Annotated in this window: 101 protein-coding genes, 1 tRNA gene and 1 pseudogene (2 of these 103 only partly in view); 55 read left to right on the forward strand and 48 right to left on the reverse strand. The window is 70.4% G+C overall.

Annotated features, from left to right (window positions below):
* Window positions 1-1,111 carry the 3' portion of an ArsA family ATPase gene (locus AB0L65_RS34220; RefSeq protein ID WP_363976962.1) on the forward strand. It extends 17 nt beyond the left edge of the window, so the window shows 1,111 of its 1,128 coding nt (coding positions 18-1,128); its start codon lies off the left edge, out of view; its stop codon occupies window positions 1,109-1,111.
* 51 nt (window positions 1,112-1,162) lie between these two features.
* On the opposite strand, the gene AB0L65_RS34225 is transcribed toward AB0L65_RS34220, so the two are convergent.
* Entirely contained in the window at window positions 1,163-1,459 is a 297-nt protein-coding gene (locus tag AB0L65_RS34225; protein ID WP_090771382.1) for a WhiB family transcriptional regulator, read from the reverse strand.
* A gap of 242 nt (window positions 1,460-1,701) precedes the next feature.
* Here AB0L65_RS34225 and AB0L65_RS34230 point away from each other — a divergent pair, with 242 nt between their 5' ends.
* Window positions 1,702-3,948 carry a transglycosylase domain-containing protein gene (locus AB0L65_RS34230; RefSeq protein WP_364253807.1) on the forward strand — a complete coding sequence of 749 codons (2,247 nt, stop codon included), beginning with the start codon at window positions 1,702-1,704 and terminating at the stop codon, window positions 3,946-3,948.
* A gap of 263 nt (window positions 3,949-4,211) precedes the next feature.
* Here AB0L65_RS34230 and AB0L65_RS34235 read toward each other — a convergent pair whose 3' ends face one another.
* Complete coding sequence (locus AB0L65_RS34235; RefSeq protein ID WP_364253810.1) at window positions 4,212-4,667, reverse strand: GatB/YqeY domain-containing protein; 456 nt, start codon at window positions 4,665-4,667, stop codon at window positions 4,212-4,214.
* Between the two features lie 98 nt (window positions 4,668-4,765).
* Here AB0L65_RS34235 and AB0L65_RS34240 point away from each other — a divergent pair, with 98 nt between their 5' ends.
* The 5 genes from AB0L65_RS34240 to AB0L65_RS34260 all read left to right on the forward strand — a co-directional run bounded on the left by AB0L65_RS34240 (window position 4,766) and on the right by AB0L65_RS34260 (window position 8,392).
* Window positions 4,766-5,629 carry a metallophosphoesterase gene (locus AB0L65_RS34240; protein ID WP_364254101.1) on the forward strand — a complete coding sequence of 288 codons (864 nt, stop codon included), beginning with the start codon at window positions 4,766-4,768 and terminating at the stop codon, window positions 5,627-5,629.
* 64 nt (window positions 5,630-5,693) lie between these two features.
* Window positions 5,694-5,767, forward strand: a tRNA-Pro gene (locus AB0L65_RS34245).
* A gap of 118 nt (window positions 5,768-5,885) precedes the next feature.
* Window positions 5,886-6,716 carry a phosphotransferase gene (locus tag AB0L65_RS34250; RefSeq protein ID WP_364253813.1) on the forward strand — a complete coding sequence of 277 codons (831 nt, stop codon included), beginning with the start codon at window positions 5,886-5,888 and terminating at the stop codon, window positions 6,714-6,716.
* A 75-nt stretch (window positions 6,717-6,791) separates the two neighbouring features.
* A complete protein-coding gene (locus AB0L65_RS34255) occupies window positions 6,792-7,553 on the forward strand; it encodes a GntR family transcriptional regulator (protein WP_364253815.1) in 762 nt (253 codons plus the stop codon).
* A 38-nt stretch (window positions 7,554-7,591) separates the two neighbouring features.
* On the forward strand, window positions 7,592-8,392 hold the full coding sequence (locus tag AB0L65_RS34260) for a hypothetical protein (RefSeq protein ID WP_364253818.1): 801 nt from the start codon (window positions 7,592-7,594) through the stop codon (window positions 8,390-8,392).
* On the opposite strand, the gene AB0L65_RS34265 is transcribed toward AB0L65_RS34260, so the two are convergent.
* Window positions 8,365-9,339: a WD40 repeat domain-containing protein gene (locus tag AB0L65_RS34265; protein ID WP_364253821.1), complete on the reverse strand. Its 975-nt coding sequence runs from the start codon at window positions 9,337-9,339 to the stop codon at window positions 8,365-8,367. The two genes, AB0L65_RS34260 and AB0L65_RS34265, sit on opposite strands and share 28 nt — an antisense overlap.
* A gap of 252 nt (window positions 9,340-9,591) precedes the next feature.
* On the opposite strand from AB0L65_RS34265, the gene AB0L65_RS34270 reads away from it, so the two are divergent.
* On the forward strand, window positions 9,592-10,257 hold the full coding sequence (locus tag AB0L65_RS34270; RefSeq protein WP_364253824.1) for an SDR family oxidoreductase: 666 nt from the start codon (window positions 9,592-9,594) through the stop codon (window positions 10,255-10,257).
* Between the two features lie 88 nt (window positions 10,258-10,345).
* Here AB0L65_RS34270 and AB0L65_RS34275 read toward each other — a convergent pair whose 3' ends face one another.
* A complete protein-coding gene (locus tag AB0L65_RS34275) occupies window positions 10,346-10,864 on the reverse strand; it encodes a hypothetical protein (RefSeq protein WP_364253827.1) in 519 nt (172 codons plus the stop codon).
* A gap of 106 nt (window positions 10,865-10,970) precedes the next feature.
* Window positions 10,971-13,220 (reverse strand): hypothetical protein, encoded by a 2,250-nt coding sequence (locus AB0L65_RS34280; protein WP_364253830.1) that lies wholly within the window; start codon window positions 13,218-13,220, stop codon window positions 10,971-10,973.
* A 151-nt stretch (window positions 13,221-13,371) separates the two neighbouring features.
* Between AB0L65_RS34280 and AB0L65_RS34285 the strand changes: the two genes are divergently transcribed.
* The 4 genes from AB0L65_RS34285 (at window position 13,372) to AB0L65_RS34300 (ending at window position 16,218) form a co-directional block, all read left to right on the forward strand.
* Window positions 13,372-14,202: a hypothetical protein gene (locus AB0L65_RS34285; protein ID WP_364253833.1), complete on the forward strand. Its 831-nt coding sequence runs from the start codon at window positions 13,372-13,374 to the stop codon at window positions 14,200-14,202.
* Window positions 14,203-14,231: 29 nt separating this feature from the next.
* Complete coding sequence (locus AB0L65_RS34290; RefSeq protein ID WP_364253836.1) at window positions 14,232-14,723, forward strand: cupin domain-containing protein; 492 nt, start codon at window positions 14,232-14,234, stop codon at window positions 14,721-14,723.
* Window positions 14,723-15,352 (forward strand): metalloregulator ArsR/SmtB family transcription factor, encoded by a 630-nt coding sequence (locus AB0L65_RS34295; RefSeq protein ID WP_364253839.1) that lies wholly within the window; start codon window positions 14,723-14,725, stop codon window positions 15,350-15,352. Before AB0L65_RS34290 ends, AB0L65_RS34295 begins: the two co-directional genes overlap by 1 nt.
* Before the next feature lie 101 nt (window positions 15,353-15,453).
* Window positions 15,454-16,218, forward strand: a complete 765-nt coding sequence (locus AB0L65_RS34300; protein WP_364253842.1) for an SDR family oxidoreductase — start codon at window positions 15,454-15,456, stop codon at window positions 16,216-16,218.
* Between the two features lie 295 nt (window positions 16,219-16,513).
* On the opposite strand, the gene AB0L65_RS34305 is transcribed toward AB0L65_RS34300, so the two are convergent.
* From AB0L65_RS34305 to AB0L65_RS34315, 3 genes are all read right to left on the reverse strand, one after another.
* The gene (locus AB0L65_RS34305) at window positions 16,514-16,933 is read right to left on the reverse strand and encodes a hypothetical protein (protein WP_364253845.1); all 420 of its coding nucleotides are present in this window, start codon (window positions 16,931-16,933) and stop codon (window positions 16,514-16,516) included.
* 102 nt (window positions 16,934-17,035) lie between these two features.
* A complete protein-coding gene (locus AB0L65_RS34310; RefSeq protein ID WP_364253847.1) occupies window positions 17,036-17,293 on the reverse strand; it encodes a hypothetical protein in 258 nt (85 codons plus the stop codon).
* A gap of 273 nt (window positions 17,294-17,566) precedes the next feature.
* Complete coding sequence (locus AB0L65_RS34315; protein WP_364253849.1) at window positions 17,567-19,480, reverse strand: amino acid transporter; 1,914 nt, start codon at window positions 19,478-19,480, stop codon at window positions 17,567-17,569.
* 252 nt (window positions 19,481-19,732) lie between these two features.
* Between AB0L65_RS34315 and AB0L65_RS34320 the strand changes: the two genes are divergently transcribed.
* Entirely contained in the window at window positions 19,733-20,749 is a 1,017-nt protein-coding gene (locus AB0L65_RS34320) for a hypothetical protein (protein WP_364253852.1), read from the forward strand.
* Between the two features lie 48 nt (window positions 20,750-20,797).
* Window positions 20,798-22,747 (forward strand): histidine kinase, encoded by a 1,950-nt coding sequence (locus tag AB0L65_RS34325; protein ID WP_364253855.1) that lies wholly within the window; start codon window positions 20,798-20,800, stop codon window positions 22,745-22,747.
* Here the strand turns inward: AB0L65_RS34325 and AB0L65_RS34330 are convergent.
* Complete coding sequence (locus AB0L65_RS34330; protein ID WP_364253858.1) at window positions 22,744-23,352, reverse strand: response regulator transcription factor; 609 nt, start codon at window positions 23,350-23,352, stop codon at window positions 22,744-22,746. The genes AB0L65_RS34325 and AB0L65_RS34330 overlap by 4 nt on opposite strands.
* 90 nt (window positions 23,353-23,442) lie before the next feature.
* Here AB0L65_RS34330 and AB0L65_RS34335 point away from each other — a divergent pair, with 90 nt between their 5' ends.
* Window positions 23,443-24,174: an ABC transporter ATP-binding protein gene (locus AB0L65_RS34335; protein ID WP_364253861.1), complete on the forward strand. Its 732-nt coding sequence runs from the start codon at window positions 23,443-23,445 to the stop codon at window positions 24,172-24,174.
* Window positions 24,174-26,507, forward strand: coding sequence for an FtsX-like permease family protein (locus AB0L65_RS34340; protein ID WP_364254104.1), 2,334 nt, complete (start codon window positions 24,174-24,176; stop codon window positions 26,505-26,507). The genes AB0L65_RS34335 and AB0L65_RS34340 overlap by 1 nt, the downstream gene beginning before the upstream one ends.
* A 51-nt stretch (window positions 26,508-26,558) precedes the next feature.
* Here AB0L65_RS34340 and AB0L65_RS34345 read toward each other — a convergent pair whose 3' ends face one another.
* Complete coding sequence (locus AB0L65_RS34345; RefSeq protein ID WP_364253864.1) at window positions 26,559-27,527, reverse strand: DUF2332 domain-containing protein; 969 nt, start codon at window positions 27,525-27,527, stop codon at window positions 26,559-26,561.
* Between the two features lie 58 nt (window positions 27,528-27,585).
* Window positions 27,586-28,260, reverse strand: a complete 675-nt coding sequence (locus AB0L65_RS34350) for a polysaccharide lyase family 7 protein (protein WP_364253867.1) — start codon at window positions 28,258-28,260, stop codon at window positions 27,586-27,588.
* Between the two features lie 150 nt (window positions 28,261-28,410).
* On the opposite strand from AB0L65_RS34350, the gene AB0L65_RS34355 reads away from it, so the two are divergent.
* The 3 genes from AB0L65_RS34355 to AB0L65_RS34365 all read left to right on the forward strand — a co-directional run bounded on the left by AB0L65_RS34355 (window position 28,411) and on the right by AB0L65_RS34365 (window position 30,596).
* Window positions 28,411-29,430, forward strand: coding sequence for a LacI family DNA-binding transcriptional regulator (locus AB0L65_RS34355; protein WP_364253870.1), 1,020 nt, complete (start codon window positions 28,411-28,413; stop codon window positions 29,428-29,430).
* Window positions 29,431-29,541: 111 nt separating this feature from the next.
* Window positions 29,542-29,994, forward strand: coding sequence for a VOC family protein (locus tag AB0L65_RS34360; protein WP_364253873.1), 453 nt, complete (start codon window positions 29,542-29,544; stop codon window positions 29,992-29,994).
* An 86-nt stretch (window positions 29,995-30,080) separates the two neighbouring features.
* Entirely contained in the window at window positions 30,081-30,596 is a 516-nt protein-coding gene (locus tag AB0L65_RS34365; RefSeq protein ID WP_364253876.1) for a DinB family protein, read from the forward strand.
* Here AB0L65_RS34365 and AB0L65_RS34370 read toward each other — a convergent pair.
* Window positions 30,590-31,027: a GNAT family N-acetyltransferase gene (locus tag AB0L65_RS34370; RefSeq protein WP_364253879.1), complete on the reverse strand. Its 438-nt coding sequence runs from the start codon at window positions 31,025-31,027 to the stop codon at window positions 30,590-30,592. The two genes, AB0L65_RS34365 and AB0L65_RS34370, sit on opposite strands and share 7 nt — an antisense overlap.
* A gap of 23 nt (window positions 31,028-31,050) precedes the next feature.
* A complete protein-coding gene (locus AB0L65_RS34375; protein ID WP_364253882.1) occupies window positions 31,051-32,163 on the reverse strand; it encodes an ROK family transcriptional regulator in 1,113 nt (370 codons plus the stop codon).
* 89 nt (window positions 32,164-32,252) lie between these two features.
* On the opposite strand from AB0L65_RS34375, the gene xylA reads away from it, so the two are divergent.
* The 7 genes from xylA to AB0L65_RS34410 all read left to right on the forward strand — a co-directional run bounded on the left by xylA (window position 32,253) and on the right by AB0L65_RS34410 (window position 39,251).
* Window positions 32,253-33,404 carry a xylose isomerase gene (xylA, locus tag AB0L65_RS34380; protein ID WP_364253885.1) on the forward strand — a complete coding sequence of 384 codons (1,152 nt, stop codon included), beginning with the start codon at window positions 32,253-32,255 and terminating at the stop codon, window positions 33,402-33,404.
* Entirely contained in the window at window positions 33,401-34,144 is a 744-nt protein-coding gene (locus AB0L65_RS34385) for a sugar phosphate isomerase/epimerase (protein WP_364253888.1), read from the forward strand. The genes xylA and AB0L65_RS34385 overlap by 4 nt, the downstream gene beginning before the upstream one ends.
* A complete protein-coding gene (locus tag AB0L65_RS34390; RefSeq protein WP_364253891.1) occupies window positions 34,141-35,241 on the forward strand; it encodes a Gfo/Idh/MocA family oxidoreductase in 1,101 nt (366 codons plus the stop codon). Before AB0L65_RS34385 ends, AB0L65_RS34390 begins: the two co-directional genes overlap by 4 nt.
* A 127-nt stretch (window positions 35,242-35,368) precedes the next feature.
* Window positions 35,369-36,970, forward strand: coding sequence for a lysine--tRNA ligase (gene lysS / locus AB0L65_RS34395; protein WP_364253894.1), 1,602 nt, complete (start codon window positions 35,369-35,371; stop codon window positions 36,968-36,970).
* On the forward strand, window positions 36,967-37,485 hold the full coding sequence (locus AB0L65_RS34400; protein WP_364253897.1) for an AAA family ATPase: 519 nt from the start codon (window positions 36,967-36,969) through the stop codon (window positions 37,483-37,485). Before lysS ends, AB0L65_RS34400 begins: the two co-directional genes overlap by 4 nt.
* 62 nt (window positions 37,486-37,547) lie before the next feature.
* Window positions 37,548-38,276, forward strand: a complete 729-nt coding sequence (locus tag AB0L65_RS34405; protein WP_364253900.1) for a glycosyltransferase family 2 protein — start codon at window positions 37,548-37,550, stop codon at window positions 38,274-38,276.
* Window positions 38,277-38,288: 12 nt separating this feature from the next.
* Window positions 38,289-39,251 carry a 2-dehydropantoate 2-reductase N-terminal domain-containing protein gene (locus tag AB0L65_RS34410; protein WP_364253903.1) on the forward strand — a complete coding sequence of 321 codons (963 nt, stop codon included), beginning with the start codon at window positions 38,289-38,291 and terminating at the stop codon, window positions 39,249-39,251.
* Here AB0L65_RS34410 and AB0L65_RS34415 read toward each other — a convergent pair.
* Entirely contained in the window at window positions 39,226-39,753 is a 528-nt protein-coding gene (locus tag AB0L65_RS34415; protein WP_355202816.1) for a DUF6886 family protein, read from the reverse strand. The two genes, AB0L65_RS34410 and AB0L65_RS34415, sit on opposite strands and share 26 nt — an antisense overlap.
* Before the next feature lie 74 nt (window positions 39,754-39,827).
* Between AB0L65_RS34415 and AB0L65_RS34420 the strand changes: the two genes are divergently transcribed.
* Window positions 39,828-40,184 carry a hypothetical protein gene (locus tag AB0L65_RS34420; protein ID WP_364253907.1) on the forward strand — a complete coding sequence of 119 codons (357 nt, stop codon included), beginning with the start codon at window positions 39,828-39,830 and terminating at the stop codon, window positions 40,182-40,184.
* 1 nt (window position 40,185) lies between these two features.
* On the opposite strand, the gene AB0L65_RS34425 is transcribed toward AB0L65_RS34420, so the two are convergent.
* Window positions 40,186-40,599, reverse strand: coding sequence for a hypothetical protein (locus tag AB0L65_RS34425; protein WP_313044104.1), 414 nt, complete (start codon window positions 40,597-40,599; stop codon window positions 40,186-40,188).
* Window positions 40,600-40,661: 62 nt separating this feature from the next.
* On the opposite strand from AB0L65_RS34425, the gene AB0L65_RS34430 reads away from it, so the two are divergent.
* Window positions 40,662-42,563: a nitrate- and nitrite sensing domain-containing protein gene (locus AB0L65_RS34430; RefSeq protein ID WP_364253910.1), complete on the forward strand. Its 1,902-nt coding sequence runs from the start codon at window positions 40,662-40,664 to the stop codon at window positions 42,561-42,563.
* Window positions 42,564-42,566: 3 nt separating this feature from the next.
* Here the strand turns inward: AB0L65_RS34430 and AB0L65_RS34435 are convergent, their stop codons facing one another.
* The 3 genes from AB0L65_RS34435 to AB0L65_RS34445 all read right to left on the reverse strand — a co-directional run bounded on the left by AB0L65_RS34435 (window position 42,567) and on the right by AB0L65_RS34445 (window position 44,415).
* The gene (locus tag AB0L65_RS34435; protein ID WP_364253913.1) at window positions 42,567-43,490 is read right to left on the reverse strand and encodes a hypothetical protein; all 924 of its coding nucleotides are present in this window, start codon (window positions 43,488-43,490) and stop codon (window positions 42,567-42,569) included.
* 25 nt (window positions 43,491-43,515) lie between these two features.
* Window positions 43,516-44,190 carry an MBL fold metallo-hydrolase gene (locus AB0L65_RS34440; RefSeq protein ID WP_364253916.1) on the reverse strand — a complete coding sequence of 225 codons (675 nt, stop codon included), beginning with the start codon at window positions 44,188-44,190 and terminating at the stop codon, window positions 43,516-43,518.
* 75 nt (window positions 44,191-44,265) lie between these two features.
* Window positions 44,266-44,415, reverse strand: a complete 150-nt coding sequence (locus AB0L65_RS34445; RefSeq protein WP_364253918.1) for a hypothetical protein — start codon at window positions 44,413-44,415, stop codon at window positions 44,266-44,268.
* Window positions 44,416-44,825: 410 nt separating this feature from the next.
* Here AB0L65_RS34445 and rho point away from each other — a divergent pair, with 410 nt between their 5' ends.
* The 3 genes from rho to AB0L65_RS34460 all read left to right on the forward strand — a co-directional run bounded on the left by rho (window position 44,826) and on the right by AB0L65_RS34460 (window position 49,093).
* Window positions 44,826-45,932 carry a transcription termination factor Rho gene (rho, locus tag AB0L65_RS34450; protein ID WP_350732633.1) on the forward strand — a complete coding sequence of 369 codons (1,107 nt, stop codon included), beginning with the start codon at window positions 44,826-44,828 and terminating at the stop codon, window positions 45,930-45,932.
* 194 nt (window positions 45,933-46,126) lie between these two features.
* Entirely contained in the window at window positions 46,127-47,176 is a 1,050-nt protein-coding gene (locus AB0L65_RS34455; RefSeq protein WP_364253922.1) for a putative RNA methyltransferase, read from the forward strand.
* A 144-nt stretch (window positions 47,177-47,320) separates the two neighbouring features.
* A complete protein-coding gene (locus AB0L65_RS34460) occupies window positions 47,321-49,093 on the forward strand; it encodes a prolyl oligopeptidase family serine peptidase (protein ID WP_364253925.1) in 1,773 nt (590 codons plus the stop codon).
* A gap of 98 nt (window positions 49,094-49,191) precedes the next feature.
* Here AB0L65_RS34460 and AB0L65_RS34465 read toward each other — a convergent pair whose 3' ends face one another.
* A complete protein-coding gene (locus tag AB0L65_RS34465; RefSeq protein ID WP_364253928.1) occupies window positions 49,192-50,286 on the reverse strand; it encodes a GAF domain-containing SpoIIE family protein phosphatase in 1,095 nt (364 codons plus the stop codon).
* A 570-nt stretch (window positions 50,287-50,856) separates the two neighbouring features.
* Here AB0L65_RS34465 and AB0L65_RS34470 point away from each other — a divergent pair.
* The gene (locus tag AB0L65_RS34470) at window positions 50,857-55,041 is read left to right on the forward strand and encodes a HAMP domain-containing protein (protein ID WP_364253931.1); all 4,185 of its coding nucleotides are present in this window, start codon (window positions 50,857-50,859) and stop codon (window positions 55,039-55,041) included.
* 3 nt (window positions 55,042-55,044) lie between these two features.
* Window positions 55,045-55,674, forward strand: a complete 630-nt coding sequence (locus AB0L65_RS34475) for a response regulator (RefSeq protein ID WP_357750859.1) — start codon at window positions 55,045-55,047, stop codon at window positions 55,672-55,674.
* A 390-nt stretch (window positions 55,675-56,064) separates the two neighbouring features.
* Here the strand turns inward: AB0L65_RS34475 and AB0L65_RS34480 are convergent, their stop codons facing one another.
* Entirely contained in the window at window positions 56,065-57,261 is a 1,197-nt protein-coding gene (locus AB0L65_RS34480; protein ID WP_364253934.1) for an NYN domain-containing protein, read from the reverse strand.
* Window positions 57,262-57,448: 187 nt separating this feature from the next.
* Entirely contained in the window at window positions 57,449-59,824 is a 2,376-nt protein-coding gene (locus AB0L65_RS34485) for a sigma-70 family RNA polymerase sigma factor (protein ID WP_364253937.1), read from the reverse strand.
* 143 nt (window positions 59,825-59,967) lie between these two features.
* On the opposite strand from AB0L65_RS34485, the gene pyrE reads away from it, so the two are divergent.
* Window positions 59,968-60,501 (forward strand): orotate phosphoribosyltransferase, encoded by a 534-nt coding sequence (pyrE, locus tag AB0L65_RS34490; protein ID WP_350732624.1) that lies wholly within the window; start codon window positions 59,968-59,970, stop codon window positions 60,499-60,501.
* Window positions 60,502-60,521: 20 nt separating this feature from the next.
* Here the strand turns inward: pyrE and AB0L65_RS34495 are convergent, their stop codons facing one another.
* Window positions 60,522-60,932, reverse strand: coding sequence for a hypothetical protein (locus AB0L65_RS34495; RefSeq protein ID WP_364253940.1), 411 nt, complete (start codon window positions 60,930-60,932; stop codon window positions 60,522-60,524).
* Window positions 60,933-60,993: 61 nt separating this feature from the next.
* Window positions 60,994-61,701 carry a DedA family protein gene (locus AB0L65_RS34500; protein ID WP_350732620.1) on the reverse strand — a complete coding sequence of 236 codons (708 nt, stop codon included), beginning with the start codon at window positions 61,699-61,701 and terminating at the stop codon, window positions 60,994-60,996.
* Window positions 61,702-61,809: 108 nt separating this feature from the next.
* Between AB0L65_RS34500 and fbaA the strand changes: the two genes are divergently transcribed.
* The 4 genes from fbaA to hisC all read left to right on the forward strand — a co-directional run bounded on the left by fbaA (window position 61,810) and on the right by hisC (window position 65,817).
* Window positions 61,810-62,832: a class II fructose-bisphosphate aldolase gene (gene fbaA, locus AB0L65_RS34505; RefSeq protein ID WP_364253943.1), complete on the forward strand. Its 1,023-nt coding sequence runs from the start codon at window positions 61,810-61,812 to the stop codon at window positions 62,830-62,832.
* Between the two features lie 34 nt (window positions 62,833-62,866).
* Window positions 62,867-63,277, forward strand: a complete 411-nt coding sequence (locus AB0L65_RS34510) for a DUF3151 domain-containing protein (protein ID WP_364253946.1) — start codon at window positions 62,867-62,869, stop codon at window positions 63,275-63,277.
* Between the two features lie 107 nt (window positions 63,278-63,384).
* Window positions 63,385-64,668: an adenylosuccinate synthase gene (locus AB0L65_RS34515; RefSeq protein ID WP_350732617.1), complete on the forward strand. Its 1,284-nt coding sequence runs from the start codon at window positions 63,385-63,387 to the stop codon at window positions 64,666-64,668.
* Window positions 64,669-64,758: 90 nt separating this feature from the next.
* Window positions 64,759-65,817, forward strand: coding sequence for a histidinol-phosphate transaminase (hisC, locus tag AB0L65_RS34520; protein ID WP_364253950.1), 1,059 nt, complete (start codon window positions 64,759-64,761; stop codon window positions 65,815-65,817).
* Between the two features lie 11 nt (window positions 65,818-65,828).
* Here the strand turns inward: hisC and AB0L65_RS34525 are convergent, their stop codons facing one another.
* The 3 genes from AB0L65_RS34525 to AB0L65_RS34535 are packed head-to-tail and all read right to left on the reverse strand — an operon-like array spanning window position 65,829 to window position 69,085.
* Window positions 65,829-67,352: a hypothetical protein gene (locus tag AB0L65_RS34525; protein WP_364253953.1), complete on the reverse strand. Its 1,524-nt coding sequence runs from the start codon at window positions 67,350-67,352 to the stop codon at window positions 65,829-65,831.
* Between the two features lie 27 nt (window positions 67,353-67,379).
* Window positions 67,380-68,201 carry a carbohydrate ABC transporter permease gene (locus tag AB0L65_RS34530; protein WP_357750839.1) on the reverse strand — a complete coding sequence of 274 codons (822 nt, stop codon included), beginning with the start codon at window positions 68,199-68,201 and terminating at the stop codon, window positions 67,380-67,382.
* Window positions 68,198-69,085, reverse strand: a complete 888-nt coding sequence (locus AB0L65_RS34535; protein ID WP_364253957.1) for a sugar ABC transporter permease — start codon at window positions 69,083-69,085, stop codon at window positions 68,198-68,200. The genes AB0L65_RS34530 and AB0L65_RS34535 overlap by 4 nt, the downstream gene beginning before the upstream one ends.
* A gap of 200 nt (window positions 69,086-69,285) precedes the next feature.
* Here AB0L65_RS34535 and AB0L65_RS34540 point away from each other — a divergent pair, with 200 nt between their 5' ends.
* The 6 genes from AB0L65_RS34540 to AB0L65_RS34565 are packed head-to-tail and all read left to right on the forward strand — an operon-like array spanning window position 69,286 to window position 76,008.
* On the forward strand, window positions 69,286-70,581 hold the full coding sequence (locus AB0L65_RS34540; RefSeq protein WP_364253960.1) for an extracellular solute-binding protein: 1,296 nt from the start codon (window positions 69,286-69,288) through the stop codon (window positions 70,579-70,581).
* Window positions 70,565-71,566 carry a Gfo/Idh/MocA family oxidoreductase gene (locus AB0L65_RS34545; protein WP_364253963.1) on the forward strand — a complete coding sequence of 334 codons (1,002 nt, stop codon included), beginning with the start codon at window positions 70,565-70,567 and terminating at the stop codon, window positions 71,564-71,566. The genes AB0L65_RS34540 and AB0L65_RS34545 overlap by 17 nt, the downstream gene beginning before the upstream one ends.
* 29 nt (window positions 71,567-71,595) lie before the next feature.
* Window positions 71,596-73,152, forward strand: a complete 1,557-nt coding sequence (locus AB0L65_RS34550; RefSeq protein WP_364253966.1) for a heparinase II/III family protein — start codon at window positions 71,596-71,598, stop codon at window positions 73,150-73,152.
* Window positions 73,146-73,883, forward strand: coding sequence for an amidohydrolase family protein (locus AB0L65_RS34555; RefSeq protein ID WP_364253969.1), 738 nt, complete (start codon window positions 73,146-73,148; stop codon window positions 73,881-73,883). Before AB0L65_RS34550 ends, AB0L65_RS34555 begins: the two co-directional genes overlap by 7 nt.
* Window positions 73,880-74,686: an amidohydrolase family protein gene (locus AB0L65_RS34560; RefSeq protein ID WP_350732601.1), complete on the forward strand. Its 807-nt coding sequence runs from the start codon at window positions 73,880-73,882 to the stop codon at window positions 74,684-74,686. The genes AB0L65_RS34555 and AB0L65_RS34560 overlap by 4 nt, the downstream gene beginning before the upstream one ends.
* Window positions 74,665-76,008 carry a GTP cyclohydrolase IIa gene (locus AB0L65_RS34565; protein ID WP_364253973.1) on the forward strand — a complete coding sequence of 448 codons (1,344 nt, stop codon included), beginning with the start codon at window positions 74,665-74,667 and terminating at the stop codon, window positions 76,006-76,008. The genes AB0L65_RS34560 and AB0L65_RS34565 overlap by 22 nt, the downstream gene beginning before the upstream one ends.
* On the opposite strand, the gene AB0L65_RS34570 is transcribed toward AB0L65_RS34565, so the two are convergent.
* Genes AB0L65_RS34570 through AB0L65_RS34590 form a run of 5 tightly spaced genes read right to left on the reverse strand, consistent with a single transcriptional unit; the run spans window position 76,005 to window position 80,859 of the window.
* On the reverse strand, window positions 76,005-76,742 hold the full coding sequence (locus AB0L65_RS34570) for an SIS domain-containing protein (RefSeq protein WP_364253976.1): 738 nt from the start codon (window positions 76,740-76,742) through the stop codon (window positions 76,005-76,007). The genes AB0L65_RS34565 and AB0L65_RS34570 overlap by 4 nt on opposite strands.
* Window positions 76,742-77,989, reverse strand: a complete 1,248-nt coding sequence (locus AB0L65_RS34575; protein ID WP_364253979.1) for a hypothetical protein — start codon at window positions 77,987-77,989, stop codon at window positions 76,742-76,744. Before AB0L65_RS34575 ends, AB0L65_RS34570 begins: the two co-directional genes overlap by 1 nt.
* The gene (locus tag AB0L65_RS34580; protein WP_364253982.1) at window positions 77,986-78,912 is read right to left on the reverse strand and encodes a BadF/BadG/BcrA/BcrD ATPase family protein; all 927 of its coding nucleotides are present in this window, start codon (window positions 78,910-78,912) and stop codon (window positions 77,986-77,988) included. Before AB0L65_RS34580 ends, AB0L65_RS34575 begins: the two co-directional genes overlap by 4 nt.
* Before the next feature lie 15 nt (window positions 78,913-78,927).
* Window positions 78,928-80,004 (reverse strand): AraC family transcriptional regulator, encoded by a 1,077-nt coding sequence (locus tag AB0L65_RS34585; RefSeq protein ID WP_364253985.1) that lies wholly within the window; start codon window positions 80,002-80,004, stop codon window positions 78,928-78,930.
* A gap of 9 nt (window positions 80,005-80,013) precedes the next feature.
* The gene (locus tag AB0L65_RS34590) at window positions 80,014-80,859 is read right to left on the reverse strand and encodes a fumarylacetoacetate hydrolase family protein (protein WP_364253988.1); all 846 of its coding nucleotides are present in this window, start codon (window positions 80,857-80,859) and stop codon (window positions 80,014-80,016) included.
* A 114-nt stretch (window positions 80,860-80,973) separates the two neighbouring features.
* On the opposite strand from AB0L65_RS34590, the pseudogene AB0L65_RS34595 reads away from it, so the two are divergent.
* A pseudogene (locus AB0L65_RS34595) lies at window positions 80,974-82,203 on the forward strand (aminotransferase class III-fold pyridoxal phosphate-dependent enzyme); the annotation flags it as partial.
* Here AB0L65_RS34595 and AB0L65_RS34600 read toward each other — a convergent pair.
* Complete coding sequence (locus AB0L65_RS34600) at window positions 82,138-83,157, reverse strand: EamA family transporter (protein WP_364253991.1); 1,020 nt, start codon at window positions 83,155-83,157, stop codon at window positions 82,138-82,140. The pseudogene AB0L65_RS34595 and the gene AB0L65_RS34600 overlap by 66 nt on opposite strands.
* A gap of 163 nt (window positions 83,158-83,320) precedes the next feature.
* Between AB0L65_RS34600 and AB0L65_RS34605 the strand changes: the two genes are divergently transcribed.
* Window positions 83,321-83,755, forward strand: a complete 435-nt coding sequence (locus AB0L65_RS34605) for a rhodanese-like domain-containing protein (protein ID WP_364253994.1) — start codon at window positions 83,321-83,323, stop codon at window positions 83,753-83,755.
* A 545-nt stretch (window positions 83,756-84,300) separates the two neighbouring features.
* Here AB0L65_RS34605 and AB0L65_RS34610 read toward each other — a convergent pair.
* The 4 genes from AB0L65_RS34610 to purD form a co-directional block, all read right to left on the reverse strand.
* Complete coding sequence (locus AB0L65_RS34610; protein WP_364253997.1) at window positions 84,301-85,590, reverse strand: GTP cyclohydrolase IIa; 1,290 nt, start codon at window positions 85,588-85,590, stop codon at window positions 84,301-84,303.
* Window positions 85,591-85,791: 201 nt separating this feature from the next.
* Window positions 85,792-87,057 carry a UDP-N-acetylglucosamine 1-carboxyvinyltransferase gene (gene murA / locus AB0L65_RS34615; protein WP_350732587.1) on the reverse strand — a complete coding sequence of 422 codons (1,266 nt, stop codon included), beginning with the start codon at window positions 87,055-87,057 and terminating at the stop codon, window positions 85,792-85,794.
* A 77-nt stretch (window positions 87,058-87,134) separates the two neighbouring features.
* Window positions 87,135-87,971, reverse strand: a complete 837-nt coding sequence (locus AB0L65_RS34620) for a phosphoribosylaminoimidazolesuccinocarboxamide synthase (protein ID WP_364254000.1) — start codon at window positions 87,969-87,971, stop codon at window positions 87,135-87,137.
* The gene (purD, locus tag AB0L65_RS34625; protein ID WP_364254003.1) at window positions 87,968-89,182 is read right to left on the reverse strand and encodes a phosphoribosylamine--glycine ligase; all 1,215 of its coding nucleotides are present in this window, start codon (window positions 89,180-89,182) and stop codon (window positions 87,968-87,970) included. The genes AB0L65_RS34620 and purD overlap by 4 nt, the downstream gene beginning before the upstream one ends.
* A 440-nt stretch (window positions 89,183-89,622) precedes the next feature.
* Here purD and corA point away from each other — a divergent pair, with 440 nt between their 5' ends.
* The gene (gene corA, locus AB0L65_RS34630; RefSeq protein WP_364254006.1) at window positions 89,623-90,645 is read left to right on the forward strand and encodes a magnesium/cobalt transporter CorA; all 1,023 of its coding nucleotides are present in this window, start codon (window positions 89,623-89,625) and stop codon (window positions 90,643-90,645) included.
* Here the strand turns inward: corA and AB0L65_RS34635 are convergent.
* Window positions 90,642-91,547: a glycerophosphodiester phosphodiesterase family protein gene (locus AB0L65_RS34635; protein ID WP_364254009.1), complete on the reverse strand. Its 906-nt coding sequence runs from the start codon at window positions 91,545-91,547 to the stop codon at window positions 90,642-90,644. The two genes, corA and AB0L65_RS34635, sit on opposite strands and share 4 nt — an antisense overlap.
* Before the next feature lie 109 nt (window positions 91,548-91,656).
* Here AB0L65_RS34635 and AB0L65_RS34640 point away from each other — a divergent pair, with 109 nt between their 5' ends.
* On the forward strand, window positions 91,657-92,313 hold the full coding sequence (locus AB0L65_RS34640; RefSeq protein ID WP_364254012.1) for a GNAT family N-acetyltransferase: 657 nt from the start codon (window positions 91,657-91,659) through the stop codon (window positions 92,311-92,313).
* Here AB0L65_RS34640 and AB0L65_RS34645 read toward each other — a convergent pair.
* The 5 genes from AB0L65_RS34645 to AB0L65_RS34665 all read right to left on the reverse strand — a co-directional run bounded on the left by AB0L65_RS34645 (window position 92,303) and on the right by AB0L65_RS34665 (window position 98,852).
* Complete coding sequence (locus AB0L65_RS34645) at window positions 92,303-92,968, reverse strand: NUDIX domain-containing protein (protein ID WP_350732578.1); 666 nt, start codon at window positions 92,966-92,968, stop codon at window positions 92,303-92,305. The two genes, AB0L65_RS34640 and AB0L65_RS34645, sit on opposite strands and share 11 nt — an antisense overlap.
* A 43-nt stretch (window positions 92,969-93,011) precedes the next feature.
* Window positions 93,012-94,799, reverse strand: a complete 1,788-nt coding sequence (locus tag AB0L65_RS34650; protein ID WP_364254015.1) for a DUF4434 domain-containing protein — start codon at window positions 94,797-94,799, stop codon at window positions 93,012-93,014.
* A gap of 10 nt (window positions 94,800-94,809) precedes the next feature.
* Entirely contained in the window at window positions 94,810-95,901 is a 1,092-nt protein-coding gene (locus tag AB0L65_RS34655) for a glycosyltransferase (protein WP_364254018.1), read from the reverse strand.
* 19 nt (window positions 95,902-95,920) lie between these two features.
* Entirely contained in the window at window positions 95,921-97,183 is a 1,263-nt protein-coding gene (locus AB0L65_RS34660) for a nucleotide sugar dehydrogenase (protein WP_364254021.1), read from the reverse strand.
* A 121-nt stretch (window positions 97,184-97,304) separates the two neighbouring features.
* Window positions 97,305-98,852: a glycosyltransferase family 4 protein gene (locus AB0L65_RS34665; RefSeq protein WP_364254024.1), complete on the reverse strand. Its 1,548-nt coding sequence runs from the start codon at window positions 98,850-98,852 to the stop codon at window positions 97,305-97,307.
* 176 nt (window positions 98,853-99,028) lie between these two features.
* Here AB0L65_RS34665 and wecB point away from each other — a divergent pair, with 176 nt between their 5' ends.
* Together wecB and AB0L65_RS34675 are read left to right on the forward strand one after the other, a co-directional pair.
* Window positions 99,029-100,159: a UDP-N-acetylglucosamine 2-epimerase (non-hydrolyzing) gene (wecB, locus tag AB0L65_RS34670; RefSeq protein WP_364254027.1), complete on the forward strand. Its 1,131-nt coding sequence runs from the start codon at window positions 99,029-99,031 to the stop codon at window positions 100,157-100,159.
* Between the two features lie 54 nt (window positions 100,160-100,213).
* Window positions 100,214-102,250 carry a glycosyltransferase gene (locus tag AB0L65_RS34675; protein WP_364254030.1) on the forward strand — a complete coding sequence of 679 codons (2,037 nt, stop codon included), beginning with the start codon at window positions 100,214-100,216 and terminating at the stop codon, window positions 102,248-102,250.
* A gap of 119 nt (window positions 102,251-102,369) precedes the next feature.
* On the opposite strand, the gene AB0L65_RS34680 is transcribed toward AB0L65_RS34675, so the two are convergent.
* The 4 genes from AB0L65_RS34680 to AB0L65_RS34695 form a co-directional block, all read right to left on the reverse strand.
* The gene (locus AB0L65_RS34680; RefSeq protein ID WP_364254033.1) at window positions 102,370-103,050 is read right to left on the reverse strand and encodes a hypothetical protein; all 681 of its coding nucleotides are present in this window, start codon (window positions 103,048-103,050) and stop codon (window positions 102,370-102,372) included.
* A gap of 74 nt (window positions 103,051-103,124) precedes the next feature.
* Window positions 103,125-104,456 carry an SPFH domain-containing protein gene (locus AB0L65_RS34685; protein ID WP_364254036.1) on the reverse strand — a complete coding sequence of 444 codons (1,332 nt, stop codon included), beginning with the start codon at window positions 104,454-104,456 and terminating at the stop codon, window positions 103,125-103,127.
* Between the two features lie 80 nt (window positions 104,457-104,536).
* Entirely contained in the window at window positions 104,537-106,009 is a 1,473-nt protein-coding gene (locus AB0L65_RS34690; RefSeq protein ID WP_364254039.1) for an SPFH domain-containing protein, read from the reverse strand.
* Window positions 106,010-106,023: 14 nt separating this feature from the next.
* Window positions 106,024-106,224: a hypothetical protein gene (locus AB0L65_RS34695; RefSeq protein WP_350732563.1), complete on the reverse strand. Its 201-nt coding sequence runs from the start codon at window positions 106,222-106,224 to the stop codon at window positions 106,024-106,026.
* Window positions 106,225-106,450: 226 nt separating this feature from the next.
* Here AB0L65_RS34695 and AB0L65_RS34700 point away from each other — a divergent pair, with 226 nt between their 5' ends.
* The 5 genes from AB0L65_RS34700 (at window position 106,451) to AB0L65_RS34720 (ending at window position 110,935) form a co-directional block, all read left to right on the forward strand.
* The gene (locus tag AB0L65_RS34700) at window positions 106,451-107,308 is read left to right on the forward strand and encodes a PrsW family glutamic-type intramembrane protease (RefSeq protein ID WP_364254042.1); all 858 of its coding nucleotides are present in this window, start codon (window positions 106,451-106,453) and stop codon (window positions 107,306-107,308) included.
* Window positions 107,309-107,475: 167 nt separating this feature from the next.
* A complete protein-coding gene (locus AB0L65_RS34705; RefSeq protein WP_364254045.1) occupies window positions 107,476-109,602 on the forward strand; it encodes a nitrate- and nitrite sensing domain-containing protein in 2,127 nt (708 codons plus the stop codon).
* Between the two features lie 13 nt (window positions 109,603-109,615).
* A complete protein-coding gene (locus AB0L65_RS34710) occupies window positions 109,616-110,023 on the forward strand; it encodes a roadblock/LC7 domain-containing protein (protein WP_350732559.1) in 408 nt (135 codons plus the stop codon).
* Window positions 110,020-110,382 (forward strand): DUF742 domain-containing protein, encoded by a 363-nt coding sequence (locus AB0L65_RS34715; protein WP_350732557.1) that lies wholly within the window; start codon window positions 110,020-110,022, stop codon window positions 110,380-110,382. Before AB0L65_RS34710 ends, AB0L65_RS34715 begins: the two co-directional genes overlap by 4 nt.
* Window positions 110,363-110,935, forward strand: a complete 573-nt coding sequence (locus AB0L65_RS34720) for an ATP/GTP-binding protein (RefSeq protein ID WP_350732556.1) — start codon at window positions 110,363-110,365, stop codon at window positions 110,933-110,935. Before AB0L65_RS34715 ends, AB0L65_RS34720 begins: the two co-directional genes overlap by 20 nt.
* Here AB0L65_RS34720 and AB0L65_RS34725 read toward each other — a convergent pair.
* Window positions 110,932-111,309 (reverse strand): DUF742 domain-containing protein, encoded by a 378-nt coding sequence (locus AB0L65_RS34725; RefSeq protein WP_363977211.1) that lies wholly within the window; start codon window positions 111,307-111,309, stop codon window positions 110,932-110,934. The two genes, AB0L65_RS34720 and AB0L65_RS34725, sit on opposite strands and share 4 nt — an antisense overlap.
* Window positions 111,306-111,791: the 3' end of a nitrate- and nitrite sensing domain-containing protein gene (locus tag AB0L65_RS34730; protein WP_364254048.1), read on the reverse strand. 1,878 nt of this gene lie beyond the right edge of the window; the window shows 486 of its 2,364 coding nt (coding positions 1,879-2,364); its start codon lies beyond the right edge, outside the window — the gene reads right to left on this strand; its stop codon occupies window positions 111,306-111,308. Before AB0L65_RS34730 ends, AB0L65_RS34725 begins: the two co-directional genes overlap by 4 nt.

A 111,791-nucleotide genomic window follows, 5' to 3' on the forward strand; every position in this document is an offset into this window, starting at 1 on the left:
ACTCGACATCGACGCGATACTCGACGACCCCGGCACCAGGATCATCGTCTGCTGCGGGGCGGGCGGGGTGGGCAAGACCACGACCGCCGCGGCGCTCGGGCTGCGGGCCGCCGAACGCGGCAGGTGCGCCGTCGTGCTCACCGTGGACCCCGCGCGCCGGCTGGCCCAGTCGATGGGGCTGACCGAGCTCGACAACACCCCGCGCCTGGTCAGCTCGCCCGAGGGCGGCGGCCAGCTCTACGCGATGATGCTCGACATGAAGCGCACGTTCGACGAGATCATCGAGGCGCACGCCGATCCCGTGCGGGCCCGCCAGATCCTGTCGAACCCCTTCTACCAGTCCCTCTCCTCCAGCTTCGCCGGCACGCAGGAGTACATGGCCATGGAGAAGCTGGGCCAGCTGCGCCGGTCGGACGAGTGGGACCTGATCATCGTGGACACGCCGCCGTCGCGGTCCGCGCTCGACTTCCTCGACGCGCCCGAGCGGCTCGGGCGCTTCCTCGACGGACGGTTCATCCGGCTGCTGACGGCACCGGCCAAGGCCGGCGGACGCAGCGCCTTCCGGCTCCTCAACGCCGGGTTCGGGTTGATGGCCGGAGCGATGACCAAGCTGCTCGGCGCGCAGGTGATCAAGGATCTGCAGACGTTCGTCTCCGCGCTCGACGCCGTCTTCGGCGGCTTCAGGCAGCGGGCCGAGATGACGTACCAGCTGCTGCAGGCCCCCGGCACGGCCTTCCTCGTGGTGGCCGCGCCCGAGCGGGACGCCATGCGGGAGGCGTCCTACTTCGTCGAAAGGCTCGCCGAAGAGCGCATGCCACTGGCCGGCCTGGTGGTCAACCGTGTGCACATGTCACCCGCCTCGGTCCTCTCAGCCGCCCGTAGCGCCGCGGCCGCCGAAGACCTGGAGGCGCGGGGCGAGCATGAGCTGACCGCCGCCGTGCTGCGGCTGCACGCCGGGCGAATGCAGCTCACCGCTCGCGAGCATCGCGAGCAGGAGCATTTCGTCTCGGCCCACCCCACGGTGCCCGTGGTGCAGGTTCGCGCCATGTCCGAGGACGTCCACGATCTCACTGGTCTGCGGCAGATCGGGGACTTGCTGGCGAGCGCATGAAAGTACGGCCGGCGGACGGCGCCGGCCGTACTACGGCTCGCCGGGCTTGGATCAGCCCGCGATCAGCTCGTTGGTTCGTTCGTACTCTTCCTTGGCCGACTCGAGCAGGTCTCGCCACGAGTCCACGTCAGGCCGCCGTCGAAGCAGCGCACGCCGTTCGCGCTCGGTCATACCGCCCCACACCCCGAACTCGATGCGATTGTCCAGCGCATCGGCGAGGCATTCAGTACGAACCGGGCAACCCCGGCAGATGAGCTTGGCCCTGTTCTGCGCGGCGCCCTGCACGAACAGGGCATCCGGATCCGCACCCTTACAGGCGGCACGGGAGGTCCAATCCGTGATCCACATTGTTCGACCCCACTCCCCTTAGGTGGTCAGTCGTCATTTGGGGCCGACGGGCGCGGGCGCCGAGCCTCCGTATTCAGTTGCCGCAGGGAGAACGTACGCAACTACACGTTCGGGCCGACAGACCCCAGAGGACCAATTTCTCGCGGCCATCTTGACCGGGAATGACTAGTCACCCCCATCAGTCAAGGTGAAATGGTGTCGCGCTACCGATTCGGTCAGTCTTTCCACGTACTCTTGGTAGCGTGCAAGCGCAGCGCAAAGATCGCTCCAACCCCGTCCTCGGCATCCTGCGTCTGATCATCGCCGGATCGGTCGCCGGGGTGCTGGCCGCGGCCGTGGCCCTGCCTGCGGTCGGAGGGGCGGGGATCTCCACGAAGAGCGCTGTGGAAAGCCTCAACCTCAAGCCTGAAGAGCTCGACGAACCCCCTCTTCCCGAGCGCACCATCCTGAAGGACGCCAACGGCAAGCAGTTCGCGCAGTTCTACTTTGAAAACCGGCAGTCTGTCCGCCTTGACCAGGTCGCCCCGATCATGCAGACGGCGCTGATCGCGATCGAGGACTTCCGTTTCTACCAGCACGGGCCGATCGATGTTGAGGGAACGGCCAGAGCGCTCGTGAAGAATTTGTCGGGCGGCGGCGTGATGCAGGGCGGCTCGTCGATCACTCAGCAGTACGTCAAGCAGGTGCTGGTCAACGCGGCCGAGACGCCCGAGGAGCAGGCGGCGGCCATTGCCCCGACGCTCTCCCGCAAGCTGTCCGAGTTGCGCAACGCGATGGCGATCGAGAAGAAGTACTCGAAAGATCAGATTCTCGAGAAATATCTGAACATCGCCTACTTCGGCGCGGGCGCCCACGGCATCCAGGCCGCGGCCCGGCGCTTCTTCGACAAGCCCGCCTCCGAGCTCAGCCTCGTCGAGAGCGCCACCCTGGCCGGCGCCGTCCAGAACCCCGCCCGCACCGACCCGAGCGTCGGCCCCGAGTCGCGGGCACGGCTGCTGCAGCGGCGCAACATCGTCCTCGACCGGATGGCCGAGATCGGCAAGATCTCGCGGCAGGAGGCCGACGAGGCCAAGGCGAAGAAGCTGGGCTGGAAGAACATCAAGGCGCCCGGCGGCTGCGAGGCCAGCAAATATCCGTACTTCTGCCTCTACGTCCAGTACGAGATCCTCAACAACGAGGACTTCGGCAAGAACCAGGACGAGCGCAAGAAGCTGCTCCAGCGGGGCGGTCTGACGATCAAGACCACGATCGACCCGAAGATGCAGGCCGCCGCCGACAAGGCGATCAAGAAGTACGTCTCCAAGAAGGACAAGCCCGTGGCCTCGCAGGCCATGGTCGTTCCCGGCACCGGCGAGATCAAGGCCATGGCCGCCTCGCGGAAGTTCGGCGGGAGCAAGAAGAAGAACGAGATGAGCTACAACATCGTGGCCGACGCGGCACACGGTGGCGGTCGCGGGTTCCAGCAGGGCTCGACGGCCAAGGTCTACACGCTGGCCACGGCGCTGGAGGAGGGCCTGAAGTACGGCGACGGCTTCCCGGCGCCGGCGGGCTACCAGGCCGGCGGCTACAGCACGTTCAAGAACTGCAAGGGCGAGAACGTCGGCGACCCGTCCCACACCGTGCACAACTCCAGCGAGGGCGGCGGCGGCTTCAAGACGCTGCAGACCGGCACCTGGGGCTCGGTCAACACGTTCTTCCTCAAGCTCGAGGAGAAGGTCGGGCTCTGCAGCGTGGTCAAGATGGCCAAGAAGCTCGGGGTCAAGCGGGCCGACGGGCAGAAGCTGTCGGAGGTGGAGACGTTCACGCTGGGGGTCAACGAGGTCGACCCCGTGACGATCGCCAGCTCGTACGCCGTCTTCGCCTCGCGCGGGCAATACTGCAAGCCGCTGGCGATCACGGAGATCAAGGACAGGAACGGCAAGGCTAAGCAGTACAAGCCGAAGTGCTCCCAGGTCCTGGAGGAGGAGGTCGCCGACGCGGTCAGCGGCATCCTGTCCGGCGTGTTCACCAAGGGCACGATGACGGAGGTGGGCGGCATCGGGCGCGACGCGGCCGGCAAGACCGGCACGACCGACAACTACGCGTCGGCCTGGTTCGCCGGTTACACCCCCAACATGTCGTCGGCCGTCAGCCTGGGCGACCCGCGCGGCACCAGGGGCAACGAGCTGATCGGGGTCACGATCGGGGGCCGCTACTACTCGTACGTGTACGGGGCCTCCATCTCCGGGCGGATCTGGAAGGACGCGATGCTGACCGCCCTGAAGGGGGTCGAGGCCGCGGAGTTCACGCCGGTGGACCAGTCGCGGTTCGGCGGGTGCACGGAGAACTGCGCGCCGAAGAAGCCCGAGAAGAAGGACAAGGACGAGGAAGGGCCGCCCACCGGGGACGGCGACCCGTTCGACATCTTCGACCCGCCGAACGGGGACCGTGGGGACGGGCCCGGTAACGATCGCGGCGACGGCGGCCCGGGCAACGGCCGCGGCCGTTAGCTCCAAGGCCCACTTCGGGTTCCCGCCGCCTGACAGCCTGAGGCCCCGCTTCGGGGCCGCAGTCAGACGGGCCTGAGGCTCGCTCCGGTCCCCGCCGCCTACCCATGCGGCGGGGACCCGCCTCGCGGCCCGCTGAGACCGCTCACAGGCCTTTCTGAGGGCCCAGCAGTCAAAGGGGCCTCCAGGACCACCAACCCGAGCCCTGGGCCCTCTGTGGCGCCACGGGCCCCGGCAGCGGGCGATGGAACACCCGGGAGGCTGCTCTACCCCGCCAGCCGTGCGCGGACGATGGCGGCCACACGGCCACCCTCGGCCCGCCCGGCGATCTTCGGGTTGACCACCTTCATGACCTGCCCCATGGCCTGCGGCCCGGCGGCGCCCGTCTCCGCGATGGCGGCGTCGACGATGGTGCCCAGCTCCTCGTCGCTGAGCTGCGCCGGCAGGTACTCCTCCAGCACCGCCTGCTCGTCCAGCTCGGCCTGCGCCTGCTCGGCCCGCCCCGCGTTACCGAACGCCTCGGCGGCCTCCTTGCGCTTCTTGGCCTCCTTGGTCAGCACCTTGATGACCTCGTCGTCGGTCAGCTGCCTGGCCTGCTTGCCGGAGACCTCCTCGACGTTCACCGCGGCCAGTGCCATCCGAATCGTCCGGAGACGTAGCTCGTCCCGGCTCTTAAGCGAGGCCGTCAGATCGGCCTTCAGCTTGTCCTTCAATGCGCTCATGCGCTCCATCTTGCCGTCTGCGCGGACTGTCCGGACGCCGCGCACCCGATGTCGGGCATCATGAGTAGGTGAGGAAAGCCGTCGCAGTGCCATTGTCCATGCTCGGTCTCGGCCTGGCCGGGCTGGGTTACGCCTCTGTGGTGGAGCGCAACTGGTTCCGCCTGCGCCGCTTCGACGTGCCGGTGCTGGAGCGCGGTCAGCGTCCCGTACGCATTCTCCACCTGTCCGACCTGCACCTGACGCCGCGCCGTACGATGCTGATCAACTGGGTCCGCTCCCTGGGCTCGCTGAAGCCGGACCTGGTGGTCAACACCGGCGACTCGATCGCGCACCCGGACGCCGTCCCCTCGCTCCTGCACGCCCTGGAGCCCCTGCTGTCCCGCCCGGGCCTGTTCGTCTACGGCTCCAACGACCTGTACGCGCCCAAGCCCAAAAACCCGGCCCGCTACCTCTGGCGCACCTCCAAGAACGACCGCCGCCAGCACGTGCCCTCCCTGCCCTGGGAGGAGCTGGGGGCCGGCATGGCGGCCGAGGGCTGGCTCGACATGAACAACACCACGGCCCGCATCAAGGTGGGCGACCTCGACGTGGCGGTGGCGGGCATCCACGACTCCCACATCAACCGCGACCGCTACGACCTCGTCGCCGGTCCGGCCCCCGCCGACGCCGACCTCCGGCTGGGCGTCATGCACTCCCCCGAGCCCCGCAACATGACCCGCTTCGCCGCGGACGGCTACCAGTTCCTGCTGGCCGGCCACACCCACGGCGGCCAGCTCTGCATCCCGTTCTACGGCGCCCTGGTGACCAACTGCGGCATCGACCGGGCCCGCGTGAAGGGTCTGAGCCGCCACGACAACGCCTGGCTCCACGTCTCGGCCGGCCTCGGCACCTCCCCTTACGCCCCGGCCCGCTTCGCCTGCTTCCCGGAGGCGTCACTGCTTAGCCTTGTTCCTCGCCGTTGAGGCGGTCACAAGTACCTTGGGAGTCCGCTAGACTTTTCCAAGCACGCGCAAGACCGGCGTGCACCGGGGTGTAGCGCAGCTTGGCAGCGCGCTTCGTTCGGGACGAAGAGGTCGTGGGTTCAAATCCCGCCACCCCGACCCAGGTAGAAGGCCGCTTCCGATTTTCGGAAGCGGCCTTTCTCGTTGCCCGGGTGCCTGGAGAGACATCCGGTCCTTTCTCTGGACGGCCTCGCCGCGACATGGATGTTGGTGAAACATGACCGAAAGTCCCATGCCCGCCGGCGAGCTGCTGGAGATCGCCGACGCCCTCCTCCCCGGCCACTCCCTCGACTCCGCCCGGGTCACCGAGGGCAATCTCCATCACGTCGTACTCCTCCCGGGAACCGCGGCCGTACGGGTGAGCAAGCGACCGTCGTCGGCGGAGGCGATGCCGCGCCGCATGGAGGTGTTGCGCGAGGTCGCCGGCGCCGGGCTGCCCTTCGCGGTGCCGGAGCCGCTCACACCCGTGACCCGGTTCGGTGAGCGCGCGGCGGTCGCCGTTTCGTGGATCGACGGGGAGGAGCAGCCCGAGGGGCAGGGCGACCCGGATCAGATCGGAAAGTTGCTACGCGCCGTGCGGGAGGTCCCCGTCACGCCGCGGCTGAGGCAACTGCTCAACGCCCCCAGGGAGCAGGGCTGGGCCGAGGTTCTGGCCCAGCAGGTGGTGCCGCGCCTGCCGGACAGGTGGCGGGATGAGTGCCGCAGGCGCCTGGAGGCGGCATCGGCCCTGGAAGCCGTACCGGATGCGCTGGTCCACGGCGACCTGGGCGGCGCCAACGTGCACTGGGGCCGGGACGGCCGGTTGGTCGGCGTCCTCGACTGGGACCAGGCTCATCTGTTCGACCCCGCCGTCGACGCGGCCCTGATGGCCTGGCATGGCTGGGACACGATCAGGCTGGCCGTGGACCCCGAGACCTACCGGCGCGCCCGCGCCTACGACGCCCCGTTCGGGGTCGGGCATCTCGTCGGGATCCTTGACGGCCGTCCGCTGGTGAACGTCGACGGGTACGTGCGCAGCATCGTCGCCTGGCTCGAGACGTCTACCTAACGGTCTGTGATTTTGCGGTCACCATAGGGTCTCTTGGTACGGTGAGTACGTACAAGTCGTCCAAGGAGAACTCAAGTGCCGGCCGGATCCGACCCCCGCGCGTTGTACGAACGCGTCGCGGACACCCTGCGCACGTCGATAGAGCGAGGCGAACTGGCGCCAGGAGACACGGTGCCGCCAGAGCAGGAATTGGCAGAGAGACATGGCGTGTCGCGTCAGACGGTGCGACAGGCGTTGCAGCAGCTCACCAACGAGGGGCTGCTCAGCAGCGGGCGCGGCCGCGGCCGTACCGTGCGCTCACAGGCGCGCCTGCGCTGGCACCTGTCCCACTTCGAGCACCGGGGAGGGCACAGTGCCGACGCGGACGCGTGGGCGACCGAGGTCCAGGACCAGGGCCGCGTCCCCCTGCAGGAGGTGAGCGTCGGCCTGGAGATCCCGCCGAAACCGGTGGCCGAACGCCTCAATCTCGACGCCGAGCGGGACATCGTGGTGGTCCGGCGCAGGGTGCGGTACGTGGACGACGTTCCCTTCCAGGTGGCCGACAGCTACTTCCCCGAAGACCTGGCCAGAGGGACGGCGCTGATGCGGCCGAAGAGCGTGAGCGCCCCCGGTGGCCTGCTCGCGTCCATCGGTCACCCTCAGCACCGGCTGGTGGACGAGATCCAGGTACGGATGCCCACCAAGGACGAGTCCGCCCGGCTGGGGCTGCCCGCTGGCACGCCGGTGGCCGAGCACATGCGTACCGGCTACGACGCCGAAGGCAGGCCGGTACGGGTGATGGTCACGGTCGCACCGGGAGACCGGCACACGCTCGTCTACGAACTCGATGCTTCATGACCGTGGCCGAGGCCGTGGACCTTTTCCACAGTGACCCCATGACGCAGCCGCTGACCTACCCGGGACACGCCCCTGCCACCTCCGGTGTGCTGGTGGACGACACGTACCTGCAGCTGCGCTTAGAGGAGGCCGCCCCGGCGGACGACTGGCAGGCCGGAGACGAGACGCTGGGCGAGCTCCTGGCGCGACTCGACCGTTCCCCGATGCCGGAGCGCCATCCGGTCGTCGCCGTGGGCTCCAATGCCTCGCCCGGTCAGATGCGCCGCAAGTTCGCCGGCCAGGGGATCCCGCCGGTCATCCCCATGACGCTCGCCGAGGTGGACGGCATCGCTCCGGGCTTCTCCGCGCACGTCAACCGGTGGGGTTACGTGCCGGCCGTGCCGGTGGAGGCCCCGGGCGAGACCTCGCGGCTCTTCGTGCTCTGGCTCGACGAACGCGAGCTGGCCGCGCTCGACCTCACCGAACCGAACTACTGGCGCCGCCGCCTGCCCGCCGAGCACCATCCCGTGACGCTCGAATCCGGAGCCCGGCTGCCGCACTGCTTCGTCTACGTCGGCCGGCACGGGTGCCTGGTGGATGAGACGGGTGCGGCCAGACGACTCGCGGATCAGCGGGCGCTCATCCAGTGCCTTCTGGACGAGTCCCCTGAGCTGCGTCGTCTGTGCGGGAGCACGGCCGAGGAGTTCGTCGCGTCCGTACGGGACGAGGCGCTCCGTGACACGATCTACCGGCTCTTCCCGGCGGAGCGACGCACGATGTCACAACCCGGCCTCGTAGATCTGCCGCCCCCGCAGTCCCTCATTCGCAGCTGTCATGCCGACGAGTGGCGGCGCGTGTAGACCAGGCCGACCCACTGGGCTTTCTCCGTGTAGCTCGCCGCCACACGCGTGATTTTGCCGTTCAGGTCGATTACCACTGCACCCTGCGAGCCTTCACTGTGGCTGCCCTCGTAGAACAAATGCTGATCGTCCCACCATCCGATCGTCAACTGCATCCCGGTGTACGTGACACGCTTGACCAGCTTGCCCGTCTTGAAGTCCCACAAACAGTAGTGCGATCCCGTGGTCGCGTAGCACAGCGTGAGAAGCTGTTTGCCCGAAGGCGAGAAAGCGTCCGAGCCCTGCATCCAGCCGATCTTGTGCAGCGTGCGAAGTGTACGTCCGTCCTGCCGATACACACGGACACCTACGTCCGACTCCCAGATGCCGACGGCCAAGTATTTTCCGTCCGGGGTCCATTGGAAGGACGAGGCCGGGTCGATGTTGCGTACGGCAACGGCTTTCGAGGTGCCGGTCACGGCGTCGATAATGACAAAGCCCGTCGTATTGATCCCGTTCTTTTGGATGCTGAGGACAAGTTTGCGACCATCGCGCGTCCACTCCGGGACGGTGGCCTTCAGCGGTTTCCGCACCGTGCGGATGCGCTTGGCTTTGCCCGCGCTGTCGAAGATCACTACCGAGTTGTACGCCCCAGGGGAGGAGTACGGAATAGCCGCGACCCTTCCGCCTTTCGGTGCTGGTTCGAGCTGGCTGTACCCCTTCTTTTCCACAAACGAGATCCCGTCGGGCGAACGGAGGTAGGCGGCGCTTCGGGATTCTGACACCGCCTTGCTGAAGGCGGTCACACGCCACGGATCACCGTCCTGTTCATGCAATATGACGTCCGCTTCGGGAACATCCACGTCGGAGTCAATGAACTGCTGGGCAGACGCGGGAGTGGCAGCGACCGTGGTCAGAAGCAGGCTCACGATCAGTACGCCGCGTAACAGTGGGGAGTGGATCACCATGGCAGCATAGGAAACGATCGTGGACCGTGACGATGCCTGAGTCGTGGCCCAGATCGCGAGCCACGTAAGCAGGGGGTTGCCACCAGGGTCGTCAGGTTCCAAGGACCGACGTAACTCCAGCTGAGGTGCACAGGCCGGTCTTCAGTGCTGGTGTCGCGGATTCTTGGGTCGTCGCGTCTCATCGGTTTCGGTCTGATCAGCCATAAGCAGATTTATTGGCTGCTGGCGGGCTATGCCCCCTACTGTGTCGCCGTGAAAACGACGCTGATCACAGGTGGCGCGAGTGGCATCGGGTTCGCGCTCGCCAAGCGGCTGGTCGCCGACGGGCAGGCGGTTGCCGTCACCGGCCGCGACGAGGCCAGGCTCGCCCAGGTGCCCGGCGTGTTACGCCTGCCCGGGGATGCCACCGACTATGACGCCGTACAGGAGGCCGTGGCGGCGACCGTCAAGGAGTACGGCAGGCTCGACCACGTCGTCGCCAACGCCGGCTTCTCCACCCACGGCCCGCTCACCGAGACCGACCCGGACCGGCTGCGTGACATGGTCCTCACCAACGTGCTCGGTCCCGCCCTGCTCGTGAAGGCCGCGTTGCCCGCGCTGCGCGAGACCCGCGGCCGGATCGTGCTGGTCGGCAGCGTCGCGGGGTTCATCCACTCGCCGGGCAACATGTACTCGGTGACGAAGTGGGCGGTGACCGCGCTCGCCGAGAACACCCGCATGCTCGTGACCGGCGATGGCGTCGGCGTGACGCTGATCGCGCCCGGCCGGGTGGACACCTCGTTCTGGCCGGACGGTCGTCCTGCCGGGCCGATGCTCAGCGCGGAGAACATCGCCGACGCCATCGCCTGGGCGCTGGCCCAGCCCGAAGGCGTGGACGTGAACACGGTCGTCGTGCGCCCCACCGGCCAGCCCACCTGATGCCCGCCCTCTACTCCGGCGGCAGCGTCGCCATGACGCCGCTGGTCCCGCAGTCGCACGCGCCGGTGGTCGAGGGCTCTCGCGGGTGTCATAGGTCGGATTGGTCGTCGCCGAACGACAGGTGCTCGGTGACGATGCCAAAGACGTACAGCAGAGAGCGCAGGGCGTCATCGGCGAAGACGCGTTGAGTGGAGATGACCCTTTGGATCCGCTCCGGTGACACGATGTCGCCGGTAGCGGCCTTGATCCAGACAGCTATTTGCCGGTGAAGGTCAGCGTTCTGGGCACAGGCCACTTCGGGCAGCGGAGCATCGTACGCCTCGGCGCAGTGCTCATTGAGATACAGCTCCCAGCGAGTCTCGCCGTCGGCCGCCCCCATCACGTACGCAAGGTCACTGTCCAGAACAAAGGCCAACAGGGCGTGCCCGCTCGTCTGCGCCAGTACGACTTCAGGATCCTCGACCGCCGAAATCTCCGTCTCGGCGACCGACCATCCCGGGGCGGCCACTTCCTCCCAGGCATCCGGGCCCCAGGAATCACCGGCGGGAAGGATATTCACTGCGTCGTTCGAGGCCTGACATGCGAGGTAAGCGGCCCAGGTGCCCACGGAATCCTCCGACGTCGGGTGTGCATAGGTTGGCGACCCTACCGAGCCGTTTTGACCGGACAAGTGATGTACGTCCTTCTGACCCGCCGCACCTGGTCGAGGAGAACTAGGGAGCGTCGACTCGCCAGGCGAGCACGCGGCCGTAGTGGGACAGGCCGTACACGTGCAGGCTCCCGCGGATGGTCGTCGCGGCGACCGAGCGGACCGGGCGGGCGAACGCGCCCAGGATGGCGAGGCGGCGCTGGGAGGCGGCGTCCCAGAGGGTGACCGTGCCGTCCTCGGTCCCGGTCACCAGCAGGACCCGGTCCCCGTGCTCGGCCAGGCTCAGGCAGGTGACGGTCGAGGTGTGCGATATCCACTCGCGACGTTCCCAGGCGGTGGTGTCCCACAGGTGCACGTACCTGCCGCTGGCGACGGCGAGCACGTCTCGATCGGCGATCCGGCCCATGGCCAGGCCCTCCCCGGTGTCGTCCACGTCGAGCACCTGGAGGTGGCGGCCGGTCAGCGGGTCCCAGAGGTCCACCTCGTTGTCGCGCCGGGTGGCCAGCACCGGCTGGTCCCCGGCCCTGCCGAAGGCGCTCTCGCTCAACGTGAACCCCCACCTGGGCAGCCTGGCCACGCACTCCTGCGTGACCGGGTCCCACACCTCGGCCCCGGCTGCGAGCAGCATACGGCCGTCGACCTCGCCGAAGGCGAGAGCGGTGGGTGAGGCGTGGCCGCTGGTGCCGAAGGTGACCTGGCCGCCCGTGGCGTCGTCCTTCCGCGCGACCCCGCGGATCTTGCTCAGCGGCTGCCACAGCATGGTGCCGTACGCGGCGCAGCCGCTGCTCGCGAGGTACGGCCGACCGGCCGCGTTCCCGGCCGCGAGCCCTCGGCAGCAGTGGTCGTACGGCGAGAGGTCGCAGTCGTGGCCGCGGCCGCTCTGGCGGCAGCCCACCGAGCCGATCTTCTCTCCGCTCGCCGCGTCCACGACAAGCACGGTGTCACTGTGCGTGCCGACGGCCAGGGCGGGCGCGCCCTGCGCCGTGGTGAACAGCGCCAGCCCCGACCCGCCGTAGCCGATCCGCCGGTGCCGGTGCGGCGTCTGCGCGTCCCAGAGCTGCACCGTCCCGTCGAGCCCGGCCGTGGCCAGGCAGAGGCCGCCCTCCAGGCTCCCGAACGCGGCGGCCGTGACCAGGCGGGTGTCCGCGTCCAGATGGACGTCCGTCCCGTCGCCCACGTACGTGATCACGGCCTTCGCGGGCCGTTCCCACGCCCGGCCGGTGTCGGTGTGGTTCGCCACGAGCATCACGTTCTGCCTGGCGTGGGTCGTCATGGCCACCGGACCCTGGTCGCGGTCGAACCCCCGGCCGCGGGCCCGGTCGCCGAGGTTCTCCAGTTTCAGGTAGACCGACTCGCGGCTCTGCACCGTGTAGTCCGGCGGGTGTTCGATCCGGACCACCACGCCGATCTCGGGCCGCCCGTTCCACATGCCCACGAGCAGGGGCGGTGCGAACCCGTCGTTCTCCAGGTCCGGCCAGACATCGTTCAGTCCGGCGGTGCCCAGCCGCTCGCCGGTGGCCGGGTCCCATACGTACAGCGCGTCGTAGCCCAGAGAGGCCAGCACCGTGCGGTCGGCCAGCTTCGCCACCGCGAGGTCGAGCACCGTTTCGTCCCATTCCGCGCGCAGCTCGCGTACGAGCTCGCCGGTGACCGGGTCCAGCAGGTCGACGCGCCCGTCGTGGTCGGCGACCAGGATCTCGTCATCGTCGTACCCGATCGCCACGGCGAGCAGCACCCGCCCGCCCTCGGCCGCGACGAAGGCCAGGGCCGACGGGTGGCCCGCGGTCGTCTCGCGGGCGAACCCGCGCGCTCCGGTGAGCGGGTCCCACGTACGGACGGTGCCGTCGTGATCGCCGCCGGCCAGCACCGGGCGGCCGTTCACCACGCCGAACGCCAAGGCGCGGACGCTCGCCGTAAGGCCCTCCAGGTCCGGCCCCGACTGGTCGAACGCGTCGCGCAGCCGCACCACGTGGTCGTCGCCGCCACTGGCCACGAACGTACGACCCCCGAACTCGCCCACCGCCACCGCCCGGACCGGGCCGTCATGCCGGGCCGGGCACACGTGGAAGGCCGTGGGCCGCTCGCCGGTCTCCCACGCCAGGGCCCAGGTCCCCGGCCCTGCCGCGTCCAATGCCGCCAGGGCCTCCGGCTCCTCGGCCGCGGCGGTCGCGCGCAGGAACTCGAGCCGTTCGGGGCCGGGGAGAGCGAGGAGGCGCGGGAGCGCCCGGCGGCAAGCGCGGAGGACGGCCGGTGGCCATGGGCCGCGGAGGAGCTCCGGACCGGCGTCGTTCAATGAGGAAAGATCGAGCGGCATCGTCGCTGCTCCTCTCCTTGCGTTCGATCAGAACCTAGTGATCGTGATCACGGAGGCACGGCGCGCTTCGCCAAATCGTGATCCGCCCGCCCCGGGGCCGGCCGGGCACTTCACTACTGTGTCGATCTTCTTGGATTTCTCTGGAGGGTGGATGAGGCGTCAGTCAGCGAGGTGGGCGGCGGTCGTCGTGGCGTTGGGCGTGGCCGCGTCCGGGTGTGGAACGCGACCGGCCGACACCGGTGTCCGGATCGCCGCGTCCGAGACGCCCTCACCGGAGGTGTCCGAGTCGGCGTCGCTGCTCGTGAAGGTCTTCGAGGAGGGGCAGCAGGACGATGTGCCCAATCCCGGGTCGGGTGCGGGTGACCCGCGGCTGGCCGCGGCCCTGCTCCCTGGCTTCCGGGACGTACGGCAGCGGTCGTACCAGCCGGGTGCCGTCGTCGCGTTGCCTGTCGCCGACCTGCGGTCCACCTTCATCCCGGAGCGGCAGATCAGCAGCCCTCTCGAAGGGCCGGAGGAGTGCACCAAGTGGACGGCCGGGATGTGGTTGGAGGTGCTGAGCCGGTACAACGCCCCCGGCGCGCAGCTGGCCGTCGCCATGATGGAGCCGGCCACCCCCGTCGGCTCGCGGCGGCCGATGGGGGCGGTCTTCAGTGAGGCGATCATCACCGGGCCTGCAGCCATGCTGGACCGGCTCGGTGATCCGGAGCTGCCCGCGCGATGCGGTCGCCTCCCCGTCGCGGGCGACGGGTTCGGGGAGATCCAGCCGCTGACCGTTCCGCACCTGGGCGAGCGGTCCTGGGCCTATCGCATCACCGGCACCGGGAAGGTCCCCGTCTGGCACTGGGTGGAGGTGGTCCAGACCTCGCATTACGTGCTGGAGATCCGGATTCCGAATCAGGACCCGCGCCCTCGTACCGACCCTGCCGAGTTGCTTCCGCTGATCGCTCAGGAGGCCTATGCGAAGGCGGCCAGGTTATTCTAAGATTCCTTAGAACATAAGAAGGAGTGGTCATGTCTTACCCCGAGCCCCGATACCTGGCAGAGGCCGGCGAGCACAGTGGCGTCCTGCGCACGGCGGACACCCCGCCCGACCTGTCGATGGCCAGTGGCACGCAGGTGCACTACCTCGGCACGGGCGGCTCGACGAACGGCGCGTTCGGCCTGTACCGATGGGAGATGGGCCCGCGCCCGTCCGGTCCCGGCGCGCACTTCCACCGCACGATGACTGAGTCGTTCTACGTGTTGTCCGGCACCATCAGGCTCTTCAACGGGGAGAAGTGGGCCGAGGGGAAGCCCGGCGACTTCCTGTACGTGCCCGAGGGCGGCGTGCACGCCTTCCGCAACGAGTCGGGCGAGCCGGCCTCCATGTTGATCCTCTTCACCCCGGGCGCGCCCCGCGAGGCGTACTTCGAGGAGCTCGCCGACATCTCCAACACCGGCCGCGAGCTCGGCCCCGAGGAGTGGACCGAGCTGTACCTGCGCCACGACCAGTACATGGTCTGATGTCCGAGTCCCCGGAGGAGCCGATCTACCAGCAGCTGGCCCGCATCGGCAAGGCCCTGGCCAGCCCGGTGCGGCTGCGCCTGCTGGACGTGCTCGGCCAGCGCGAGCACACGGTCGAGGAGCTGGCCCAGGCGGCGGGGGTGGCGCTCAAGAACACCTCCGCCCAGCTCCAGCAGCTGCGCGCCGTCCATCTGGTGACCAGCAGGAAGGACGGCCAGCGGGTCTACTACCGGCTGGCGGACGAGCGGGTGTCGCGGTTCCTGGCGGAGTTGCGGGGGTTCGCGGAGGAGCGGCTGGCCGAGCTGCGTGACGCCGTACGGACTCGGCTCGGGCCCCTTGAGGGGGTGACCGCCGACGAGCTGGCCTCCCGCCTGGCCGACCCCGGCACGCTGGTCGTGGACGTGCGCACGGCCGCCGACTACGCGGCCGGGCACGTGCCGGGGGCGATCTCCCTGCCCATGGCCGAGCTGCGCGAACGCCTGGACGAGCTGCCCAGGGAGAGGGAGATCGTGGCGTACTGCGGCGGGCCGTACTGCGCGGTGTCCTCGGAGGCCGTACGCGTCCTGAGCGAGCACGGCTACGCGGCCCGCGCCCTCGACGGCGGCTACCCCGGCTGGCAATGGCGGTGAGGCCTGGTGAGCGTGCGGTGAGCACGCGGTGAGGCGGTGCCGCCAGGGTTGACCCATCGCCGGATCCGCACCGAGGACCGGCCGCTGACAAGGAGCAGAAGATGGGCGTTCTGGCGGGCAAGACGGCGCTGGTCACGGGCGGGTCGCGGGGCATCGGGCGGGCGGTGGCGCTGCGGCTGGCCGCTGAGGGCGCTCTGATCGCCGTCCACTACGGCGGGAACGACGTGGCGGCCAAGGAGACCGTGGCGCGGATCGAGGGGGCGGGCGGCCAGGCGTTCACCGTCCGCGCCCGGTTCGGCGAGGCGGGCGCGGTGGACGAGCTGTTCGAGGGGCTGACCGCCGGGCTCGCGGGACGAGGGCTGGACGTCCTGGTCAACAACGCGGGTATCGGCCCCGCCAAGCCGATCTCGCAGACCACCCCGGAGGAGCTGGACCGGGTCCTGGCGATCAACGTCAGCGCGCCGTTCTTCGTGATCCAGCGCGCGCTGCCGCTGCTGAACGACGGCGGCCGCATCATCAACATGGGCTCGACGGCCAGCCGCTTCGCGGTCACCATGCAGATCGGCTACACCATCAGCAAGGCGGCGCTCGCGTCGATGGCCCCGACCCTGGCCAACGAGCTCGGCAGGCGCGGGATCACGGTGAACACGGTCGCGCCCGGCGCGGTGCGGACCGACATGACCGCGGGCTACACCTCGATCCCCGAGGTGGTGGCCGGGCTGGAGTCGATCACGGCGCTCGGGCGGCTCGGCGAGCCGGAGGACGTCGCCGACGTCGTCGGCTTCCTGGCGGGGCCGCAGGGCCGGTGGGTGACCGGCCAGACCATCGACGTGTCCGGCGGCACGTACCTCGGCCCTCTCACCTGACCTGGCGTTTCACCGCCGGGAGCGGCTGGAGCGGCCCCGCCCGCCTGCACGCGCGCCGCTTCGCCCAGCTCCACCCCGGCGAGGTGGCCGGGCTGGTCGCCCTGGACATCCTTTACGAGGAGTGGGACGCCTACATGCCCGCAGGCGCAGGCGCTCGACGAGACCGTCACCGAGATCCCGGCCGAGCTGGTCGAAGGCGCGCGGGCCCTGCTCAACGGCATGTTCGCGACCTAGCCTGCGGACATCCACGAGGCCCTCGTCGCCCGGCACCTGGACTTCGACAGGGTCTGAACCGTCACTGCGCCTCGTGCGGCAGCTCCTCGGGACGCCCGTGTAATCGCCCGAGGATCACGGGGGCGCGACGGACGTCCGCCCGCATCAGGCGGTGCCGGCGGCGGGCACCGCACACGTACCCCCAGGCGCAGCCCACGAGCGCCACGGCGGTGAACGCGGCCAGCCGGAGCAGATCGTCGGTTCCGAAGGCCAATTGGCCCTGGGGGTGCGCCAGAAAGCCCGTTGCGAAACACCACGACATCGCGCCCGTCGCCAGCGCGGCGAAATAACGCCGCACCCAGGCGCCGAACACGCCGACCGCCACCGCCATCACGATGATGCGTGCCGTGACCTCGGAGAAAGCCAGCGCGGCGACGACGCAAGCGCCGATCGCCCACACGAACCCGGCCGGAAGCAGCATCTCCACAGGACGCCCGCGCATCGACCATCCTTTCTGTGGGAGCAATTTCATAAAACCCGCCCGGGCCCGCGGGGGCGATATCTTCTACGGCATTACTTCGCACACGCCACGGCCGTTGACGCGTTATTCACGCGGTGCGGGCTCGTGGTGGTCTCGGCGGCCGCCGTCGGCTTCGTCACCGTCCTGCTGACCCCGCTGCCGCTCACGCCGGGGTTCGTGCCGGCGAGCGCCGCTCGACTTCGCGCTGCTCGCGATCGCGGGCGCGGCGATCGGGGCGGTGGTAGCGGCGGGGGTGACGTTCGTCCGGCGGCTGCGCTCGTCGTGGCAGGTGCCCGCCGTGGTGTCCTGGGCGGGGGCGCGCGGCGTGGTCCCGCTGTCCATCCCACTCGCCGACGCGGCGGGCGGCCGCTGCCCTATCGCGACCTGCTCATGGTGGTGGCCACGGGCGTCATCGTGATCTCCCTGCTGGTGCAGGGGTTCACGCTCGCGCCGCTGGTGCGCCTTTCGGGGCTGGCGGTCTCACCGCACGACTCGCGCGCCGAGTACGTACGCGGGCGCCGCAAGCTGGACGAGCCGGCGGACCTGGAGGCCTCCTCCCCCACCGTGCTCGAACGCGTGCGCCACTCAGCTGGAGCGACTGAGGCCGCCCCACGATCAGCCCACGTGGACGCGCGGCCGCAGCTCCGGGTCCGACTCGGCCTGGCGCAGCACCTCCCTGGTCACCGGCGGCACGTCACCGCCGCCGAAGACCAGGTACCGCAGCATCGCCACGGCCGGATTGCCCTCGGTCCAGTGGAAGTAGATGTGCGGCACGGAGCCGGTCCGGTCGCGCAGATGCAGCAGCAGCGCGGCCAGCGCGTTCGGCACCGCGGAGGTCTCGACCGAAAGGATCTTGTGGCCGTACCGCTCCTCGCCCTTGACGTGCAGCTCCGACTCGAACTCCGAGGCGTCCGGCACCGTCGCCTCCACGAACAGGACGGGCTCCGCGGGACGCAGCCGGTGGGTGACCCAGGCCTCGCGCAACTTGTCGTTGTACTCGGCCTGGTCCCGCTGGTGCGGCTCGTTGGCGATCACGTGGATCTCGCCGCACGCCGCCTCGTTGACGAACTGCTCGGCCAGCCGGTCCAGGTGCACCGCCGTGACCCGCAGCTCGGTGGAGCGGGTGGCGCGGGAGATCAGCGAGAGGCCGACGATGCTCGCGATGAAGAACGAGGCGATCTTGACGCCGTCCGGCCGCTCGAAGACGTTGTCGATCAGGGTGTAGGCCAGGACGAACGAGATGAGCGCGAACCCGGCCATGGCCTTGTGCTGCCCCTGCTTCCCGGCCGACAGCGTCACCGCGACCGCGGCCGAGAGCATGAGCACCAGCACGCCGGTGGCGTACGCGCCGCCCTGGGCGTCCACGTCGGCGTCGAAGATGATCGTGATGGCGAACGCGATGACCGAGAACACCAGCACCAGCGGCCGGATCGCGCCCGTCCACTCCGGCGCCATGCCGTACCGGGGCAGGTAGCGCGGCACCAGGTTGATCAGCCCGGCCATCGCCGAGGCCCCGGCGAACCACAGGATCGCGATTGTGGAGATGTCGTACACGGTGCCGAACCAGTCGCCCAGATATTCGTGCGCCAGGTAGGCCAGCGCCCGGCCGTTCGCCTTGCCGCCGGCCTCGAACTCCTGGTGCGGGATGAGCACGGTGGTGACGAAGCTGGAGAAGATCAGGAAGACGCTCATGATCAGCGCGGCGGTGGTGAGCATCCGCCTGGTGCCCTTGATCCGCTCCTGGATCTCGCCCTTGACCACCGGCATCACCGCGACACCGGTCTCGAACCCGGACAGGCCCAGCGCCAGCTTCGGCATGACCACGAGAGACAGGCCGATCATGGCCAGCGGGCTGGAGAAGTCCAGGCTCAGCGCGCGTTTCCAGTCGACGACCACCTGAGGGGCCTCCAGCACGTGCACGACGGCCGTCGCGACCACGACCGCGTTCAGTGCCAGGTAGACGAAGACGAGCACCACGGCGATGCCGATCGCCTCGGTGAAGCCCATCAGGAACACGCCGCCGAGCAGGGCCAGCAGCACGAGCGTCACGATGACCCGCTGTCCGGCCAGGAAGTCCGGCACGAACGGGTTCTCCAGGATGTGGGCGGTCGCGTCCGCCGCCGACAGCGTCATCGTGATCACGAAGTCGGTGGCCGCGAAGCCGAGCAGGACCAGCACGAACAGCTTGCCCCACCACTGCGGCGCCAGCTTCTCCAGCATCGCGATCGAGCCCTGCCCGTACGGGCTCTCGACCGCGACCCGGCGGTAGACCGGCAGCGCGCCCAGCAACGTGAGCGCCACCAGGAACAACGTGGCCAGCGGCGAGAGCAGCCCGGCCGCCAGCGCCGCGATGCCCGGCTGGTAACCGAGCGTGGAGAAGTAGTCCACACCCGTCAGGCACATCACCCGCCACCACGTGTGCTTCACATGGGGGCCGTGCTCGATCTGCTTCCGGTCGGTCTGCAAACCCTCCAGCAACCAGGACCGCAGCGTCCCTTCCGTGGGGGCCGGCTTTTTCGCCAGCACCATAACGGTCACCCCTCCGAAATGGCCGCATAAATACGCATCGCACACTATCCAGGCCAAAGAGGTGATTAGCCTGGTCAGGGCGTCAAGAAAACGTATAAATCGGAGACTGACCAGTACAGTCTCGGCACTATCGGCCCGGCCGTAACAAGATGCCCGGTTCGTGACGAGGTCATGCCCGGCCGGTGATCACGTCTCTGGTTGGGCAGGCCGCTGACCAGCAGAGTTGCACTCAGTCGATGTGAAGGAGTCGTCATGGGTGCCCTGCTCCAGCGCCGGGACTTTCGCAAGGCCACGTCCGCGTGGCATGGACCGCTCAGCTACTGCGCGGCGGCGCTGGCGGTGCTGGCCGTCGGCTGCGCGATCGGGCTCGCGGTGGACGGGCGGACGCTGATGGGCCAGGGGGTGTGGCTCAAGCCGATCAAGTTCGCGATCTCCCTCGGGCTCTACGCGCTCACGCTGGCCTGGATGATCGGCCAGGCCCGGCGGTGGCGGCGGACGTTGTGGTGGCTGGGCACGGTGACCGTGGGCGGCTTCCTCCTCCCGGAGATCACGGCCATCACCTTCCAGGCGGCACGGGGGGTGCGCAGCCACTTCAACTTCGCCACCGGGCTGGACGAGACGGTGTTCATGATCATGGGTGGCGCCGCGTACCTGGGCTGGCTGCTGACCTTCGCGATGGGGATCCTCCTGATGGCGCAGCGCCGCCTGGACCGGGCGATGGCGTGGGCGATCCCGCTCGGGCTGGCCATCTCGCTCGCGGGCATGTCCGTCGGCTACCTGATGACCGCTCCCACCCCCGGCCAGGCGGAGGGGCTGGCCAGAGGGCTGAGCCTGACCACGATCGGCGCGCACAGCGTCGGCGCGCCCGACGGCGGCGCCGGCATGGCGGTCACCGGGTGGGAGACCGGCGCGGGCGACCTGCGGGTGGCGCACTTCGTCGGCCTGCACGCCCTGCAGGTGCTCCCGCTGGTCGCGATCGGCCTGCGCCTGCTCGCCCGGCGCTTCCCGATCCTCGCGGGCGCGGGCGTCCGTACCGCGCTGGTGGTCGTCGCCGCGCTCGGGTACGCGGGGCTCACGGGGCTGGTGCTGTGGCAGGCGCAGCGCGGGCAGGCCCTCGTCCACCCCGACGCGTCGACGCTCGGCGCCGCCGCCGCTCTCGCCGGGCTGGTCTCGGTCTGCGCGGCCGTAGTCCTGGCCGTCTCCGCCCGCCGGCCCAGGGCGTCGGCCGGGCGGCGCGTCCCCGCCGCCGCCGTCGGGACCTCCGCCTGATCCCCGGCACCCGGCGTCTCCTAGGCTGCTCGGGTGCACAAGCGGGCGATGCTGATCGTTGTCGTGGTGTTCGCGGGCTTCGCGAGCATCTACGTGGCCGCCGGTTCGCCCCTGGCGCTGGCCGTGTTCGGAGTGCAGGTCGCCTTCGCCCGGTGGCGGTCGTGGTGGCTGGTCCCCCTCCAGGCCGTCCTGGCGTACGGGTCGGTTCTGCTGTCCGGCTCCTCCGTCGGCGTGCTCGGCTTCGTCGGCGGGACGTTGCTGCTGACCCGGCTGTGGCCGCTCGCCCTGGCGGTGGCGGTGAGCGCCGCGCTGCTCGGCCCCGCCGACCCGGTGATCAGCATGGTGCTGATCTCTCTGATCGTCTACGGCCTGACGAAGATGATCGACCGGATCGACGAGGTGAACGCGGCCAGGCTCGCGCTGGCGGTGACGGCGGCGGCCGAGGAGCGGCTGCGCATCGCCGCCGAGCTGAGCGCGGGCCTGGGCAGGGCGCTGGCCGCGATCGCCGACGGCGCCCGGACGGGCGAGCCCGACGTGGAGACCGCCCGCCGCTCGCTGGCCGAGGCCAGGGCCGCGGCGGCGAGCTACCGGGCCATGTCCCTGGCCCCCGAGATCACCACCGCCAAGGCCATGCTGACCGCCGCGGACGTCACCGTGGACGTGCGCGTCGGGCACGCCGAGCCGCTGGGTCCCGCGGGAGCGCTCCTGGCGGCGGTGCTCCGGGAGGCCGTGACGGAGATCGTACGGCGGCGCACGGCCACCACCTGCCGCATCGAGACCTTCACGGAGGCGGGCACGGTACGGCTGCGCGTCTCCCACGACGGCGCGCGCACGGCCGGCGACGAGAGCCTGGGCGACCTGCCCGCCCAGGTCGAGGCGGCGGGCGGCACGCTCACCGTCGGGCTCACCGACGACGCCATGGTGACGGTGGAGGCGAGGTTGCCCGCCACGGTCACCGAGCCCGTGCCCGACCCGGGTGGCAGCGTGCTGCCGATGGCGCTGCTGGCGGCCGTGCTGGTGGGGTTCTCGGCCAAGGCGCTGCTGGTGGCCGGCTCGCCGTGGCCGGCGATCCCGCTGGCCGTCATCGTCTTCATGCAGCTGCGATCGGTCGAGGGGCGGCACCCGGTGGCGCTGTCGATCATGGCGGTGCTGACGTTCGCGCCGATCCCGCTGTTCGGGCAGGCGTGGCTGGGAGTGGCGGGGTTCCTGGCGGGGCCCATCCTGCTGGCCTTCCCGTGGGCGGCGGCGCTGCCGCTGGTGGCGGCCATCGTCGCGGTGGTCGCGGCGGCCGGCGTGCTGCTCGGCCTGCCGGTCCCGCTGATCGTCAACTACCCGATCAGCACGGTCGTGACCGGCCTGGTCGTGTACGGGCTGTTCAAGCTCGCCCAGCTGGCCAGGGAGCTGCACGAGTCGCGGGACGGCCCGGCCCGCGCGGCCGTCGTCGAGGAACGCCTGCGCGCCGCCCGTGACCTGCACGACCTCCTCGGGCACACCCTGGCGGCGATCCTGCTCAAGTGCGAGCTCGCCCGCCGCCTCGACGCCGAGCGGGCACGCAAGGAGCTGGACGACGTCCTGTCGATGACCGAGCAGGCGATGCGGGACCTGCGGACGGTGTCGGGCGGGCACCAGGAGCTGTCCCTGGCCACCGAGGCGGAGTCGGCCCGTTCGCTGCTGGCGACCGCGGGCATCGACGTCCTGCTCGACCTGGGCCACGACACCCTCGCCGGGGAGGCCGACACCACGCTCGGCATCGTGCTCAGGGAGGCCGTCACCAACGTCCTGCGGCACAGCTCGGCCCGCCGCTGCACGATCACGACGTCCGTACGGGACGGCGCCGTACGGCTGAGCGTGCGCAACGACGGGGCACGGGCCGCGGAGGGACGCCGCGGCTCGGCCGGGATCGGCAACCTCACCACCCGGCTGACGGCCCTCGACGGGCGGCTGGCCGTGTCCCAGGAGGACGGCTGCTTCGAGCTGACCGCCACGGTCCCGATCTAGATCCAGCCGGCCTCGGTGGCGATGCGTGCGGCGTCGGTGCGGTTGCGGGCGTTGAGCTTGGCGACGATCGCGGTGATGTAGTTGCGGACGGTCCCCGCGCTCAGGAAGAGCTGTCCCGCGATCTCGGTCGCCTCGGCACCCGCCGCGACCAGCCGCAGGACGTCGGCCTCGCGCGAGGTGAGCGGGTTGTCGGCCAGGTTCCACGCGGTGCTGGCGAGCGACGGGTCCAGAACCCGTTCGCCCCGCGCCACCTTCCTGATCGCGCCCGTCAGCTCCTCCGGCGAGGCGGTCTTCAGGATGAAGCCGTCCACCTGGGAGGCGAGCGCGCGGCGGAGGTGGCCCGGCTTGCCGTGGCCGGTGAGCATGAGCGTGCGGCAGCCCGGCAGCTTCGCGCGCAGCTCGCCGGCGGCGTCGAGGCCGTCGATCGCGCCGGGCATGTCGACGTCCAGGACGGCCACGTCCGGCTGGTGGACCAGGGCGGCGGAGACCACCGCGTCCCCGGACTCGACCGCCTGGACCACCTCGATGTCGGGCTCAATGCTGATCAGGGCCACGAGCGCCTCCCTGATGACGTGCTGGTCCTCGGCCAGGAGAATGCGGATCACCTGACCATTATGTCCGGATCATGATGAGGTCATGGCGGGGTGGTGACCGGCTCTCTGGTGGCTGAAAGCGCAGATCAGCAGGCTTGAGGCATGACAGAGGCAGTGCGGTTGGACGCGGTGAGCAAGGTGTACGGCAGGGGCCGGAGCGCGGTGGCGGCACTGCGCGAGGTGTCCATCGCCATTCCCCGGGGCACCTTCACCGCCGTCATGGGTCCCTCGGGCTCGGGCAAGAGCACGTTCCTGCACTGTGCGGCCGGGCTCGACGTCCCCAGCTCGGGGTCGGTACGGCTGGGCGGCACCGACCTGGCGGGCATGGACGAGAACGCGCTGACCGAGCTCCGGCGCCGGCGCATCGGCTTCGTGTTCCAGGCCTTCAACCTGGTCTCCGCGCTGACCGTGACGGAGAACATCACGTTGCCGCTCATGCTGGCCGGCACCCGGGTCGACCAGGGCTGGCTGCGGGAGGTCGTGCGCAGGGTCGGCCTCGACGGCCGTGCCGGGCACCGCCCGGCCGAGCTCTCCGGCGGCCAGCAGCAGCGCGTGGCGATCGCCAGGGCGCTGGTGACCAGGCCGGAGGTGGTGTTCGGCGACGAGCCGACCGGCGCGCTGGACACGATGACCGCCCGCGACGTGCTGACCCTCCTGCGGGAGGTGGTCTCCGGGCTGGGCCAGACCGTGGTGATGGTCACCCACGACCCGGTGGCGGCCTCGTACGCCGACAACGTGCTGTTCCTGGCCGACGGCCGGATCGTGGACGCGATGGCGGCTCCCACCGCCGAGAAGGTGGCCGGGCGCATGACCGGGCTGGGGGCGTGGAACTGATGATCTCTTTCGCGTTGAGGATGCTCCGCCACCGCAAGGCCGGGTTCGCCGGCGCGTTCGTGGCCCTGCTGTGCGCGGCGGCGCTGGTGACGGCGTGCGGGATGCTGCTGGACACGGGCCTGCGCGGCGGGGTGGCGCCCGAGCGGTACGCCGGCGCCCCCGTGATCGTGGCGGGCGACCAGTATGTCCGGCAGGCCAAGGAGAGCGGCAAGGAGAAGGCCAAGCTCCTGTCCGAGCGCAGGTGGGTCCCGGCCTCCCTGGCGCAGGACCTCGCCCGCGTGCCCGGCGTGACGAAGGTGGTCACCGAGGTGACCTTCCCGTACGCCGGGTTCACCGCCCACGGCTGGGAGTCGGCCGCGCTCACCCCGTTCACGCTCGCCGAGGGGCGCGCCCCCAAGGCAGCGGACGAGGTGGTCGTGGACGCCCGCCACGCCGGCCGGGCGATCCCCGGCCACCGCGTGGTGGGGGTGACCGCGCAGGCGCTGCCCGGCCAGGACACGATCTTCTTCGCCACCGGCGAGGCCCGCCGCCTGGCCGGACGCGAGGGCCTGGTGACGGCGATCGGCGTCTGGCCCGGGGTCGAGGTCACCGTCAAGGGCGCCGTGGCCTACACCGGCGACGAGCGCGGCGCGGTCGAGTTCCCCGCGGCGGAGAACTCCCGGGTCAGGCTCATCAGCCTGGGCGGCGCGCTCGGCGGCACCTCGCTGCTGGTGGCGATCCTCGTCGTGGTGGGCACGTTCGCGCTGTCCATGCAGCAGCGCCGGCGTGAGATCGCCCTGCTGCGGGCCGTCGGCGCCCTGCCCGGGCAGGTCAGGAGGCTCGTCGGCGGCGAGGCCCTGCTCATCGGCGCGGTCGCCGGGGCGCTCGGCTCCGGGGCCGGGATCCTGCTCGGGTTCTGGCTGCGGTCCCGGTTCGTCGACCTGGGCGCGATGCCGGCGAACCTGCGGCTGGTGGTCAGCCCGTTCCCCCCGATCGTCGCGGTTCTGACCACGCTGGTGGCCGCGTGGGTGGCGGCGCGCGTCTCCGCCCGCCGTACGGCGCGGATCAGGCCGGTGGAGGCGCTGGGAGAGACGGCGATGCCCGCCGCCGGGATCCCGCCGGTGCGGCTGGTCGCGGGCCTGCTCGCCCTGGCCGGCGGCGTGGTCCTGACGATCGTGCTGTCCGGCCTGAACACGGAGGCGGCCTCCAGCCCGGTCACCATGCTGACCGCGCTGGTGTGGACGATCGCGGTCGCCCTGCTCGGGCCGCTGGTCGCGCGGGCGGTGACGGCGCTGCCGCTGCGCGCGCCCGGCGTGGCCGGCTACCTCGCGCGCAAGAGCCTGCGCGCCGGCACCGGACGGCTGGCCTCGGTGATCGTGCCGCTGACCCTGATGACGGCGATGACGTGCACGATCCTGTTCGTGCAGACCACCATGGGACACGCCGCGCAGAGCGAGCTGAGCGCGGGCGTCAGGGCCGACCACGTGCTCGGGCCCGGCGCCTCGGCCGCCGCCGCGCGCCAGGTGCCCGGCGTGCGTGCCGTCACGGAGGTGCTGCGCACGTCGGTCAGGATCGACCTCGAGAAGTACGCCGTCCAGGCCGTCACGCCCGTCGGCCTGGACCGGACGATGGATCTGGGCGTGGTGGCGGGCTCGCTGGACGGGCTCGGCGACACGTCCGCGGCGATCAGCCGCACCGCCGCCGACCGCCTGGACGCCGGCCTGGGAGACCGGCTCAGGCTGGTGCTCGGCGACGGCACCCCCGCCGAGGTGCGGGTCGTCGCGATCTACGCCCGCGGTCTCGGCTTCGGCGACCTGACCCTTTCCCGGGAGCTCGTCGCGGGCCACGTGGACGACCCGCGGGGCACCGTCCTGGTCTCCGGCGGGGACCGGGAGGCGCTCCATCGGGCGTCCGGCGTGCCGGTGCTCGACGGGGCCGGGACTGCGCAGGTGGAGAGCCCCAACGCGGCGGTCACGTACGTCGCCATGGGCCTGATCATCGCCTTCTGCGCGATCGCCGTGGTCAACACGCTGGCCATGTCCACCCTGGCCAGGTCCAGGGAGCTCGCCCTGCTGCGGGTGGTGGGCACGACGCGCCGGCAGGCGGCGCGGATGCTGCGCGCGGAGACGCTGACGGCGACGGTCGTGGCGGTGGCCCTCGGGTCGGCGATCTCGCTGGTGACGCTGGCCGCCTTCAGCGCGGGGATGACGGGGTCGGCGCTGCCGTACGTGCCGCCGGTCGCGTACCTCGCGGTGATCGCCGCCGTGGCGGCCCTGGCGCTGGTGGCCACGGCCGTCCCGGGCAGGTTCGCGCTGAGCTCCCGTCCGGCGGACACGCTCGCGGCGCGCGAGTGACGGGCCTCAGCCGGGCGGATTTCAGGCGGGCGGATTTCAGGCGGGCGGATTTCAGGCGGGCAGCCAGCGGAGCCAGCCGCCGTGCAGCGCAGAGAACGCGACGGGACGCCCGTCGAGCGCGAGCGCGTAGGTGACGACGTCCGCCGGCGGCCGCTCGTGGAGGCGGGCGTCCACATCCGGGAGGACGCCCGGGTCCTCCTGGGCGATCCAGTGGCCGCCGAGCCGCCGGACCTGCTCCACGAACGTGGCGCGCCCGTCGTCCGGCACGTAATAGAGGACCGCGGTGTGGTAGACGACGAGCGTGGCGTGCGCGGGCGCCTGGGCGGCCACCTCGCCGACCAGCGCGTTGAGGTCTCCCCGAACGATGCGGGGCGGATCCCGGCGCGCCACGTCGATGGCGGTGTCCAGGCGCCGCAGGCGGTCGTGCTGTTCGGGCCAGACCAGCGTCCGCAGCCATCGGACGTCGTCGGGGTCGGTGACGTCGAGGGGGTTGAGGTCGATGCCGGCCCGCCAGGCGACGGTCACCGCGCCGCCCGGTTCGGCGAAGGGCGACTCGCCCTCGGTGCGGCAGCGCAGCCGCAGCGGGCTGTCCAGGTCCCCGGCCAGGCGTCCGTCGTAGTCGTAGCCGTAGCGGTCGGGCAGCAGGCACAGCCCGGCCGACGCGCCGACCTCCAGCAGCGCCAGCGGCTGCGGGAGCGAGGCGAGCAGCGGGTAGAGAGCGGCGCACCGGGCCGCCTCGTTGGTCTGGGTACGGCGGGCGAGCATCGTGGCCACGACCGCGTCGCGGTGGTCGAGCACGGACCGGCGGAACTCCTGGTAGCCGGCGGGCGTCCCCGCGACGTACCGGGCGGCGGCGAACAGCAGGTTGGGTTGTCGCTTGGCGGGCGGGAGTCCGGACAGCAGCGCGATCAGGTCGGGGTCGTCTGCCACCCCGGAGGCGAGCAGCTCGTACAGCGGCGACGAGCCGCGGGCCTGCCTCGACGCGAAGCGCCGGTACTGTTCCGCGGTCGTCGGCTCCATGATCGACACTCTAAGGAGGCGGCCCGCCCCTGGGAACAGGGCGGGCCGGTGGGGTCGGTCACTTGCGATAGATGTGGATGTTCTTGATGTGGTTGTCGCTGCGCGCCGACATCCCTGCCCGGCCGTAGAGGCCGGCCTTGAAGTAGTGGGTGGCCGCGCCGCGGTCGTTGAAGCTGGTGCGGTACTGGCGGTTGACGAAGATGTGGATCTTGCCGATGCCGGTCTCGTGGACGACGTTGAGCCGGATGTACTTGTCGTACACCGGGGCGTAGATCTGCGTCGTGGAGTCGTAGTAGTTGATGCTGTCGGTGTTCATGGCCAGCGTCATGAACGCCGTCGCCGACGTCGCGCCGCCGAAGACCTGCATGACGCACATCCGGTGCGTGCCCGCCCCGATCTTCATGTCGCACTCGAACTGCGCGTCCCCCGAGGTGTAGTCGTTGTGGAAGCGCAGCTCGCTGCGCGGGCCCGAGTCCTGGCCGGGGAAGGTGCTGGGGTCGGTGTCGAACACCCAGAAGTGGTGCTCGCCGGTGGCGGCGTCGTACGTGTGGCGGGTCCTGTCGGGCGGCTGGTGGACGGAGTAGGTGGGGAAGATCTCCGTCCAGCCGGAGCCGATGGGGCCCGCCGCCCGGGCGGTGGCGGCCCGGGCCGCCGGGGCGCCGCCGAGGAGCGGGACGGCGAGGCCGGCCATCGTGCCGCCGAGCACCGCGCGGCGGCTGGGTGCGTGATCCATGCGTTCCTCCTTGGTGTGGAGTCGGAGTACGGCGGAGCGCATTTGCGAAACGTTGCGAAACATCAATCTGCCGGAAAAGTAGGCGAAACGTCGGATGTCGTCAAGGGCTTGTTCGAGACGGCAGACTTAGAGGGCGGGAGGATGTGAACAGTGGACGACATCACGACGGAGCGGCGGAGCACGATGGCCGACATCGCGGCTCAGGCCGGCGTCTCGGTCTCGACCGTGTCCAAGGTGCTGCACGGGAGGTCGGATGTCTCCGCGAAGACCAGGGGCAAGGTCCAACGGCTGCTCGGCCAGCACGGCTACACGCTGCCCGGCCGCTACGAGCACCCCGGCGGCCTGATCGAGTTCGTCATCAACGAGCTGGACAACCCCTGGGCGGTGGAGCTGATCCGCGGCGCCGAGGAGGCGCTGCAGGCCGAGGGCATGGGCCTGGTCGTCTCGGCCGTGCACAAGCGGAGCAACCTGGCCCGCCAGTGGCTCGACGACCTCGGCACGCGCGGCTCGCTCGGCGCGATCCTGGTCATCTCCGAGCTCTCGGCCGACCAGGAGCGCGAGCTGCGGCGGCTGGGCATCCCGTTCGTGGTGGTGCAGCCGTCCGTGGACGAGGGCCCCGACGTGCCGTCGGTCGGCTCGACCAGCTGGAACGGCGGCTTCACCGCGACCAGGCACCTGATCGAGCTCGGCCACCGGCGGATCGCGATGATCACCGGTCCCGCGCACCGGCTGACCTCGCGGGCCCGGCTCGACGGCTACCGCGCCGCGCTCGACCAGGTGGGCATCGAGGTCGATCCCGCCCTGGTCCGGCACGGCGACTACAGCCACCAGCCGGCCTACCACCACGCCATGGAGCTGCTCGACCTGCCCGACCGCCCCACGGCCGTCTTCGCGGGCAACGACATCCAGGCGCTGGCGACGTACCGGGCGGCCCACGCGCGCGGCCTGCGCGTGCCGGTGGACCTGAGCGTGGTCGGGTTCGACGACCTGTCCTTCGCGCAGTGGATCGCCCCCACGCTCACCACCGTGCGCCAGCCCCTGGCCAACATGGCGGCCATGGCCGCCCGCATGCTGATCCAGCTCATCAACGGCCAGGAGCCCGACACGCCGCGGGTCGAGCTGGCGACCAGCCTGGTGATCCGCGAGAGCACCGCGCCGGCGCCCGGTTAGCGGCCTGCGGGTGGCGCGTCAGAAAAAAAGCGAAAATCCGGTGTCTGGTCTGTCGATCCGGCCCAGAGGAGTTCGACGCGTTGGCGAGAGACCTCGTAGGAAGGAAACGCCATGCAGAAGATCACCACGTTCCTCTGGTTCCACGACCAGGCCGAGGAGGCCGCCGGGTTCTACACCTCGCTCTTCAAGGACTCGCGCGTCCTCGAGGTCACGCCCGGGCCCACCGGGTCGGCCATGGTGGTGACGTTCGAGCTGGCCGGGCAGCGGTTCATCGCGCTGAACGGCGGCCCGGAGTTCACGTTCACCGAGGCCGTCTCGCTCTACGTCGACTGCGACTCGCAGGAGGAGGTCGACGAGCTGTGGGCGAAGCTCACCGAGGGCGGCGAGGAGTCGCAGTGCGGCTGGCTCAAGGACAAGTACGGCCTGTCCTGGCAGATCATCCCGCGCCGCCTCCAGGAGCTGATCGGCGACCCCGACCCGGAGCGGGCGCAGCGCGCCGTCAAGGCCATGATGGGCATGAGGAAGATCGACGTCCAGGGCCTGGAGGACGCGGCCAACGGCTAGGCGCGGGTGGGCGGGCCTTCCGGGTCCGCCCACCGCCGGGAAAATGCGGTGCGGGCAGGGCGATCACTGAAGTAGCGTCGGCGGCCATGAGCCTCTCCCGCGTACGCCCTCCCGCCGTCGCAGACGAACGTACCCAGCTCATCGGCTGGCTCGACCTGCAGCGCGCGCTCGTGCGGTGGAAATGCGAGGGCCTGTCGGAGGAGGACGCCCACCGGCCGGTCCTGCCGACCTCGCCGCTCATGACGGTGGCGGGCCTGGTCTCCCACATGCGCTGGACCGAGCACTGCTGGTTCGAGGTCCTCTTCCTGGGCCGCGACTCGGCCTCCAACCCGCAGTTCGACGAGACGGCGGAGGACCTCGACATGCGGGTCGAGGGCGTCCCGCTGGCCCGGCTCCTCGACGAGTTCGAGCAGCAGTGCGCGGTCTCCAACGAGATCGTCGCCGCCCACTCGTTCGACGACGTCGGCGAGTTCCCCGGCTTCAGCTCGAACGCCGCCACCCTGCGCTGGATCCTGATCCACATGGTCGAGGAGACCGCCAGGCACGTCGGCCACCTCGACACGGTCAGGGAGCTGCTCGACGGCGCCAAGGGCTACTACTGAGCCAGCGGCTTCTCGTAGCAGCGGGTCAGCGGGGCGTCCACGTACTTCCCGTACGGCTCGATCGGCCGGTACGCGCACCGCTCGTACAGCGCGATGGCCTCGGGCTGCCGCAGCCCGGTCGCCAGCCGCAGCCGCCGGTAACCCAGGTCCCAGGCCAGCCCCTCCAGCGCGCCCAGGATCGACGTGGCGATGCCGCGCCCGCGATACTCGGGCAGCACGAACATCCGCTTGAGCTCCCCGGTGAGGTCGTCCACGGGCTGCACGGCGCCGCAGCCGACGGCCCGGCCGTCCACCGACGCCACGAGGAACCTCGCGCCGTCCTTGACATGTGAGCGCCCCTCGGGCCCGTAACGCGCCACCAGCTCCGCGAACGCCGCGTCGAGCAGTTCGGCCAGCTCGCCGTCCTCGGCGGCCCGCTCTTCGATCAGCATGCCGATATGGTAGAGATCGCCCCTTACAGGCCGAGCATCTGGGCGGGTTCGGCGATGACCTGCTGGATGATCAGCCCCGCCGCGCCCAGCACGGCGGCGTCCGCGCCGATGCCCGAGACCACCAGAGCGGGCGGCGTGCCCCGCATGTGGCCCAGCCGGGTGCCCAGCCCCTCCGCCACCGGCCCTTCGAGCCAAGGGAAGAGCGGCGCGTAGATCCCGCCGAGCACGATCCGGCCCGGGTCGAGCAGGTGCACGGCCGAGGTGAGCGCCACGCCGAGCGCGTGCCCGGCCCGCCCGCACGCCTCCAGCGCCCGGCGCTCCCCCGACTCCAGCCGCGTGACCAGCTCGGACACCGAGGGCAGTGCCCCCAGCAGGGCGTCCTGACCGGCGTACACCTCCAGGCAGCCCCGCCCGCCGCACCTGCAGGCGGGCCCGTCGGGCACCACGACCACGTGGCCCAGCTCGCCCGCCAGCCCGAACGTCCCCCTGAACACGGTGCCGTCCACCACGAGCCCGGCGCCGATGCCGATCTCGCCGGACACGTAGAGGAAGTCCGTCTCCCGCGAGCCGAACCACAGCTCGCCGAGCGCCGCCAGGTTCGCCTCGTTGTCGATGACGAAGGGCAGGTCGACGAGGTCCGGCACGCGTACGTCCCGCCAGCCCAGATGCGGCGCGTTGCGCAGCACCTCGCCCTCGACCGTCCCGGGCACGGCCAGGGCCGCGCCGATGACCCGCAGCCCGGCCAGCTCGGCCTCGGCCGTGGTCTCCTTCACCAGGTCGCGCAGGCTCCCGAGGATGTCCACGGGGTCGGAGTTGCGGTTGTCGGCCGGCCGGGTACGGCGCAGCCGCACCTCCCGGGTCAGATCGACGACGCACGCGGCCAGGTAGTCGATGTTGATCTCCAGCCCCAGCGTGGCGACCCGGTCGCCGCTCAGGCTCACGGCCACGCCCGGCCGCCCCCGCTCGCCGCCCCGCACGGCCCCGCCCTCGGCCACCGCTCCCGCCTCGATCAGGTCGGACACGAGGCTGGACACGGTGGTCTTGGTGAGCCCCGTCATCTCGGCGAGCGCGGCCCGGGTGTGCGGTCCTGATCGGTGGATGGCGCCCAGGACTACGGCCAGGTTACGGGCGCGCATGGAATCATGCCGGACCCCTCTTGACGCCGCCATGCCTGCCTCCTCAGGATTATGTACAGATTATGGACTAAACCGAGGAGCCACCCCAAATGACCGATTTCATCCCAACCCCGACCGACCAGTTCACCTTCGGCCTCTGGACGGTCGGCTGGCAGGCGCGCGACCCCTTCGGCGACGCCTCGCGGGCGCCGCTCGACCCGGTGGAGACCGTCCACAAGCTCTCGGAGCTGGGCGCGTACGGCGTCACGTTCCACGACGACGACCTGCTCGCCGTCGAGCCCGACAGGGACAAGGCCATCGCCGCGTTCAGGAAGGCCCTGGACGAGACCGGCATGAAGGTCCCGATGGCCACCACGAACCTCTTCACCCACCCGGTCTTCAAGGACGGCGCGTTCACCAGCAACGACCGCGACGTCCGCCGGTACGCGCTGCGCAAGGTGATCAGGAACATCGACCTGGCCGCCTCGCTCGGCGCCAAGACCTACGTGTGCTGGGGCGGCCGCGAGGGCTCCGAGTCGGACTCGGCCAAGGACGTCAAGGCCGCGCTCGACCGCTACAAGGAGGGCCTGGACCTGCTGTGCTCGTACGTACGCGAGCGCGGCTACGACCTCCGCTTCGCCCTCGAGCCCAAGCCGAACGAGCCCCGCGGCGACATCCTCCTGCCCACGATCGGCCACGCCCTGGCGCTGATCAACGAGCTGGAGCACCCCGAGATGGTGGGCCTCAACCCCGAGGTCGGCCACGAGCAGATGGCCGGGCTCAACTTCGTGCACGGCATCGCCCAGGCGCTGTGGCACGGGAAGCTCTTCCACATCGACCTCAACGGCCAGCACGGCCCCAAGTACGACCAGGACCTGATCTTCGGCCACGGCGACCTCAAGAGCGCCTTCTTCCTGGTCGACCTGCTGGAGAACGGCGGCTACGACGGCCCCCGCCACTTCGACTACAAGCCGCTGCGCACCGAGGACGCCCAGGACGTGTGGGACTCGGCGGCCGCGAACATGCGCACCTACCTGATCCTCAAGGAGAAGTCGCGGGCCTTCCGCGCCGACCCCGAGGTGCAGGAGGCCCTGAGTGCCTCCCGCGTGGACGAGCTCGCCCAGCCTACGCTTGCGCCGGGCGAGACCTGGGCAGACCTGGCCAAGGACGACTTCGATCCCGAAGTGGCCGCCGCCCGCGGCTTCCACTTCACCCGGCTCAACCAGCTCGCACTCGAGCACCTCCTGGGGGTACGCGGATGACGAAACCCATCAGTGTCCAGCTCTACACCGTCAGGGACGCGCTGGCGGCCGACCGCGACACGGTGCTGAGCCGGATCGCGGAGATCGGCTACCGGTCCGTCGAGCCCTACGACCCCACGACGGACCCCAAGGGCTTCCGCGAGGTCGTGGACGACCTCGGGCTGACGGTGTCGAGCACGCACGCGTACGCGCTGCTCAGCAAGGAGCCGTCGGAGGTCTTCGACGCCATCGCCACGGTCGGCACCGACCTGGTGATCATCCCCGGCGGCATCGAGCACGAGGAGTTCACCACCCGCGACGGCCTGTCGCGCACGGCCGATCTGCTGAACGGCTTCGCCGAGCAGGCGGCCCGGTACGGGATGCGGATCGGCTACCACAACCACTGGTGGGAGATCGAGCCCGAGATCGACGGCCGGCACGCCATCGAGGCGCTGGCCGACCTGCTCGCTCCCGAGGTGTTCCTGGAGATCGACACCTACTGGGCGGCGGTGGGCGGCGCGGACGTGCCGGCCCTGCTCGGCCGCCTCTCCGAGCGCGTCCTGGCGCTGCACGTCAAGGACGGCCCGGTGGTCAAGGGCGAGCCGCACACCGCGGTGGGCCGCGGCGTCATGCCGGTGCCCGAGATCCTCGACGCCGCACCCGACGCCTGGCGCATCGTCGAGCTCGACGAGTGCGCGACCGACATCTTCGCCGCTCTCGCGGACAGCCACGCCTACCTCACCTCCCTGGAGGGCTCTTGAGCAACGGCCCCATCGGCGTCGCCCTCATCGGCGCCGGGAACATCAGTGGCCAATACCTCCGAAACCTCACCTCCTTCCCCGACGTCCGCGTGCTCGGCCTCGCGGACATCGACACCGAGCGGGCCGCCGCGGTCGCGGCCGAGTACGGCGTCCCCGTGTCGGGCACCCTCGCCACCGTCCTGGCGGTGCCCGAGGTCGAGATCGTCGTCAACCTCACCGTCCCGTCCGCGCACGCGGCCGTCGCGCTGGAGTCGCTGCGCGCCGGCAAGCACGTGTACGGCGAGAAGCCGCTGGCCATGAGCGTGGACGAGGCCGCCAAGGTCGTGACCGAGGCCGCCAACCTGGGCCTGCGGGTGGGCGGCGCCCCCGACACGTTCCTGGGCGCCGGGCTCCAGTCGGCCCTGCACGCCCTGCGCTCCGGCCTCATCGGCGAGCCGGTCGCCGTCACCTCCGCCATCCAGAACCTGGGGCCGGAGTCCTGGCACCCCAACCCCGAGTTCTTCTACCAGCCGGGCGGCGGCCCGCTCTTCGACCTCGGCCCCTACTACCTGACCGCCCTGGTGTCGCTGCTCGGGCCCGTCACCCGGGTGGCGGCCGACACCCGCAAGGCGCGGCCGCACCGCGTGGTCGGCTCGGGGCCCAAGGAGGGCCTGGTCTTCCCCGTGGACGTCCCGACGCACGTCAACGCGCTGCTCGACTTCCCGGGGACGGCGACGGCGACGGCCACGTTCAGCTTCGACTCGCCGGTCCCGCGCCGGATGATCGAGATCATCGGCACCGAGGGCGCGCTGTCGCTCCCCGACCCCAACACCTTCGAGGGCCCGCTGCTGGCCCGCGGACCGCGCGACGCGGACTGGCGCGAGCTGCCGGTGTCGGGCACCACGGCCGGGCGCGGCATCGGCGTGCTCGACCTGGCCAGGTCGCTCCGGGCGGGCACGGGGCACCGGGCTTCGGGGGAGCTGGCGTACCACGTGCTCGAGCTCATGTGCGCCATCTCGGAGTCGGGCGAGCGCGGGGAGTTCCTGCCCATCACCTCCACCTTGACCGCTCCGGACCCGCTCCCCGCCGACTGGGACCCGCACGCGGCGACCCTCTAGCGACCCCGCCCACCCGTCGCCCCGCCGCTCGTCGGCGGTGGGGCGCGGCCCGTCCGGGACTGGCGACACGGAGGGTTTGGATGGTAACGCGTTGGCTTGGGTGACGCGGAGCCGCAAGAATGGCGCGATGGCGGAAAGTGCCGAGACCGACTGGGTCTCCAGGTTCGCGGACGAGGTCATCACCGAGGCGGGGCGGCGCGCGCCCGGCAAACCGATCGTCTGCGCCTCGGGCCTGAGCCCGTCGGGCCCCATCCACCTGGGCAACCTGCGCGAGGTCATGACCCCCCACCTGGTCGCCGACGAGATCCGGCGGCGCGGGGTCGAGTGCGTGCACCTGCTGTCCTGGGACGACTACGACCGCTTCCGCAGGGTGCCCGCGGGCGTCGACCCGTCGTGGGCCGAGCACATCGGCAAGCCGCTGACCTCGGTGCCCGCCCCTCCCGGGAGCTCGTACGCCAACTGGGCCGAGCACTTCAAGGCGCCCATGATCCAGGCCCTGGAGGAGCTGGGCGTCGAATACCGCGGCATCAGCCAGACCGAGCAGTACACGCGCGGCGCCTACCGCGAGCAGATCCTGCTGGCCGTGCGCGAGCGCGCGAAGATCGACGCCGTGCTCTCCCGCTACCGGTCGAAGCAGGTGGAGGAGTACTTCCCGTACAAGCCGTACTGCGACCTGTGCGAGCGCGACCTGACGACGGTCACCGCGTACGACGACGCGACCACCGAGCTGGCCTACACCTGCGAGTGCGGCTTCGGCGAGACCGTGCGCCTGGCCGAGCACGACCGCGGCAAGCTCGTCTGGAAGGTCGACTGGCCGATGCGCTGGGCCTACGAGGGCGTGGTCTTCGAGCCGTCGGGGGTCGATCACCACTCTCCCGGCTCGGCGTGGATCGTCGGCGACCAGATCGTGGGCAAGGTGTTCGGCGGCCGGCAGCCGATCGGCCCGATGTACGCGTTCGTCGGCATCACCGGCATGGCCAAGATGAGCAGCTCCAAGGGCGACGTGCCGACTCCCGCCGACGCGCTGGAGATCATGGAGGCGCCGGTGCTGCGCTGGTTGTACGCCCGCCGCAAGCCCGCCCAGTCCTTCAAGATCGCCTTCGACCAGGAGATCCAGCGGCTCTACGACGAGTGGGACGCCCTGGGCCGCAAGATCGCGGAGGGTCAGGGGCAGCCCGCCGAGCTGGCCGCGTACAGGAGGGCGGTGGGCACGGCCGCGGGCCCGCTGCCCGCCACCCCGCACCCGGTCCCGTACCGGACGCTGGCCTCCATCGTGGACGTCACGACCGGCGACGCCGAGCAGACCCTGCGGATCCTGCGCGACCTCGACGCGATCGAGACGCTCGACGAGGCCCGCCCCCGCCTCGACCGGGCGCAGCGCTGGGTCGATGCCCACGTGCCCGCCGGCGAGCGCACGCGCGTGCGCGAGGAGCCGGACGAGGAGCTGCTCGACTCGCTCGGCCAGGCCGAGCGCGAGTCGCTGCGGCTGCTGTCCGACGGCCTGGACGACTGGTCGCTGGACAGCCTCACCACGCTCGTGTACGGCGTGCCGAAGCTCCAGGCGGGCCTGCCGGCCGACGCCAAGGCGACGCCCGAGCTGAAGGCGGCGCAGCGGGCCTTCTTCGCCCTGCTCTACAGGCTGCTGGTCGGCCGCGACACCGGCCCCAGGCTGCCCACGCTGCTGCTGTCCATCGGCGCCGACCGGGTGCGGAAGCTCGTCGGCACGTGAACGGCGCCGTCCTGATCACCGGCGTCTCGGCCGCCGGCAAGTCCACCGTGGCGCAGGCGCTGGCGGAGCGCCTGCCGCGCTCCGCCCACGTGCGCGGCGACACGTTCCGGCGCATGGTCGTGGGCGGCCGCGCCGAGATGACCCCTGACCTCGACAGCGAGGCGCTCCGCCAGCTGCACCTGCGTCACCGGATAGCGGCGAACACCGCGGACCTGTATTTCGATGCCGGATTCACGCCAATAGTCCAGGACGTTATTCTTGGCCCGGACTTGGAACGGTTTACGAAATTGATTCATACTCGTCCTCTTCATGTAATCGTCCTGGTGCCCGATCCGGATGAAGTGGATCGCCGCGAACGTGCCCGCCCCAAGGTCGGGTACGGCTCCGACTGGACGATTGCCCAGCTAGACGAGTCGCTGCGGACCGAGACCCCGCGCATTGGTCTATGGTTGGACACCACGCGCCAGACGCCCGAGGAGATCATCGAGAGGGTCGCGGAGGCGCTGGTCCGATAAATGACGGACCAATGCAAGGCAGTGTCAAGTGACTTGCATGTGTGGGGAGTCATCTTGATTCCATGAACAAGCAGCCTTTCGCCGCCAGCGTCAGTGTCATCGTCCCCGCGATGAACGAGGCCGAGAACCTTCCCCACGTCTTCGCGACGCTGCCCGACTGGATCGACGAGGTGATCCTGGTCGACGGCAACTCGACCGACGACACCATCGCCGTAGCGCGCAGGCTGCGCCCCGACCTCCGGGTCGTCGTGCAGAGCCGGCGCGGTAAGGGCAACGCCCTCATCGAGGGCTTCCAGGCCGCCCGCGGCGACATCATCGTCATGATCGACGCCGACGGCTCGACCGACGGCCGGGAGATCCACTCCTTCGTCTCCACCCTCCTCAACGGCGCCGACTTCGCCAAGGGCTCCAGGTACGCCCCTGGTGGCGGCTCGGACGACCTCAGTCCGATCCGCTCGCTCGGCAACAAGGTCCTCACCGGGATGACCAACCTGCTCTACGGCACCCGCTACACGGACCTCTGCTACGGCTACAACGCCTTCTGGGCCCGTCACCTCGACTCCCTCGAGCTCGACTGCGACGGCTTCGAGATCGAGACCCTGATGAACGTCCGCGCCGCCCAGGCCGGCCTCATCATCCACGAGGTCCCCAGCCACGAGCGCTCCCGCATCCACGGCGTGAGCAACCTGAACGCGGTGCGCGACGGCTGGCGCGTGCTCAAGACGATCATGCGGGAGCGTACGCGGGGGGCCGGCGTGCCGGCGCAGGCCCAGGTCGCCCTCGCAAAGTGACATCCTTGGACAATGCGCTACATAGTGATCGGGGCCGGAGCAGTCGGCGGAACCATCGGTGCCCGCCTCCACCAAGGCGGGCACGACGTTCTCCTCGTCGCGAGAGGCGCCCACTACGAGGCACTCAAGCGTGACGGCCTGCGCCTGATCACCCCCGAAGCCACCGAGACCCTCGACCTCCCCGTCGCCGACGGCCCTGTCCCCGCGCGTGACGACGACGTGCTGATCCTGGCCACCAAGTCCCAGGACACCGTCTCCGCGCTGGCCGGCTGGCCGTCCGACCTGCCCGTGGCCTGCGCCCAGAACGGCGTGGCCAACGAGCGCATGGTCCTGCGGCGGTTTGACCGCGTTTACGGCATCTGCGTGTGGCTGCCGGCCCAGCATCTGGAGCCCGGCGTCGTCGCCGCCTACGGGCACCCCTACTCGGGCCTGCTCCATGTCGGACGTTATCCCCAGGGTGTGGACGACCTCGCCGAGCGGATCGCCGGCGACCTCGGCAAGCACGGCCTGGTGGGCCTGACCCAGACCGACGTCATGCGCTGGAAGCACGGCAAGCTGCTCAGCAACCTGGGCAACGCCGTGGAGGCGCTCGTGGGCCACGCTCCCGGCAGGGACAAGGTCGTCGAGGCGGCCAGGACCGAGGCCAAAGACCTGCTCGACCGGGCCGGGATCACGTACTCCACGCCGGAGGAAGAGGCGAGCCTGCGCGGTAGCCAGGTGGACGTCCGGCACATCGAGGGAATCGTCCGCGGCGGCGGGTCGTCGTGGCAGAGCCTGGCCAGGGGCAGCGGCTCCATCGAGGCCGACTACCTCAACGGCGAGATCGTGCTGCTCGGCCGCCTGCACGGCGTGCCCACCCCGGTCAACGAGGTGCTGCGGCGCGAGGCCAACACGTTCGCGCAGGAGAAGCGGCCGCCCGGCTCGATGCCGCTGGAGACCCTGCAGGCCCTCATCGACGGGCGTTGCGCAGCCTGATCCCGCTGAACTCCAGCGTGCTGGCGATCACCTCGTCCCAGAACGGCCACAGGCTGGGCAGCACCCTGAGCTGGATCCCCGCCTCCTCGTGCAGCTCGAACAGGTCGCCCACGCGTTCCGGCGGGCCGAGCGGCGTCACGGCGACCGTGGACACCACGGCGGTCGGCGGGTCGCCGATGGGCGCGAAGCCGTCAGCCGGCAGCCGGTACGCGTACAGCCGGACGTCTTTGAGCGCCTGGAGCCAGCCGTACTCGATGGCGTGCACGCGATCGCCGCACCCCGCGCCGACGATCCGGGCCGTGTCCTCCTCGGTGGTGCGCGGCCCGACCCAGGCCATGGCCCGCGGGCAGGCGCGCGGGAACCAGTAGTCGGGGCAGCGGTCGCGATCGACGGCCCACACGTACGACTCCGTCAAGATCGAGGTCGGCGCCACGTGCGGGACGAACCGCTCGATCGTCGGGTCCTCGGAGAAGTGGAGCACCTGCCCCGGCTCGGGTCTCATAATGGCAATCTTGGTGCATACCTCATCCCCGACAGGGCAGTGGAAACGGGCTCTTACGACAAGGGGTGAGTTGGATGATTCTGCTTGGAGTGCTCTTGGTCCTCCTCGCCGGCAGCGCCGTGGCCCTCGTCCTGACCGAGGACAGCGCCAGGTACATCCTGTTCGGGTACACCTTCGAGCCCAATCAGGTGGAGATGTTCCTCGCCGGGGCGGCGGCCATGGCCGTCCTGGTGCTGGGCCTCTGGCTGATCGGCTCGGGCTCGCGCAGGTCCGCCAGGCGCCGCCGCCGGTTGCAGGGTGCCAGGGCCGAGGCCTCCGACCGGGTGGCCCGGCTGGAGGACGAGAAGCGCGAGCTGGAGAAGCGCCTGCGACACTCCCCCGAGCCGGGCGACCGACTGGTCGCGCGCGACTCGGAGGAGGCCAGGCCGTGAGTCACTGGCGCGAGGGCACCAGCTTGCCCTCGCGCCAGAGCGCGAACCCCGTGATGAGCGCGCCGAGCCCTTCCCAGAGCCCGACGCCGAAGAACTTGGCCGGCGCGGCCCCGGTCAGCACCAGCGTGGTGAAGACCGCGAACGTCACGAGCCTGAACGGCACCGTCCACCGGAAAAACGGCGTGTAGTCGTGAGAAGCCGCAAAAACGTAATAAACGCCCATGTTCACCGCCGCCATCGACGAGGCGGCCATATAGACCAGCGTGTAGTCACCGGCGGGACGGACGTCGAGCACCTCGAAACCCAGCATGGCCAGCAGCGAGTCGGGTGAGACCAACCCGAGCAGGCCGAGCGCGAAGGCGAGGAATCCGAAGACCGCGATGGTCCAGCCGGAGAAAGAACGCGGAAGACGCACAGAAATCCTTCCAAAGGGGGGTGTACTCTGCGAGGCGATCTCATCTTGCACCCGGAGGTCGCATGCCCCCCACGCGTGGTCGCCCCATCGCCGTGAAACTTCTCGTCCTCCTGTTCGTCCCGCTGCTGTCCCTCGTGGGCCTGTGGGCGTTCGCCGCGGGCCTGACCGGCGGCGATGGCATGCGCCTGCTGTCGATCAAGGACTTGGCGACCAACCTGGCCGACCCGTCCGAGCGCGTCAACATCGAACTGCAGGACGAGCGGCTGGTCTCCGTGGAGTTCCTGGTCAGCGGGCAGGGCGCCGCCAAGATGGCCAAGCAGCGCGGCGAGACGGACCAGGCCGTGACCGCGTTCCGTACGCTCGCCAAGAACCAGCGTGACCTGTCACCGGAGATGACCGCGCAGCTCGTCACGCTGAACACCAAGCTCGACCAGCTCGCGGAGGTCCGCCGCGAGGTGGACGGCACGACCGTGGCGCCGCTCGACGTGATCGACGGCTACAGCCAGATCGTGGACGCGTCCTTCCGCATGTACGACGCCATGGTGCTGGTGCCCGACATGGCCCTCTACAAGCAGGCCAGGGCCGTGACCATGCTGGGCGAGGCCAAGGACGTGCTGTCCAGGGAGCGGGCCATGGTCGCGGTCGTGCTGGCCAAGGGCCGGGTCGAGCCCGCGGAGCACGAGGCGTTCACGGGGATGGTGGCCACCAGGCGGCTGCTGTTCTCGCAGGCGCTCTCGCACCTCGACCGCGACCTGCGCGGCCCGTACGCGCGGCTGGCCGAGTCACCCGTCTACAAGGAGTTCCTGGACGCCGAGGACGCCATCCGGGGCCAGGCGGCCACGAACGGCCTGCCCGTCACGGCCGCCACCTGGCCCGTCGACGGCCAGAACCTGTGGGCGGCGGTCGAGCGCAACCAGGCCCTGGCCGTCAAGAGCCTCGTGAGCCGGGTGACGCCGGCGGCCATCGGCATGCTGATCAAGATCGGGGTCGCGGGCGGCCTCGGCCTGATCGCCGTCATCGCGTCGATCATGCTCTCGCTGCGCTTCCGCAAGCGGCTGGTGCGCGAGCTGGCCGGGCTCCGCGACGCCGCCACGGAGCTGGCCGAGGTGCGGCTGTCCGGCCTGGTCAAGCGGCTGCGCACGAACACGGCCCCGCCCACCGCCGACGAGGTCGCCCCGATCGAGGTCAAGTCCCGCACCTCCGAGGTGAGCGACATCGTCCAGGCGTTCAACGACGTGCAGTCCACGGCCGTCGCGGCCGCGGTGAGCCAGGCCCGGCTCCGGCACGGCGTCAGCCAGGTCTTCGTGAACCTGGCCAGGCGCAACCAGTCGCTGCTGCACCGGCAGCTGCTCCAGCTCGACAGCATGGAGCGGGCGACGGAGGAGCCCGAGGCCCTGGCGGACCTGTTCAAGCTCGACCACCTCACCACGCGCATGCGCAGGCACGCCGAGAGCCTCATCATCCTGTCGGACCAGGCGCCCGGGCGCGGCTGGCGCAACCCGGTGCCGATCCTCGACGTGCTGCGCGCGGCCGTCGCGGAGGTCGAGGAGTACGAGCGGGTCGAGATCCTCCAGCCGCCGCCGGTCGCGCTGCACGGCGCGGTGGTCACGGACGTGGCCCACCTGATGGCCGAGCTGATCGAGAACGCCACCCTCTTCTCGCCGCCCCAGACCAGGGTGGACCTGCGGACCTCGACCACCCCGCACGGTCTGATGATCGAGGTCGAGGACCGCGGTCTCGGCCTGGTCAGGGCCGAGCTGGACGAGCTCAACGAGCGGCTGGCGAAGATGCCGGAGTTCGACCTGGCGCAGAGCGACCGGCTCGGCCTGTTCGTGGTGAGCAGGCTCGCGGCCAGACACGGCATCAAGGTCACTCTCGCGCCCTCCCCGTACGGCGGCCTGACCGCGATGGCCTCCCTGCCCTCGTCGCTCCTGGCCGATCAGCCGGTCATGAGCGGGCGGTAGCCCTTACGACACGACCTGGAGCAGCGCCTGGTTCTTGGCCTTGGCCGGCTCGGCCAGCCGCTGGATCTCGTTGCCCGCGCTGTCGAACACGACCAGCGTGTTGTGGGCGTGGCCGGCCGCGTGGGCAGCCGTGTGGCCGCCCGCGTGCCCCGGCTGCGCGGGCGCGGCGGCCATCCGCATCACGAGACGGCCGTCCGGCAGGTAGTACGCGCCGATCGCGTTGCCCTTGGCCGGCAGCTTCAGCCTCTTGCCCGTCGGGACCTCGACGATGACCGGCTTGAACGTGGTGGGCCAGGTCCTGGTGCCGGACGCCTGCGTGCCCTCCGGGAACGCCACGACCGCCTTGCTGCCGTCGGGCGACAGGCTCTGCACGTGGTTGATGGACTTGACGTTCTTGACCATGGCGGTCTTGCCCGTCTTGGTGTCGAGCCGGTAGAGGGCGTCGCCGGTGCTGGTGTAGCCGGCGAGATAGCGCCCGTTCCCCGCCCAGGCGAGGTGGCAGACGCCCTTGGACACGCCCAGCTTGTGCGGGGCGTTGCTGCCGTCGGCCCGGACGGCGTTGATCGTGCCGTTCGCGCTCGGGTAGGCCACCTTGGTCGAGTCGGCGGACCAGACCGGGGTGAGGCACGGCGTACTGCCCTGGAGACCGCTGACGATCGTGCTGGTCTTGCCGCGCTCCCTGATGTTGAGGTTGCCGCTCTCAGTGATCCAGGCGGCCTTCGTGCCGTCGGGCGACGCGGCGAACTGCGTGGCTCCGAAGCTGGCGAGCGGGTGCCACTCGCCGGCGGCCGTGTATCGGCTGAGCTGGTTGCCTGCCGCCGCGTAGACGGCGGCTCCGGACAGATCAGGCGTGGGCGCCGCCCACGCCGCCGACGGGACGACCAGAGCGGCGCCGAGTGCGGCACCAGTCACAATGCGTATCTTCATGATTACACATCGTGCCTGGAAATCGTCACAAACGCAGGAACGGCTCGCCGAAGTGGGCGGTCGCGAGAATCGCGCGCTCGGCCCTCAGCGCCGCGAGCACCTCCGCCCGCGTGCGCGCGGCCGCCTCCTGATCGTCGTCGTAGGCGTACCGGATGGCCGGGTCGTCGAGCTGCACCGGGTGGAGCACGAGGTCGCCGGTCATGGCCACGTCGCCGACCCTGGCGATCTGGTGGCCCGGCGTGTGCCCGGGCGCGTGATGCACGTGGACGCCCGGCGAGACCTCGGCGTGGCCCTCGACGACGTGCAGCTGCCCCTTGATCGGGGTGAGGAGCCGGTCGAGCACGAGGCCCTGCGCGGCGTCCACCTCGGCCTGCTGGAGGACGTACCGGGCGTTCTCGAACGCGGGCCTGCCGTCGGCCACCACGCCGCTGGCGTGGTCGCTGTGCAGGTGCGTCAGGATGACGGTGCCGATCTCGGCGGGCGAGACGCCCGCGGCGGCCAGCTCGCCTACCAGGGTGCCGGGAACGGGGGCCCAGCTCGCGGCCGGTGAGTCTTCGTCACCGATGCCGGTGTCGACGAGGGTCAGCCGACCGGCCGCGTCGCGGATCAGATAGCAGTGGAAGTGCAGGACCCAAGGCTCGTCGTGGAGCCCGGAATCGGGGAACATCTCGGCGAGCGGGCGGCGGATCGCCGCTCCCATGGGACCTACGGCGTCGCAGAGCGGCGTCACCTCGACGCCGGACGCTGTTATAGATGTATGCGGCACTCGCCCAGATTAAGCGGCTACGGCTATCTGCTCGCGCGGAACGAACTCGTTCTCGATGTCGGCCGCGTAGACGGCGCGGCAGCAGTGCGCGCACCTGTACATGATCGGGCCCTCGTCGAGCTCGTGGTGGCACCGCGGGCAGTGGTTGACGGTCTTCATGGTGCTCCCCCAAGGAGTTTTCTGTTGGTTCTATGGAACCCTCACCGAGTTGCAGGGGTCCTGCATGTCACTTGACACGATGGCGCTGCTTCGACGGGGGCCCTATGCCCTCCGGCACACCGGGTGCGGTAATTTTCCTCGCAGTACGGTGCCGAGAAGAACATTGTCACGCCCGCCTGCCCGCGTCCGTGGGAGAAACTCCGAGAACGGTCCGGGAATAGCCCAAGAGGGCTAGGCGTTGACTGGACCAGATGGTGTGGTATCTTGCCACCAGGCGTCGAGCTTCGGCTCCGCTGATCTTCATCTGAGTCTCGCCCCGGTTCTCTCGAGGGGCCCGGCTTCCTTTCTTTTCGCACCGCGCCCGACCGCTTTCGGGCTGGTCCGGCGCATTCCCCCAAAGGGGTTTCACCATGTCTGTACACATTCCTGAGCAGCGTGCGGACGTGCCCGTCCGCCAGGTCGAGGGCCTCCTGGACGTACGCGAGAAATCCGCGTTCCTCCGGGCCGGGCACCTCCCCGGACCCGGCGACGTGCGCCTCACGCCCGACAAGGTACGGCAGTTCGACCTGCGGCCCGGCGACCACGTCGTCGCGTCGTTCGCCGGCAACAAGCTCGTCGGCGTCACCTCGGTCAACGGCGCCGCGCAGTGGCGCGACCGGCCCGGGTTCGCCGAGCTGACACCCGTACATCCGACCGAGCGGCTCCGCATCGAGACCGAGTCGCTCAGCACGCGCGTCATCGACCTCTTCGCGCCCATCGGCAAGGGGCAGCGCGGCCTCATCGTCGCCCCGCCCAAGGCCGGCAAGACCATGGTCCTGCAGGCGCTGGCCGCCGGGATCACCCGCAACCACCCCGAGGTGCACCTCATGGTCCTCCTCGTGGGCGAGCGGCCCGAGGAGGTCACCGAGATGCGCGCCACGATCTCCGGCGAGATCTTCTACTCCACCTTCGACCACCCCGACCGCGACCACACCGCCGTCGCCGAGCTGGCCATCGAACGCGCCAAGCGGCTCGTCGAGTCCGGCCAGGACGTCGTGCTGCTGCTCGACTCGCTGACGCGGCTGGGGCGGGCGTACAACAACCTGGCGCCCGGCGGCGGCCGGGTCCTCACCGGCGGCATCGACGCCGGGGCCCTGTACCCGCCCAAGCGCTTCTTCGGCGCCGCCCGCAACGTCGAGGGCGGCGGCTCCCTCACCATCCTCGCCACCGCGCTGGTGGACACGGGGTCGCGGATGGACAACAACCTGTACGAGGAGTTCAAGGGGACGGGGAACATGGAGCTGCACCTCGTCCGCGAGCTCGCGGAGCGGCGGCTCTTCCCGGCCGTGGACCTGGACGCCTCGGGGACCCGGCGGGAGGAGATCCTGCTGCACACGGAGGAGCGGCAGGTGGTGTGGCGGCTGCGGCGCATGCTCACCTCCCTGGAGAAGCGGCAGGGGCTCGAGATCCTCGTCGACAAGCTCCGCGCCACCCCCTCCAACGCCGCCTTCCTCCTCGAAGCCACCACCGCCGCCTGACCCCCACGCCCCGGCGCGCGCTCCGCTCGGCGGCGCTATGTCCCGCCCTGCGCGCCTCAAAAGACGCACGCCACCGCTCAACACCTCCACGCGCCGCGTCGGCGAGCAGGGGGACGGAGACCGGCGGCGTGGTGACGCGCACGTCAGGAGCCAAGCCCCGCCCCGTGGGAAGGGTCCCGGGGTGGTGGACGAGAATGGGCGGCATGCTGGCCGATATCGTCGAATACCTAGCGTGTCCCGTCTGCCGAGCCACCCTCCGGCTCGACGCCGGCGCGCTGCGGTGCGCCCAAGGGCACGCCTTCGACATCGCCAAGCAGGGCTACGTAAGCCTCCTGGTCGGCAACAAACCCCCGGGAACCGCCGACAGCCCCGAGATGGTGGCCGCGCGGGCGCAATTTCTCGACGCGGGCCACTACGCACCACTGCACGACGCAGTAGCAGAAACTGTACGAAAGTACGCGTGCAGCAAGAACGTTCCAGCAAAACGTGAGTACTCCACCGAAACGAATGACGGCACGGGGCTGAGGGCGTACCGTGGGGCGGGAGTGGAGGCCGGTTACGGCGCTGGATCAACGGATCCCGCGTACGAGCCGGAAATCGACGGTGATCGTCGCGCGGAGGGCAGGGCCGCGCCGTTGATCGTCGACGCAGGCGCGGGCACCGGGCACTACCTGGCGGCCGTGTTGGACGCGGTGAACGATGGCATCGGGATGGCGTTCGATGTGTCGAAGCACGCTGTACGCCGGGCGGCGCGGGTGCATCCCAGGGCAGGGGCGTTCGTGGCCGACGTGTGGCGTCCGCTCCCCATCAGGGATGGGGTGGCCGATGTGGTGATGGACGTGTTCGCGCCCAGGAACGGGCCCGAGTTCGGGAGGATCCTGAGGCCCGGCGGCGTCGCGGTGGTCGTGACCCCGGCGGCGCGGCATCTGAGCCCGCTGGTCGAGGAGCTCGGGCTGCTCTCCGTGGACGACGAGAAGGAGCGCAGGCTGGCGCGGAGCCTGGAGGGCTTCGCCGAGGTGGAGCGGCGTTCGGTCGAGTTCGAGATGGAGCTGGGGCATGACGACATCGCCCAGGTGGTCGGGATGGGCCCGAGTGCGTGGCATACCGACCCTGCCGAGCTCGACAGGCGAATAGCGGGATTTATCTCCCGAAATCTCATGAACAGCCAGCAAAAAGTAGTAACGCACGCAGCGTTTCACCTGTCTATCTTCGAGCCCGTACCCCGATCAAGACCCGTTCCTTGACGGGCATGTGGGACTGGTGTTACTGATGGGGCATTTAGTCCGAAATTCCCCCACATTCCCTGAGTTTTTCCCCGGAACACGCGCAATACTGGACGGCATCCCGCGCCCGGAGGCACGGGACATCAATGGGAGGGGGCGCACCGGATGAAGGCGGAGGAACGCTGGCAGGCCAGGTTCCGCGCGTCGCGCATGACGCTGCCGTCCTGGGCACGCCAGGCCCCCAACCGCTCCATCTACCGCTCCAACGCCACCGGCACCTGGGAGGTCTACGCCTGGGACCGCGTGAGCGGCGCCGTCCGCCAGGTCACCGACCGCCCGAAGGGCACCGCGTACGCCGCCATCGACCCCACCGGCCAGTGGATCTACTGGTTCGCCGACACCGCCGGCGACGAGTTCGGCGTGTGGTGGCGCCAGCCGTTCGCCGGCGGCCCCAACGAGCCGGTCGCCCCCGACCTGCCGCCGGGCCAGCCCGGCGGCCTCGCCCTGTCCACGACGGGCGTCGCGGCGATCAGCATGGCCAGCGAGGGCACGTTCAGGATCCATGTCGTCCGCGTCGGCGGCCCGGCGAGTCTCCTGTACGAGCACAGCGAGGCCGCCTGGGTGGCCGACATGTCCCTCGACGGCTCGCTCATCGCGATCAACCACGGCGAGTACGGCGACTTCCGCCACCCCGCGCTCCGCGTCGTCCGCCCGAGCGGCGAGACCGCGGCCGAGCTGTACGACGGGCCCACCAAGGGCGTCACCGGCCTGCACTTCGCCCCCGTCGTCGGCGACCGCCGCCTGCTGGCCCTGCACGAGCGCCGCCAGCGCCACGAGCCCCTGGTCTGGGACCCGGTGAGCGGCGAGCAGCGCGAGATCTGGCTGAGGGACCCCGGCGACCTGAACGCCGAGTGGTACGACGACGGCCGCGGCCTGCTCATCCTGCGCGACCACCGCGCCCGCTCGTACCTGCACCGCTACGACCTCGCGGGCGGCGGCCTGACGCTCATCGACACGCCGCACGGCGTGATCGAGGAGGCGTCTCCCCGGCCCGGCGGCCATGTCGAGTACTCCTGGTCCAGCGCCTCGCGTCCGCCGGTCATCCGCTCCAGCAGCGGCCAGGTCGTGGTCAATCCCGGCGGCCCGCCCGCCCCGCCGAGCGTCCCCGTGGAGGACATCGACGTCGACGGCGAGGGCGGCCGCATCCACGCGCTGGTCTCCAAGCCCGAGACGGGCGTCGCCCCGTACCCGGCCGTCTTCCTGCTGCACGGCGGCCCGACGGCGCACGACCGCGACGCGTTCTCGCCGGAGGTCGCGGCCTGGGTGGACGCGGGGTTCGCGGTGGTGCGGGTCAACTACCGGGGCTCGACCGGGTACGGCTCCGCCTGGCGCGACGCGCTGCACGGCGACGTCGGGCACATCGAGCTGGCCGACGTGGCCGCCGTACGCCAGGTCGTGGTCGATCGCGGCATCGCCGACTCGAACCGGATCGTGCTGGCCGGCGCGGCCTGGGGCGGCTATCTGACGCTGCTCGGCCTCGGCACCCAGCCGGAGCTGTGGGCGGCCGGCATCGCGGCGGTGCCGATCGCCTGCCACCAGACCTCGTACGAGGACGAGGCGGAGAGCCTGCGCGCCTACCACCGAGCGCTGCTCGGCGGCTCACCCGACGAGCAGCCGGAGCAGTACGCGGCCAGCTCCCCCATCACCTACGTCGACCAGGTCAAGAGCCCGCTGCTGATCCTCGCGGGCGAGAACGACACGCGCTGCCCGCTGCGCCAGATCGAGAAGTACGTGGCCAAGCTGGCCGAGCACGGGCGCGAGCACGAGGTCTACATGTACGACGCCATCGGCGGCTCGCTCGTCGTGGCGGAGCGGATCGCGCAGACCGCCCTCCAGCTCGAATTCGCCAGGAAGCATCTGGATCACAGTGACATTTGACACACTGTAAGAAATTTCCCGACTGATCGACTTGACCGTCAGACTCTCACGGTGACAGCATGTGCCGACGCTGTCACAGGGAGGCGTTATTGAGCGTGTTAGCGGGCGCGCAGCACCACGATGGCCAGGTCGTCCTGGCTCGGCTCGGAGGCGAACTCTGCCGCGCCCCTGCGGATGCGTTCGGCCACCGCCCTGGCCGACAGCCCGGCGCATTCGGCCAGCAGCTTGGCCAGCCCGCCTTCGTCGTCGAGCAGCCGTCCGCCCGAGCGCCGCTCCGTCACGCCGTCGGTCACCGCCAGCAGCACGTCGCCGTGCTCGAGATGCACGGTGTCGGCCTCGAACATGACCTCGTGGAAGACCCCCAGCAGCGACTGCGGCGTGGTCACGGCCTCCACCTTGCCGCTCGGCTTGAGCCGCAGCGCCTCGGGGTGCCCGGCCGACACCAGGCGCACCTCCAGCCCGGTCGCCACGGGAGTGATGTCGCCGTGCAGCAGCGTGAGAAACCTGGCGCGCTCGCCCTCCTCCAGGATCGCCTGGTTGAGCCGCCCGAGCACGGCCGCCACGCCGTACCCCTCGCGGGCCAGCAGCCGCAGCGTGTGGCGGGCGAGCCCGGTCACGGCGGCGGCCTCGGGGCCCGTGCCGCACACGTCGCCGATCGCGAACCGCCACGAGTCGTCGCCCGCCTTGAACAGGTCGTAGAAGTCGCCGCCCACCTCGTTGGTCTCGCCGGCGGGCTCGTAGATGACGCCGTAGTCGAGCCCGGGGACCTCGGGCTCGTTGGGCGGCAGCAGGCTGCGCTGGAGCGCGCGGTTGGCGGCGGCCTGCTGCGCGTAGAGCCGGGCGTTGTCCATGGCGAGCGCGGCACGCCTGCCGATGTCCTCGGCGAACTGGATGACGTCGTCGGGGAAGCGGTCGGGCCGGCCCAGGCACATCATGCCGAGCCCGCGCCCGCGCGCCGTGAGCGGCACCGCGAGCACCTGCGAGTCGGCCAGGTGGAGGGTCGAGGTGACCCTGCTGTCGGCGGCGGCGACGTCTATATCGGCGAGCTGCTCGCGCAGCCCGTCGATCCTGGCCTCGTCGGCGTGCCAGAGGTAGACCAGCCGCATCGGCCCGACGGAGTTGTCGGAGGTGTAGACGGCGCACCAGTTGGACAATCGCGGGACTACGACCTGGGCGACGAGGGCAGGTACCATGTCCGGGTCGAGCGTGCCCGCGAGCAGGTCACTCGCATCAGCGAGGAACCCGAGCCAGTGCGGACCTCGGGCGCTCTCCTCCAGCCATTCGGCGGCGACCCTGTCCGGGGAGCCAGGTAGCGTGAGCCTAGCCCAATGGACACGGGAATCGCCCGTGAAGGTGAGGCCCCACTCTTCGACGTTCGCGGAAGGAGCTTTCGGATCACCCTGTGAGAGGCTTCGCTGCCTCAGTTCGACCTGTACGGCATCCCCGAGATGCTTCCAGATCACCTCAAACGGCTCGTCAGCGACCTGTTCGGCCAAATCTCCCGCGACTTGTTCGGCGGTATGGAGCACGCCGCCGGTGGCCCACGCGGTCATCACCTCGCGCGTGAACCTCATCGCAGCCGTCACAGCGGTCTCACCCGGCGCGAAGGTCGCAGCGAGCACGGCATGGGGAGAAGCAGTCATCCCACCGTGCCTACCACACTTCCAGCTGACTTGGGGTAAATCCAAGGGCAGGACTCAGAGCTACTCATCGTGACAGACTTGTATCACTCGCCGGAGCCCGCCGCGAGTGAAGGAGGCCCCATGACCACGGCCAAGGCCGCGCCAACCCCGGAGGAGAGGACCTACACCGAGTCGGATCTCATTCCCATCCTTGAGACCCTTTTCTCTTGGCGTGATGGTGATTTCCGGCGTCGTGTCCCCCACGCGCCTCCCGGGATCCTCAGCGAGGTCCGGCTGCTGCTCAACGAAGTGGCCGACCGCCGCGAACACCTGGCGAACGAGCTGGTGCGCGTTCGCAAAGAGGTCGTCAAGGAAGGGCGGTTCGGCGAGCGGCTGACGCCCGGGCCGGGCGTCGGCGCGTGGGCGGAGAGCGTCGAGTCGGTCAACCAGCTGATCGACGCCCTGGTGAGCCCCGTGAGCGGCGCGGCCGACGTGATCGACGCGGTCGCCAAGGGCGACCTGTCGCGCCGGATCGACCTCGACCGGTCCGCCAGGGGCGAGGTGCGGCGCCTCGGCAAGGCCATCAACGGCATGGTCGACCAGCTCGCGCTGTTCAACAGCGAGGTGACCAGGGTGGCGCGCGAGGCCGGCACCGAGGGCCGGCTGGGCGGCAGCGCCAACCTGCGGGGCATGTCGGGAAGCTGGCGCGACCTCACCGAGGCCGTCAACACGATGTCGTCCCGCGTGGCCGCGCAGGTGCGCGACATCGCGGTCGTGACCACCGCGGTGGCCAAGGGCGACCTGAGCCGCAAGGTGACGGTCGACGCCGTGGGCGAGATGTTCGAGCTGAAGAACACCGTCAACACGATGGTCGACCAGCTCTCCGGCTTCGCCGAGGAGGTCACCCGAGTCGCCCGCGAGGTGGGCACCGAGGGCCAGCTCGGCGGCCAGGCCCAGGTGACCGGCGTCTCGGGCGTCTGGAAGGACCTCACCGACAACGTCAACTTCATGGCCAACAACCTGACCTCCCAGGTGCGCAGCATCGCGACCGTGGCGACGGCGGTGGCCCAGGGCAACCTGTCCAAGAAGATCACCGTCGACGCCGAGGGCGAGATCCTCCAGCTCAAGGACACCCTCAACACGATGGTGGACCAGCTGTCCTCCTTCGCCGACGAGGTCACCCGAGTCGCCCGCGAGGTGGGCACCGAGGGCAAGCTGGGCGGCCGGGCCGAGGTGAAGGGCGTGTCCGGGGTCTGGAAGGACCTGACGGACAACGTCAACTCGATGGCCAACAACCTGACGTACCAGGTGCGCAACATCGCCCAGGTGACCACGGCGGTGGCCAACGGCGACCTCACCCGCAAGATCGACGTGGACGCCCAGGGCGAGATCCTCGAGCTCAAGTCGACCATGAACACGATGGTCGAGCAGCTGTCGTCGTTCGCCTCCGAGGTGACCCGAGTCGCCCGGGAGGTGGGCACGGAGGGGCAGCTGGGCGGCCAGGCGCAGGTGCGCGGCGTGTCCGGGGTCTGGAAGGACCTCACCGACAACGTCAACTTCATGGCCAACAACCTGACCTCCCAGGTGCGCCAGATCGCGGCCGTGTCGTCGGCGGTGGCCCAGGGTGACCTGTCGAAGAAGATCACCGTTGACGCGCAGGGCGAGATCCTGCAGCTCAAGGACACCCTCAACACGATGGTGGACCAGCTGTCGTCGTTCGCCGACGAGGTCACCCGAGTGGCGCGCGAGGTGGGCACGCAGGGCCAGCTGGGCGGCCAGGCCCGGGTGACCGGCGTCTCGGGCGTCTGGAAGGACCTCACCGACAACGTCAACTTCATGGCCAACAACCTGACCTCCCAGGTGCGTAACATCGCCGAGGTCACCACGGCCGTGGCCAACGGCGACCTCACCCGCAAGATCGACGTGGACGCCCAGGGCGAGATCCTGGCCCTGAAGACCACCATCAACCGCATGGTGGACCAGCTGTCGTCGTTCGCCTCCGAGGTGACCCGAGTCGCCCGCGAGGTGGGCTCCGAGGGGCAGCTGGGCGGCCAGGCCCGGGTCGAGGGCGTCGAGGGCACGTGGAAGCGGCTCACCGAGAGCGTCAACGAGCTGGCCGGCAACCTCACCACGCAGGTGCGCGCCATCGCCACCGTCACCAGCGCCGTGGCCCGCGGCGACCTGACCCGCTCGATCGCCGTCGAGGCGCAGGGCGAGCTGATGGAGCTGAAGGACAACATCAACTCGATGGTGGCCAACCTCCGCGAGACCACCCAGGCCAACCAGGAACAAGACTGGCTCAAGTCCAACCTGGCCCGCATCTCCAGGCTCATGCAGGGCCACCGCGACCTGCTCGAGGTGGCCAAGCTGACGATGAGCGAGCTGACGCCGCTGGTCTCGGCCCGCTACGGCGCCTTCTACGGCATCGACCCCGAGGGCGACCACGAGCTGATACTGATCGGCGGGTACGGCGTGCGCCCCGACCGGGGGCCGCGCCAGCGGTTCGCGATCGGCGAGGGCATCGTCGGCCAGGCGGCGGCTGAGGGCCGGCACATCATGCTCGACGACGTGCCGCCGCAGTTCATCACCATCGACAGCGGGCTCAGCCAGTCCACGCCCGCGCAGATCGTGGTGCTGCCGATCCTGTTCGAGAGCCGGGTGCTCGGCGTGCTCGAGCTGGCCTCGTTCACGCCGTTCGGCGAGGTGCACCTCGACTTCCTGCGCCAGCTCGTCGAGACCATCGGTGTCACGATGAACACGATCATCGCCAACTCCCGCACCGAAGACCTGCTCACCGAGTCGCAGCGGCTCACCAGGGAGCTCCAGGAGCGCTCCGACGAGCTGCAGCGCCAGCAGGAGGAGCTGCGCAGGTCCAACGCCGAGCTGGAGGACAAGGCGGCGCTGCTGGCCAAGCAGAACCGCGCGATCGAGATCCAGAACTTCCAGATCGAGCAGGCCCGCCGCACCCTGGAGGAGCGCGCCGAGCAGCTGGCTGTCTCCTCGCGGTACAAGTCCGAGTTCCTCGCGAACATGTCCCACGAGCTGCGCACGCCGCTCAACAGCCTGCTGGTGCTGGCCAAGCTGCTGACCGAGAACGCCGAGGGCAACCTGACCTCGCAGCAGGTGGAGTTCGCCCGCACGATCCACAGCGCGGGCTCGTCGCTGCTCCAGCTCATCAACGACATGCTCGACCTGTCCAAGGTCGAGGCGGGCCGGATGGACATCCACCCGATCCAGGTGTCGCTGCCGAAGATGGTGGACCTGCTGGAGGCGGCGTTCACGCCGCTGGCGCAGGACAAGGGGCTGTCGTTCAGCGTCGACGTCGAGAACGACGTGCCGAAGGAGCTGCGCGCCGACGAGCAGCGCCTGCAGCAGGTGCTGCGCAACCTGCTCTCCAACGCGGTGAAGTTCACGCCGCGGGGCGAGGTGAAGCTCCGCGTCTCGATGGCGCCGCCCGGGGTCGACTTCGACGACGACACCCTGCACGGCGCCGACGACCTGCTCGCCTTCCAGGTGATCGACACCGGCATCGGCATCGCGCCCGACAAGCGGGACGTCATCTTCGAGGCGTTCAGACAGGCCGACGGCACGACGAGCCGCAAGTACGGCGGCACGGGCCTGGGTCTCGCGATCTGCCGGGATATCGCCAGGCTGCTCGGCGGCGAGATCCACGTGGACAGCGAGCTGGGCAAGGGCAGCTCGTTCACGCTCTACCTGCCGGCCTCCTACACCGGCCCGCTGGCCGCCACCGACGGCGGCGTGGCCCGCCGCCAGCTGATGACGGCTCCGGCTGAGGAGTCGGCCGCCGCGGTCGCGCCTGAGCCGCCGCTGCCGCTCGACCTGCCGATGCACGAACTGGTCGAGCCGGTGGAGACCCCGGCCCAGTGGCAGGGCGACGACCCGCTCAGCGGCGCCAAGATCCTCATCGTGGACGACGACATCCGTAACGTGTTCGCACTGACCAGCGTCCTGGAACGACACGGTTCCACGGTCGTCTACGCTGAAAACGGTCGGGAGGGGATCGAGCAGCTCGAACGAAACGAGGACGTCGCGCTCGTGCTGATGGACATCATGATGCCGGAGATGGACGGCTGGGCCACCACCTCCGCCATCCGGCGCATGCCTCAGTTCGCCGACCTGCCGATCATCGCGCTGACCGCCAAGGTCATGCGGGGCGATCGCGAGAAGAGCATCGCCTCCGGCGCGTCCGACTACGTCCCCAAGCCGGTGGACGTGGACCGCCTGCTCGAACGCCTGCGCGGCTGGCTGAGCCGCGGGCGCGGGTCCATGTCCGACTCGTCAGCCTCAGCAGCCGAAGGGTCGTGATCGATGCCAGATCGCGCCAAGATTCTCCTCGTTGACGATCGCGAGGAGAACCTGATCGCCCTCGAAGCCATCCTCAGCTCCCTCGACCTGGTGCCGGTGCGCGCCAGGTCGGGCGAGGAGGCCCTCAAGGCGCTGCTCAACACCGAGTTCGCCTTGATCCTGCTGGACGTGCGCATGCCTGGCATGGACGGCTTCGAGACGGCCGCGCACATCAAGCGGCGGGAGCGGACCAGGAACATCCCGATCATCTTCCTGACCGTGGTGGACAGCGCGCCCGACTACGCCTTCCGCGGCTACGCGGCCGGGGCGGTCGACTACCTGACCAAGCCGTTCGACCCCTGGGTCCTGCGGGCGAAGGTGTCGGTGTTCACGGAGCTGTACAACATGAACAAGCGGCTGGCCGAGCAGGCCTCCCTGCTCCGCGACCGCGTGAGCGGCGAACTGCCGCCGGGGGTCGGCGACCACGCCTCGGTGCTGCCCGAGCTGTCGCGACGGCTGACGGCGGTGGAGGACGAGCTGGCCCGGGTGCGGGAGCTGGCCCGCAAGTCCCAGGACCCGGCCCTCACCGTCCCCCTGTCCGACCTCACGGACCGCCTCAACCACCTCCGCGCCGGCTTCGACGCCCTCTCCTGACCCCCCGGCCCCTCCGGCCGGGCATGACGGTGGGGCATGACGGTGGGGCATGAAGGCGGGGGCATGGAGGCGGGCGCGACGGCGGTCGGCGCATCACACCGACGACGTGCGGCAACTCGAGCGCAGGCACCACCACGCAACCGCCGCCTCCCAAGCGCCGCGTCGGCGAGGCGTCGGTGAGTGGGAGCGGCCGCGAAGGGGCTCGGCTAGGAGTCCGGAGGGGCGCGTAACGGGAAATGCCGTAACCGGGATTCCTGTAGTGAGGGGTGGGGTGGCCGAGGAGCTCCTGGCCGGAGGGTCGCGTGGGGAACGAGGCGACAAGGCTGGAGCGGCGGGGCTGGCCGATGAGGGGGGAAGTGACCGGCGGGGCGGGATCGCCTAGGGGGTGAGTCAGTGGCGGGCGCGTTCCAAGGCGTCCCAGAAGCCGCGTCTCAGCGCGTGCCGTACCTCGTCGTGCAGCAGGAAGTCGATCGGCAGGGAGGACCCCTGCAGCAACCGCGCCTCCAGGTCCGAAGGCATTCGCGGCTTGCGCGCCAGCACCGCCTCCAGCCACAGCGCGGGCGCGTCGCGCGCCACGGACTCGCCGAAGTCGTGCCCCTCCCGGTGGGCGGACTTGACCGCGTCCGCCAGCGTGGTGGCGCCGGCGGTGGCCGCGGACGGCGGGGTGACGGGCGCGGGCTGCGGCCCCGTGTACGGCCCCAGCTGGGCAGGCTGGTAGGTGCCGCTGGACGACGGGCTGGCGAACTGCCCGGTGCTGGGCGACTGCGACTGCATGGGCCCGGTCGCCGGAGCGGCCGGCGGCGCGGGTGTGACCGGCGGCTGCTCGGGCTGGTAGCTGGCGTACGTCGGCAGCACCGGCGGCGTGGACGACTGCCCGCGCCCGGACGAGGACCCGTTGGACGAGGACGGCGAGGAGGAGCCGGCGGCGTGGCTGCCGCTGGAGGGCGGCAGCGGTGGCAGCGACGGGGGCAGGGCCGGCTGGGCGGGCGGCAGCGAATGGGCGGCCTGCCCGTTGCTGATCGGCTGGTGCCCGTTGGACGACTCCGCGATGCCCGCGACGAGGCTGACGTATGGGCGCAGGTGGACGGCGCCCAGCTCGACCAGGTCGTCGCACTCCTGGCGCAGCGACCGCGACACGGCCCAGCCGCCGTCGGCCGCGATGTGGATCACGCTGACCCTGATGCCGAGGTCCTGCGCGTCGCACACGACCTGGGCCAGGTCCTCGTCCCCGCTCACGACCACCGCGTCGCAGATGGCGTTGTTGCGGGCGAGCGTCATGAGGTCGCGGTGGACCTGGGCGTCGACGCCTTCGCGCCGGCCCGGCCGGATGCGCGACAGCCTGAGCTTGAGGCCCGGTATGTCGGCCAGCGCGTCGTGCTCCGGCGTGCGGCGGCCTTCGACCGTCGCCTCGTACCAGTAGCATCTCAGCAACGGCAGGCCGGTGCGCTCGCGCGACAGGCTGGTCATCAGCTGGAGCAGCCCCGGGTAGTCCCAGGCAACCGCTTCACGATGACGCGTGCCGTGCACGGCCATCGCGCCATCGGCCAGCAGATAGCCGGCGTCCACGAACAGCGCACAGCGATCCACTTAGCACCGCCCCTTTCCTGGTGGTCCGTCCTGGCTGGCTCTGCACCGTCAGAGACCGGACTCGGCGGCCCTCTCTCAGGGTAATGAAAGCTGGTGATCGCGCGAGGGTTAATCCCGACGATTCGGCATCGACCCGCTGCCACCCCGGAGCATTCAGGCAGACCGTACCAGTTTGTCCCGTTCACAGTCATGATCGCGCTCGGACGCTCAACGCGGCCACCCCGAACAGCACGACATCCTTGTCCGTCGCGATCGTCAGCCCCGGATCCACCCCGAGTTCGGCCCCGACCGTGTCGACGTCGACGCCGAACGTCATCTCCGCCGCGCCGGTCGAGGACTCGTCGAAGACGTTCGCGGCGTCCCGATCGCCGCCCTCGGGGGCGAGCGCGCCGGACCCGAGCGAGACCTTGTCGCCCTTGAGGTCGGCGTCCCCCTCCCACGTCACCAGCTCGGCCCTGGCGGGCGAGGCGGCCGGGCTCAGCCCGCCGAGCGGGATGCGCACCCGTCCCGCCGACCCGCCGACCACGGTGGCCGCGTCGAGCACCATGGCCTGGCTGTACGGCTCCGCGGGATCCGCGACGATCAGCACCAGACTCCATCCGGCATGCCGGGACACCCCTTCTTCCATGGGCATGTCGGCCGCCCACCACGTGCCGTTCCGGTTCGAGGCGGCGGCCAGCTCGCTGACGTCGGCGTACGCCTGGTAGACGGGCCCCGACGGCAGCTCGCGGAGCGCCACGTCGTCGGGTTTGACCAGCGTGTACTGGCGCCGCCCAGGCGGCCTGACCTTGATGGGCCCGGCCGTCGTCGCGCTCGCGGACCAGTAGAGGCCGGCCCACACGACCTTGCTCCCCTTGGGCAGGCTCAGCTCGGCCCCGCTGGACGCGCCGGTGCCGGAGCTGTCGTCCTGGTCGAGCGCCGTCATCGGCCAGAGGTCGTTGTCGCGCTGGCCGCGCCGGCGCTTCCGGGCCTCCGCGCAGCCGTCCGCCGTCTCGGGGCAGGTCAGCAGCGAGTTGCCGATCGCCCTGACGGCCACCTTCCCGTCGGTGGCGAACCTGGCGGGCGCCCCGGTCGTCCGTACGCCGTCCTCCGCCTGCGCCGTGACGTGCAGCGGGCCCGAGTCGATCCGGACGGCCGGGCCCGCGCCCTCCGGCGCCTCCGCCGCCACCCGTACCCGCAGGAACAGCGCCGTGCCCTGCCCCGCCGCCAGTGACGCCCTCGCACACCGCGCGTCGCGCCCCGAGGGACGGCACGCCCACCCGTCCACGGTGCCCACGGTGTCGCGGTCGTCGCGCCGCGCGGGCGGGACGAGCGTCACGCCGGAGGGCAGATCCACGAACGCCGTCAACTCCTCGCTGGGCGCCTCACCGTAGTTGCGCAGGCGCAGGCCGACGATGCCGGGCCGGGCGCGTACGAGCGAGCCCAGCGCCTCGACGGTGGCACGCAGCCGCGCCTTGCCCGGCTCCCCGCTCGTGACAGGGCTCGTGACAGGGCTCTTGCCCGGGCTCCTGGCCGGCGGCCGCACCCGCGTGGGCTCCTCGCTCTGCAACGGCACGGGCACCGGCACCGGCATGGGCCCGCCGGCGAACGGCGGCGGCCCCGCGACCGGCACGGCGGCGGTGGGCCTCGCGATCGGCTTCTCGTCGGTGACCAGCAGCAGCCCGGCCGCCACGGCCACCGTGACGGCCATGCTGCCGGCCATCGCCGCCAACTGCTGCCTGGGCCCCCGCCACAGCCGGCGGAACGCCCGCAGCAGCCCGCCCGCGCCGCCGCCGCCCGCGGCCGACTTCGCCAGCGTCGTCGCGTACCCGCCGAAGATCGGCCCCGCGACCAGCGGACCGACCATGACGCGCAGCCCGCGGTTGACGTCGGTCAGCTCCAGCAGGACCCCGTTGCACTCCTCGCAAACGCCCACGTGCTCGTCGACCACCTTGGCGTCGCGCCTGGTCAACCCGTCGCGGACGTACGCGCCCATCTTGCCCAGGACGGGCCGGCAGTCGTGCTTGGGCGGCGAGCCCAGGTGCATCTGCAGGTACGCCTGCCGCAGCCCCTCCCTCGCCCGGTACGCCAGCGCCGCCACGCCGTTGGGCGACAGGCCCAGCAGCGGCGCCACCTGGGCCGGCTTGCACCGTTCGACCTCGGTGTGCCAGAGCACCGCCCGCCACCGCTCGGGCAGCGACAGGAACGCCTTGGCGATCAGCGACTTCTCCAGCTCCACGAGCGCCGGATCGACGAACGGCAGCCCCGGGTCGTACTCCTCGATCTCGCCCGTGGCCACCTGGCGGCTCTCGATCCTGGAGCGGTCGTAGACCGTACGCCGCACCACCGTCAGCAGATAGGTGCGGAAGCCGGACTCGGGCCCGCCGCCCCTGCCGACCAGGTCGAGGATCTTCGTGAACGACTCCGCGACCACGTCCTCGACCTCGGAGCGCCGGACGAGCTGCCTGGCCAGCGCGCGGGCGGCGGCGGCGTGACGCTCGTAGAGCTGCCCGTAGGCGGCGGCGTTGCCCTCTCTGACCGCCTGGAGAAGCTCTGCGTCGCTTTGCGGGGTTCCGCCACCCATAGTGACCTCACGATTACACGGGGTTGCCTCGCGCATTCATTCCGCACTCCCCATCGGGACTAAACCGCACCCGCGGCTTTACCTTCGAGAGGTTTCGAGGGCGCCGCGACGGGCCCTCCGGCCGGAGCCATAAGCTTGGGCGCATGACGGATCGCGACAACCTGCTGGCCGAGATCAAGAGCAAGGCCGTCGTCCACGGCAAGGTCATCCTCTCCTCCGGCATGGAGGCAGACTTCTACCTCGACCTGCGCCGCATCACCCTCGACGGCGTGGCCGCGCCGCTCGTCGGCCGGGTGATGCTCGACCTGACGGCCGACCTGGAGTTCGACGCGGTGGGCGGGCTCACGCTGGGGGCCGACCCGGTCGCGGGCGCGATGCTGCACGCGGCGGCGGCGCGCGGGCGCACGCTCGACGCGTTCGTGGTGCGCAAGGCGCAGAAGCAGCACGGCATGCAGCGCAGGATCGAGGGGCCCGAGGTGAAGGGGCGGCGGGTGCTGGCCGTCGAGGACACCTCCACGACGGGCTCCTCGCCGCTGACGGCCGTGGAGGCGCTGCGCGAGGCGGGGGCCGAGGTGGTCGCCGTGGCCACGATCGTCGACCGGGGCGCGCGCGAGCGCATCACCGGTGAGGGACTGGAGTACCGCTCGGTCTTCACCCTCGGCGACCTCGGGCTCTGAAACTCCGGAGCCGCCGAGCGTCAGCCGCCGGACGACTTGACGGTGAACGCCTCCCGCGCGCCGGCCTTCCCCTGCTCGCGCGGCTTGCCGTTCTCGGTGACGCGGACGGTGCCCGCGTCGCTGAGCACGACGTCGAGCTCCGGCTCGTAGTAGCTGACCTCCTCGCCCCTGCTCATCTCGCGATACTGCAGCACGTCGCCGCCCGGCACGCGTACGGTGACGATGGGGCAGGCATCGACCAGGCACTCGATGTGCACGGTCGGCACCCGCGCGGTGGTCTCCGCGGCGGGGCCGGGCGTGACGGCCGACGCGCGCTCGCGTTCGGGCGGCGTCGCGCCGAACGAGCCGAACAGCGCGCGGCCGCCGATGACCAGCAGCGTCACCACGGCGCCCGCGGCGAGGACGGCGAGCGCCATACGGGCGACGCCCATCGGATCTGACCTGTGGCGTCCCACAGGGGGCAGCGTACCCGGGTAACCCCCGGTTTTCGGCTCAGAACTGGGTGTCGGTCGGCACGCGGTGGTGTTTGCCGTTGGGCTCGGGAAGGCTCTTGTGCTCCCTGCGCTTCTTGATCACCTCGACGATGATCGGGATCAGCGAGATGAACACGATGACGAAGACGCCCGGCAGGATGTACTTGTCGATCTGCTTGGGGTCGACCTTGCTGCCGAGGAAGTGGCCGAGCAGGAGCAGGCCCTCGACCCAGACGACGCCGCCGACGACGTTCCACAGGAAGAAACGCTTGGCGGGCATCTCCAGCACGCCCGCGACGGGATTCATGAACGTGCGCACGATCGGCACGAACCTGGCCAGAATCACCGCCCTGGCCGGACCGAACTTCTGGAAGAACTCCTCGGCCCTGACGACGTGCTCCCTCTTGAACAAGCGCGAATCAGGTTTCTCGAAGAGCCTGCGGCCGAACCTGGCCCCCAGGAAATGCCCGAGTTGGGCGCCCGCAATGGCGCACAGGGGCGTGCCGATCAAGAGGACGGGAAAGGAGAGCGGCTCGATGCCCATTCCCTGCGCCACCGAGGCCGAGCTGAAAATCCCCGCGGCCACCAGCAGCGAGTCGCCGGGGAGGAAGAACCCGAGCAGCAAGCCCGTTTCGGCGAAGATGATGGCGAGAACGCCGATCGTCGCGAAAGCCCCCAACACGGTCAGCCACCACGTCGGGTCGAGGAGATTCCAGAGCCAGTCCACGCCGAGAGCCTACCTGTAGAGGCGACAAACGCGTTGTGTCTACCACACGGGGTAGTGAGTCGGGATACTGGGCCTGCGCGAAGCCGTTACTTCTCAGGGAGATGAATCATGCCTATTGCGACTCCAGAGGTCTACGCTGAGATGCTCGACCGGGCGAAGGCCGGCGGATTCGCCTACCCGGCGATCAACGTGACCTCATCGCAGACGCTGAACGCCGCTCTGCGGGGCTTCGCCGAGGCCGAGAGCGACGGCATCGTCCAGGTCTCCACGGGCGGCGCCGAGTTCCTGTCCGGCGCGACCGTCAAGGACATGGTCACGGGGGCCACGGCGCTGGCCGAGTACGCGCGGGTGGTGGCCGCCAAGTATCCCGTGACGGTGGCGCTGCACACCGACCACTGCCCGAAGGACAAGCTCGACGGCTTCATGAGGCCGCTGCTCGACATCTCCCTGGAACGGGTCGCCAAGGGCCTCGACCCGCTCTTCCAGTCCCACATGTGGGACGGCTCCGCCGTGCCGCTGGAGGAGAACCTGGAGATCGCCAAGGAGCTCCTGGAGAAGTCCGCCAGGGCGCGGATCATCATGGAGATGGAGATCGGCGTCGTCGGCGGTGAGGAGGACGGCGTCGTCGGCGAGATCAACGAGAAGCTCTACACGACCCCCGAGGACGCGCTGGCCACGGCCGAGGCCGTCGGGATCGGCGAGAAGGGCCGCTACCTGCTGGCCGCCACGTTCGGCAACGTCCACGGCGTCTACAAGCCGGGCCACGTCAAGCTGCGCCCGGGCGTGCTGAAGGACATCCAGGAGGCGGTCGCGGCCAAGTACGGCAAGGACAAGCCGTTCGACCTGGTCTTCCACGGCGGCTCCGGCTCGTCGCAGGAGGAGATCCACGAGGCGATCTCGTACGGCGTCGTCAAGATGAACATCGACACCGACACCCAGTACGCCTTCACCAGGCCGATCGCGGACCACATGTTCCGCAACTACGACGGCGTGCTCAAGGTGGACGGCGACGTGGGCAACAAGAAGACGTACGACCCCCGTTCCTACGGCAAGAGCGCCGAGGCCGGCATGGCCAAGCGCGTCGTGGAGGCGTGCGAGAACCTCAAGAGCGCTGGGACGAAGATCTCCTAGCCAGTTTCATGGCCCGGCGGGTATGACTTGTCCTATGGATAACCTTCTCGCCGGGCCGCCCCCGACTCAACTGCCGGATCTGCCCGAGGCCAGGGAGGCGCTCGACTCCGGAGCCAAGGCCGCGGACGTGGCCGCCCGTTTCCCCGCCTACCCGGCGGCCTGGGCAACGCTCGCGGAAGAGTACTTCGCGCAGGGGCACGCCGTCACTTCCTACGCCTTCGCCCGCACGGGCTACCACCGCGGGCTCGACGCGCTCCGCCGCAGCGGCTGGAAGGGACACGGGCCCATCCCCTGGGAGCACGAGCCCAACCAAGGCTTCCTGCGCTGCCTGTATGCCCTGTCCAGGGCCGCCCAGGCGATCGGCGAGAAGGACGAGGCCGAGCGATGCGTACAGTTCCTCAGGGACAGCACCGAGACGGGCTACGAGGCGCTCGCCAAGGGTTAGCCGTCGTTGTCTTGGGACGAATAGGCACGTTCGGGTAGTCTCTCTACGCAAGAGCCCCTGTCGCGCTTGCGCCAGGGGTTTTCGTTTTGTGCACGGGAGACTGAACCATGCCGGCTGCCGTTCTCGTAGGCGCCCAGTGGGGCGATGAGGGCAAGGGCAAGGCCACCGACCTGCTCGGTGGCGACGTCGACTACGTCGTCCGCTATCAGGGTGGCAACAACGCGGGACACACCGTGGTCATCGGGGACCAGAAATACGCGCTGCACCTTCTACCGACGGGAATCCTGTCGCCCGACGTGGTCCCCGTGATCGGCAACGGCGTGGTCATCGACCCCGGCGTGCTGCTAAGCGAGATCGACGGGCTCGCCGCGCGCGGCATCTCCGCCGAGCGCCTGCTGATCTCCTCGAACGCGCACCTGATCATGCCGCACCACAAGGCCCTCGACAAGGTCACCGAGCGCTACCTCGGCAAGGCCAGGATCGGCACCACGGGCCGCGGCATCGGGCCCGCGTACGGCGACAAGATCGCCCGCATGGGCGTGCGCGTCCAGGACCTGCTCGACCCCGGCATCCTGGCCAAGAAGATCGAGGTCGCCCTGGGCGAGAAGAACCAGGTGCTCACCAAGGTCTACAACCGCCGCGGCATCGACCCCACGGCGGTCCTGGACGAGTACCTCGCCTACGCCGAGCGCCTCAAGCCGCACATCGCCGACACCTCGCTGGTGCTCTCCAAGGCGCTGGACGAGGGCAAGTTCGTGCTGCTGGAGGGCGGTCAGGGCACGCTGCTGGACATCGACCACGGCACCTACCCGTTCGTCACGTCCTCCTCGCCGACCTCCGGGGGCGCCTGCGCCGGGGCCGGGATCCCGCCGAACCGCCTCACCAAGATCATCGGCATCCTCAAGGCGTACACGACCCGGGTCGGCTCCGGCCCCTTCCCGACCGAGCTCACCGACGAGGTCGGCGAGTGGCTGCGCCAGACGGGCGGGGAGTACGGCGTCACCACGGGCCGCAACCGCCGCTGCGGCTGGTTCGACGCGGTCATCGCCCGCTACGCGACCCGGATCAACGGCATCACCGACTACTTCCTCACCAAGCTGGACGTGCTGTCGGGGCTGGAGCGGATCCCGGTGTGCGTGGCGTACGACGTGGACGGGGTGCGGCACGACGAGATCCCGATGACGCAGACGGACTTCCACCACGCCGTGCCGATCTACGAAGAGCTGCCGGGGTGGCAGGAGGACATCACGAGCGCGAAGGACTTCGACGATCTGCCGCCGAACGCGCAGGCGTACGTGCGGGCGCTGGAGGAGATGAGCGGCGCCCCGATCTCGGCCATCGGCGTGGGCCCTGGCCGCGACCAGACCGTGGTGGTGCGCTCGCTCGTCTGAGAGCAGGCGCCGGGGTCCGGCGGGACCGGACCCCGGCACACCGCGAGGCCAGGTGGTGCCTCGGCCTGCCTGGCCTCATATGGTTGGGGTATGCCTCGTTTCCGCCACATCCTGGACACCATGGCCGCCTACAAGCCGGGCAAGGTCGTAGCGACCCCCGACGGCCGGTCGTTCAAGCTGTCCTCCAACGAATCCCCGTACGACCCGCTGCCGTCCGTGGTCGAGGCGATCGCCGAAGGGGCGCGGCAGATCAACCGCTACCCCGACCCCGGCGCCGTCGGGCTGACAGAGGCCATCGCGGAGCGGTTCGGGGTGCCGGCCGACAACATCGCGCTCGGCGCGGGGTCCGTCACGGTGGCGCAGCAACTGTTCGAGTCGATCGGGGAGCCCGGGGTCGAGGTCGTCTACGCGTGGCGGTCGTTCGAGGCGTACCCGCTGCTGGCCGACCTCGCCGGGGTGAAGTCGGTCATGGTGCCGCTGGCCGGGGAGGACCACGACCTGGACGCCATGGCGGAGGCGATCAACGAGCGCACGCGCATGGTGTTCGTGTGCAACCCGAACAACCCGACCGGCACCTCGATCCGCCGGAGCGCGCTGGAGGCGTTCCTGGACCGGGTGCCCGAGCACGTGCTGGTGGTGCTGGACGAGGCCTACCGGGAGTACGTGCGCGACGAGGACGTCCCCGACGGTCTCACCCTCTACCGCGACCGGCCGAACGTCTGCGTGCTGCGCACGTTCTCCAAGGCGTACGGGCTGGCGGGCCTGCGGGTCGGCTATCTGGTCGCGCACGAGCCCGTGGCGACGGCGATCCGCAAGACGATCATCCCGTTCGCGGTCAACCACCTCGCCCAGGTGGCGGCCATCGCCTCGCTCAAGGCCGAGGACGAACTGCTGGAGCGGGTCGAGCACGTGGTCAAGGAGCGTACGAGGGTCCGCGAGGCGCTCATCGCCCAGGGCTGGACGGTGCCGCCCACCGAGGCCAACTTCGTCTGGCTCAGGCTCGGTGAGCGCACCCTCGACTTCGCGGCCGCCTGCGCCGTGGAGGGCGTGGCGGTGCGGCCGTTCGCCGGGGAGGGAGCGCGGGTGTCCATCGGCTCCCCCGAGGCGAACGACGCCTTCCTCGCCGCCGCCGCGGCCTTCCGCGGCTGACCAGCGGCTGATCAGCGGCGGGGCTGCCAGTTGAGGTAGGCGACCGACAGCAGCGTGGAGCCGTACTGCGACTGGACGGCGTGGTCGGCGTAGACCGCCAGCGCGTGCGTGAACAGGGCCGGGTCCCACTGGGCCACCGGCATGTAGCGCGGCGCCTGGAGGTACTGCCCGGCGGCGGCCAGGCCGCCGGTGCCGTCCACCCGCAGGAACGTCGTCGCCACGCCGTTGTCGGTGGTGGCCATGTTCTTGGTGTAGCTGCGGGCGAAGCGGCCCATGTCGGCGTCGGTGAAGGCGAGGCCGAACCGGTGCGCGGCGGCGGCGAACTCGACGTCGATGCCGCCGTGGCTGAGGTCCTCGATCTGCTGCCCGCCCTTGGGCGGCGTGCCGAAGGACGGGGTCCACTCGGAGACGCCGTCCGCCTTGGTGTAGCCGCTGTAGAGCTTGCCGAAGCTGGGCCAGTACGGCCAGTGGTAGGCGTCCTTGTCGTTGGTCTTGAGGTCGCGGACGAACGTGGCGGCGAGCCGGCGGGTGCGGTCGCGGAAGAACGGGTCGCGGGTCGCCGCCGCCAGCTCCGCGTACGTCTGGCCGAGGGCGACGCTCTGGTTGATCGGCTGTTCGACGCCGTCGTAGGGGACGGGCATGCCCTTGGGCCAGATGTAGTAGCCGCCCGCCACCCATTCGGGGTCGTGCGCGGCAGCGGCGTCCCGGCACGCCTTCAGGTATTCGGCGGCCTTGGCCCGGTAGCGGGCGTTGCGCAGGAGGCGCGGGTCCCGGCGGACGATCCGGACGAACGACGCGAGCGGGTAGGTGATCATGCCGGTGTGCACCGAGAAGATCACCGGCGCGGCGGCCAGCTTGAACGTCCCGAGCGCCGGCATCGCCGCCCCCTCCGGCGAGGGGCGCAGGTCCTTGGCCGTCACCATGGTCGGCGACGGGTAGGCGTCGAGGATCCGCTTCACCGCGTAGTCGGGGCTGGCGGGGTCCATCGTCAGGTCGGTGAAGGTGGAGACCTTGCTCTTGACGGGGTTGTTCACCTCCAGCGTGAACCGCCCGTCCGAGGTGCCCGCCCGTACGGTCGCCACCGCGTCGTTGACGTTGGCGAGCGCGCTGCGCACCTCCAGGAGCGGCTGCCCCGACGCGTCGAGCAGGCTCACGCCGCCCGCGCTGTAGACGAGGCTGCGCCAGGCGGGCAGCGACAGGCCGCGGTAGTCGGTGACGCCGCGCTCGGAGTCGCGGTTGCCCAGCACGAGGTCGGCGTTGTGGATGAGCCGGTCCAGGTAGGTGGTGTCGTGGTAGGCCTCGTACATCCTGATGTAGGCGGCCATCACGTAGGAGGCGCCCCAGCCGAGACCGCCCGCCTCGTTGGTGTCGGTGGGCTGGCCGGCGTTGCCGCTCTCGTGGAACACCTTGTCGAACAGGTCGAACGTCTCGCGCGTGGTGTAGTCGTAGCCTGCCGCGGCGCGGGCCGTGCCGGGCAGTGCTGCCAGGGCGCCGAGGGAGAGCGCGCCCACGCCGAATTGGCGGCGAGTAAGCATGGATGACCCTTTCACGAGCGGGCGGCGTCAGCTCTTGACCGCGCCGCGCATGCCTTCGAGGACGTGTCGTTGCATGATCATGAAGAAGACGACCACGGGCAGGATCGAGATGATCGTGCCGGCCGCCAGGCTGCGGATGTCGGTGCCGGTGATTCCGGCCAGGTAGGCGATCCCCAGCGAGATGGGATACAGGGAGGAGTCCTTCAGCACGACCATCGGCCAGATGAAGCTGTTCCAGACCGAGATGAAGCCGAAGACGCCGAGGATCGCCAGGGTGGGGCGGGCGGCCGGCAGCATGACGTGCCAGAAGATGCGCAGTTCGTGGCAGCCGTCGGTCCTGGCGGCGTCCACCACCTCGCGCGGCACCCCGGCGAAGGTCTGCCGGAGCAGGAAGATCCCGAACGCCGACAGCAGGCCGGGCAGGATCACGCCCAGGTAGCCGTCGGCCATCCCGATCTGGGAGACCACCAGGAACCTCGGCAGCAGCATCACCTCGCCGGGCAGGAACATGGTGGCGAGGATCGCGAAGAAGATCAGGCTCCGGCCGCGGAAGACCATCTGCGCCAGCGGGTACGCGCACAGAGCCGACACCAGGATGTAGAGCGGCACCATCACGGCCACCAGGAACGCGGAGTTGAGCAGGTAGCGCGGGAACGGGATGGCCGTCCACGCCTCCTTGGCCCAGGTGAGCACCGGGGGCCGGGGGATGATGTCCGGCGGGAAGGAGAAGACGGCCTGGCCGGCCGGTTTCAACGCCGCCGACAGCAGGATGAGAAAGGGGCCGACGAACGCCAGGGCGATCGCGGAGAGCAGCACGTACATGCCCGCGCGGCGTATCCACCAGTTCAACGGGTTTCCCTCCTTCCGCTGGTGAGCCGATAGTTGAGCAGGGCCATCACGATCAGCAGGACCCACAGGACGAGGCCGACGGCGCTGGCGTAGCCCATGTCGTACTTCTCGAACGCCTCGGCCCAGATGTAGTAGCCGAGCATCAGGGTGGCGTCCTGCGGGCCGCCCTTGGTCATCACGAAGACGGTCGTGAACGCCTGCATCGCGTCGAGCATGGCCATCGTGACGGTGACCGCGATGTAGGGGACCATCAGCGGGACGGTGATGCGCCGCATCCGGTGCCAGCCGTTGGCGCCGTCTATCTTGGCGGCCTCGTAGAGCTCCGACGGGATCGTCTGGAGGCCCGCGAGGTAGACCATCATGTAGACGCCCATGTTCTTCCAGCCCTCGACCAGGATCAGCGCGGGCAGCGCCCAGACCGGGTCGAGGAGGTACTGGATGGGCTCGTCCAGGATGCCCAGTCCGGTGAGCAGCCAGTTGACCACGCCCTGCTGGTGGAAGACGTAGTTCCAGGCCACCGCGACCGCGACCATCGAGGTCACGACCGGCAGGTAGTAGAGCATCCGGAACGTCCTGATGCCGGGCAGCTTCTGGTTGACCAGCACGGCCAGCGGCAGCGGGAGCACGACGAGCAGCGGGAACAGGCCCACGAGGAACACCAGCGAGTTGCGCAGGGCGGTCCAGAACCTGGCGTCCCCGAGGATCTTGACGAAGTTGTCCAGCCCGGTGAAGACGGGCGGGCTGACGCCGTCGTAGTCGGTGAAGGAGAGCTGGACGGCGGTGACGGCCGGCCAGGCGAAGAACACCCCGAACAGCACCAGGGCCGGTAAGGGGAAGAGGTACGGCGTGTACCAGCGCTGCCCTGGGATCCGGCTGGCGGCCACCGGCCTCACATCCTTCGGTCTTTAATAGTGACGCCCAAAGCCTCGATAAGAGTTGGCCAGAATTTGGACGCAGACTATAGATGGCCGATCTCGACCGTCAAGAGCCGATCTGAGCAGGGACCCTTGACGACTCAGGCGCCGAAGTGTCATTGTGCCGAAAGAATTATTAAGGACGGCCATAATTCTCAGGAGGTCCCCCGATGTCGAGGAGAAGAGCGTTGGGGGCAGGCGCGCTCGCGCTGGCTCTCATGTCATCCGGCTGCGTGGCCGGAACGTCGGGCAGCACGTCGGGGGGACAGGCGGACGACCAGCCGTTCGAGGGGGAGGTCGAGTTCTGGACGATCAACCTGAAGAAGAACTTCGGCTCCTACATCGACGGGCTGATCGCCCAGTACCAGAAGGAGCACCCCAAGGTCACCGTCAAGTGGGTGGACGTGCCCGGGCAGGACATCGCGACCAAGCTGCTCGCCGCGGTCGCCAGCGGCGACGTCCCCGACGCGGTCAACATCGCCTCCTCCGACCTCGGCCGGTTCACCCCGTCGCTGGCCCCTCTCGACGAGCTGCTCAAGCCCGCCGACCTCGCCGACTTCCAGCCGAACCTGGTCGACTCGCTGCGCGTGGCGGGCAAGCTGTACGCCGTGCCCTGGTACAACGGCGGCACGCCCGTGGGCATCTACCGCAAGTCCGTCGTCGGCAAGGCGGGCTTCGACGAGAAGGCCCCGCCCAAGTCCTACGCGGAGGCCCTCGCCCTGGCCGACAAGGTCTACGCCGAGACCAAGGTCTACGGCAGCAACGACATCCCCGGCGTCAACGCCGCCTCGGTGCTGCGCTACTACGGCATCGAGCTGCTGAGCGCCGACAAGAAGAAGGCGACGTTCAACACGCCCGAGGTCGCCAAGCTGCTGGACACGTTCAAGGCGAGCTACGACAAGCACGGCATCGCGCCGGGATCGATCTCCAAGGACGTCCGGAACTACCCGCAGACCCTGGAGAACGGCCAGATCGCGATGGCGGCGAGCGCGTCGGCCGCGACGCTGGTCAACGTCGAGAAGAACGCCCCCGACGTCTACAAGGACCTGCTCGTCACCGAGCCCGTCCAGACCGGGACCGGCGGATACCTGCTGCTCGCCCAGCAGACCGTGGCCATCCCCAAGGCGTCCAAGCACCAGCGGGCGGCGGCCGAGTTCGTCAAGTTCTTCACCAACGGCGCCAACCAGCTCGCGTTCTGCAAGCTGGTGCCGATCTACCCCTCGACGATCTCCTCCACCAAGGACGCCTTCTTCTCGGACATCACCGGCGACTCCCCGATGGACGTCGCCCGCCGGGTGATCGTCAAGGGCCTGCCGAAGCTGGAGTACGTCCCGCTGGGCACGGCCAAGGACGCCGAGCTCGGAGAGTCGCTGTCCGAGGAGATCAGGGCCTTCCTCCAGGGATCCAAGAGCGCCAAGGAGGCGCTCGACGCCGCAGAGAAGCAATGGAATGACGCACTTGCCTAAGCTCAGAGTCGGGATCGTCGGCGCCGGGATCATGGGCCGCGGCCACGCCGAGGTCCTGTCCGCCCACCCGGACGCCGAGGTCACCGCCGTCGCGCGCCGTCCTCTCGACGCCGCCCCGCAGGCGGCCGTCTATCCGGGCTACCGGGAACTGATCGACTCCGGCACCGTCGACGCCGTGTCGATCACCACCCCCGACCACCTGCACGCGGACGTGATGGTGGCGGCCGCGGAGGCCGGGCTGCACATCCTGGTCGAGAAGCCGTTCACGACCACGGTCGAGGACGCCGACCGCTCCGTGGCCGCGATCCGGCAGGCGGGCGTCACCGCGATGTGCCTGTTCAACCACCGCTGGGTGCCCGCGTACGCGCAGGCCAAGCAGCAGATGGAGCTGATCGGCGAGCCGGTCGTGGGCTACGCCCGCAAGGACGACACGATCCACGTGCCCACCGAGATGATCGGCTGGGCGGATCGGACGACCTGCGCCTGGTTCCTGTCGAGCCACGACATCGACCTGGTCACCTGGCTCTACGACGACCACGTGGTGGAGGTGTTCGCCACCGCCCGCCACGGCAAGCTGCGCGGGATGGGCATCGACACCCCCGACGCGATGCAGATCCAGGCCCGCTTCGGCCGGGGCGCCGTGGCCACGTTCGAGTCGGCCTGGATCTACCCGAACACCTTCCCGACCATGGTCGACAGCTACATCACCGTGGCCGGCGAGTCGGGCGTCATCCAGCTCGACCGGCAGAAGGAGAACATCCAGCTCGCCACCGAGAAGTCCTACTCCTACCCGCGCAACATGCTCCAGCGGGTCGTGCACGGCATCCCGGCGGGCGCCTACCGCGACGCGATCCACCACTTCGTGGACTGCGCCCGTACCGGCGCCGAGCCGCTGGTCAGCGTGGAGAGCTCGCGGCACGTGACCGCCGTGCTCGCCGCCGCGCACGAGTCCGCCCGCACGGGGCGGCCGGTGACATGTTCGTAGAGAAACCGCCGCATGTGCATCCCACGCGCATGCGGCACATCACCGACGAGGCCCTGCTGGGAACGCTCGGGGCGGGCGGCGTCGCCGAGGCCAGGGCCTGGCGCCGGCGGCGGCCGGTCCCGGCCGCCCTCGGCGCGGAGGACGCGGACGCCCTCCTCGGGATCGAGGTCGACTTCCTGGACAAGGGCCACGGCCGCTCATTGCTGTACGGCTTCCACTACCTGCGCTGGATGTCCCCGCTGATCACGGCCTACGCCGGAACCGGGGACCCCCGCTACGCCGCCGAGTGGGACCGCCTGTTCCGCCAGTGGTACGACGACCGCGACCGGGTCGAGGGCGACTGGCCGGGGCTCGACGTGGTCTGGTACTCGCTCGGCGTCCGCGCCCGCGCCATGTACGTCACCGAGGCGCTGGCCGTCTTCGCGGACGAGCCCGCGCTGAGCGACGGGTGCTGGCTGCGGATGATGAAGACGGTCGTCGGCGGCGCCAGGTGGTCGGCCGAGGAGCACGACGAGTTCCGCCACGGCAACTGGCAGTTCGTCAACGCGTGCGAGCTGCTGCACACGGCCAGGGTGTTCGCGGACCTGCCCGAGGCGGAGCAGTGGGCCGAGGTCGCCATGGCCCGCATCCTGGAGCACCTCGAACAGGACGTGCGCGCCGACGGCGGCCACCACGAGCGCTCGCCGAGCTACCACCTCATGTGCCTGGACAACCTCGAACGGGCCGTGGCCGTCGAGCCCGCGCTCGCGCGGCACCCGCGCCGCCAGGCCATGTACCGCTGGCTGAGCGTCCTGACGACGTCCGGCGGCTGGGTGCCCCATCTGCAGGACAGCGGCCTGATCTGGCCGCAGGACGTCGGGCCGGCCGAGGGCTCGCACAACCTGGAGGCCAGCGGCTACGCCACCTTCCGCCACGGCGACTTCCACACCGTCGTCAACTACGGCCCTTACGTCGGGCACGAGCTCGAACCGCACAGCCACCACGCGGCGCTCGACTTCGTGCTGTCGGGCTGGGGCGTGCCGCTGGCCTGGGAAGGGGGCGGCCCGCCGTCCTACGACGACCCCGGCTACTACGACTGGTACCAGGCGACCAGGGCGCACAACACGCTGCTCGTCCCGGGCGAGGGCTACACCGAGGAGCGCCGCGCCGCCTGTGACCTGTTCTCCGTCTCCGCGCGGGCCGACGTCTTCGCGGGGCACCACCACGGCTACAGCGCGCGGCACGACCGGGAGATCGTCTTCGTCAAGGGCGACAACCCGTACTGGATCGTCACCGACCGGATCGACGCGGAGGCGATCTGGCAGATCCACGGCCTGTCGCCGTGGGTCGAGCGCGACGGCGGGTTCGCGGGCACCCGTGGCCCGGGAATCCTGGTGGTGCCGCTGGAACCGCCCGACGAGGTGCTGTACGGGACGGGCCCGGCCAGGATCCCGGACCCCGCCACCAGGACCGCCGAGTACGGCGAGATCCACTCGCTCGGCCTGCGGCGCGCCGACGGCAGGTTCACCGTCGGCATCTTCCCCTACCGCGACGAACACCCCGCAGTGCCCGAAGATTGGCCCCGAAGATTGGACGGTTCATGCTGATCGACGCTGACGCGATGCTCGGCCGCTATCCCCGCAGGGACGTGGGCACGGGCTCGATCACGGAGGCGCTGGACAGGATGGACCGCTTCGGCATCGCGGAGGCCGTGGTCAGCCACACCCTGTCGTGGCTGCACGACCCCGCGACGGGCAACAGGGAGCTGCTCGGCCTGGTCGCCGACCATTCCAGGCTGCGCCCCTGCTGGGTGATGCTGCCCGGCACCTGCGGCGAGACCGGCACGCCGGACGAGTTCGTGACCGGGGCGCTGGAGGGCGGGGTGTGCGCCGTCCGCGCCTACCCCGCCGACCACGGCTACGACCTCGCCGGCCGCGACTGCGCGGCCATGCTCGCCGCCGTCGCCGAGGCCGGGCTGCCGCTGCTCGTGGACGCGGCCCAGACCGGCTGGGCCGCCGTGGAGTCCGTCGCCGCCGCGCACCCGAAGCTGCGGGTCGTGGTCGGCGCGATCGGCTACCGCCAGCTCAGGCAGGCGGCCGGAGTGCTCTCCCGCACCGGCAACGTCTACCTGGGGCTGGCCAACCTGTCCTCGCACTGCGGGCTCGAATGGCTCGTCGAGCGCTACGGCGAGCGCCGCCTCGTCTTCGGCACGGGCGCGCCGCTCAGGGACCCCGCCGAGGCGGTCACCCGGCTGCTGTGGGCGGAGCTCGACGACGCGGCCGTGGCCGCCATCGGCGCCGGCACCCTGCTGGAACTGCTGCCCGTGGGGGCGGTGTGAACGCGATCACCTCGGCGCTGTGGCAGCGCCGCCCGCAGACCAGCGTCCGGATCGTCGACGCGCACGCGCACGCCGGTCCCTACAGCCTGTTCTTCATCCCCGAGGCGTCCCCCGACGCGATGGTCCGGGTGATGGACAGGTGCGGCGTGGCGCACGCCGTCATCTCCAGCCACCTGGCGATCCAGCTCGACGCGGCGGCGGGGAACGCCGCGACCGCCGAGGCGGTGGAGCGCGCGCCGGACCGCTTCACCGGATACCTGACGATCAACCCCTGGCAGGACCCCGACGGCGAGCTGGCCAGGTGGAGCGCGGATCCGCGCTTCGGCGGCATCAAGCTCCACCCCGACCTGCACGACTACCCGCTCACCGGCAGGCGCTACGCCGGCGTGTGGGAGTTCGCGCAGCGCACCGGCTGCCCGGTGCTCACCCACACCTACGACGGCTCCGCCTACAACGACCTGGCCGCGGTGGACGCCGTCGCGTCGGAGCACCCCGACGTGGTGATCATCGCGGGGCACGCGGGGGCGACCCCGCTGGGCATCGAGCGGGCCATCGAGGTGGCGCACCGGCGCCCAGGGGTCATCCTGGAGGTGTGCGGGTCCTTCAACACCGGGCCCGACATCGCCAGGATGGTGCGGGAGCTCGGTGCCGGCCGGGTCGTCTACGGGTCCGACTTCCCCTTCATCGATCTTCGGATCTCGCTGGGGAGGGTAATCTTCAGTGGCCTCGCAGAGGGGGACCAGGCCGCGGTGCTCGGTGCGACGATGACCCGCTTGCTGCAGTGGAGATCCGGACTGGGGTGATCAAGATCATGGACCGGCTGCGTTCGGAGTCGCGGCCCAGGGTGACGATCGGAGTCGTGGGACCGCACGATCTCGTCGAACAGATCATGATGATCGGCGCCGGCCTGCCGGCCGCGGCCGACTGGCGGCTGCTCGGCGCGCCTCATGCCGAGGAGCAGGAGACCTACGACAAGTTCTCGCGGATCGCCGACAGCATCGACGTGGTGCTGTTCACCGGGCCTCTCCAGCACGACCTGGCCAGGCAGGCGGGCGAGCTGACCGTCCCCGCCACGTTCGTGCCCATGAGCGGGGCCAGCCTGTACGCCAGCCTGCTGCGCGGGGTGCTCACCCACGGGATCGACCCGGCCAGGGTGAGCATCGACTCGCTGCCCGCCGCCGACGTGGACGAGGCGTACGGCGAGATCGGCGTGAGCACGGCCGGCGTGCACCTTTCCGAGTACGACCGGCCGGAGTCGGCGCGCGGCTTCGGCGCCTTCCACGAGGAGCTCTACCGCCAGGGCGAGACCACCGCGGCGCTCACCACGATAAGGAGCGTCGCCAACAAGCTGAGCGCCGCCGGCGTGCCCGTGCTGCGCCTGCTGCCGACCTCCCACACGTTGCGCCTCGCGCTCAACACCGCCGCCCTGCTCGGCACCGGCAGCAGGCTGGAGGACGCGCAGATCGCCATCGTGGTCGTCGAGCTCGCCGCCTCCGCCAAGCCCAGCTACTCCGGGCCGGGCAACTACTGGCAGCAGGAGCTGAAGCTGTCGCTGCACCGCTCGCTGCTCGCCGACGCGCGGCTGATGGGCGCCACCGTGGCGCCCCGCGACGAGAACGGCTACGTCGTCACCGCCACCGTGGGCGCGCTCGGCCAGGCCACCGAGGGGTTCAGGATGGCGCCGTTCATGGACCGGATCCGCTCCGACGTGGGGGTCGACGTCGAGGTCGGCGTCGGGCTCGGCAGCACGGCCCGCGACGCCGACGCCAACGCGATGGCGGCCGTCGAGAAGGCCCGCAACGCGGGGGCGACCGCCGCGTACCTGGTCGGGGGCGACGGCACCGTGCTGTCGCTGCCGGTACGCCGGCGCAAGCGGCAGGACACCGAGCCGATCGTCGCCACCAAGGCGGCCAAGCTGCTCGAACGCCTGGTGGAGGGCCTCCACGACGGCGACTCGCTGGTGGTCGACGCCGAGATCGTCGCGGAGGTGCTGTCGATCTCCCCGCGTAGCGCCCGCCGGGTGCTGCAGAGCCTCGCGGAGGAGGGCTTGGCCTGGCCCATGCCTCCGGTCAAGGGCACCCAGGCGGGCCGGCCCCGCCAGCCGTACCGGCTCGTGCGGAGTTAGGCGTCGCCGAGGCGCACGCGCGGGCCGTACCTGTCCAGCAGCAGGGCGTTGTGCGCGTCGCCGCCCGGGGTGTTGGCCGACTTGAAGACGGGCGGCGGCTCGCCGGCCGCGAGGAAGCGGCCGACGACCTCGGCGACCAGGAGCTGCGCGACCAGCACGCCGGTGAGGGTCGAGACGCCGCAGGCGCTGCCGCCGCCCGGCAGCGGCAGGGTGGCGTCGCCGTACGGCGCCCCGTTGTCGATGACCACCTGGGCCAGGTCGGCCAGCCGCTCCTCGACGGCCACCGCGGCGGTGTGCGCGCGCGAGGTGATGGCGATCACCGGATGCCCGTTCCGGACCGCGAGCTGCGCCATCTCGACGATCGCCGCGTTGCCGCCGGAGTTCGAGATGATCACGAAGACGTCCTCGGGCCGGATGTCGGCCAGCTCCCAGACGCGCGCGGCGAGGCCGGGCGCACGCTCGATCTTCGGGTCGAGGAGGTCGCGCGGCGAGGCGTCGCCGTAGTAGGCGAGGTCGCGGATGCCGAGCTGGTTGACCGGCACCAGGCCGCCCGCCCGGCCGGTGAGCTCCAGCGCGACGGACCTCGAATGGCCGGTGCCGAACGCCTGGAGCACCCCGCCCGCGCGCAACGAGGCGTAGATCAGCGCGCCTGCTTGTTCGATCGCGTCGCGTTCGGCGGTGAGCAGCCGGTCCACGGCCGATCCGGCGATCAGCGCGTACGAGCTCTGGTCCATCACAGATCCTCCAGCAGGTTTCGTGCGGTCTCAGCGATGAGTTCGGCGCTGCCCGGGGCCACCTGGCTGGCCAGGACCTCGTACTCGGCGCGCCGGTAGGCGGCGGCCGTCGGCAGGTATCCGGGGTAGCCGTTGACGTAGCCCAGGACCACGGTCGGCTCACCGGGCCGGTCGGCGACGCGCTCGGCGACGGCGAGGAACGGCTCGCCGGGCAGCCCGGCGAGGGAGAGCCCGCCGAGGCGGGCGACGTTCACGTCCACGCCGGTCCGGACGGGCGGTGCCGTGCGCGCCCGCAGCCCTTCGAGCCTGCTGCGGGCCAGGCGGGTGGCGACCGGGTCACCCGACGCCGCGGCCTGCTCGTACCCGGCGAGGAGGGCCGCCTCGTCGGCCGTCGTGGCGGCGGGTTCGAGGGTCAGCCGTCGCGTGGCCCAGGAGATGCCGGTGGGTCCGGGCGCGAGCCGTCGCGTGGCCCAGGAGATGCCGGTGGGTTCGGGCCGCCAGAGCGGGGTCCCGGGGCCCGCCAGCAGTTCGGCGCAGCGGTCCGCGACGAGCTCGCCCAGGCGTCGCAGCTCCGCCGCGTCCTGGCCGCGCCGGGTGTGGCGGGTGCTGATGTCGCCGGCCGCGCCGGTGGCGACCGCCACCCAGACGTCCTCGCCGAGCCGCCGCCGCAGGCTCGCGCGTACGGCTCCGACCAGGTCGGCGCTGACCAGCCGGTTGGCCGCGGGCAGCACGGTGGGGTGCACGGGGAGCACCGCCAGCACCCCGGCGAGCCCGCCGTCGCGTACGGCGATCAGGTCGAGCGGCACCACCGCCGGCGCGCCCGGCCTGCTCCGGTCGGCGCCGACCCCGTGCAGCTCACCGCGGTACGCCATGCCCTCGCACGGCCGCTCCGCCTCGATCGCCCGCCGCACGGCCGTGCGGACCGCCTCGGTGAGCCGGCCGAGCCACGGCTCGGGCGTCGGCCCGCCGCCCGGTACGCAGCCGGTCTCGGGCCCCGCGTGGGTGTGGCTCGCCGCCAGCCACAGCTCGCACCCGGCCGCCTGCCTGGCCCGCGCGGCGAGGTCCTCGTTGACGCAGATGACGTCGGCGATCGCCAGCGCGAACCGTCTCCCGCCGTCCGACCAGGTCATCGCGCTGACCGACAGCGGATCCGCCAGGCCCGTGGACGGCCCCGGCCGGTCGATGTAACCGCCCATCGGCGTGCCGTCCGGCACGGGCAGCTCGGCGGTGCCGTGTCCCACTCTCATCGTTCCGCCGTTCTGATCATCGACTGGTAGCGGTTCGGCCCCGTGGAGGCGGCCAGCAGGGCGGCTCCCGCGAGGCTGTCGCCCGCGGGAGGCCGGAGGGTCGCTTGCGGGAGCAGCCGGGCCAGCTCCGCCTCGAAGCCGGCGCGGAGTCCGGGGTCGCGCAGCAGGCGGCCGGTCCACGCGACGGGCACCGCCGCCCCCTTCGCGAGGCAGCGAGCCGCCGCCGCCACCGTGCCCGCCAGCTCGCGGGCCGCCTCCTCGGCGATGGCGCGGGCCGTGGGATCTGGGCGGCTCCTGTCTCCCGCCGGCTCCAGGACACGGCCCGAGTCTCCTGCCAGCTCCAGGACGTGGACGGCGAAGCGCGCGATCCGCGCCACCGCGTCGGGGGCGAGGTAGAGGCGTTCGGGCAGGCCGGCCAGGTCGCCGAACACGGCCTGGGCGCGCTCGGTGAGCGGGCCGGGCTCCGCGCGCCCGTCGAAGCCCCGGAAGGCGGCGTCGAGGCCGCGGCGGCCGATCCAGAAGCCGCTGCCCGCGTCGCCGTAGAGGTAACCCCAGCCGTCCACCTGCCGGATGCCGTCACCCACGCCCAGGGCGATCGCTCCGGTGCCCGCGGCCAGCACCACGCCGTCGCCGCCCGCGAACGCTCCCGCGTGCGAGGTGACCACGTCGGTCGTGATCAGCACGCGGCGGGCCATGGAGAGCAGCCGGCCGGCCAGCTTGCCGGGGTCGTCCAGGATGGTGGTCAGCCCGAGGCAGACGGTGCCGAGTGGCCCCCATCCCGTCCCGATCCGCTCCAGCACGGCCTCGACAGGGGAGCCCTCCGCGTACGACAGGCCGGGCAGCTCGCGGATCTCCCGGATCCGCCCCGACTCGGCCAGGCCGATCCGCAGGCCCGTCTGCCCGCCGTCGATCGCCAGGTCCATGCGCGTTCCTCCTGGTCACGATCCGGGCCGGAGCCCGGCCCTGCGGTATTCCGTGGGGGAGCAGCCGACGTACCGCCGGAACGCGCTGCGCAGGGCCTTCGCGGTCGGGTAGCCGGTGTGCGCGGCGACCACGTCCACCGGCAGCGCCGAGGTGGACAGCAACCGGCGGGCGTGCCGCAGCCGCAGCCCGGTCAGGTGCCGCAGGAACGTGGTCCGCCGCTCCTCCGCGAACAGGTGCGAGATGTAGTACGGGCTCGCGCTCACGGCCTCCGCCACGGTCGCCAGGCGCAGCCCGGGATCGGTGTAGTGCTCCGCCAGGTACGCCTCGGCCAGCGCGAGCACGTCACGGCGCGGCGCGGTCGGCATGAGCCGCCCCAGCGTCTCCCGCAGCCAGATGTGCAGGTAGGAGCGTTCGTGGATGTCTCCGACCATGATGATGTCCTCGATCGGCAGCCGGGCGCAGGCCTCCACCCAGTCCGTCGACCCGTCGGCCAGCCTGCTCCGGTTGGCCACGTCCACCACGAACAGCAGCTGGCCGATGAGCCAGTTGCGCAGCGTGCGCGGGTCGACCCCGGGCTCCCGGGCGCACCTGTCGACCCATCCCGCCAGGAGCCCCGCCGCGCCGTTGCGGTCACCGGCGCGGACCCGCCTGGTCAGCTCCTGCTCGATGCGCACCGGAGGCGCCGGCGCGGCGCTCTCGTGCGCGGGCGGCGCGATCACCCGGTCGCCGCCGAGCACGAGCTTGTAGTCGTTGACCCGCCTGGCGTCCTGCTCCGCCGCGAGGTGTTCGAGGCTGGGCGCGCCCAGGCTGACCGTGGCCGTCCACGCCGTCTCGCGGACGATCCTGGCCCGCAGCTCCTCGGCCAGCTCCTCCGCGTCGGACATCAGCGCGCCCGGGTCGGCGCCCGACAACACGATCAGCCACTCCTCCGGGGGCCGGGGGTGGCAGGTCGCGTCGCGGCGGGCGCTCGCGGCGGAGCGCACCGCGTGGTCGGCGCGCTGGAGCTGGCGCAGCGCCCATGGCCGGCCACGGGTCTTCTCGGAAACCATGAAGTCGTCGATGTCCACCAGGGCAGCCACGGCGTAGGTCATGCCTCTACTTTAGGCGGACCGAAATTTGACCGTATTCACCAGCGTCCCGATTCCCTCCACCGTGGCCCGCATGGTGTCGCCGTCCTTGAGCGGGGCGATCCCGGCGATGGTGCCGGTCGCGACGATGTCACCGGGCATCAGCGTCATCCCGTCGGACAGGTCGGCGATGAGCCGGGGCAGCCCGAAGACCATCTGCCTGGTGTTGGCCCGCTGCCTGACCTCGCCGTCCACCTCCAAGGTCAGCTCCAGCTCCTGCGGGTCGGGCACCTCGTCCACGGTCGCCAGGTACGGGCCCGCGGGCGCGAAGGTGTCGAACCCCTTCGACTGGTCCCACGGCACGTTGCGGGCGATGTTGGCCAGCTGGAGGTCGCGGGCCGTCATGTCGTTGATCACGGTGTATCCGGCGACGGCCTCGCGCCACCGCTCGGCCGGCAGGTCCCTGGTCACCTTGCCGATGACCACGGCCAGCTCCACCTCGTGCTCCAGGTGGCGGGTGCGGGCGGGCGCGATGACCGGGTGGCCGTGGCCCACGAGCGCGGACGGCGGCTTGAAGAACAGCACCGGCTCCGGCGGCACCTCCAGGCCGCTCTCGTCCGCGTGCTCCTGGTAGTTCAGCGCGAGGCAGCAGATCTTCGTGCAGGTGGCGACGGGTGGCTCGAAGATGACCGCGCTCTCGTCCAAGGTGGGGCCGTCGTGGCCGGCCACCAGCTCGGTCAGGCGGTCGAGCCCGTACGAGTCCAGGGCCGCCACCGGGTCGGACCCGAGGTCGGCCAGGCTCACGAGCTCGCCGGGCGCCCGCCGGGCCACCAGCTCGACGGGACCGGAAGGGGTGCGCCGAATGCGTCCAAGAAACATGTCCGTAAGCCCATCAAGGCCCTGTGACCTCCACAAGCACCGAAATTTGCGCTTAGACCCGCTTCTTGCTCTCTTTCTTGTGGCCGAGCGAGGTGCCCCCGTTTGATGGTCGGCATGACCCGCACTCTGGACGTCAGCCGCGACCTCTACACCACCGCCCAGCGCTACATCGCGGGCGGCGTCTCCAGCGACGCCCGCCGCACCGCGGGCGTGCCGCTCTACGTGGACAGGGCATCGGGAGCCAGGCTCTGGGACGTCGACGGCAACGTCTACACCGACTACGTGCTCGGCCAGGGCCCGGCGCTGCTCGGCCACTGCCCGCCCGCCGTGGTGGAGGCCGTCGCCGCGCAGGTGGCCCGCGGCATCGTCTACTCCGCCCAGCACGCGGCGGAGGCCCGCGTCGCCGAGCGGCTGTGCGCGATGGTGCCCTCGGCGGAGCGCGTCCGCTTCAACACCGTCGGCTCCGAGGCCGCGCACGCCGCCTGGCGCCTGGCGCGCGGCTTCACGGGACGGCCCAAGATCCTCAAGTTCGAGGGCCACTACCACGGCTGGCTCGACCCGGTCCTCTACAGCGTCCACCCGTCCCTGGACGACGCGGGACCGCAGGACCACCCGCGCCCCGTCCCCGGCACCGCGGGCCAGCCGCCCGCCGCCGACCTGGTGATCTGCCCCTGGAACGACCTGGACGCGCTCAGCCGTCTCATGGACGAGCACGCGGGACAGATCGCCGCCGTCGTCACGGAGCCGGTGCTCTGCAACACCGGCGCCATCGAGCCGGACCCCGGCTACCTGCAGGGGGTGCGCGCGCTGTGCGACCGCCACGGCAGCCTGCTGATCTTCGACGAGATCATCACCGGTTTCCGGCTCGCCCCCGGTGGCGCCCAGGAGTACCTCGGCGTCAGCCCCGACCTGTCGGTCTTCGGCAAGGCGATGGCGGGCGGCATGCAGGTGTCCGCGCTGGCGGGGCGGGCGGCCGTGATGGACGCCATCTCCTCGGGCAAGGTCGCGCACGCCGGGACGTTCAACTCCCAGCCCGTCGGCATCGCCGCCGCCGAGGCCACCCTGCGCATCCTGGACGAGCAGCGCGAGGAGGTCTACGGCACCCTCTACGAGCGGGGGCGGCAGCTCATGACCGGCCTGCGCGAGGCCGCGGCCAAGGTGGGCGTCCCGATGCTGGTGGACGGGCCGGGGCCGGTCTTCCAGACGTACTTCACCGACGCGCCCGCGGTACGCGACTACCGCGACTTCGCCGGGACCGACCGCGCCATGATGACCCGCCTACACGCCGCGCTGCTCGACCGCGGGGTCAACATGGTGCCGCGCGGGCTGTGGTTCCTGTCCACCGCCCACACCGAGGCCGACGTCGCCGCCACCGTCGACGTCTTCGAGGACGCGCTTCGGTCGCTTCCGCTCGGTTGAGATCACCAGCGCCACGCCGGCCAGGATGACCAGGCCGCCGACGACCACCTGGGTCGTGATCGGCTCGTCCAGCATGAGCGCGCCGAGCGCGACGGCCACCGCCGGGTTGACGTAGGCGTAGGTGGACACCAGCGAGATGGGGGCGTTGCCGAGCAGCCACGAGAACGCGGTGAACCCGATCAGGGACCCCACCAGCACCAGGTAGGCCAGCGCCACCCACGATCTGGTGGTGACGGCCGACACGTCGAGCCGCTCGCCGACCCCGGTCCCGAGCACCAGCAGCCCGGCGCCGCCCACGACCATCTCGACCGCGCTGGTGGCCAGCGCGTTGGCGGGCATCTGGATCCTGCTCGACAGGAACGAGCCCACGGCCCAGGACACCGAGCCGAGCAGGACCACCACGATCCCGACGCCGCTGCCGCCGTCGGCGCCGGTCAGCGACAGCGCCGCGACCCCGCCGAGCCCGACCAGCACGCCCGCGAGCGTGAGCGTCTTGGGACGGTCGCGTACGGCGAACCTGAACACGACCAGCCACAGCGGCACCGAGGCCACCAGGAGCGCCGCCAGGCCCGTGGAGATGTACTGCTCGGCCACCGCCAGCAGCCCGTTGCCGGTGGTCAGCAGCAGCACGCCCACGACGGCCGCGCCCAGGAACTGCCGGCGCGACATCCTGAAGGCCGACGGCCCCGACCGGATCAGCAGGAAGCCGGCGAGCAGGGCGGCGGCGGTGATGAACCGCAGGGCCCCGCTGAGCATCGGCGGGATCGACTCGATGGCGACGCCGATCCCGAGGTACGTCGAACCCCAGACCACGTAGACGACCGCCAGGGCGCCCCAGACGAGGACTGTGGGCCGGCTGTCAGTGGTGTCCGTACGCATGGCTCATGACTGTACCGGGCGACCCCGACAGAACTCTCGCAGGTATCAGACTTCGCGCTATGGCGGGATATTAGCGATCAGCGGCATTCACGCCACTGTCCTCCCACCTGCGGAAATGACACGATCCTTCGCAGTAACCCGCTACGAAGGGAACGATCCCCCGATGTCCGACAACTCCGCCGCGCTCGCCCACTTCGCCGCCCGCCTCGCCTTCGAGACCGACGTCTCGGACGTGGCCGCCGACCTGGCCGCCGGGGTCCCCGGCGTCGTGGTCATCGACTCGCGCAGCCGGGAAAGCTGGGACCAGGGCCACATCGAGGGTGCCGTGCACCTCCCGACCGCCGAGATCGCCGTGAGGGCGACCGGCCTGGTCCCGGGTGAGGCCATGGTCGTGACGTACTGCTGGGGCCCGGGGTGCAACGGCGCCACCAGGGCGGCCCTGGAGTTCGCGAAGCTGGGCTACCGGGTCAAGGAGATGATCGGCGGCTTCGAGTACTGGGCGAGGGAGGGCTTCCCCGTGGAGACCGCCTCGGGCGTCACCCGGCGCCCTGTGGACGCCCTCACGGCGCCGGTGTCCGGCGCCGCCTGCGCCTGCTGACGGCGCACGGCCCGCAACACCGGACGAATCAGCCCGAAACCGACCGCTTCCCTACCACGCATTCCGGCCTCCGACCTGCGGAAACGCGCCGAGCCACGTGGTGTTGGACGAAACCGCGACACCTCGGCCAGAAACACACAGCCAGAACGCGCGCGAGGGCGGAAGATCGACGCCTGAAAGAATTGGCGCCCCCGTCCGAATCCCGTCGATCGGGGGCACTGGAGAACATACCCGGATCTACACGGGTCAACCAATGAGTTCACAAGAGTCAATGCGTGAGTTCGCAAAGATGACATCGATTGTCAATGCCATCCTGTTCCCCAGGTCATACGAAAGCCCACAACAGTCACACACGACTCCGTAATGCACACAGAGGGGCGGTGACTCCCAGCCGGGCATCAGACCAGCCCCAGGAGCTTTTCCAGCCTCAAGAGACGCCTCAGGCCCGTACGGCGGGCAGCACGAAGTGCCCGCGGGCGCGGACCCCGCCCGTGACGCTCGGTGCCGAGAGGCGGCCCGGCACCGAAACGCTCAGTCCCGGACCCTCATCGGGGCCCGAGCTTCTCCACGATCAGCCGGTACAGCTGGCGCGGACGGCCAGGCTGCGGTGTGCGGTTCGGCGGTAGCGGCCACGCGAGTCCCTCGTCAACCAACGTGCGCAGCAACCGCCGAGCCGTACGCGGCGTCACTCCCAGCATCTTGCCCGCGCCCTCGGCGTCCACCACGGTGTCTCCGCCTTCGAGCTTGGCCGCGAGCCGGGCCAGTACTTCCACCCCCTTCGGTTTGAGTGCGTTGGACCCGGTCGGTGGCATCCGGGGGGCCGGGATGAGTGCCCGCCCCTCGCGATCCACCGCGAATCCCTGTGCCTGTTTGCCCGCCTGCGTGCGGGCCAGTGCCGCCCGGGCGTGCGACTCCGCGTCATGCGTCGTGCGACCCATGCCCACGCCGACCTCGACCGCCAGTCCCAGCTCGTCCCTGATCCTGGCCGCGAACGGCAACACCCTGAATCCGTCCGTCGCCGCCGCGACCGAGCCTCTGGTAGCGGTAACCAGATAGCTGTGATCGTCGATGGGCCAGACGGTGGCGTTGATCCGGTTCGCCTCCTGGACCAGGAGCCGATGCAGTGACAGCCGCAGCTCGTCGCGCCAGTAGCGGGGGGCCGCGCGGCGCACGGGTTCGCGCAGCGTCGGCACCTCCACCAGCACCACGGTGAGCTGTGACTCCTCCAGCCGGTGGTGTGCCCCCAGCAGCGCCGCGGTGTGCAGCGCCGTGCGGACCGCCGCCGAGGTCGGCCTGATCCTGATGACCGGTACGCCCGCGGCGTGCAGGCGTTCGGCCACCGCGGGAAGGCACGTCAGTGCCCCCGAGGTGGCCCCCTGCCTGGCCAGACGTTCGTGGTAGGCCGCGATCGTGCCGGTGGCTCCCGGCTCGTCGCGGCTGTGCACGTCCGTCGCGGGGATGCCGAGGTCGGTGTACGCCTCCTCGACATCGGCCCTGCTCACCACGTCGATGCTGACCCGCTGGGGGTCGATGCGAGTGTCGAGCGCGGCCTTGGCCAACGCCGCCACCAGTGCTGCTCCGCCGAGTTGGACGTACGTCGCCGGCATCGTCAGCACACCGGAACGCCTGGCCAGGTCATAAGGGACCGGGCTGGCGAACAAGCATGCGTCGACTCCGGGTCCGAGCCGCGTCACCTTGTCGGGCGCCTCCTGTTCGTCGCGGTATGCGGCCGCGACCAGGCGACACGGCAGCGGAGCCGCGGCATGACCCATCAGCATGACTCGCTCGACCAGGTCGTGGGGTCCGACCACGCCGATGGTGAGGTCCGGTGTCATAGCGCCCGGGCGTGACACTCGGGGAGTTTCTTCGGCCCTCTCGACCAATGTTCGTCCCATCCTGCCGTCCGTTGCAGTGCTCTCTTTTGGAACGATCGCTCGCGGGGGCCGTAATGTCACGCCCGACTTTTCCGGAAAGTCGTTCAGGTTGACCGCCCGACAAGATGTCCTAGCAGCTCAACGAGGTTTTTCTGGCGTTTTTTAGCGCTCTGAAATCTCTCGTGTAATGTCCGCACCGAGAGCGCGCATTCGGGCGGCGAGATGCGCGTGGCCGCGATCGATGAGGTATCCGGAGTCGATGTGGGTCTCCCCCTCGGCGGCGAGGCCGGCGAGCACCAGGGCGATGCCGGAGCGGAGATCGTGGGCCGTCACTTGGGTGCCGATCAGCGGCGTCCGGCCGCGCACGATGGCCCGGCTGCCCTCGACCTCGACGTTCGCGCCCATCTTGTTCAGCTCTCCGGCCAGGGCGAACCTGCCGTCGAAGATGCGCTCGTGGATGTAGCTGGTGCCGTCGGCGAGCGCGGCGACGGTCATCATCGGCGACTGCAGGTCGGTGGCGAAGCCGGGGTAGGTGTCGGTGATGATGTTGATCGGGCGCAGCGGGCCCTCGCACCGCACGTGCAGGACGGCCCCCTGCCGGGCGAACTCGACGCCCATCTGCTCCAGCTTGTAGCGGACGACGCCGAGGTCGAGGCCCGTGCCCACCAGGCTCAGCTCGCCCCCGGTGATCGCCGCGGCCATCGCGAACACGCCCGCGTCGAGCCGGTCGGGCATCACCGTGTGCTCGACGGCGTGCAGTTCCTCCACGCCCTCCACGGTGATGAACCCCGTGCCGCCGCCGCTGATCCGCGCGCCCATCTTGGTCAGCATGTCGATGACGTCGAGCACCTCGGGCTCCAGGGCCGCGTTCTCGATCACGGTCGTGCCCTTGGCCAGGGCGGCGGCCATGATGAGGTTCTCGGTGCCGGTGTGCGACGGGGTGTCGAGGTAGAGGGTCGCGCCGGTGAGGCCGGACGCCTTGACGTGGATGACGGTCTCGCCCTCGTCCACGAGCGCGCCCAGCCGTTTGTAGCCGAGGTAGTGGAAGTCGAGGTTGCGGCTGCCGAGGTTGCAGCCGCCGATCCCCTCGATGATGGCCTCGCCCAGCCGGTGGAGCAGGGCGGGGGTGAACAGCACGGAACCGCGGAAGCGCCTGGCGATCTCTGCCGGCAGAACGGCGCTGGTCAGCCTGGAGGCGTCGATGACCAGCGTGCGCTCCGACTCGTGCAGCTCGACGTACGCGCCGACCGCCTCGGCCAGCTCGACCGCGCGGCGGACGTCCTCGATGATCGGCACGTTGCGTAGAACGGTGCGGCCCTTGGCGGCGAGCAGAGCCGCACCGATCATGGGGAGCACGGCGTTCTTCGCACCCTGGATGAACGCGGTTCCACGCAGTGCGTTGCCACCGCGCACGCGGTAACGGACCATTCGTGCGGCTCCTTGAAATCAACGGTGAGGCTCGATCGGGCCAACAGTAGTCGGTAACACCAACTGGCCCAGCCGAATCATCCGCTAAAGGAAGCCCCCGTGATGCGCTCATATGCTTCTAGGTATCGCTGCCTCGTGCGCTCCACGATCTGGTCAGGAAGCGCAGGTGGGGGGTTTCCGGAGGATTTGTCCCATCCCGATTCGGGCGATAGCAGCCAATCGCGTACAAATTGCTTGTCGAAAGAGGACTGCGAGCGGCCCGGCTTCCACTCGTCGGCCGGCCAGAACCGCGACGAGTCGGGGGTCAGCACCTCGTCGCCCAGGGTCAGCGTCCCGTCGGCGTCCCAGCCGAGCTCGATCTTGGTGTCGGCCACGATGATGCCGCGCTCCCCGGCGATCTCCGCGCCGCGCGTGTAGACGGCCAGGGTGATCCGCCGCAGCTCCTCAGCGGTCTCCTTGCCGACCTCCTGGACGACCTGCTCGTACGAGATCGGCTCGTCGTGCTGCCCCATGGGCGCCTTGGTGGACGGCGTGAAGATCGGCTCGGGCAACCGGGAGCCGTCCTCCAGCCCGTCCGGCAGCCGGACCCCGGAGACCGTGCCGTCGGCGCGGTACTCGTTCAGCCCGCCGCCGGTGAGGTAGCCCCGCGCCACGCACTCGACCTGCACCATCGTCAGCGGCTTGCACAGCACGCTGCGGGCGTCGTCGCCCTTGCCCAGGACGTGGTTGGGCACGACGTCCTTGAGCTGGTCGAACCACCACAACGACATCTGCGTGAGAATGGCCCCCTTGTCGGGGATATCGGGCTCCAGCACGTAGTCGAAGGCCGACAGGCGGTCGGAGGCGACCATCAGCAGCTTGCCGTCGTCGGTCTGATAGAGGTCGCGTACCTTGCCGGAGTGCACGTGCTTCATCGGGCGATGTCCGTCCTGTGGTGGGAGCCGCGCAGCTCGATCCGGCCGACGAGGTCATAGGCCGCCCGGCGCGCGCTGTCCTGGTCGGGCCCGTGGCCGACCACGGCGAGCACCCGCCCGCCGGCGGAGACCACCTCGTCACCCTGCCGCGCGGTCCCGGCGTGCAGGACGTACGCGTCGCCGCTCTCCTGCGGCCCCCTGATCACGTCGCCCTTGACCGGCGCCTCGGGGTAGCCCTCGGAAGCGATCACCACGGTCACGGCCGAGCCGTCCTTGAACACCGGGTCGAGCCCCAGCTCGCCCGTCGCGCACGCCATCAGCAGCCCGCCCAGCGGCGTCTCCAGCCGGTCGAGCAGCACCTCCGTCTCCGGGTCGCCGAAGCGCGCGTTGAACTCCACGACCTTCGGCCCCTTGGAGGTCAGCGCCAGCCCCACGAAGAGCACGCCCTGGAAGGGCAGCCCGCGCCGGGTCAGCTCGCCGATCGTCGGGTGCACGATCTCCCGCATGACCTGCTCGGTCAGCCCGTCGGGCGCCCACGGCAGCGGCGTGTAGGCGCCCATGCCGCCGGTGTTGGGGCCCTCGTCGCCGTCGTAGGCCCGCTTGAAGTCCTGCGCGAGCTGCAGCGGCACCGCCGTGCTGCCGTCGCACAGCGCGAACAGCGACACCTCCGGCCCGTCGAGGAACTCCTCGATCACCACACGCTCGCACGCGCGCGCGTGCGCGAGGGCCTTGTCCCTGTCGTCGGTGACGACCACGCCCTTGCCGGCCGCGAGCCCGTCGTCCTTGACCACGTAAGGAGCCCCGAACTCGTCGAGCGCGGCGGCCGCCTCCTCCTCGGTGACGCACGTCCTGGCCCGCGCGGTCGGCACGTCGGCCGCCTTCATGACCTCCTTGGCGAAGGTCTTGGAGCCCTCGATCATGGCGGCGTCCTTCGACGGCCCGAAGCACGCGATGCCCGCGTCGCGCACGGCGTCGGACACCCCCGCGACGAGCGGCGCCTCGGGCCCCACGACCACGAGATCGACCCGCAGCCGCACGGCCAGCTCGGCCACCTGCCCGGGGTCGAGCGGATCGACGGGATGAAGGGCCGCCACCTGCTCGATGCCCGGGTTGCCCGGGGCGCAGTGGAGCTCGCTGACCTGGGGATCGAGGCTGAGGGAACGGCACAGGGCGTGCTCACGCCCTCCGGAACCAATGACTAGAACGCGCACGAGGTCCATTGTCGCAGGCCCGCAGCCTGGCACAGGCTAGGGCCTCGGCCACACCAATCGCCGGAATAGGGCCATAACTTTGTGGAGTTCTACCTGAGTCGAGACGGTCCTGGCGAGTATCGTCAAAGAAGTTCACCCGGCTGTGGTAAGTTAGGGCGGCTTCGCGGCGTCCCAATGTGATTGGAGGTGGTCCGGGATGAATCCTGGTGATCCCAGCAGTACGTGCTCGCTCACGTACACCTCGTATACCCCCGACCACTCCAATCCGGCAGCCTGATCGTGCCTCCACGCATTCTGTGAGGTGAAGTTTCATCGCGCGTGGAGCGTGCCAGGTCGGGCGGAAAGGGACTGCCATGCGCTCGTCCACGCTTTTCCGTCGCATCAACCGTCACCCTCTTCAGACGCGCACCGCGCTCCAGCTCGCAGAGCCGGTGCGTGACATGTGCGTGCCCCCCGTCGACTCCATCGTCGAGTACGGCGCCTACATCCAGGGCAAGAAGGTCGCCACCACCGGCATCGTCGAGGCGCTCAACCTCGTCCGCGAGCGCAACAAGGAGTCCGACGGCGCCAACGCGTTCGTCTGGGTGGGGCTCCATGAGCCCGACGCCCCCGAGGTCGAGTGGCTGTCCGAGGTGTTCGACCTCCACCCGCTCGCCGTCGAGGACGCCGTCAAGGCCCATCAGCGCCCCAAGGTCGAGCGGTACGGCGAGTCGCTGTTCATGGTGCTCAAGACCATCGCCTACCTCGACCACGACGAGCTGACCGCCACCAGCGAGATCATCGCCACCGGCGAGATCATGGTGTTCATCGGCCCGGACTTCGTGGTGACGGTGCGACACGGCGATCACTGCCCGCTCAGCGCGGTCCGCGAGCGCCTCGAGGACAAGCCCAAGCTGATGAACCGCGGCCCCGCCGGCGTCCTGCACGCCATCTCCGACCACGTCGTCGACCAGTACCTCCAGGTCGCCGACCTCATGCAGCTGGAGCTGGAAGAGGTCGAGGCGACGGTGTTCGCCGACGTCAGCTCCCGCGACATCAACCGGATCTACCAGCTCAAGCGGGAGATGCTGGAGATGAAGCGGGCCATAATGCCGTTGCAGTCCCCCATGGCCGCGCTGCCGCAGCGTCGCGTCATCCCCTCGGAGATGCGCGAATACTTCCGCGACGTCGGCGACCACCTCTCCCGGGTCTGCGAGCAGGTGGAGTCCTCCAACGAGCTGTGCAGCTCGATCCTCCAGGCCGCCCTCGCCCGCTCGAACGCCCTGGCCAACGAGGACATGCGCAAGATCTCGTCCTGGGTGGCCATCCTGGCCGTGCCCACCATGATCGCCGGGATCTACGGCATGAACTTCGACTTCATGCCAGAGCTCCACTCGGCCTGGGGCTACCCCGCGGTGCTGGCCGTCATGGTCACCGCCTGCGTGTTCCTGCATCGGGGCTTCCGCAGGAACGGCTGGCTCTAGACCCCCACCGGCTTCAGCGGGCCCACGGGCTCGGGCAGCTCCATCCCCCGCTCCCGCCAGAGCTCCCGCATCCGATCGGGGTAGTCGGTGACGATCCCGGCCACCCCCAGGTCCAGCATCCGCGCCGCCAGGCCGGCCTCGTTGACGGTCCAGACCGCCACGTCGAGGCCGGCGGCCCGGGCCTGGGCCATCAGCGCCTCGTCCACCATGGCGTGCTCGGGCGAGAGCGTGGTCGCCCCGGCGTCGCGGGCGGCGGCGGGGATGTCGTCGCCCAGGTCGTCGTGCCAGTGGAGGGTGTCCAGCTCGATCAGCGCGAACCGCCGCGCGCCCGGGGCGAGCCTGGCCGCATGGGTGATGATCCGCCAGTCGAAGCTGAGCACGGCCACGTTGTCCAGCCTGCCGTGCCGGTCGAGCTCCTCGACGACCAGCTCGGTGAACAGCTCGGGGTCGGCCGTCAGGTGGGGCCTGGTGGGGTCGGACTTCAGCTCGACGTGCAGCCGTACGCCCTCCGCCTCGTAGGCGTTCACCAGCCCCAGCACCGCGCCGAGCGTCGGCATCCTGGTCTCGGGCATGGCGACCTGCGTCAGCGCGAACGGGTCGTCGGGGTGGCGCGGCAGCCGCACGCCCACGTCGAGCATGCGCAGCTGCGCCAGCGTGAGGGCGTTGATCGGCTTGCCGACGTAGGGGTAGAGCGGATCGTCGGCCCTGAGCGGCCGCCGGTCGGCACTGGTCACGGCGGAGACCGTGAGGTCGTGCGTGAGCACGAGCCGCCGATCGGCGGTGAGGGCGACGTCGAGCTCGAGCGCGTGGACGCCGAGCTCCATCGTGCGGCTCATCCCCGGCAGGGTGTTCTCCGGCCAGAGGCCACGAGCTCCCCTGTGACCATGTATCTCAACGCGCACACCGGGGACCCTACCTGGCGCGGGTCACGACTCGGCGGTGCCACGCCGTGTCCTTTTTATCCTGCTACGCCCCGGTCAGCGGTGGAGGGCAGACCATAAGCTGGACATCATGACGGAGGTTCTCAAAACTGCCCATACCGCAACAGTTCGGGCCTGGGTGGACGGCTGGGTGATCTCCCGCAACGCCCCCCGACCCGTACCGGTGCCCTGGGGCCTGCGGGTGGACGTGGGCCTGCCCGGCCACGTGTCCCGCCACATCGTCGCCGCCCCGACGCCGGAGACCCTCCACCGCCTGACCGCCACCCCCATGACGCCCGGGACCTGGCTGAAGCTGTGCGCCTCCGCCCCGGACGTCGGTCCCCTCCTGCCGGAGCGGTGGGCGGTCCAGGAACCGGAGTTCATGATGACGGCGCCCCTGACCCGCGGGACCTACCAGGCTCCCCCCGGCTACACGCTGGCCGTCACGACCCGCGCCGGGGTCACGGCGGCCCGCCTGCTGACGGCCGGGGGCGAGGTCGCCGCCAGGGGCCAGTTCGCCCTGGCGGGCCGCACGGCCGTGGTGGACCAGGTGGAGACGGCGGGCAACCACCGCCGTCGCGGGCTCGGCAGCGTGATCATGCGTACGCTGGCGAGCACGGCGGCGTCGCGGGGTGCTCATACGGGCGTCCTGGTGGCCACGGCGGAAGGCCAGGCCCTCTACGAAACCCTCGGCTGGACCCTGCACACCCCCATGACCGCGGCCGTGCTGAGGAGCCCTACTCCTTGAGGCTGCGCAGCATCGGCGGGTGAAGGAGCTCGGCGGGACCGCGGCGGTAGAGCTTGGCCGGGCGGCCCCCGTCTCTGGTCGTCGTGGCCCCCGTCTCCACCAGGAAGCCCTCGGCCTTGGTAACCTTCCGGTGGAAGTTGCGCGGGTCCAGCAGGCGGCCCCAGACGATCTCGTACACGCGGCGCAGGTCCGCCACCGTGAACTCCGGCGGGCAGAAGGCCGCCCCCAGCGGCGTGTACTCCAGCTTGGCCCGCGCCCGCTCGATCCCGTCCTGCATGATGCGGCGGTGGTCGAAGGCCATGACCGTGAGCGAGTCGACCGGCTGCCAGCTCATGTGGGCCTTCTCCGAGGCCGGCAGGTCGGGGGCCAGGCCCAGGTAGGCGACGCTCAGGACCCGCTGGCGCGGGTCGCGGTCGGGGTAGCCGTACGTCTGGAGCTGCTCCAGGTGGACCGGCGCGCCCGGGAGGCCGGCCCGTTCGGCGAGGATGCGGTGGGCGGCGGCCGGCAGGTCCTCGTCGAGCTGGATGAAGCCGCCGGACAGCGACCAGCGCCGGAGGAACGGGGGATTGTCCCGGCGCCACACCAGGGCGCTCAGGGCGTGGTTTCGCACGGTGAGCACGACCAGGTCGACGCTGACCGGGATGCTCGGGACCATGCAGGCACGCTACACGTTGTCAGTAGTCGGCAGGTAACCGTGCCTACGTGACAATCCGAACGTGCAAGGGCTCCGTGGTGACCTGGCCCGACGGACCCTTGACGGTGACCTGCACCCAGTCGCCGGCCGGCACCTGCGTCCAGTCGAACGGCACCCACGCCGTGACCATGCCCTCGGCCAGCCCTTCCTGCCGGGTCTCGTCCAGCCAGCCGACGGCCGGCACGGACAGGTCCTTCGTCCCGCCGGACCACGTGATCGTGACGGTGCTGTCCTTGAAGTTGTAGCCGCGTACCTCGACCCCGTCCTGGACGTCGCGGGCCTTCCTGATCGCGTCCACCGCGATCGGCCGCCGCCAGTCGGTGGTGATCTCCTTCTCGAGCGACGGCGTGCCGCACGTCATGAAGTCGCTCCACATGTAGGAGACGACCTTCTGTACGTAACGCCCGGCCATGGTCACGGCCTGGTCCAGGCGCTTCTTGTCCGTCTTGCCGCGAGTGCCCTGCGGGGCGCACGGCTCCTTGCCGGAGGGCTCGAACGCCTCGACGTTCGCCCACAGGTCCACCTGGAAGCCGGCCGCGACCATCTCCGCGCGGGCCGCCGCCATCTCCCGGTAGTAGTCCCGCGTGGAGCCGTGGTAGGCCGTCCCGTACGTCGACTCCCCCACCACCGGGCGCAGCCGCTCGTCCACCTCGTCGTCGCGCTGGTCCGGCCAGAACAGCCCCACCTTGCCGGTCCCCCGGCTGTCCTGCGGCGCGATGATGCCGACCCCGGTCTTCGCCAGCGCCTTGAACGCCTCGGCCACCTGCTTGGGCGACTGCCCGAAGGGCACCCTCCTGCGCGCGTCCATGTAGGGGCTGATCAGGATGGGCTTGCCGAGCTCCTGCTCCACGATCGTGTGCTGGTCGGCGTAGACCTCCAGCGTCGGGTTCGTGGCCAGGGTGTCCGCCATCTGGACCTCGAACGGCTGGTAGACGCCACCGAGCGAATCACGGTTGGCGAACCGCACGCCGTAGTCCTGCAGGATGCGCCGCGTCAGCGTGGTCAGCGTGCCGAGATGCTTCTTGTACGCCCTGGTGGGCGTCTTGGGGTCGCGCGGCGCCAGCGGCAGCGCCGGGAAGATCCGCATGCCGAACTGGTCGCCCAGGTCGAGGAGCTTGGCCAGGCTGTCCTCCTCCGACCCCGCCACCAGGATCATGTCGTACGAGGTGGCCTTGCCGGAGAAGTCGCACGTGGCGTCGTCCGAGCCGTCCGGCTGGGTGAGGAGCCGGTAGTAGATCCGCTTGCCCGCCTTGACGGGGTGCTCCATCTGCGGGCAGCGGAACAGGTTGGCGCCGAACGACTCGTCCGTGCGGTAGACGTACGTGCGGCCGATCCGGTTGCCGGGGTTGGCCTCGCGCAGGTCCCGCTCGGCCGCGTCGTGACAGGTGAGCCCGTCCTCCTCGCACGCCTTGTAGAGCGAGTCGAGCTCCCCGTCCCTCGTCAGGATCTCGCCCGAGTCGGAGACGGTGCGGAACTGCAGGCCGTACCCGATCCGGATGATCGTGTCGCCGCCCACGCTGTGGATCTCCTCCAGCTGGCTGCGCCAGGTGCAGGGATTCGACTTGGGGGTGATCCAGTAGCCGGTGACGGCGTACGGGGCCCGCTCTCTGGTCTCGAACGTTCCACAGTTGTCGGTGAACTCGGGCACCTTCGGCGTGGGGTCGGACGGCGACGGCTTGGGAGTCGAGGACGAGGCCGTGGGCGCCGGCTCGTCGGACGGCGGCATGACGATGACCACGGCGGCGATCACTGCCAGGATCGCTGCGCCCACGACGAGTAAGAGCCAGCGCACGGTCAGGAACCTACCCCCGCTTGACCCCGGCCCAGGACTCAAGCTGGGTCACGAAGCGCTTGGCCGAGTTGGGCCAGTGGTGGTTGGCCCGGGCCGCCGCGTAGCCGCGCGCACCCTGCGCCCGCCGCTCCCGTACGTCGTCCCGCAGCGTCAGGACGGCCTGCGCCACCGCCTTGGGGTCCTCCCAGGGCACCACGACGCCGCTGTCATAGCGCTCCACCAGCTCGACGGCGCGCGGCGACGGGGTCGTGATGACGGGGATGCCGTGCGCCATGTACTCCACGATCTTCGTGGGCATCGAGTGGCGGTAGTTCGGCTCGTCGTGCAGCAGCGACAGCCCGGCCAGCGCCCCGTCGAGCCGCTTGAGCGCCTCGTCGTTGGGCATGAAGTCGCGCCACTCCAGCAGACCGTCGGTGACGGCCTGGTTGAGCATCGGACGGCTCTGCGGGTCGGCGTACCCGATCAGCTCCACGGCCACCCGGTACGGCTGCAGCAGCTTCGCCACCTCGACGGCCTCGAACACGCCCCTGGCCCTGGACAGCCAGCCGAGGTAGACCACCCGGTCGTCGCCGGGAGGCGTCACGGAGTCGGGCACCCAGGTCTCGTTCGGGACGATCAGGTGGGCGTGCTTGAACCTGCCCGCGTACGCCGTCTCGGCCAGCAGCAGGTGCATGTGGCGCTCCGCGGTGCCTTCCAGCATGCGGGCGAAGAACCGCACGGGAGGCCGCAGCGGCGCCGGCAGCCACGGCTTGAGCGAGAGCGTGGCGGGGGTGTCCTCGTGCACGTCCCACACCACGGGCGGCCGGTTGCGCACACCCCAGATGGCGAACAGCAGCTCGGGGTCGTGGATGAGGACGAGATCCACCTTGTCGCGCATGCGTTTGAACAGCCGCCGGGCGGCCCACACGGCCGACATCCGCTTGCGTTGGGCGGCACGGGGGAGGTCGACGCCGGTCACCCAGGGTCGCGGGACGACCCCGTGGGCGGTGAACGAGGCGGCGTACGTGACCTCATGACCGGCATCCACAAGGGCACGAATCTGCCTGTGCAGAATTCGAGCATCCTCGGGGTTATGCACCACCGTCATGACGAGCACGTGCACTGCGCGCAGCCCTCCGTCGCTACAGCCGCTCGACGCGTTCACCCTCGGTGAGCACACCGCGGGTGTCGAGCACGAGCCGGGCGTTCTCCTCGACCATGTCGAGGTCGAAAGCGGCGTGCTGCTGCAGCAGCAGCGTCACGTCCGCGTCGATCACGGCCTTGGCCAGATCCTCCTCACGCGGCACCGGGGTGCCGTCAACCGCCCACTCCTTGACATAGGGGTCCGCGAACGAGAGCTCGGCGCCCAGCTCCAGCAGCGCACGCGCCACCGGGAGGGCTGGAGTTTCGCGTTCGTCGGCGATGTCCGGTTTGTAGGTGACGCCGAGCATAACGACCCGGGCGCCGTTCACGGCCTTCTTATGCCGGTTCAGCAGTCGCTGGACGCGGGCCACCACGTACGACGGCATCCGCTCGTTGATCTCCTGCGCCAGCTCAACGAACCTGAACGGGTAACCGAGCTTGCGCACGGTGTACGACAGGTACGACGGGTCGACGGGGATGCAGTGCCCACCGACGCCCGGACCGGGCAGGAACTTCTGGAAGCCGAACGGCTTGGTCGCCGCGGCCTCGATCGACTCCCACAGGTTGATGCCGAGCTCGTCGCAGAAGATCGCCATCTCGTTGACGAGGGCGATGTTGACGTGCCGGTAGGTGTTCTCCAGCAGCTTGGCCATCTCGGCCTCGCGGGTGCCGCTGACCGGCACCACCTGCTCGATGAACTGCCCGTAGAACACCGTGGCGCGGTCGCGGCAGGTCGGCGTGTAGCCGCCCACGACCTTGGGGGTGTTTCGCAGGCCGAACTTGGGGTTGCCGGGGTCGATGCGCTCGGGCGAGAAGGCGAGGTGGAAATCCTTGCCCGCGACGAGCCCCGAGCTCTCCAGCAGCGGCCTGGCCACCTCGTCGGTGGTGCCCGGCCAGGTGGTGGACTCGAGCACGACGAGCGTGCCCTTGCTCAGGTTGCGGCCGACGGCCTTGGTGGCGCCCTCCACGGCGGACAGGTCCGGTCGGTGGTCCTCGTCCAGCGGGGTGGGCACGCAGATCACGATCGTGTTGCTTCTGGCCAGCACGGTCTCGTCGAGCGTGGCGCTGAACCCGTTGGCCAGCATGTGCTCGAGATCGGCGTCGGCCAGGTCATCGATGTACGACTGCCCGGCGTTGAGCGCGTCGACCTTGGCGGGGTCGACGTCGAGGCCGACGACCCGCAGGCCGGCGGCGACCGCCTCCTTGGCCAGCGGCATGCCGACATAGCCCAGGCCGATGACAGCCAAGTCGATTTCTGTCACAGCAGCGCCTTAGAGAGCCGGAAACAACACTTCATGGTCGCAAAGGTTATCTCAAGTCCACCTAGCTCACGCCTAATGCGACCGAACACGTCAGAAGTGACAGCCAACGCGAAGGTCAACATTAGGCAAGCGACCGGTATAGGGCTTGATAAGTCTCGGCAACGCGGCTCCAAGTCCGCTTCGCCGCCACTTCCGCCCGTCCCGCCTCACCCATCTCAGCGCGCCGGGCCGGGTCCTCCCGGAGCCCCGCGATGGCCTTGGCGAGCGCGGCCGGGTCGCCCGGAGGGACGAGCATCCCGGCGCCGTCCGAGCCCACGAGCTCGGACAGAGCGGGCAGATCGCTGAGTACGACGGGCTTTCCGAGCGCCATCGCCTCGACGGGTTTCAATGGCGTAACAAGTCGGCATACCCGCAGGTCCTCTCGCGGGCAGGCGAAGATGTCGATGGCGTCCTGCGCCTGCAACGCCTCGTCGGGGCCGACCCGGCCCGGCAGGATGGCGTCGCCGAGGCCCAACTCGTCGACCAGCGCCAGAAGGTTCTCGCGCTCGGTGCCGTCGCCCACGATGAGGACCTTTACGGGGGTGCCGTCGTCACGCAGCAGCGCGGCGGCCCGCAGCAGGGTGGCGAAGCCCTCGTAGGCCACGATGCTGGACACCGAGCCGACGACGATCTCGCCGGGGGCGATGCCGTAGGCGTTCCTGAACGAGGCGCCGTCGTAGTGGGCGGTCAGCAGCGAGTCGTCCACGGCGTTGGGCGCCAGGTGGATCTTCTCCCGCGGCACGCCACGCTCGACGATCTCCGTGGCCATGGTCTCGGCCAGCGTGACCACGGCGTCGGCCTCCCGCATGAGGAACGCCTCGCGCTCGCGCTGGAGCACCTGCCGCTCGCTGCCCACCCGGATCGGGTCGCGCGAGGCCCAGGTCTCCTCCAGGAAGCCGCGTACCTCGTAGACGAACGGCGTGCCCGTCCTGTCGCGCACCGCGTGGGCCATGGAGCCGTTGCGGTGGTCGGTGGCGGCGTGCAGGACCTGCGGCTTGAGCTCGGTGACGAGCTTGGTGACCGCGTCGGCGCCCCTGATGATGCGCCCGCGTGTCTCGAACGGCATCTCGCCGTGGCCGTCGGGCAGCAGCCGGTAGTAGGGGATGCCGTCGATCTCCTCGAACGGCGCCGCGTCCGCGTGCCCCTGCAGCATCGGCCAGCCCCAGCTGGTGACCACGTGCGGGTCGAGCCCGGCGGCTTTCTGCGAGGTGACAATACGGTGCGTGCGCACCGTGTACCCGGCCTGCGTGTACGGCAGCGCGTTCGTGACCATGTGCAGCACCCGGCCCGCGACGCGGTCGGTGATGGCCACCTTCGGCCCGGGCGGGATCGGGTCAGGGCTGATCGCGGCCAGCTCGCCCCGGTAGTAGGCGGCCCTGCGCTTGACGAACGGGTACTTGGTGTGGGCTTCGAGCGCCTCGGCGGCCTCGGTCACCCTGCCGGCGTCCCACAGCTCTTTGGCCTCGTTCCACGGCCCCTTGACCACGCGCATGCCGAACTTGCGCACGATGCGCCGGGCGCGGCGGGCGACGGGCCAGGCGACGCTGCCCACGACGGGACGCAGCCGGGGCGGAAGCGCGTCGGCGGCGGCCTGGGCCACCCGGACGGGGTCGGATTTGACCTTCGTCACGACGACGCGGGAAACGATGATCGGGTGCTGAACGAAACCTTTGAGAAGTCCACCGACGCCGGCTCGGGCGGACTTCGCGGAAACCTTGGAGGAGTCTTGACGACTGGCGTCGGATGCCACGCGGTGACCGTACCATAGGCAACGTTTTTCCCCTTCCGCTATGAAAGGCGAGGTCAATGAGGGAGAACCCCCTGGTCCTGCACGTATTGGGCGCCCGTCCCAATTTCGTGAAAGCGGCCCCGGTGGTGCGGGCACTCGGTGAACTCGGCGTGCGGCAGGGCATCATCCACACTGGTCAGCACTATGACGCGCTGATGTCGGACGTCTTCTTCGCCGACCTCGGCCTCCCCGAGCCCGTCGCGAACCTGGGGGTCGGCTCGGGCAGCCACGCCAAGCAGACCGCGGCGCTCCTCGTCGGCCTGGAGGAGGTCGTCCAGGAGCAGGACCCCGACCTGGTCGTCGTCTACGGCGACGTGAACTCGACGCTGGCCGCGATCCTCGTCTGTTCCAAGCTGGGCGTCAGGACCGCGCACGTGGAGGCGGGGCTGCGCTCGTTCGACCGGGGCATGCCGGAGGAGGTCAACCGGGTCGTCACCGACGCGCTGGCCGACCTGCTCTTCGCCACCTCCCCCGAGGCCCTGGCCTACCTGGCGAACGAGGGCGTGCCCGCGTCCAAGGTGCACCTGGTGGGCAACCCCATGATCGACAGCCTGTACTCGGCAATGCCGTCGCTGGACCCGGCGCCCGTCGTGGAGCGGCTGGCCATACCGGCTCGTTATGCCGTGGCGACCCTGCACCGGCCCGCGAACGTGGACACCCCCGAGGCCGCCAAGGAGCTGGTGGACGCGGTGCTGCAGGTCTCGCGGCAGATCCCGATCGTGGTGCCGATCCACCCGCGCGGCAAGGCGCGGCTGGCCGAGGCGGGCCTGGTCGACGGGGAGTCGGTCAAGGTCGTCGATCCGCTCGGCTATGTGGACTTTCTCTCACTCGTACGCGGCGCCGCGCTGGTGGTCACGGACTCCGGCGGCGTCCAGGAGGAGACGACCGTGCTGGGCGTCCCCTGCCTGACCGTGCGGCCCAACACCGAGCGGCCGATCACGATCACGCACGGCACGAACCGCCTGGTCACGCCGACCGTCCTGCCGGCCGCCGCGGAGAAGGCGCTGGCCGACGGCGCCGCCACGCCGGCGGGCGAGCTGCCGGTGCTCTGGGACGGCAAGGCCGGGATGCGGATCGCGCGGGTGATCTCCGCCTGGCTGAAGGGCGACAACCTCGCCCCCGCCTCTCAGGCCAAACGCCCTGAATAGCGGCTGTATCCCCCGTAACATGACGTACCTCCGCTAAGCGATAGGCGTATCACCATGGCCGAAACCCCTGAAGAGCCCACGTACCAGCGGCTCGGGCCCGTCAACTGGCTGCCCGAGGAGCGCAAGCTAGTCGAGCGATTCGAGGCCGAGGTCAGGGAGCTGCGGCGGCGTCTGGAGATCGCCGAGGCCAAGGCCGCGTACGCGAGCTGGAAGCTCGAGGCCACGCAGGCGAAGCGGACGTACAAGCTGGGCGAGGCCCTGGGCTCGAAGAGCCCGGGGAAGATCGTCGAGGCGGTCCGGTCGAAGGAGAAGGCGCCGAAGCCGCCCGTACCGGTCTCCGAGGCGACCGAGCTGGCCAACCACCGGCCGCCGCTCGTCGAGGTGCCGGCCGTGAAGTGGCCGAAGGGGCCGGTCAACCGGCCGGACCTGAAGGTCGCGGTGATCCTGGACGACTTCTCCCGGATGGCCTTCAAGTACGAGTGGGACCAGATCGAGTTCGGGCTCAAGGACTGGCCGGAGATCTTCGCCGAGAAGCGTCCCGACCTGCTGTTCTGCGAGTCGGCCTGGCACGGGAACCAGGGTCGCTGGCGCTACCAGATGACCGGCACCAACGCGCCCAAGGAGCCGCTGCGCGAGCTGGTGGCCTGGTGCAGGCGGGAGGGCATCCCGACGGTCTTCTGGAACAAGGAGGACCCGCCGAACTTCGACTTCTTCATCGACACGGCCAAGCTGTTCGACTACGTGTTCACCTGCGACGGTGACATGGTGCCGAAATATCGGGAAATTTTGGGACACGATCGGGTTGATGTGCTGCAGTTCGCGGCCCAGCCCCGCGTCCACAACCCGATCCAGCAGCGGCAGGGACGCCTGCACGACGTGGTCTTCGCCGGGATGTACTTCCGCGACAAGCACCCCGAGCGCCGCGAGCAGATGGAGACCGTCATCGACCCGGTCAGGGAGCTGGGTCTGCACATCTTCGCGCGCAACGGCGAGGTGGACGAGAAGTACGCCTGGCCGGAGAAATACCGGCCGCACATCGTGGGCGAGCTCCCCTACGACCAGATGCTGGCCGCGTACCGGATGTACAAGGTCTTCCTCAACGTCAACTCGGTGCTGGACTCGCCGACCATGTGCGCCCGCCGGGTCTTCGAGCTGTCCGCCTGCGCCACGCCTGTCGTGTCGGGGTGGTCACGGGCCGTCGAGGAGACCTTCGGCGACCTCGTCCCCATCGCGCGCGAGCCGGTCGAGTCGTACAACCAGGTCCTGCACCTGATCAACAGCCCCGAGCTGCGGGCCAGGATGGGGCACCTGGCGATGCGCGAGGTCTTCGACAAGCACCTGTTCTCGCACCGCGTGGACCAGATCCTGCAGGACCTCGGGCACCAGGTGCAGCCCAGGTCGCGCTCGATCTCGGTCGTGCTGCCCACCAACCGCGCCTCCCAGATCGAACACGCCATCTCCTCCGTGGCCCGCCAGATCCACCGGCCGCTCCAGCTCGTCATGGTGCTGCACGGGCTGGACATCGACCCGGTCGTGGTCGCCGACAAGGCCCGCATGGCGGGCATCACGGACGTCGTCGTCCTGCCCGCCGACGCGTCCCTGTCGCTCGGCGCGTGCATGAACCTGGGCATCTCGGCCGCCGAGGGCGACCTGATCGCCAAGATGGACGACGACAACCTGTACGGGGAGCACTACCTGTCGGACCTGGTGCGCGCGTTCGACTACTCCGACGCCGAGCTGGTCGGCAAGGGGGCGCACTACGCGTACTTCGAGGGCAGCAACACGACCATGCTCCGCCTGCCGGGGCTGGAGCACCGCTACTCCTTCCTGGTCCAGGGCGGTACGTTCCTCGGCAAGGCGGACATGTTCCGCTCGTACGGCTTCGCGGACATCACCCGTGGTGAGGACACCCACCTGGTGCGGCGGCTGAAGGAGGACTCCGTCAAGATCTACTCGGCGGACCGCTTCAACTTCGTCTACTGGCGCAGCGCGGACGCGTCGATGCACACCTGGCAGGCGGACCACATCAAGCTGACCCGCAACGCCCAGTTCTCCTTCGTCGGCCGCCCGGACGACCACGTCCTCATCTGAGGTCACGCCCCGGCGCCGCCGACGGCCCTTTCCGGCGCGCGTCGGCGGGCGTCCCTCTGAGGAGAGCAGCGGGGGGCGCCGCTCTCCGTTCCGGAGGACCTCAGCCGAGGTGCGGCGGGTCAGTGGGTGATCTGGGCCAGGTTCTGGTCGGCGAGGCGGGCGAGCTCGTAGAGCCCCTGCGGCTTCACCCGCTGCCCCACCACCAGCATGCTCATGATCAGCGTCCCCCGCCGGATCATGACCGACCCGATCTGCGCGTTCTTCTGGCCCCCCGCCGCCGTCGTGAGGTAGGCCCGCGACTCGTCGCCCTTGGCCGGCATCGCGAGCATGCGCGTCTTGTAGGTCACCTGCGTACCGCTCACGTCCGCGGTGTAGGAGTTGCACTCCTTGGGCAGCGGTGCCGGGAAGGCCTTCCCGGGCAGCGCCACCACGGCCTGCGTGATCGAGCCGCGGTCGGCGGCGAAGGCGATCACCGCCGCCGGCGCCTTGGCGACGTCGGGACTGTCGGCGTCGAGCTGGGCCGCGCCCGCGCATTCCGGCCGCTGCAGCTTGGCCGCGCGGACGGCCGCGAGGCCCTGCTGGGTGGACTTGAGCGAGCCGAACTCGCCCAGCTCGGGTCCGTACGCGACGTGCATGCCCTTGGGCACCGGCAGCAGGGCGGCGCGCAGCCGGGCCGTCTCGGCGGACGCCTGCGGCGCGGACGACGCGGCGGACGCCGGCGCCGCCGACGGGGCCTTGTCGGCGGAACATCCGGCAATAGCCAGCAAACTCAGGAATATCCCGGAAATGGGCTTCAGCATTCGTCCTCCAATTCGCTCCAGCGGCATTGTCAAAACGCTAGAGGAATGGACGACCGGACAGCCGAGTAACGTCGCTATTCGCGGGATTCAGTGGTTTTACGAACGATTTCCGGTTCGTTGCCGTTTGGCGATCCGCCGTTCAGCAGGGCTCTGGCCAGGCCCAATCCGGCACCCCCGAGCGTGAGCGCCTTGGCGAGCATTTCCTCGACGCCCTGCGCGCCGTTCAGGACCACCATGTGTTCGACGTTTCCGAACGCCTTCGAGCCGGCCTCGACGATTTCCGGCCAGCGTTCGGCGAGTTGCTGCGCGACGACCGCCTCCTGGTTGCTCGCCAGCGCCTCCGCGCGGGCCTTGATGGCCTCCGCCTGCGCCAGGCCCTTGGCCCGCGCGGCCTCGGCCTCCGCGATGCCGCGCAGCCTGGTCGCCTCCGACTCCGCCTCGCCGCGCAGCCTGATGCCCTCGGCCTCGGCCTGCGCCTCGGAGACCGCCGCGCGCCGCGCCGCCTCCGCGAGCGTGACCTGCTCGTACGCCCTGGCGTCCGCGGGCCTGCGCACCTCGCCCTCCAGCCGCTTCTCGGCGAGCAGGGCCTCGCGTTCGGCGGCGGTCGTCTGCTGGACCACGACCTCCTGGCGGGCGGTGGCCTCGGCCAGCGGGCCCGCCTGCTTGGCCGCGGCCGACGCCCGGTCGATCTCGGCCTGGTAGCCGGCCTGCTGGATGCGAGCCTCGCGGACCGCGGCGGCCTTCTTGATGGCGGCCTCCTGCTCGGCGGCGTTGGCCTCCTGGTCGCGGTGGGCCTCGGCGATCCTGGCCAGCGAGGCCACGGCGGCCGCGTGCGGGCGGCCGAGGTTGGAGATGTAGCCGGTGGCGTCGTCGATCTCCTGGATCTGCAGGGAGTCCACGTTCAGGCCGAGCTTGCTCATCTCGTCGGCCGACGACGTGCGGATCTCGTTGGTGAGCGCGTCCCGGTTGACGATCAGGTCCTCGACCGTGAGGTTGCCGATGATCGAGCGCAGGTGGCCCGAGAAGAGCTGGTGCGTCTTCTCGTCCACGGTCTTCTGCTGGTCGAGGAAGCGGCGGGCGGCGTTGGCGATGGAGACGAAGTCGTCGCCCACCTTGTAGATCACCACGCCGCGCACGTGCACCGGGATGCCCTGCTTGGTGACGCACTTGACCTCGAGCTGGGAGACGCGGCTGTCGAGCGACATGCGGCGCGCGGTCTGGAACCCCGGGACGACCAGCGCGCCCTTACCCGTGACGATCTTGAAGCCGAGCGTCTCCCGGCCGCGGGCGCCCAGGCCCGAGATGAGGATCGCCTCGTTCGGCTCCGCGACCCGCCAGACCAGCTTGAACGCCACGACGCAGATGAACGCGATGAGGGCGATGATGCCTGCGAGCATTAAGTCCATGACCTGCTCCCGGGAGGACGTCGTCGTATAAGTTGCCGACCAGACTTCCCGGCTCGCCCCAAATTAGAAGGTACGCCCGATCAAGGCGCTTTACTAGATATTTCCGGCTCCGTCCCATTGGGAGTGGCGCCGTTGAGCAGGGCCCTGGCCAGGCCGATCCCGGCGCCGCCGAGCGTGAGGGCCTTGGCCAGCAATTCCTCGACACCCTGGGCGCCGTTCAGCACGACCATGTGGTCCACGTTCCCGAACGCCTTCGCGCCCGCCTCCACGATCTCCGGCCAGCGCTCGGCGAGCTGCTGGGCGATGACCGCCTCCTGGTTCTCCTGCAGCGCCTGGGCGCGCGCCCTGATCGCCTGGGCCTCCGCCAGGCCCTTGGCCGACGACGCCTCGGCCTCGGCCAGGCCCAGCGCCTTGGCGGCCTCCGCCTGGGCCAGACCGCGGGCCTGCGCGGCCTGGGCCTCCGCCTCACCGGCGATCTTCGTGGCGGCTCCCGCGGCCTCGCCGCGCAGCCGTACCGACTCGGCCTCGGCCGCGGCGGCCAGCTTGACCTGGGAGGCCTGCGCGGCGGCGCGCAGCTCGGTCTCCCTGGCCTCGGCCTCCGCCTGCGCGATGCGGGCGTCGCGCTCGGCCTGGGAGAGCGTGACGGTCTCGTACGCCTTGGCGTCGGCGGGCTTGCGCACCTGCGACTGCAGCCGCTGCTCGGCGAGCTTGGCCTCCAGCTCGGCGGCCCTCGTCTCCTGGACCACCACCTCCTGGCGGGCGGTCGCCTCCGACAGCGGGCCCGCCTGGCGGGCGGTGGCCTGGGCCTGGTCGATCTCGGCCTGGTAGGAGGCCTCCTTGATGCGGGAGTCGCGGCGGGCGGCGGCCATGTTGGCGGCGGCGATCTGCTCGGCCTCGGTGGCCTCCTGGTCGCGCTGGGCCTGGGCGATGCGGGCGGTGGAGGCGACCTTGGCGGCGTGCGGCTTGCCGAGGTTGACGATGTAACCGGTCTCGTCGTCGATCTCCTGGATCTGCAGGGAGTCGACGATCAGGCCCAGCTTGCTCATCTCGTCGGCGGCCGAGGCCCTGGTCTCGCTGGTCAGGCGCTCGCGGTTGAGTATGAGGTCCTCGATGGTGAGGTTGCCGATGATCGAGCGCAGGTGGCCGGTGAACAGCTCGTGGATGGCGCTCGTCATGAAGTCCTGCTGGTCGAGGAAGCGGCGGGCGGCGTTGGCGATGGAGGACAGGTCGTCGCCGACCTTGTAGATGACCACGCCGCGGATGTGCACGGGGATGCCCTGCTGGGTGACGCAGGAGACCTGGAGGTTGGCGGCCCTGGTGTCCAGCCGCAGCCGCCTGGCCGCCTGGAACCCGGGCAGCACCGCCGTACCCTTGCCTGTGATGATCTTGAAGCCCAGGCTGTCGACGCCCTCGCCGCGACGGCGGGCGCCCAGCCCGGAGATGATCAGGGCCTCGTTGGGTTCCGCGACCCGCCACACGGCCTTGAACAGCAGGATGATGATGACTGCGGCGGCGACGATGCCGCCGGCGGCGATGTAGAACTCGGGGGACATCGGAGCGGCCTCCCTCAGACGAGCGCCCTGACCACGTAGACGGTCCGCGGGGGGAAGTACTCGACCACGACCACGATGGATCCGGTCAGGAACTCCTCGTCGGGCACGCTGGGATGCGCGTAGAACGCCTCCACGCCGCCCCTGACCGGGATCATGACCTCGCCGACGAGCCCTGGGCCGATCTTTCCCGTGACCCTGCCCTGCTTGCCGACCACCTGACTCCCCCCGCTCGCGATATTCCGGACGCTACTCCAAACGAGCATTCGCGGTAATAGGCCGCAAGAAAGATTCCGGCGGGCCCGGATACTCGGACATTCGGGACGATCGGCCCTTGAGACGACGATTGGCGCCTGAGGAACGGGGTATTCGCGGTTCGACGGTTTGGGCTCGGCCTGGCGGCGCCGTCACGGCAGCCCTCCGCGCGGTGGAGGTGAGGGCGCTGTGAAGCTGTGGCCGCGGGTCTTCCTGATCGGGTTCGTCTTGTGGCTGGCCAGCGTCGCGGTCACCGCCTGGACGGCCAACTCCAACCTCGTGCCGACCGTGGTGCTGTTCGGCAGCTTCCTGGTGCCAGTGACGTTCGTGGTGTGGGCGTACGGGCGCGACCGCTCGCCGCAGGTGACGGTCGAGCTGCTGTTCGTGGCGTTCGTGGTGGGCGGCGTGTTGGGGGTGCTCGGCGCCTCCCTCCTCGAGAGCCTGCTGATCCGCCCGTCGATCGTCATGTACGTCCTCGTCGGCCTCATCGAGGAGGGCGTGAAGCTCGGCGCGCTGATGTTCGTCACCAGGAGGATGGCCCGGCGTTCCGCCCGGGACGGCATCGTGCTCGGCGCCACCGTCGGCTTCGGCTTCGCCGCGTTCGAGAGCGCCGGGTACGCCTTCAACGCCCTCTTCACCGCCGACGGCCTGTCGCTGTCCCAGCTCGTCGAGACCGAGGTGCTGCGCGGCATCCTGTCGCCCGTCGGGCACGGCCTGTGGACGGCCATCGCGGGCGGCGTGCTGTTCGCGGCGCGCGGCCGGATCACCGGCTCCGTCGTCCTGGCCTACCTCGGCGTCTCGCTGCTGCACGCCCTCTGGGACTCCATGACCGCCATCGCGATCGCGATCACGCTCGTGCTGACCGGCCAGCCGTGGCAGTGGGAGCTCCTACGCATCGGCCGGGTCCCGAACGTGACCGCGTGGCAGGTGCACGTGTACACCATGGTCAACTGGGCCGGGCTCATCGCGATCTCCCTGGTAGCGCTGCTGTGGCTGCGGACGCTCGCCGCCAGAGCGCGTCGCGATCGCGAGATCTTGTCCCAATAATCACGGTAATGAACGTGTTCCTCCCACTGCGCCGGAACCATAAACGGTGCTAGTCTCCTATGCGATCTTCCGGAGGTGTATTTACACAAGGTGTGGAAATGCCCCCGACTCGAGGTTGGGACATGGGCTCGCGAAACCGGTCAATTCGGTTCAAGATCTTCTTATTGTTGCTGCTACCCCTTCTGTCTCTGAGCGCGCTCTGGGGTTTCGTCCTCAACCTCACCATGGGCGACGCCCAGTCACTGCTCCGCGCGAACACGCTCTATCGGACTATCGGCGTCACCTCCACGGACCTGGGACTACAGCTGCAGGCCGAGCGGGTGCGCTCAGCCGAGACGCTCACTACGCGTAAGCTCACCTCGGTGCTCAGCGCCCAGCGCGCCCGCACCGACCGGTCGGTCACCAACTTCAAGCTGGCCGTCATGGAGGCCGGCGGCTCGGTCGGCGACGACCTGCGACTGCCGCTCGACACCCTCGAATCCGCCCTCGGCCGCCTCGCGGCGATCAGGGCCGACATCGACGGCGGCCTCGGCTCCCGGCTGGCCGGGCTGAACGAGTACAACCGCATCCTCGACGGGATCTTCACCCTCTACGACCACCTGGTCTCCGTCTCCGATCTGACGATCTTCCAGCAGGCGTCCTCGCTGCAGGCCATGGGCATGGCCAGGGAGTACATCGCCAGGGAGCACGCGCTCATCATCGGGGCGCTGGCCGACCGCCGGCTCACCGCGCCCGAGGTCTCCGCCTTCACCGAGTACGCCGCCTCCAGGAAGTTCCTCCACGCGCGCGGCCTGGCCGGGCTCGACGTGACGCTGCGCCGGCCGTACGAGCAGGTCTTCGCCACCGAGACGTTCCAGACCTTCGCCACCATGGAGGCGCGGATCATCAAGACCGGCAGCCCGCCCCCCACCGCCGAAGCGTGGACCGAGGCCGTCGACCAGCTCACCTCGCGGCTCGACCAGCTCGGCTCCTCCTCCGCCGGCGTGCTGGCCACGCGCACGTCCGAGGCCGCGACCTCCACCATCGTCAAGATCTCCGTCGCCGGCGGCGTGGGCTTGATCGCCGTGCTCGCGTCGATCATCATCTCTGTACGCTTCGGTCGCCGCCTGGCCGGCGAGCTGGCCGGGCTGCGCACCGCCGCGATCGAGCTGTCGCAGAGCCGGCTGCCCGACATCGTCGAGCGGCTGCGCAGGGGCGAGGACGTCGACGTGCGGAAGGAGGCCAAGGCGATCAAGGTGCACGGTTCTGCCGAGATCAGCGACGTCGCCAGGGCCTTCGGCTCCGTGCAGCGCACCGCCGTGACGGCGGCGGTCGGCCAGGCCGCGATGCGGCGCGGGGTCGGCCAGGTCTTCCTCAACCTCGCCCGGCGCAAGCAGGGCCTGCTGCACCGGCAGCTGTCGCTGCTGGACGCCATGCAGCGCCGTACGCACGACCCCGACCGGCTCGAGGAGCTCTTCCGCCTCGACCACCTGACCACCCGCATGCGCCGGCACGCGGAGAGCCTGATGATCCTCTCCGGGTCCGCGCCGGGACGGGCCTGGCGCAAGCCGGTGCCCGTGATCGACATCGTCCGCGCGGCCATCGCCGAGATCGAGGACTACACCAGAGTCACCGTCGAGGGCATGCCGGTCGCCGCGGTCGACGGCACCGCCGCCGCCGACCTCACCCACCTGGTGGCCGAACTGGTCGAGAACGCCACCATCTACTCGCCGCCGGACACCACGGTCCAGGTGCGCGGCGACCTGGTGAGCAACGGATACGTCATCGAGGTGGAGGACCGCGGGCTCGGGCTGTCGGTCGCCGAGTACTCGGCGTTCAACACGCGGATGGCCGCGCCTCCGGAGTTCGACCTGGCCGACAGCGACAGGCTGGGCCTGTTCGTGGTGGCCAAGCTGGCGCAACAGTACGGGATCAAGGTGCTGCTGCGGCGGTCGCCCTTCGGCGGGACGACGGCCATCGTGCTCGTGCCGCGTTCGATGGTGACCGAGCAGGCGGCGCTGGAGGCGGGCGACATCGACGGCAAGGCCGATCTGCCGAGCCGTACGCGGAAGAAGGCGCTCGCCGTGGTGACCTCCGGCACGCACGCGGGACTGCCCAGACGGGTGCGCCAGACCAACCTGGCGCCGCAGCTCAAGGAGAGCCCGCCGCTCGGGCAGGAGCGGGCTCCCGAGCAGGAGCCGCGTGGCCAGGAGCCGCCGCCCGAACGCTCTCCTGACGAGGTAAGGGACTTGTTCTCCGCGTTCCAGCGGGGGACCCAACGCGCCCGAGAAGAAGCCTCTGAGGAGGGGCCATGAGTAAGGGGGATGCATGACTTTGCCGACCACCAACACCGGTGAGCTCAACTGGCTGCTGGACGATCTTGCCACCAGGGTCGCCGCGGTGCGCCAGGCCGTCATCTTGTCGACCGACGGCCTCGCGATTGGGTACTCGAAGGGCTTGATCCGGGAGGACGCCGAGCATCTGTCGGCGGTTGCGGCCGGGTTCCAGAGCCTGGCCCGTGGCACCGGACGCCATTTCGGCGGTGGCGACGTGCGTCAGACCATTGTGGAGATGGAGTCGGCCTTCCTGTTCGTGACAGCGGCGGGACAGGGCACCTGCCTGGCCGTGATCGCCGATGCGAACGTGGACGTCGGCCACATCGCCTACGAGATGGCGATGCTGGTCAAGCGGGTTGGCCAGCACATCACCACCAATCCGCGCGCTGGAGCGTCATGAGCGATAGCCCGCAGTGGTTCGATGAGGACGCGGGGCCCGTCGTTCGGCCCTATGCTCTCATCCGCGGCCGTACGCGTTCCTCAGGGGACACGTTCGACCTCGTGGCAACCGTGCGCGCCGTCGGCGACCCGCCTGGCGAGCTCGGTCCCGAACAGCAGCTCATCCTGCGGGCAGCACGCAATCCGATCTCGGTGGCCGACCTGGCCGTCGAGCTCGACCTGCCCGTCGGCGTCGTCCGGGTCCTGCTGGGCGACATGCGTGACCACGGGCTCATCTCGGTGTCGTCGCCCTCATCCGGAGGGTCGCGGTCGAATGAGCGCATTCTCAAGGAAGTGATCAATGGACTCCGTGCTCTCTGAGGACCCCGTCGCGCTGAAGATTCTCATCGCAGGGGGGTTCGGCGTCGGCAAGACCACACTGGTCGGGGCGGTCAGCGAGATCAAGCCGCTGCGCACGGAAGAGGTGCTCTCCGACCGTGGGATCGGGATCGACGACCTCGACGGCGTGGAGGCCAAGAACACCACGACCGTGGCGATGGACTTCGGCCGCATCACGATCCGCGACGGGCTGGTCGTGTACCTGTTCGGGACGCCCGGGCAGGAGCGGTTCTGGTTCATGTGGGACGAGCTGTCCTACGGCGCGCTGGGCGCCGTCGTCATCGCGGACACGCGCCGGCTGACCGACTGCTTCCCGTCCGTCGACTACTTCGAGCAGCGCGGCACGCCGTTCGTGGTGGCCGTCAACTGCTTCGAGGGGGCGGCGCGGCACAGCGTCGAGGACGTGCGCATCGCGCTCGACCTGGACGACGACGTGCCGGTCATGCTGTGCGACGTGCGGCGGCGCACCTCCGCCAAGGAAGTCATGATCGCCCTCGTGGAGCACTCCCTGCGGACGCTGACCTCAGCGAACTAGAGCGCCCTGAGGCCGTTGATCACCTCTCGGAGCAGGCTCTCCGTGGGCGTCGCGGCCTTGTCGCGCGGCGGGCGGACCGTGACCAGTCCGTGGTCGAGCAGGTCGCCCAGCAGCACTCTCACGACGCCGACAGGCAGGCCCAGATCCGAGGCGACCTCGGCGACGGGCCTGGTCTGACCTGCCACGACGCCCAGCAACCGCCGGTGCTGAGCGCTGAGCTCCGCCTTGGCCGGGACGGGCAGCCCCGTCCCGGCGACGGTCGCCAGCAGGTCGAGCGCGTTGGAGGAAGTGGGCCTGGTGCGCCCACGCGCGACCGCGTACGGCCGCACGACGGGCCCCGCCTCCTCATCGACCCACTCGTGCTCGCCGCTCACGATTGAGATCCCCCATCCTGGTCACTGGCGTCCTGCCGCCCGCGCTGCCAGCCCGACTGGAGCGAGGAGAGCAGCGCCCTGGTCTCCTCTGGTGAGCGCTCCTCGGCCGGCGGCGCCGGTGGCGGTGTCTGCTTGAGCCGCTGCGGCAGGTCCGCCTGCCGCTCGCGCTGCGGCAAGCCGGTCTCCCTCTGCCGCTCGCGCTGCGGGAGCCCCGTCTCCCTCTGGCGGTCACGCTGTGGCAGCCCGGTCTCCCGCTGCCGCTGGCGGCGCGGCAGGTCGGGCTCCTGCTGCTGCGGCAGGGCCACCGGGCCGCCGCCTGTCTGCTGCTGTGACGCCTGCTGGGGCACGGCCACGGGGCCGGTCCCGCCCGCCTGCTGGCCCCGCTTGCTGGTACGGACCCGGCGCGGCAGCTCGCCCGGCCCCGTGGGCTCCTGCCGGACCACCGAGACCGAGACGGACTCGAACTCCAGCGGCTGCACCGG

Origin of the sequence: Nonomuraea sp. NPDC052116, from assembly GCF_040680035.1 — a bacterium.
Lineage (GTDB): Bacteria > Actinomycetota > Actinomycetes > Streptosporangiales > Streptosporangiaceae > Nonomuraea > Nonomuraea angiospora_A.

What these genes read in the sequence shown, in the direction of transcription:
- AB0L65_RS34225 (WP_090771382.1), bottom strand. Translation starts at nt 1,459, where the DNA reads ATGTGGATCACGGATTGGACCTCCCGTGCCGCCTGTAAGGGTGCGGAT.
- AB0L65_RS34235 (WP_364253810.1), bottom strand. Translation starts at nt 4,667, where the DNA reads ATGAGCGCATTGAAGGACAAGCTGAAGGCCGATCTGACGGCCTCGCTT.
- AB0L65_RS34240 (WP_364254101.1), top strand. Translation starts at nt 4,766, where the DNA reads ATGCTCGGTCTCGGCCTGGCCGGGCTGGGTTACGCCTCTGTGGTGGAG.
- AB0L65_RS34250 (WP_364253813.1), top strand. Translation starts at nt 5,886, where the DNA reads ATGACCGAAAGTCCCATGCCCGCCGGCGAGCTGCTGGAGATCGCCGAC.
- AB0L65_RS34260 (WP_364253818.1), top strand. Translation starts at nt 7,592, where the DNA reads ATGACGCAGCCGCTGACCTACCCGGGACACGCCCCTGCCACCTCCGGT.
- AB0L65_RS34265 (WP_364253821.1), bottom strand. Translation starts at nt 9,339, where the DNA reads ATGGTGATCCACTCCCCACTGTTACGCGGCGTACTGATCGTGAGCCTG.
- AB0L65_RS34280 (WP_364253830.1), bottom strand. Translation starts at nt 13,220, where the DNA reads ATGCCGCTCGATCTTTCCTCATTGAACGACGCCGGTCCGGAGCTCCTC.
- AB0L65_RS34285 (WP_364253833.1), top strand. Translation starts at nt 13,372, where the DNA reads ATGAGGCGTCAGTCAGCGAGGTGGGCGGCGGTCGTCGTGGCGTTGGGC.
- AB0L65_RS34290 (WP_364253836.1), top strand. Translation starts at nt 14,232, where the DNA reads ATGTCTTACCCCGAGCCCCGATACCTGGCAGAGGCCGGCGAGCACAGT.
- AB0L65_RS34295 (WP_364253839.1), top strand. Translation starts at nt 14,723, where the DNA reads ATGTCCGAGTCCCCGGAGGAGCCGATCTACCAGCAGCTGGCCCGCATC.
- AB0L65_RS34300 (WP_364253842.1), top strand. Translation starts at nt 15,454, where the DNA reads ATGGGCGTTCTGGCGGGCAAGACGGCGCTGGTCACGGGCGGGTCGCGG.
- AB0L65_RS34305 (WP_364253845.1), bottom strand. Translation starts at nt 16,933, where the DNA reads ATGCGCGGGCGTCCTGTGGAGATGCTGCTTCCGGCCGGGTTCGTGTGG.
- AB0L65_RS34310 (WP_364253847.1), bottom strand. Translation starts at nt 17,293, where the DNA reads ATGGACAGCGGGACCACGCCGCGCGCCCCCGCCCAGGACACCACGGCG.
- AB0L65_RS34315 (WP_364253849.1), bottom strand. Translation starts at nt 19,480, where the DNA reads ATGGTGCTGGCGAAAAAGCCGGCCCCCACGGAAGGGACGCTGCGGTCC.
- AB0L65_RS34320 (WP_364253852.1), top strand. Translation starts at nt 19,733, where the DNA reads ATGGGTGCCCTGCTCCAGCGCCGGGACTTTCGCAAGGCCACGTCCGCG.
- AB0L65_RS34325 (WP_364253855.1), top strand. Translation starts at nt 20,798, where the DNA reads ATGCTGATCGTTGTCGTGGTGTTCGCGGGCTTCGCGAGCATCTACGTG.
- AB0L65_RS34335 (WP_364253861.1), top strand. Translation starts at nt 23,443, where the DNA reads ATGACAGAGGCAGTGCGGTTGGACGCGGTGAGCAAGGTGTACGGCAGG.
- AB0L65_RS34340 (WP_364254104.1), top strand. Translation starts at nt 24,174, where the DNA reads ATGATCTCTTTCGCGTTGAGGATGCTCCGCCACCGCAAGGCCGGGTTC.
- AB0L65_RS34345 (WP_364253864.1), bottom strand. Translation starts at nt 27,527, where the DNA reads ATGGAGCCGACGACCGCGGAACAGTACCGGCGCTTCGCGTCGAGGCAG.
- AB0L65_RS34350 (WP_364253867.1), bottom strand. Translation starts at nt 28,260, where the DNA reads ATGGATCACGCACCCAGCCGCCGCGCGGTGCTCGGCGGCACGATGGCC.
- AB0L65_RS34360 (WP_364253873.1), top strand. Translation starts at nt 29,542, where the DNA reads ATGCAGAAGATCACCACGTTCCTCTGGTTCCACGACCAGGCCGAGGAG.
- AB0L65_RS34365 (WP_364253876.1), top strand. Translation starts at nt 30,081, where the DNA reads ATGAGCCTCTCCCGCGTACGCCCTCCCGCCGTCGCAGACGAACGTACC.
- AB0L65_RS34370 (WP_364253879.1), bottom strand. Translation starts at nt 31,027, where the DNA reads ATGCTGATCGAAGAGCGGGCCGCCGAGGACGGCGAGCTGGCCGAACTG.
- AB0L65_RS34375 (WP_364253882.1), bottom strand. Translation starts at nt 32,163, where the DNA reads ATGCGCGCCCGTAACCTGGCCGTAGTCCTGGGCGCCATCCACCGATCA.
- xylA (WP_364253885.1), top strand. Translation starts at nt 32,253, where the DNA reads ATGACCGATTTCATCCCAACCCCGACCGACCAGTTCACCTTCGGCCTC.
- AB0L65_RS34385 (WP_364253888.1), top strand. Translation starts at nt 33,401, where the DNA reads ATGACGAAACCCATCAGTGTCCAGCTCTACACCGTCAGGGACGCGCTG.
- lysS (WP_364253894.1), top strand. Translation starts at nt 35,369, where the DNA reads ATGGCGGAAAGTGCCGAGACCGACTGGGTCTCCAGGTTCGCGGACGAG.
- AB0L65_RS34405 (WP_364253900.1), top strand. Translation starts at nt 37,548, where the DNA reads ATGAACAAGCAGCCTTTCGCCGCCAGCGTCAGTGTCATCGTCCCCGCG.
- AB0L65_RS34410 (WP_364253903.1), top strand. Translation starts at nt 38,289, where the DNA reads ATGCGCTACATAGTGATCGGGGCCGGAGCAGTCGGCGGAACCATCGGT.
- AB0L65_RS34415 (WP_355202816.1), bottom strand. Translation starts at nt 39,753, where the DNA reads ATGAGACCCGAGCCGGGGCAGGTGCTCCACTTCTCCGAGGACCCGACG.
- AB0L65_RS34420 (WP_364253907.1), top strand. Translation starts at nt 39,828, where the DNA reads ATGATTCTGCTTGGAGTGCTCTTGGTCCTCCTCGCCGGCAGCGCCGTG.
- AB0L65_RS34430 (WP_364253910.1), top strand. Translation starts at nt 40,662, where the DNA reads ATGCCCCCCACGCGTGGTCGCCCCATCGCCGTGAAACTTCTCGTCCTC.
- AB0L65_RS34435 (WP_364253913.1), bottom strand. Translation starts at nt 43,490, where the DNA reads ATGAAGATACGCATTGTGACTGGTGCCGCACTCGGCGCCGCTCTGGTC.
- AB0L65_RS34440 (WP_364253916.1), bottom strand. Translation starts at nt 44,190, where the DNA reads ATGGGAGCGGCGATCCGCCGCCCGCTCGCCGAGATGTTCCCCGATTCC.
- AB0L65_RS34445 (WP_364253918.1), bottom strand. Translation starts at nt 44,415, where the DNA reads ATGAAGACCGTCAACCACTGCCCGCGGTGCCACCACGAGCTCGACGAG.
- rho (WP_350732633.1), top strand. Translation starts at nt 44,826, where the DNA reads ATGTCTGTACACATTCCTGAGCAGCGTGCGGACGTGCCCGTCCGCCAG.
- AB0L65_RS34455 (WP_364253922.1), top strand. Translation starts at nt 46,127, where the DNA reads ATGGGCGGCATGCTGGCCGATATCGTCGAATACCTAGCGTGTCCCGTC.
- AB0L65_RS34460 (WP_364253925.1), top strand. Translation starts at nt 47,321, where the DNA reads ATGAAGGCGGAGGAACGCTGGCAGGCCAGGTTCCGCGCGTCGCGCATG.
- AB0L65_RS34465 (WP_364253928.1), bottom strand. Translation starts at nt 50,286, where the DNA reads ATGGTACCTGCCCTCGTCGCCCAGGTCGTAGTCCCGCGATTGTCCAAC.
- AB0L65_RS34470 (WP_364253931.1), top strand. Translation starts at nt 50,857, where the DNA reads ATGACCACGGCCAAGGCCGCGCCAACCCCGGAGGAGAGGACCTACACC.
- AB0L65_RS34475 (WP_357750859.1), top strand. Translation starts at nt 55,045, where the DNA reads ATGCCAGATCGCGCCAAGATTCTCCTCGTTGACGATCGCGAGGAGAAC.
- AB0L65_RS34485 (WP_364253937.1), bottom strand. Translation starts at nt 59,824, where the DNA reads ATGGGTGGCGGAACCCCGCAAAGCGACGCAGAGCTTCTCCAGGCGGTC.
- pyrE (WP_350732624.1), top strand. Translation starts at nt 59,968, where the DNA reads ATGACGGATCGCGACAACCTGCTGGCCGAGATCAAGAGCAAGGCCGTC.
- AB0L65_RS34495 (WP_364253940.1), bottom strand. Translation starts at nt 60,932, where the DNA reads ATGGGCGTCGCCCGTATGGCGCTCGCCGTCCTCGCCGCGGGCGCCGTG.
- fbaA (WP_364253943.1), top strand. Translation starts at nt 61,810, where the DNA reads ATGCCTATTGCGACTCCAGAGGTCTACGCTGAGATGCTCGACCGGGCG.
- AB0L65_RS34510 (WP_364253946.1), top strand. Translation starts at nt 62,867, where the DNA reads ATGGATAACCTTCTCGCCGGGCCGCCCCCGACTCAACTGCCGGATCTG.
- AB0L65_RS34515 (WP_350732617.1), top strand. Translation starts at nt 63,385, where the DNA reads ATGCCGGCTGCCGTTCTCGTAGGCGCCCAGTGGGGCGATGAGGGCAAG.
- hisC (WP_364253950.1), top strand. Translation starts at nt 64,759, where the DNA reads ATGCCTCGTTTCCGCCACATCCTGGACACCATGGCCGCCTACAAGCCG.
- AB0L65_RS34525 (WP_364253953.1), bottom strand. Translation starts at nt 67,352, where the DNA reads ATGCTTACTCGCCGCCAATTCGGCGTGGGCGCGCTCTCCCTCGGCGCC.
- AB0L65_RS34540 (WP_364253960.1), top strand. Translation starts at nt 69,286, where the DNA reads ATGTCGAGGAGAAGAGCGTTGGGGGCAGGCGCGCTCGCGCTGGCTCTC.
- AB0L65_RS34545 (WP_364253963.1), top strand. Translation starts at nt 70,565, where the DNA reads ATGACGCACTTGCCTAAGCTCAGAGTCGGGATCGTCGGCGCCGGGATC.
- AB0L65_RS34550 (WP_364253966.1), top strand. Translation starts at nt 71,596, where the DNA reads ATGCGGCACATCACCGACGAGGCCCTGCTGGGAACGCTCGGGGCGGGC.
- AB0L65_RS34555 (WP_364253969.1), top strand. Translation starts at nt 73,146, where the DNA reads ATGCTGATCGACGCTGACGCGATGCTCGGCCGCTATCCCCGCAGGGAC.
- AB0L65_RS34570 (WP_364253976.1), bottom strand. Translation starts at nt 76,742, where the DNA reads ATGGACCAGAGCTCGTACGCGCTGATCGCCGGATCGGCCGTGGACCGG.
- AB0L65_RS34575 (WP_364253979.1), bottom strand. Translation starts at nt 77,989, where the DNA reads ATGAGAGTGGGACACGGCACCGCCGAGCTGCCCGTGCCGGACGGCACG.
- AB0L65_RS34580 (WP_364253982.1), bottom strand. Translation starts at nt 78,912, where the DNA reads ATGGACCTGGCGATCGACGGCGGGCAGACGGGCCTGCGGATCGGCCTG.
- AB0L65_RS34585 (WP_364253985.1), bottom strand. Translation starts at nt 80,004, where the DNA reads ATGACCTACGCCGTGGCTGCCCTGGTGGACATCGACGACTTCATGGTT.
- AB0L65_RS34590 (WP_364253988.1), bottom strand. Translation starts at nt 80,859, where the DNA reads ATGTTTCTTGGACGCATTCGGCGCACCCCTTCCGGTCCCGTCGAGCTG.
- AB0L65_RS34600 (WP_364253991.1), bottom strand. Translation starts at nt 83,157, where the DNA reads ATGCGTACGGACACCACTGACAGCCGGCCCACAGTCCTCGTCTGGGGC.
- AB0L65_RS34605 (WP_364253994.1), top strand. Translation starts at nt 83,321, where the DNA reads ATGTCCGACAACTCCGCCGCGCTCGCCCACTTCGCCGCCCGCCTCGCC.
- AB0L65_RS34610 (WP_364253997.1), bottom strand. Translation starts at nt 85,590, where the DNA reads ATGACACCGGACCTCACCATCGGCGTGGTCGGACCCCACGACCTGGTC.
- murA (WP_350732587.1), bottom strand. Translation starts at nt 87,057, where the DNA reads ATGGTCCGTTACCGCGTGCGCGGTGGCAACGCACTGCGTGGAACCGCG.
- AB0L65_RS34620 (WP_364254000.1), bottom strand. Translation starts at nt 87,971, where the DNA reads ATGAAGCACGTGCACTCCGGCAAGGTACGCGACCTCTATCAGACCGAC.
- corA (WP_364254006.1), top strand. Translation starts at nt 89,623, where the DNA reads ATGTGCGTGCCCCCCGTCGACTCCATCGTCGAGTACGGCGCCTACATC.
- AB0L65_RS34640 (WP_364254012.1), top strand. Translation starts at nt 91,657, where the DNA reads ATGACGGAGGTTCTCAAAACTGCCCATACCGCAACAGTTCGGGCCTGG.
- AB0L65_RS34645 (WP_350732578.1), bottom strand. Translation starts at nt 92,968, where the DNA reads ATGGTCCCGAGCATCCCGGTCAGCGTCGACCTGGTCGTGCTCACCGTG.
- wecB (WP_364254027.1), top strand. Translation starts at nt 99,029, where the DNA reads ATGAGGGAGAACCCCCTGGTCCTGCACGTATTGGGCGCCCGTCCCAAT.
- AB0L65_RS34675 (WP_364254030.1), top strand. Translation starts at nt 100,214, where the DNA reads ATGGCCGAAACCCCTGAAGAGCCCACGTACCAGCGGCTCGGGCCCGTC.
- AB0L65_RS34680 (WP_364254033.1), bottom strand. Translation starts at nt 103,050, where the DNA reads ATGCTGAAGCCCATTTCCGGGATATTCCTGAGTTTGCTGGCTATTGCC.
- AB0L65_RS34685 (WP_364254036.1), bottom strand. Translation starts at nt 104,456, where the DNA reads ATGGACTTAATGCTCGCAGGCATCATCGCCCTCATCGCGTTCATCTGC.
- AB0L65_RS34690 (WP_364254039.1), bottom strand. Translation starts at nt 106,009, where the DNA reads ATGTCCCCCGAGTTCTACATCGCCGCCGGCGGCATCGTCGCCGCCGCA.
- AB0L65_RS34710 (WP_350732559.1), top strand. Translation starts at nt 109,616, where the DNA reads ATGACTTTGCCGACCACCAACACCGGTGAGCTCAACTGGCTGCTGGAC.
- AB0L65_RS34715 (WP_350732557.1), top strand. Translation starts at nt 110,020, where the DNA reads ATGAGCGATAGCCCGCAGTGGTTCGATGAGGACGCGGGGCCCGTCGTT.
- AB0L65_RS34720 (WP_350732556.1), top strand. Translation starts at nt 110,363, where the DNA reads ATGGACTCCGTGCTCTCTGAGGACCCCGTCGCGCTGAAGATTCTCATC.